Source organism: Phycicoccus jejuensis (genome assembly GCF_000720925.1).
Taxonomy (GTDB): Bacteria; Actinomycetota; Actinomycetes; order Actinomycetales; family Dermatophilaceae; genus Phycicoccus; species Phycicoccus jejuensis.
On the sequence record NZ_JOEE01000001.1, the window covers coordinates 614,011 to 729,353 of the forward strand.

At 74.2% G+C, this 115,343-nt stretch carries 94 protein-coding genes, 4 tRNA genes and 2 pseudogenes (2 of these 100 only partly in view); 78 read left to right on the forward strand and 22 right to left on the reverse strand.

The features are described 5' to 3' along the window. The 12 genes and pseudogenes from IG69_RS0103060 to IG69_RS0103115 form a co-directional block, all read left to right on the forward strand. Positions 1–577, forward strand: the 3' end of a protein-coding gene (locus IG69_RS0103060; protein ID WP_030526707.1) for an NADH-quinone oxidoreductase subunit D. Its footprint begins 803 nt before the window's first position; only the last 577 of its 1,380 coding nucleotides appear in the window; its start codon lies off the left edge, out of view; it ends in the stop codon at positions 575–577. Next, positions 577–1,389 (forward strand): annotated as a pseudogene (nuoE, locus tag IG69_RS19915) (NADH-quinone oxidoreductase subunit NuoE); the annotation flags it as partial. The gene IG69_RS0103060 and the pseudogene nuoE, both read left to right, overlap by 1 nt. A gap of 371 nt (positions 1,390–1,760) precedes the next feature. Next, the gene (nuoF, locus tag IG69_RS0103070; RefSeq protein ID WP_030526709.1) at positions 1,761–3,086 is read left to right on the forward strand and encodes an NADH-quinone oxidoreductase subunit NuoF; all 1,326 of its coding nucleotides are present in this window, start codon (positions 1,761–1,763) and stop codon (positions 3,084–3,086) included. Then, the gene (locus tag IG69_RS0103075; protein ID WP_030526710.1) at positions 3,083–5,557 is read left to right on the forward strand and encodes an NADH-quinone oxidoreductase subunit G; all 2,475 of its coding nucleotides are present in this window, start codon (positions 3,083–3,085) and stop codon (positions 5,555–5,557) included. Before nuoF ends, IG69_RS0103075 begins: the two co-directional genes overlap by 4 nt. After that, the gene (gene nuoH / locus IG69_RS0103080; protein ID WP_030526711.1) at positions 5,554–6,924 is read left to right on the forward strand and encodes an NADH-quinone oxidoreductase subunit NuoH; all 1,371 of its coding nucleotides are present in this window, start codon (positions 5,554–5,556) and stop codon (positions 6,922–6,924) included. The genes IG69_RS0103075 and nuoH overlap by 4 nt, the downstream gene beginning before the upstream one ends. Further along, positions 6,917–7,534, forward strand: a complete 618-nt coding sequence (gene nuoI, locus IG69_RS0103085) for an NADH-quinone oxidoreductase subunit NuoI (RefSeq protein ID WP_036828718.1) — start codon at positions 6,917–6,919, stop codon at positions 7,532–7,534. The genes nuoH and nuoI overlap by 8 nt, the downstream gene beginning before the upstream one ends. Next, positions 7,531–8,301, forward strand: a complete 771-nt coding sequence (locus IG69_RS0103090) for an NADH-quinone oxidoreductase subunit J (RefSeq protein ID WP_030526713.1) — start codon at positions 7,531–7,533, stop codon at positions 8,299–8,301. The genes nuoI and IG69_RS0103090 overlap by 4 nt, the downstream gene beginning before the upstream one ends. After that, entirely contained in the window at positions 8,298–8,597 is a 300-nt protein-coding gene (nuoK, locus tag IG69_RS0103095) for an NADH-quinone oxidoreductase subunit NuoK (protein WP_030526714.1), read from the forward strand. The genes IG69_RS0103090 and nuoK (IG69_RS0103095) overlap by 4 nt, the downstream gene beginning before the upstream one ends. A gap of 41 nt (positions 8,598–8,638) precedes the next feature. Then, positions 8,639–10,552: an NADH-quinone oxidoreductase subunit L gene (gene nuoL / locus IG69_RS0103100; RefSeq protein WP_030526715.1), complete on the forward strand. Its 1,914-nt coding sequence runs from the start codon at positions 8,639–8,641 to the stop codon at positions 10,550–10,552. Continuing rightward, positions 10,549–12,090, forward strand: coding sequence for an NADH-quinone oxidoreductase subunit M (locus IG69_RS0103105; RefSeq protein WP_030526716.1), 1,542 nt, complete (start codon positions 10,549–10,551; stop codon positions 12,088–12,090). Before nuoL ends, IG69_RS0103105 begins: the two co-directional genes overlap by 4 nt. Next, positions 12,090–13,649, forward strand: coding sequence for an NADH-quinone oxidoreductase subunit NuoN (gene nuoN / locus IG69_RS0103110; protein WP_030526717.1), 1,560 nt, complete (start codon positions 12,090–12,092; stop codon positions 13,647–13,649). Before IG69_RS0103105 ends, nuoN begins: the two co-directional genes overlap by 1 nt. 11 nt (positions 13,650–13,660) lie before the next feature. Continuing rightward, positions 13,661–14,671, forward strand: coding sequence for a polyprenyl synthetase family protein (locus tag IG69_RS0103115; RefSeq protein WP_030526718.1), 1,011 nt, complete (start codon positions 13,661–13,663; stop codon positions 14,669–14,671). On the opposite strand, the gene IG69_RS0103120 is transcribed toward IG69_RS0103115, so the two are convergent. Then, on the reverse strand, positions 14,655–15,974 hold the full coding sequence (locus tag IG69_RS0103120; RefSeq protein WP_051750098.1) for an MFS transporter: 1,320 nt from the start codon (positions 15,972–15,974) through the stop codon (positions 14,655–14,657). The genes IG69_RS0103115 and IG69_RS0103120 overlap by 17 nt on opposite strands. A 29-nt stretch (positions 15,975–16,003) precedes the next feature. Between IG69_RS0103120 and IG69_RS0103125 the strand changes: the two genes are divergently transcribed. The 4 genes from IG69_RS0103125 to IG69_RS0103140 all read left to right on the forward strand — a co-directional run bounded on the left by IG69_RS0103125 (position 16,004) and on the right by IG69_RS0103140 (position 20,765). Then, entirely contained in the window at positions 16,004–17,170 is a 1,167-nt protein-coding gene (locus tag IG69_RS0103125) for an alanine racemase (RefSeq protein WP_245616060.1), read from the forward strand. Next, a complete protein-coding gene (locus IG69_RS0103130; RefSeq protein ID WP_245616061.1) occupies positions 17,167–18,471 on the forward strand; it encodes a D-arabinono-1,4-lactone oxidase in 1,305 nt (434 codons plus the stop codon). Before IG69_RS0103125 ends, IG69_RS0103130 begins: the two co-directional genes overlap by 4 nt. 222 nt (positions 18,472–18,693) lie before the next feature. Then, positions 18,694–19,878 (forward strand): zinc-dependent alcohol dehydrogenase, encoded by a 1,185-nt coding sequence (locus IG69_RS0103135; protein WP_030526722.1) that lies wholly within the window; start codon positions 18,694–18,696, stop codon positions 19,876–19,878. Continuing rightward, on the forward strand, positions 19,875–20,765 hold the full coding sequence (locus IG69_RS0103140; protein ID WP_030526723.1) for an SDR family NAD(P)-dependent oxidoreductase: 891 nt from the start codon (positions 19,875–19,877) through the stop codon (positions 20,763–20,765). Before IG69_RS0103135 ends, IG69_RS0103140 begins: the two co-directional genes overlap by 4 nt. Before the next feature lie 18 nt (positions 20,766–20,783). Here IG69_RS0103140 and IG69_RS20825 read toward each other — a convergent pair whose 3' ends face one another. Both IG69_RS20825 and IG69_RS0103150 read right to left on the reverse strand, forming a co-directional pair. Beyond that, positions 20,784–21,791, reverse strand: coding sequence for an ATP-binding protein (locus IG69_RS20825; RefSeq protein WP_051750100.1), 1,008 nt, complete (start codon positions 21,789–21,791; stop codon positions 20,784–20,786). A gap of 84 nt (positions 21,792–21,875) precedes the next feature. After that, positions 21,876–22,163, reverse strand: a complete 288-nt coding sequence (locus IG69_RS0103150; protein ID WP_157577311.1) for a hypothetical protein — start codon at positions 22,161–22,163, stop codon at positions 21,876–21,878. Positions 22,164–22,250: 87 nt separating this feature from the next. Between IG69_RS0103150 and IG69_RS0103155 the strand changes: the two genes are divergently transcribed. Further along, a complete protein-coding gene (locus IG69_RS0103155; protein ID WP_245616062.1) occupies positions 22,251–22,943 on the forward strand; it encodes an alpha/beta fold hydrolase in 693 nt (230 codons plus the stop codon). Positions 22,944–22,975: 32 nt separating this feature from the next. Here the strand turns inward: IG69_RS0103155 and rarD are convergent, their stop codons facing one another. From rarD to IG69_RS0103170, 3 genes are read right to left on the reverse strand one after another with little or no spacing between them, the layout of a single operon-like run. After that, entirely contained in the window at positions 22,976–23,965 is a 990-nt protein-coding gene (rarD, locus tag IG69_RS0103160; RefSeq protein ID WP_051750103.1) for an EamA family transporter RarD, read from the reverse strand. Further along, positions 23,962–25,029, reverse strand: a complete 1,068-nt coding sequence (locus IG69_RS0103165) for a 2-oxoacid:ferredoxin oxidoreductase subunit beta (RefSeq protein WP_030526728.1) — start codon at positions 25,027–25,029, stop codon at positions 23,962–23,964. Before IG69_RS0103165 ends, rarD begins: the two co-directional genes overlap by 4 nt. A gap of 17 nt (positions 25,030–25,046) precedes the next feature. Further along, positions 25,047–26,912: a 2-oxoacid:acceptor oxidoreductase subunit alpha gene (locus IG69_RS0103170; protein WP_030526729.1), complete on the reverse strand. Its 1,866-nt coding sequence runs from the start codon at positions 26,910–26,912 to the stop codon at positions 25,047–25,049. A 229-nt stretch (positions 26,913–27,141) separates the two neighbouring features. Here IG69_RS0103170 and IG69_RS0103175 point away from each other — a divergent pair, with 229 nt between their 5' ends. From IG69_RS0103175 to IG69_RS0103225, 11 genes are all read left to right on the forward strand, one after another. Next, complete coding sequence (locus IG69_RS0103175; RefSeq protein ID WP_051750105.1) at positions 27,142–27,447, forward strand: hypothetical protein; 306 nt, start codon at positions 27,142–27,144, stop codon at positions 27,445–27,447. After that, entirely contained in the window at positions 27,444–29,174 is a 1,731-nt protein-coding gene (locus tag IG69_RS0103180; protein WP_030526731.1) for an alpha/beta hydrolase, read from the forward strand. Before IG69_RS0103175 ends, IG69_RS0103180 begins: the two co-directional genes overlap by 4 nt. A gap of 26 nt (positions 29,175–29,200) precedes the next feature. Next, positions 29,201–29,761 (forward strand): LppA family lipoprotein, encoded by a 561-nt coding sequence (locus IG69_RS0103185; protein WP_084696541.1) that lies wholly within the window; start codon positions 29,201–29,203, stop codon positions 29,759–29,761. A 46-nt stretch (positions 29,762–29,807) separates the two neighbouring features. Then, entirely contained in the window at positions 29,808–30,173 is a 366-nt protein-coding gene (locus tag IG69_RS0103190) for an NADH-quinone oxidoreductase subunit A (RefSeq protein WP_030526733.1), read from the forward strand. Positions 30,174–30,186: 13 nt separating this feature from the next. Then, on the forward strand, positions 30,187–30,768 hold the full coding sequence (locus IG69_RS0103195; protein ID WP_030526734.1) for an NADH-quinone oxidoreductase subunit B: 582 nt from the start codon (positions 30,187–30,189) through the stop codon (positions 30,766–30,768). Next, positions 30,765–31,133: a DUF2568 domain-containing protein gene (locus IG69_RS20830; RefSeq protein WP_051750107.1), complete on the forward strand. Its 369-nt coding sequence runs from the start codon at positions 30,765–30,767 to the stop codon at positions 31,131–31,133. Before IG69_RS0103195 ends, IG69_RS20830 begins: the two co-directional genes overlap by 4 nt. Before the next feature lie 132 nt (positions 31,134–31,265). Then, the gene (locus IG69_RS0103205) at positions 31,266–33,320 is read left to right on the forward strand and encodes a PhoX family protein (protein ID WP_030526736.1); all 2,055 of its coding nucleotides are present in this window, start codon (positions 31,266–31,268) and stop codon (positions 33,318–33,320) included. A 207-nt stretch (positions 33,321–33,527) separates the two neighbouring features. Beyond that, on the forward strand, positions 33,528–39,716 hold the full coding sequence (locus IG69_RS23080) for an Ig-like domain-containing protein (RefSeq protein ID WP_036828724.1): 6,189 nt from the start codon (positions 33,528–33,530) through the stop codon (positions 39,714–39,716). A gap of 41 nt (positions 39,717–39,757) precedes the next feature. Next, a complete protein-coding gene (locus IG69_RS0103215; RefSeq protein WP_030526738.1) occupies positions 39,758–40,738 on the forward strand; it encodes an AAA family ATPase in 981 nt (326 codons plus the stop codon). 53 nt (positions 40,739–40,791) lie between these two features. Then, positions 40,792–41,943, forward strand: a complete 1,152-nt coding sequence (locus tag IG69_RS0103220; RefSeq protein WP_030526739.1) for a DUF58 domain-containing protein — start codon at positions 40,792–40,794, stop codon at positions 41,941–41,943. Further along, entirely contained in the window at positions 41,940–44,372 is a 2,433-nt protein-coding gene (locus IG69_RS0103225) for a transglutaminaseTgpA domain-containing protein (protein WP_051750111.1), read from the forward strand. Before IG69_RS0103220 ends, IG69_RS0103225 begins: the two co-directional genes overlap by 4 nt. 273 nt (positions 44,373–44,645) lie before the next feature. Here the strand turns inward: IG69_RS0103225 and IG69_RS0103230 are convergent, their stop codons facing one another. Beyond that, the gene (locus IG69_RS0103230) at positions 44,646–45,101 is read right to left on the reverse strand and encodes a hypothetical protein (RefSeq protein ID WP_030526741.1); all 456 of its coding nucleotides are present in this window, start codon (positions 45,099–45,101) and stop codon (positions 44,646–44,648) included. Between the two features lie 104 nt (positions 45,102–45,205). Here IG69_RS0103230 and IG69_RS0103235 point away from each other — a divergent pair, with 104 nt between their 5' ends. From IG69_RS0103235 to htpX, 9 genes are read left to right on the forward strand one after another with little or no spacing between them, the layout of a single operon-like run. Continuing rightward, positions 45,206–45,727 carry an NADH-quinone oxidoreductase subunit C gene (locus IG69_RS0103235; RefSeq protein WP_030526742.1) on the forward strand — a complete coding sequence of 174 codons (522 nt, stop codon included), beginning with the start codon at positions 45,206–45,208 and terminating at the stop codon, positions 45,725–45,727. After that, complete coding sequence (locus IG69_RS0103240) at positions 45,724–46,680, forward strand: complex I subunit 1/NuoH family protein (protein WP_030526743.1); 957 nt, start codon at positions 45,724–45,726, stop codon at positions 46,678–46,680. The genes IG69_RS0103235 and IG69_RS0103240 overlap by 4 nt, the downstream gene beginning before the upstream one ends. After that, on the forward strand, positions 46,674–47,303 hold the full coding sequence (locus tag IG69_RS0103245; RefSeq protein WP_157577315.1) for a NuoI/complex I 23 kDa subunit family protein: 630 nt from the start codon (positions 46,674–46,676) through the stop codon (positions 47,301–47,303). Before IG69_RS0103240 ends, IG69_RS0103245 begins: the two co-directional genes overlap by 7 nt. Then, positions 47,300–47,818 carry an NADH-quinone oxidoreductase subunit J family protein gene (locus IG69_RS0103250; protein WP_030526745.1) on the forward strand — a complete coding sequence of 173 codons (519 nt, stop codon included), beginning with the start codon at positions 47,300–47,302 and terminating at the stop codon, positions 47,816–47,818. Before IG69_RS0103245 ends, IG69_RS0103250 begins: the two co-directional genes overlap by 4 nt. Beyond that, positions 47,815–48,129, forward strand: a complete 315-nt coding sequence (gene nuoK, locus IG69_RS0103255; RefSeq protein WP_030526746.1) for an NADH-quinone oxidoreductase subunit NuoK — start codon at positions 47,815–47,817, stop codon at positions 48,127–48,129. The genes IG69_RS0103250 and nuoK (IG69_RS0103255) overlap by 4 nt, the downstream gene beginning before the upstream one ends. Next, on the forward strand, positions 48,126–50,003 hold the full coding sequence (locus IG69_RS0103260) for an NADH-quinone oxidoreductase subunit 5 family protein (RefSeq protein ID WP_030526747.1): 1,878 nt from the start codon (positions 48,126–48,128) through the stop codon (positions 50,001–50,003). Before nuoK (IG69_RS0103255) ends, IG69_RS0103260 begins: the two co-directional genes overlap by 4 nt. Then, positions 50,000–51,475, forward strand: a complete 1,476-nt coding sequence (locus IG69_RS0103265; RefSeq protein WP_245616063.1) for a complex I subunit 4 family protein — start codon at positions 50,000–50,002, stop codon at positions 51,473–51,475. Before IG69_RS0103260 ends, IG69_RS0103265 begins: the two co-directional genes overlap by 4 nt. Then, the gene (locus tag IG69_RS0103270; RefSeq protein WP_030526749.1) at positions 51,472–52,932 is read left to right on the forward strand and encodes a proton-conducting transporter transmembrane domain-containing protein; all 1,461 of its coding nucleotides are present in this window, start codon (positions 51,472–51,474) and stop codon (positions 52,930–52,932) included. Before IG69_RS0103265 ends, IG69_RS0103270 begins: the two co-directional genes overlap by 4 nt. 47 nt (positions 52,933–52,979) lie before the next feature. Beyond that, positions 52,980–53,867 carry a zinc metalloprotease HtpX gene (gene htpX, locus IG69_RS0103275; RefSeq protein WP_030526750.1) on the forward strand — a complete coding sequence of 296 codons (888 nt, stop codon included), beginning with the start codon at positions 52,980–52,982 and terminating at the stop codon, positions 53,865–53,867. 12 nt (positions 53,868–53,879) lie between these two features. Here the strand turns inward: htpX and IG69_RS0103280 are convergent, their stop codons facing one another. The 3 genes from IG69_RS0103280 to IG69_RS0103290 are packed head-to-tail and all read right to left on the reverse strand — an operon-like array spanning position 53,880 to position 56,755. Beyond that, positions 53,880–54,476 carry a GNAT family N-acetyltransferase gene (locus tag IG69_RS0103280; protein WP_030526751.1) on the reverse strand — a complete coding sequence of 199 codons (597 nt, stop codon included), beginning with the start codon at positions 54,474–54,476 and terminating at the stop codon, positions 53,880–53,882. A 58-nt stretch (positions 54,477–54,534) separates the two neighbouring features. Next, positions 54,535–55,323 (reverse strand): glucosamine-6-phosphate deaminase, encoded by a 789-nt coding sequence (locus IG69_RS0103285; protein WP_030526752.1) that lies wholly within the window; start codon positions 55,321–55,323, stop codon positions 54,535–54,537. Positions 55,324–55,333: 10 nt separating this feature from the next. Further along, positions 55,334–56,755, reverse strand: a complete 1,422-nt coding sequence (locus IG69_RS0103290; protein WP_051750113.1) for a glycoside hydrolase family 3 protein — start codon at positions 56,753–56,755, stop codon at positions 55,334–55,336. A gap of 57 nt (positions 56,756–56,812) precedes the next feature. Here IG69_RS0103290 and pepN point away from each other — a divergent pair, with 57 nt between their 5' ends. Together pepN and IG69_RS0103300 are read left to right on the forward strand one after the other, a co-directional pair. Continuing rightward, on the forward strand, positions 56,813–59,296 hold the full coding sequence (gene pepN, locus IG69_RS0103295; protein ID WP_030526754.1) for an aminopeptidase N: 2,484 nt from the start codon (positions 56,813–56,815) through the stop codon (positions 59,294–59,296). Positions 59,297–59,434: 138 nt separating this feature from the next. Continuing rightward, the gene (locus IG69_RS0103300) at positions 59,435–60,961 is read left to right on the forward strand and encodes a S8 family peptidase (RefSeq protein WP_030526755.1); all 1,527 of its coding nucleotides are present in this window, start codon (positions 59,435–59,437) and stop codon (positions 60,959–60,961) included. Positions 60,962–61,022: 61 nt separating this feature from the next. On the opposite strand, the gene IG69_RS0103305 is transcribed toward IG69_RS0103300, so the two are convergent. Both IG69_RS0103305 and IG69_RS0103310 read right to left on the reverse strand, forming a co-directional pair. After that, positions 61,023–63,047, reverse strand: coding sequence for a vWA domain-containing protein (locus IG69_RS0103305; protein ID WP_030526756.1), 2,025 nt, complete (start codon positions 63,045–63,047; stop codon positions 61,023–61,025). Continuing rightward, positions 63,040–64,428, reverse strand: coding sequence for a magnesium chelatase ATPase subunit I (locus IG69_RS0103310; protein WP_030526757.1), 1,389 nt, complete (start codon positions 64,426–64,428; stop codon positions 63,040–63,042). The genes IG69_RS0103305 and IG69_RS0103310 overlap by 8 nt, the downstream gene beginning before the upstream one ends. A 229-nt stretch (positions 64,429–64,657) precedes the next feature. Between IG69_RS0103310 and IG69_RS23240 the strand changes: the two are divergent. Further along, a pseudogene (locus tag IG69_RS23240) lies at positions 64,658–64,858 on the forward strand (FG-GAP repeat protein); the annotation flags it as partial. 32 nt (positions 64,859–64,890) lie between these two features. On the opposite strand, the gene IG69_RS0103320 reads toward IG69_RS23240, so the two are convergent. Then, a complete protein-coding gene (locus IG69_RS0103320; RefSeq protein WP_030526759.1) occupies positions 64,891–65,277 on the reverse strand; it encodes a superantigen-like protein SSL4 in 387 nt (128 codons plus the stop codon). A gap of 209 nt (positions 65,278–65,486) precedes the next feature. Here IG69_RS0103320 and IG69_RS0103330 point away from each other — a divergent pair, with 209 nt between their 5' ends. Further along, positions 65,487–65,786 carry a hypothetical protein gene (locus IG69_RS0103330; protein WP_157577317.1) on the forward strand — a complete coding sequence of 100 codons (300 nt, stop codon included), beginning with the start codon at positions 65,487–65,489 and terminating at the stop codon, positions 65,784–65,786. A 2-nt stretch (positions 65,787–65,788) separates the two neighbouring features. Here the strand turns inward: IG69_RS0103330 and IG69_RS0103335 are convergent, their stop codons facing one another. Continuing rightward, entirely contained in the window at positions 65,789–66,283 is a 495-nt protein-coding gene (locus IG69_RS0103335) for a YajQ family cyclic di-GMP-binding protein (RefSeq protein WP_030526761.1), read from the reverse strand. 65 nt (positions 66,284–66,348) lie between these two features. Here IG69_RS0103335 and IG69_RS0103340 point away from each other — a divergent pair. From IG69_RS0103340 to IG69_RS0103355, 4 genes are all read left to right on the forward strand, one after another. Then, positions 66,349–66,432 (forward strand) — tRNA-Tyr (locus tag IG69_RS0103340). A gap of 98 nt (positions 66,433–66,530) precedes the next feature. Then, positions 66,531–67,757, forward strand: a complete 1,227-nt coding sequence (locus IG69_RS0103345; protein ID WP_051750115.1) for an AI-2E family transporter — start codon at positions 66,531–66,533, stop codon at positions 67,755–67,757. A gap of 200 nt (positions 67,758–67,957) precedes the next feature. Beyond that, the gene (locus tag IG69_RS0103350; protein WP_036828726.1) at positions 67,958–73,483 is read left to right on the forward strand and encodes an ATP-binding protein; all 5,526 of its coding nucleotides are present in this window, start codon (positions 67,958–67,960) and stop codon (positions 73,481–73,483) included. Between the two features lie 153 nt (positions 73,484–73,636). Next, entirely contained in the window at positions 73,637–75,079 is a 1,443-nt protein-coding gene (locus IG69_RS0103355; RefSeq protein WP_030526764.1) for an HNH endonuclease, read from the forward strand. A gap of 298 nt (positions 75,080–75,377) precedes the next feature. On the opposite strand, the gene IG69_RS0103365 is transcribed toward IG69_RS0103355, so the two are convergent. Further along, positions 75,378–76,499, reverse strand: coding sequence for a DNA glycosylase AlkZ-like family protein (locus IG69_RS0103365; RefSeq protein ID WP_036828728.1), 1,122 nt, complete (start codon positions 76,497–76,499; stop codon positions 75,378–75,380). A gap of 90 nt (positions 76,500–76,589) precedes the next feature. Here IG69_RS0103365 and IG69_RS0103370 point away from each other — a divergent pair, with 90 nt between their 5' ends. The 10 genes from IG69_RS0103370 to IG69_RS0103415 all read left to right on the forward strand — a co-directional run bounded on the left by IG69_RS0103370 (position 76,590) and on the right by IG69_RS0103415 (position 85,957). Beyond that, positions 76,590–77,195 (forward strand): nucleotidyltransferase family protein, encoded by a 606-nt coding sequence (locus IG69_RS0103370; protein WP_030526766.1) that lies wholly within the window; start codon positions 76,590–76,592, stop codon positions 77,193–77,195. A 7-nt stretch (positions 77,196–77,202) separates the two neighbouring features. Beyond that, complete coding sequence (locus tag IG69_RS0103375; RefSeq protein ID WP_030526767.1) at positions 77,203–77,577, forward strand: DUF202 domain-containing protein; 375 nt, start codon at positions 77,203–77,205, stop codon at positions 77,575–77,577. A 7-nt stretch (positions 77,578–77,584) separates the two neighbouring features. After that, complete coding sequence (locus IG69_RS19920) at positions 77,585–77,932, forward strand: DUF202 domain-containing protein (protein ID WP_157577319.1); 348 nt, start codon at positions 77,585–77,587, stop codon at positions 77,930–77,932. 44 nt (positions 77,933–77,976) lie between these two features. Then, entirely contained in the window at positions 77,977–78,867 is an 891-nt protein-coding gene (locus IG69_RS0103385) for an AAA family ATPase (RefSeq protein WP_030526769.1), read from the forward strand. 14 nt (positions 78,868–78,881) lie between these two features. After that, on the forward strand, positions 78,882–80,018 hold the full coding sequence (locus tag IG69_RS0103390) for a vWA domain-containing protein (protein ID WP_030526770.1): 1,137 nt from the start codon (positions 78,882–78,884) through the stop codon (positions 80,016–80,018). Beyond that, entirely contained in the window at positions 80,011–81,177 is a 1,167-nt protein-coding gene (locus tag IG69_RS0103395; protein WP_030526771.1) for an XdhC family protein, read from the forward strand. Before IG69_RS0103390 ends, IG69_RS0103395 begins: the two co-directional genes overlap by 8 nt. A 212-nt stretch (positions 81,178–81,389) precedes the next feature. Continuing rightward, the gene (locus IG69_RS0103400; RefSeq protein ID WP_030526772.1) at positions 81,390–81,872 is read left to right on the forward strand and encodes a (2Fe-2S)-binding protein; all 483 of its coding nucleotides are present in this window, start codon (positions 81,390–81,392) and stop codon (positions 81,870–81,872) included. After that, positions 81,872–84,352, forward strand: a complete 2,481-nt coding sequence (locus IG69_RS0103405) for a xanthine dehydrogenase family protein molybdopterin-binding subunit (protein ID WP_030526773.1) — start codon at positions 81,872–81,874, stop codon at positions 84,350–84,352. The genes IG69_RS0103400 and IG69_RS0103405 overlap by 1 nt, the downstream gene beginning before the upstream one ends. Further along, the gene (locus tag IG69_RS0103410; RefSeq protein WP_030526774.1) at positions 84,349–85,197 is read left to right on the forward strand and encodes an FAD binding domain-containing protein; all 849 of its coding nucleotides are present in this window, start codon (positions 84,349–84,351) and stop codon (positions 85,195–85,197) included. Before IG69_RS0103405 ends, IG69_RS0103410 begins: the two co-directional genes overlap by 4 nt. A 7-nt stretch (positions 85,198–85,204) precedes the next feature. Continuing rightward, positions 85,205–85,957, forward strand: a complete 753-nt coding sequence (locus IG69_RS0103415; protein WP_030526775.1) for an SRPBCC family protein — start codon at positions 85,205–85,207, stop codon at positions 85,955–85,957. Positions 85,958–85,981: 24 nt separating this feature from the next. Here IG69_RS0103415 and IG69_RS0103420 read toward each other — a convergent pair whose 3' ends face one another. Continuing rightward, complete coding sequence (locus IG69_RS0103420) at positions 85,982–86,272, reverse strand: hypothetical protein (protein ID WP_030526776.1); 291 nt, start codon at positions 86,270–86,272, stop codon at positions 85,982–85,984. An 82-nt stretch (positions 86,273–86,354) separates the two neighbouring features. Here IG69_RS0103420 and IG69_RS0103425 point away from each other — a divergent pair, with 82 nt between their 5' ends. The 8 genes from IG69_RS0103425 to IG69_RS0103460 all read left to right on the forward strand — a co-directional run bounded on the left by IG69_RS0103425 (position 86,355) and on the right by IG69_RS0103460 (position 100,071). Next, the gene (locus IG69_RS0103425; protein ID WP_051750117.1) at positions 86,355–87,314 is read left to right on the forward strand and encodes a GlxA family transcriptional regulator; all 960 of its coding nucleotides are present in this window, start codon (positions 86,355–86,357) and stop codon (positions 87,312–87,314) included. A 40-nt stretch (positions 87,315–87,354) separates the two neighbouring features. Then, positions 87,355–88,038, forward strand: a complete 684-nt coding sequence (locus tag IG69_RS0103430; RefSeq protein WP_030526778.1) for an NADPH-dependent F420 reductase — start codon at positions 87,355–87,357, stop codon at positions 88,036–88,038. 89 nt (positions 88,039–88,127) lie between these two features. Then, complete coding sequence (locus tag IG69_RS0103435) at positions 88,128–88,826, forward strand: response regulator transcription factor (protein ID WP_030526779.1); 699 nt, start codon at positions 88,128–88,130, stop codon at positions 88,824–88,826. Then, the gene (locus IG69_RS0103440; protein WP_030526780.1) at positions 88,823–91,465 is read left to right on the forward strand and encodes a DUF4153 domain-containing protein; all 2,643 of its coding nucleotides are present in this window, start codon (positions 88,823–88,825) and stop codon (positions 91,463–91,465) included. Before IG69_RS0103435 ends, IG69_RS0103440 begins: the two co-directional genes overlap by 4 nt. 105 nt (positions 91,466–91,570) lie before the next feature. Continuing rightward, positions 91,571–92,017 carry a type II 3-dehydroquinate dehydratase gene (gene aroQ, locus IG69_RS0103445; protein WP_030526781.1) on the forward strand — a complete coding sequence of 149 codons (447 nt, stop codon included), beginning with the start codon at positions 91,571–91,573 and terminating at the stop codon, positions 92,015–92,017. A 92-nt stretch (positions 92,018–92,109) separates the two neighbouring features. Next, positions 92,110–93,159, forward strand: coding sequence for a GGDEF domain-containing protein (locus IG69_RS0103450; protein ID WP_051750119.1), 1,050 nt, complete (start codon positions 92,110–92,112; stop codon positions 93,157–93,159). 61 nt (positions 93,160–93,220) lie between these two features. Continuing rightward, on the forward strand, positions 93,221–96,463 hold the full coding sequence (gene icmF, locus IG69_RS0103455) for a fused isobutyryl-CoA mutase/GTPase IcmF (RefSeq protein WP_030526783.1): 3,243 nt from the start codon (positions 93,221–93,223) through the stop codon (positions 96,461–96,463). Positions 96,464–96,519: 56 nt separating this feature from the next. Continuing rightward, entirely contained in the window at positions 96,520–100,071 is a 3,552-nt protein-coding gene (locus tag IG69_RS0103460; RefSeq protein ID WP_030526784.1) for an ATP-binding cassette domain-containing protein, read from the forward strand. A 41-nt stretch (positions 100,072–100,112) separates the two neighbouring features. On the opposite strand, the gene IG69_RS0103465 is transcribed toward IG69_RS0103460, so the two are convergent. Continuing rightward, positions 100,113–101,363 carry a glycoside hydrolase family 76 protein gene (locus IG69_RS0103465; RefSeq protein ID WP_030526785.1) on the reverse strand — a complete coding sequence of 417 codons (1,251 nt, stop codon included), beginning with the start codon at positions 101,361–101,363 and terminating at the stop codon, positions 100,113–100,115. A 94-nt stretch (positions 101,364–101,457) separates the two neighbouring features. Beyond that, the gene (locus IG69_RS0103470; protein WP_030526786.1) at positions 101,458–102,255 is read right to left on the reverse strand and encodes a deoxyribonuclease IV; all 798 of its coding nucleotides are present in this window, start codon (positions 102,253–102,255) and stop codon (positions 101,458–101,460) included. A gap of 78 nt (positions 102,256–102,333) precedes the next feature. Here IG69_RS0103470 and IG69_RS0103475 point away from each other — a divergent pair, with 78 nt between their 5' ends. The 8 genes from IG69_RS0103475 to IG69_RS0103510 all read left to right on the forward strand — a co-directional run bounded on the left by IG69_RS0103475 (position 102,334) and on the right by IG69_RS0103510 (position 106,482). Further along, complete coding sequence (locus tag IG69_RS0103475; protein WP_030526787.1) at positions 102,334–103,095, forward strand: SDR family NAD(P)-dependent oxidoreductase; 762 nt, start codon at positions 102,334–102,336, stop codon at positions 103,093–103,095. Positions 103,096–103,097: 2 nt separating this feature from the next. Continuing rightward, positions 103,098–103,868 carry a helical backbone metal receptor gene (locus IG69_RS0103480; RefSeq protein ID WP_281174716.1) on the forward strand — a complete coding sequence of 257 codons (771 nt, stop codon included), beginning with the start codon at positions 103,098–103,100 and terminating at the stop codon, positions 103,866–103,868. Between the two features lie 50 nt (positions 103,869–103,918). Further along, positions 103,919–103,991, forward strand: a tRNA-Thr gene (locus IG69_RS0103485). 52 nt (positions 103,992–104,043) lie between these two features. Then, positions 104,044–104,117, forward strand: a tRNA-Met gene (locus IG69_RS0103490). A 130-nt stretch (positions 104,118–104,247) separates the two neighbouring features. After that, positions 104,248–104,415, forward strand: coding sequence for a 50S ribosomal protein L33 (gene rpmG / locus IG69_RS0103495; protein ID WP_030526789.1), 168 nt, complete (start codon positions 104,248–104,250; stop codon positions 104,413–104,415). A gap of 125 nt (positions 104,416–104,540) precedes the next feature. Further along, positions 104,541–104,990 carry an FAS1-like dehydratase domain-containing protein gene (locus IG69_RS0103500; protein WP_030526790.1) on the forward strand — a complete coding sequence of 150 codons (450 nt, stop codon included), beginning with the start codon at positions 104,541–104,543 and terminating at the stop codon, positions 104,988–104,990. Continuing rightward, the gene (locus tag IG69_RS0103505) at positions 104,990–105,412 is read left to right on the forward strand and encodes a MaoC family dehydratase (RefSeq protein ID WP_030526791.1); all 423 of its coding nucleotides are present in this window, start codon (positions 104,990–104,992) and stop codon (positions 105,410–105,412) included. The genes IG69_RS0103500 and IG69_RS0103505 overlap by 1 nt, the downstream gene beginning before the upstream one ends. Beyond that, positions 105,412–106,482, forward strand: coding sequence for a UDP-N-acetylmuramate dehydrogenase (locus IG69_RS0103510; RefSeq protein WP_030526792.1), 1,071 nt, complete (start codon positions 105,412–105,414; stop codon positions 106,480–106,482). Before IG69_RS0103505 ends, IG69_RS0103510 begins: the two co-directional genes overlap by 1 nt. Before the next feature lie 91 nt (positions 106,483–106,573). On the opposite strand, the gene IG69_RS0103515 is transcribed toward IG69_RS0103510, so the two are convergent. The 4 genes from IG69_RS0103515 to IG69_RS0103530 form a co-directional block, all read right to left on the reverse strand. Beyond that, positions 106,574–107,176 carry a helix-turn-helix domain-containing protein gene (locus IG69_RS0103515; RefSeq protein WP_030526793.1) on the reverse strand — a complete coding sequence of 201 codons (603 nt, stop codon included), beginning with the start codon at positions 107,174–107,176 and terminating at the stop codon, positions 106,574–106,576. Between the two features lie 464 nt (positions 107,177–107,640). Further along, positions 107,641–108,696 (reverse strand): adenosine deaminase, encoded by a 1,056-nt coding sequence (locus IG69_RS0103520; RefSeq protein WP_051750190.1) that lies wholly within the window; start codon positions 108,694–108,696, stop codon positions 107,641–107,643. A 29-nt stretch (positions 108,697–108,725) separates the two neighbouring features. Continuing rightward, on the reverse strand, positions 108,726–109,229 hold the full coding sequence (locus IG69_RS0103525) for a DUF5709 domain-containing protein (RefSeq protein WP_030526795.1): 504 nt from the start codon (positions 109,227–109,229) through the stop codon (positions 108,726–108,728). A 4-nt stretch (positions 109,230–109,233) separates the two neighbouring features. Further along, positions 109,234–110,535 (reverse strand): aspartate aminotransferase type Ic, encoded by a 1,302-nt coding sequence (locus IG69_RS0103530; protein WP_030526796.1) that lies wholly within the window; start codon positions 110,533–110,535, stop codon positions 109,234–109,236. A gap of 162 nt (positions 110,536–110,697) precedes the next feature. Between IG69_RS0103530 and IG69_RS0103540 the strand changes: the two genes are divergently transcribed. The 7 genes from IG69_RS0103540 to IG69_RS0103570 form a co-directional block, all read left to right on the forward strand. Further along, positions 110,698–111,531 (forward strand): endonuclease/exonuclease/phosphatase family protein, encoded by an 834-nt coding sequence (locus IG69_RS0103540; protein WP_030526798.1) that lies wholly within the window; start codon positions 110,698–110,700, stop codon positions 111,529–111,531. 156 nt (positions 111,532–111,687) lie between these two features. Then, positions 111,688–111,760 (forward strand) — tRNA-Trp (locus IG69_RS0103545). 116 nt (positions 111,761–111,876) lie between these two features. After that, the gene (gene secE / locus IG69_RS0103550) at positions 111,877–112,143 is read left to right on the forward strand and encodes a preprotein translocase subunit SecE (protein WP_030526799.1); all 267 of its coding nucleotides are present in this window, start codon (positions 111,877–111,879) and stop codon (positions 112,141–112,143) included. A gap of 59 nt (positions 112,144–112,202) precedes the next feature. Then, positions 112,203–113,093 (forward strand): transcription termination/antitermination protein NusG, encoded by an 891-nt coding sequence (gene nusG / locus IG69_RS0103555; RefSeq protein ID WP_030526800.1) that lies wholly within the window; start codon positions 112,203–112,205, stop codon positions 113,091–113,093. A gap of 88 nt (positions 113,094–113,181) precedes the next feature. After that, complete coding sequence (gene rplK, locus IG69_RS0103560) at positions 113,182–113,613, forward strand: 50S ribosomal protein L11 (protein WP_030526801.1); 432 nt, start codon at positions 113,182–113,184, stop codon at positions 113,611–113,613. Positions 113,614–113,690: 77 nt separating this feature from the next. After that, a complete protein-coding gene (gene rplA, locus IG69_RS0103565) occupies positions 113,691–114,407 on the forward strand; it encodes a 50S ribosomal protein L1 (protein ID WP_030526802.1) in 717 nt (238 codons plus the stop codon). Positions 114,408–114,585: 178 nt separating this feature from the next. Beyond that, positions 114,586–115,343, forward strand: partial view of an SCO4651 family lipoprotein gene (locus IG69_RS0103570; RefSeq protein WP_030526803.1) — the 5' portion only. Its footprint extends 70 nt past the window's final position; 758 of the gene's 828 nt are visible here — the first part of the coding sequence; its start codon is at positions 114,586–114,588; its stop codon lies off the right edge, out of view.

A 115,343-nucleotide genomic window follows, 5' to 3' on the forward strand; every position in this document is an offset into this window, starting at 1 on the left:
GGTGCTGCGCTCGACCGGCCTGCCGCACGACCTGCGCAAGGCCACGCCGTACTGCGGGTACGAGACCTACGACTTCGAGGTCGTCACCCGCACCGGTTGCGACGCCTACGACCGCCTGCGCATCCGCATCGACGAGATGTACGAGTCGCTGAAGATCGTCGAGCAGTGCCTCGAGCGCCTCCAGCGCACCGACGGCCAGCCGGTCATGGTCGAGGACAAGAAGATCGCGTGGCCGGCGCAGCTGTCGGTCGGCGGCGACGGCCAGGGCAACAGCCTCGACCACATCCGCGAGATCATGGGCACCTCGATGGAGGCGCTGATCCACCACTTCAAGCTCGTCACCGAGGGCTTCCGGGTCCCCCCGGGCCAGGCCTACGTCGCGGTCGAGTCCGCGAAGGGCGAGCTGGGCTGCCACACCGTCTCCGACGGCGGCACCCGCCCCTACCGGGCGCACTTCCGCGACCCGAGCTTCAACAACCTCCAGGCCACGGCCGCGATGTGCGAGGGCTCGCAGGTCGCCGACGTCATCGTCGCCGTCGCCTCCATCGACCCCGTCATGGGAGGTGTCGACCGCTGATGGCCGGCGACTTCGGTCTGCAGTCCGCTTCCGGTCACCTCACGGTGCCCGAGGAGTCCAAGGAGCGTTACCCCGCCGACGTCGAGGCGACCTTCCGCGCCGACGCCGCGGAGGTCATCGCCCGCTACCCGCAGAAGCGCTCGGCGCTCCTGCCGCTGCTGCACCTCGTGCAGTCGGTCGACGGCTACGTCACCGGTCGGGGCATCGACCTGTGCGCGGAGCTGCTCGACCTGACGACCGCCGAGGTCAGCGGGGTTGCGACGTTCTACACGCAGTACAAGCGCCACCCCAACGGCGAGTACACGGTCGGCGTCTGCACCAACACCCTCTGCGCGGTCATGGGCGGCGACGAGATCTGGGACGCCGTCTCGGAGCACCTCGGGATCGGCCACGACGAGACGACCGAGGACGGCAAGATCACCCTCGAGCGCGTCGAGTGCAACGCCGCGTGCGACTACGCGCCGGTCGTCATGGCGAACTGGGAGTTCTTCGACAACCAGACGCCGGACTCCACCAAGGAGCTCGTCGACGACCTGCGCGCCGGCAAGGAGGTCCGCCCCACCCGCGGCCCGAACCGCCTGTGCACCTTCAAGCAGGTCAGCCGCACGCTCGCCGGTTTCTCCGACGGGCTCGCCGACGAGGGCGTGGGTGCCGGTCCGGCCTCGCTCCTCGGCCTCGAGATCGCCCAGCGCAACGGCTGGAGCGCCCCCGAGGGCGAGGGTGCGCACGCCTCCGCCTTCGCGCACGGCTCCGGGTCCGCGCCCGCCGCCACCGACGAGGCCCCGGGCAGCACCGAGACCACGCCGGCCAGCGACGACGCCAAGGCCGACAAGGCCGAGCCCGCCGCGCAGCGTGACGAGACCGACGACACCCCCGGCGAGAAGCACGAGGGCGACGCGAAGGCCGCGGACGACAGCGACGACGCGACCCCCACGAAGGACGATGGCCCCGCCGTCGTCTCGACGGGTGACGGCGTCCAGGGCGTGGCCCGCCAGGCCGAGGCGAAGGCCGACGCCGTCGACGTCGCCCCCGGCCAGAAGTCCGAGCCGACCGGCAAGGCCCGCCGCGCCGTCGTCTCGGCCCAGACGGCCAGCGTCCCGACCGACCACGACGCCTCGCCCGAGGCGACCCTCTTCGACGCCACCGGCGACGACACCGACGACAGCGACGGGAAGGGCAAGTGATGACCGCGCTGACCCCGATCCTCACCCGCGACTGGGACCACCCCACGTCCTGGACGCTCGCGACCTACCGCGACGGCGGTGGCTACCGGGCCCTCGACAAGGCCCTCTCGATGGAGCCGGCCGACATCCTCGCGATGGTCAAGGACTCCAGCCTCCGCGGCCGCGGCGGCGCCGGCTTCCCGACCGGCATGAAGTGGTCCTTCATGGCCCCGCCGGACGGCGGCCCGCGCTACCTCGTCGTCAACGCCGACGAGTCCGAGCCGGGGACGTGCAAGGACACCCCGCTGATGATGGCGAACCCGCACGTCCTCATCGAGGGCATCATCATCAGCTCGATCGCCATCGGCTGCGAGCACGCCTTCATCTACCTGCGCGGCGAGGTCGTCCACGTCTACCGCCGCCTCCTGCGCGCGGTCGAGGAGGCCCGCGAGGCCGGCCTGCTCGGCGCCGACATCAAGGGCTCCGGGCGCACCGTCGACATCACCGTCCACGCCGGCGCCGGCGCGTACATCTGCGGCGAGGAGACCGCGCTCCTCGACTCGCTCGAGGGCCGCCGCGGCCAGCCGCGCAGCAAGCCGCCGTTCCCGGGTGCGGCGGGCCTCTACGCCCGCCCCACGTCGGTGAACAACGTCGAGTCCATCGCCTCCGTTCCCGGGATCATCCTCGAGGGCGTCGACTGGTTCACCGGCATGGGCACCGAGAAGTCCACCGGCTTCGGCATCTTCTCGGTCTCCGGCCACGTGAAGAACCCCGGCCAGTTCGAGGCCCCGCTCGGCATCACGATGCGCGAGCTCATCGAGCTCTGCGGCGGGATGCGCGACCCCGAGAAGAAGCTGAAGTTCTGGACCCCCGGCGGGTCCTCGACCCCGCTCTTCACCGACGAGCACCTCGACGTGCCGCTCGACTTCGAGAACGTCGCCGCGGCCGGCTCGATGCTCGGCACCCGTGCCCTCCAGGTCTTCGACGAGACGGTCTGCGTCGTGCGCGCCGTCGACCGGTGGACCGACTTCTACAAGCACGAGTCCTGCGGCAAGTGCACCCCGTGCCGCGAGGGCACGTGGTGGCTCAAGCAGATCCTCGGCCGGCTCGAGCACGGGGAGGGCAGCGAGGAGGACCTCGACAAGCTCCTCGACATCTGCGACAACATCCTGGGCCGCAGCTTCTGCGCCCTCGGTGACGGCGCGACGAGCCCCATCACGAGCTCGATCCAGTACTTCCGTGACGAGTACGTCGCCCACCTGACCCACGGAGGCTGCCCGTTCGACCGGGCCGCCTCGACCCTGTGGGCGACGGCCGGTGGCGCGAAGGAGACCGTCTCCGCATGACTGCCACGCCCGAGACCCAGGCCCCGGTCGAGCTCGTCGCGCTGACCATCGACGACGTCGAGGTGTCGGTGCCCAAGGGCACCCTCATCATCCGCGCCGCCGAGACCGCCGGGATCGACATCCCGCGCTTCTGCGACCACCCGGGCCTGGACCCCGTCGGTGCCTGCCGCCAGTGCCTCGTCGAGGTCTGGATGCCCGGTCGCCCGGGCCCGGACGGCACCCCCGGCGAGCCCACGCAGATGCAGGGCCCGCCCGGCCGGATGAAGCCGCAGGCCTCCTGCACGATGACCGTCGCCCCCGGCATGGTCGTCAAGACGCAGTACACGTCCGAGGGCGCCGACAAGGCGCAGAAGGGCGTCATGGAGCTGCTGCTCATCAACCACCCGCTGGACTGCCCGGTCTGCGACAAGGGCGGCGAGTGCCCCCTGCAGAACCAGGCGATGAGCAACGGGCGCAGCACCTCGCGCTTCGAGGACGTCAAGCGCACCTACCCCAAGCCGATCAACATCTCCTCGCAGGTGCTGCTCGACCGCGAGCGCTGTGTCCTGTGCGCGCGCTGTACCCGCTTCTCCGACCAGGTCGCCGGTGACCCGTTCATCGCCCTCGTCGAGCGCGGTGCGCTGCAGCAGGTCGGCATCTACGAGGAGAAGCCGTTCGAGTCCTACTTCTCGGGCAACACCGTCCAGATCTGCCCGGTCGGCGCGCTGACCGGCTCGGCCTACCGCTTCCGCAGCCGCCCGTTCGACCTCGTGTCGACCCCGAGCGTCTGCGAGCACTGCGCGAGCGGCTGCGCGACCCGCACCGACCACCGCCGCGGCACGGTCCTGCGCCGGATGGCGACCGCCGACCCGCTCGTCAACGACGAGTGGAACTGCGACAAGGGCCGCTGGGCCTTCGCCTACGCGAGCACCGCCGACCGCCTCGAGTACCCGATGGTCCGCGGCGAGGACGGCGAGCTGCGCGTCGCGTCGTGGCGCGAGGCGCTCGAGCGCGCGGCCGAGGGCCTGCGCGGCGCGAAGGCCGGCGTGCTGGTCGGCGGTCGCGTCAGCGCCGAGGACGCCTACGCCTACGGCAAGTTCGCCCGCACCGTGCTCGGCACGAACGACGTCGACTTCCGCGCCCGCCCGCACTCGGCCGAGGAGGCGGACTTCCTCGCCTCGACCGTCGTCGGCACGGGGCCGGAGGGTGGCGCCGTCACGTACACGGACCTCGAGCGCGTCGGTCAGGTCCTCCTCGTGGGCTTCGAGCCCGAGGACGAGTCCCCGATCGTGTTCCTGCGCCTGCGCAAGGCCTACCGCAAGCACAAGACCCGCGTCTTCGCCGTCTCCGCGGTCGCCACCCGGGGCCTGGCGAAGATGGGCGGCACGCTCATCCCGACCGCCCCGGGCACCGAGCCCGAGGTGCTGGGCGCCCTCGCCGAGGGCTCCGGCAGCGAGGTCGTCGAGGAGGCCGCCCGCGGCCTGCGCGAGGGCGGCATCGTCCTCGTCGGCGAGCGGCTCGCGATGGTCCCCGGCGCGCTGAGCGCGGCGGCCGCCCTCGCCGAGTCCACCGGCGCGCGCCTCGCGTGGGTGCCGCGTCGGGCGGGCGAGCGCGGGGCGCTCGAGGCCGGCGCGCTGCCGACCCTCCTGCCCGGTGGCCGTCCGGTCGCCGACGCCGCCGCCCGCGCCGAGATCGCCGCCGCGTGGCAGGTCGCCGCGCTGCCGGAGGCACCGGGCCGCGACACCGCGGGCATCGTCGCCGCGGCCGCCTCCGGTGAGCTGGGCGCCCTCGTCGTCGGTGGTGTCGACCCGGCCGACCTCGGCAGCGACGCCGCGGCCGCGGCCCTCGCCGCCCCGTTCGTCGTCTCCCTCGAGATCCGCCGCTCGGCGGTCACCGAGCACGCCGACGTCGTCCTGCCCGTCGCGGCGCACGCCGAGAAGGGCGGCTCGTTCGTCGACTGGGAGGGCCGGGTCCGGGCCTTCGAGGCCGCGCTCGACACCTCCTACGTCAGCGACTACCGCGCGCTCGAGATGCTCGCCGACGAGATGGGCGAGTTCCTCGGGACCCGCACGCTGCGCGAGGTCCGGTCCGAGATGCAGTCGCTCGGCCCGTGGGCCGGCGCGCGTCCGGCGGCCCCGGTCGCCGAGGCCGGCGAGGTCCCGGAGCTGACCGAGGGCACGCTCGTCCTCGCGACGTGGCGCCACCTGCTCGACCGCGGCACCCTCCAGGACGGCGAGCCGTTCCTCGCGGGCACCGCCCCGAAGCCCGTGGCCCGCATCTCGGCGGCCACCGCGCAGGCGCTCGGCGTCGTCGACGGCGACCACCTCACCGTGCGCGCGGCGCAGACCACGGTCACCGCGCCCGTCCTCGTGAGCGAGATGGCGGACCACGTCGTCTGGCTCCCGACCAACTCGCAGGGCTGCGACCTGCGGGCGACCCTCGCGGGCGCACCCGGTGCGCTCGTCACCGTCTCGAAGGAGGGTGCGCGATGAGCACCGTCACCGCGCTGGCCGGTCTCGGCACGCTCGCCACGGCGGGCACCGACAACCCCGCGGCCGACTTCAGCGACACCCCGCTGTGGCTCAGCCTGGTCAAGGCGCTGATCATCTTCGTCTACCTGCTGGTCTCGACGCTGCTCGTCATCTGGTTCGAGCGCCGCGTCATCGGTCGGATGCAGCAGCGTCCGGGCCCGAACCGCAACGGCCCGTTCGGTCTGCTCCAGACCCTCGCCGACGGCATGAAGTCGATGCTCAAGGAGGACGTGCGGCCCAAGGCGTCCGACGCGTTCGTCTTCACCCTCGCGCCGCTCATCACGGCGACGATGTGCTTCGTCTCGTTCTCGATCATGCCGCTGGCCGGCGAGGTGTCGATGTTCGGGCACACGACGCCGTTCCAGCTGACCGACACCCCCGTCGCGGTGCTCCTCGTGCTCGCCGTCGCGGGCATCGGCATCTACGGAGTCGTCCTCGCCGGCTGGTCCTCCGGCTCGCCCTACCCGCTCATGGGTGGCCTGCGCGCGTCGGCCCAGATGATCTCCTACGAGATCGCGATGGGCCTCTCGCTCGTGGCGGTCTTCCTCTACGCCGGCTCGATGTCGACCTCGCAGATCGTCGGCGCGCAGCGTGACCTCTGGTTCATCGTCCCGGCGTTCTTCAGCTTCTTCGTCTACGTCATCACGATGGTCGGCGAGACCAACCGCCTCCCCTTCGACCTCGCCGAGGGCGAGGGCGAGCTGACCGGTGGGTTCCACACCGAGTACGGCTCGATGCGCTTCGCCATGTTCTTCCTCGGCGAGTACATCAACATGTTCACCGTCGCGGCCCTGGCGACGACGATGTTCCTCGGCGGGCCCGAGGCTCCTCCCGGCATCGCGGCCATCAACGGCGGCATGTTCAACGAGGGCTGGTGGGGCGTCCTGTGGTTCACCGCCAAGCTGTGGGCCTTCATGTTCGTCTTCGTCTGGCTGCGTGGCTCCCTCCCGCGCGTCCGCTACGACCAGTTCATGCGCTTCGGGTGGAAGTTCCTCATCCCGACGACGCTCGGCTGGGTCGTCCTCGTCGCGTTCTTCCGCGCCGGCCAGAACGGCTGGCTCGGCGGTGACGTCGTCGTCGCGGGCCGCAGCTTCCCGACCTTCTCGCTCGCCCTCGTCGGCATCATCGCGGTCGCGGCGCTCGTGGCCGGCTGGCTGTGGGACAGCCGGGCCGAGCGCAAGGAGGCCTCGATGCACCCGGGCGTGCCCGACGAGATCGACCCCTACGCCGGTGGGCACCCCGTCCCGCCGATGCCCGGGCAGCGCCTGCGCGAGCCCTCGCTCGCCCTCGCCGCCCGTCCCGAGACCGAGGAGGCCACTCGTGGCTGACGAGCAGAAGAAGTCTGGCTTCTTCTCCGACCTGTTCGCCCCCGTCGCCGGCTTCGGCGTCACGTTCTCGACGATGTTCCGCAAGGTCATCACCGAGGAGTACCCGGAGGAGAAGCGTCCGACCCAGGCGCGCTTCCACGGGCGCCACCAGCTCAACCGTCACCCCGACGGGCTCGAGAAGTGCGTCGGCTGCGAGCTGTGCGCATGGGCCTGCCCGGCCGACGCGATCCTCGTCGAGGGCGCGAACAACGACGACACCGAGGGCGGCGCGGGCCGGTTCAGCCCGGGCGAGCGCTACGGCCGCGTCTACCAGATCAACTACCTGCGCTGCATCTTCTGCGGGCTGTGCATCGAGGCGTGCCCGACGCGTGCGCTGACGATGACGAACTTCTACGAGCTCGCCGACAACAACCGCGCGGACCTCATCTTCACCAAGGACCAGCTCCTCGCCCCGCTCCAGCCGGGCATGCTCCAGCCGCCGTTCCCGATGGCCGACGGCATGGAGGAGCGCGACTACTACCTCGGCAAGGTCACCGAGGCCACGGACAGCCAGCGCGAGGTCGTCGCGGCCCGCGCCGGCGGCGAGCAGGACGCGGAGGTGGGCTCGTGACCGGCACCGGTGAGGAGGTCATGTTCTGGATCCTCGGGCCCCTCGCGGTGCTCGGGGCCCTGGGCCTGGTCTTCGCGAGGAAGGCCGTCCACGCCGCCCTCGGCATGGCCCTGACGATGATCATCCTCGGCGTCTTCTACATCGCGCAGGACGCCGACTTCCTCGGCGTCATCCAGATCTTCGTCTACACCGGCGCCGTGATGATGCTCTTCCTCTTCGTGCTCATGCTCGTCGGTGTCGACTCCAGCGACAGCCTCGTCGAGACGCTGTCCGGCCAGCGCTGGGCCACCGTCGTCCTCGTGCTCGGCCTCGGCGGGCTGCTCGGGTTCTCGGTCGGCCACGTCGCCCTCGGCGACCCGGTCGGCGTCGCGTCGATCAACGCCGACCAGGGCAACGTGTCGGGCGTCGCGCAGCTGATCTTCGGCCGCTACGTCTGGGTCTTCGAGATCACGAGCGCGCTGCTCATCACCGCGGCCCTCGGCGCCATGGTCCTCGCCCACCGCGAGCGCCTCGGCAAGGGCCCGAACCAGAAGGAGTGGAGCAAGCGGCGCTTCCAGGGCGGCGAGCACCTCGCCGGCCTGCCGGCGCCCGGTGTCTACGCGCGCCACAACGCCGTCGACACCCCGGCCCTCCTGCCCGACGGCACCCCGTCGGAGCTGTCCGTCTCGCGCGTGCTCACCGCCCGCGACCAGAACCGCTCGCCCGAGGTCTACACCGAGGGCGAGCGCCAGATCGAGCGCGACGTGCGCGAAGGAGGCGAGCGATGAGCCTGGTCAACTACATCTACCTGGCGACCATCCTCTTCGCCATCGGGGCGGCCACCGTCCTCACCCGGCGCAACGCGATCATCGTGTTCATGGGGGTCGAGCTGATGCTCAACGCCGCGAACCTCGTCTTCGTGACGTTCGCGCGGATGCACGGCTCGCTCGACGGCCAGGTCCTCGCCCTCTTCGTCATGGTCGTCGCGGCCGCGGAGGTCGTCGTCGGCCTCGCGATCATCATGGCGATCTTCCGGTCCCGCCGGTCGGCCTCGGTCGACGACGCGAACCTGCTGAAGCTCTGAAGGAGTAGGACGTGCACTCTCTGATCACCGAGGGCGACGCGATGACCGCGGCCCCCGCGACCGGCGCCGCGTCGGTCGCGTGGCTGCTCGTCGCGCTGCCCCTCCTCGGTGCGGCGATCCTCCTCCTCGGGGGACGCCGCACGAACAAGGTCGGCCCCGCGCTGGCCACGGGTCTGTCCTGGGCGAGCTTCGGCGTCGGCGTCGTCGTGCTCGTCCAGCTGCTCGGCCAGGACGCGGGGGCGCGCGCCCACCACCTGACGCTGTGGAGCTGGGTGCCGGCGGGGTCGTTCGACCTCGACCTCGGGATGCTCGTCGACCCGCTGTCGGTCGCGTTCGTCATGCTCATCACGTTCGTCGGCTCGCTCATCCACGTGTACTCCCTCGGGTACATGGAGCACGACCCCGACAAGCGGCGCTTCTTCGCCTACCTCAACCTCTTCGTCGCGGCGATGCTCGTCCTCGTCCTCGCCGACAGCTACCTGCTCCTCTTCGTCGGCTGGGAGGGCGTGGGGCTGGCGTCCTACCTCCTCATCGGCTTCTGGAACTGGAACCCGGCCTACGCGAGCGCGGCCAACAAGGCGTTCTTCGTCAACCGCGTCGGCGACCTCGGCCTGTCCATCGCGATCATGACGATGTTCATCACCTTCGGCGGCGTCGACTACGCGACCGTCAACGAGGGCGTCGCCGGCGCGAACCAGTCGACCCTCACCGCGATCGGGCTGCTCCTGCTCGTCGGGGCCTGCGGCAAGTCGGCGCAGTTCCCGCTCCAGTCCTGGCTCGGTGACGCGATGGCCGGCCCGACGCCGGTGTCCGCGCTCATCCACGCGGCGACGATGGTCACCGCCGGCGTCTACCTCGTCGTGCGCTCGCACGTCATCTTCGACGCCGCCCCGGACGCCGCGCTCGCCGTCGCGATCGTCGGCGCGATCACGCTGGTCTTCGGTGCGGTCGTCGGCTGCGCGAAGGACGACATCAAGAAGGCCCTCGCGGCCTCGACGATGAGCCAGATCGGCTACATGATGCTCGCGGCGGGCCTGGGCCCGGTCGGCTACGCCTTCGCGATCTTCCACCTGCTGACGCACGGCTTCTTCAAGGCCGGGATGTTCCTCGGCGCCGGGTCGGTCATGCACGGCATGAACGACCAGGTCAACATGCGCCGCTTCGGCGGGCTGTCGGGCGCCATGAAGATCACCTGGGCCACCTTCGGCCTCGGCTGGCTCGCGATCCTCGGTGTCCCGCCGTTCTCGGGCTTCTGGTCCAAGGACAAGATCATCGAGGCCGCCTTCGTCGGCGAGGGCTGGCAGCCCTGGGTCCTCGGCACCGCCGCGCTCGTCGGCGCCGGGGTCACCGCCTTCTACATGTCGCGCCTGTTCTTCATGACCTTCCACGGCGAGAAGCGCTGGACCGACGACGTGCACCCGCACGAGTCGCCCAAGATCATGACCGTCCCGATGATGGTCCTCGCCGGTGGCTCGGCCTTCCTCGGCCTGCTCCTTGCGTGGCCGTTCGCCGAGACCGCCCCGATCGTCTCGTGGCTCGCGCCGGTCGTCGGCGAGCACGGCGAGGAGCACCCGGTGCTCGCGGTGCCGGTGCTCATGGGCCTGACCCTGCTCTTCGTCGCCGTCGGGATCTTCCTCGCGTGGCGGCAGTACTGGAACGAGGACGTGCCCGAGGTCGCCCCGCGCGGCTCGGTGCTCACCCGCGCGGCGCGCGTCGACCTCTACCAGGACGCCGTCAACGAGGGCCTGTTCATGCGGCCGGGCATCCACCTGACCCGCTCGCTCGTCTACGTCGACGGCAAGGGGGTCGACGGCGCGGCCGGCGGCCTCGCCGCCCTCGTCGGCGGGTTCTCCTCGAGGCTGCGTCGCCTCCAGACCGGCTACGCCCGGTCGTATGCCCTGACGATGCTCACCGGTGTCGTCGCCGTCCTCGGTGCTCTGTGGGTGATCCAGTGACCTCCCTGCCCCTCCTCACCCTGATGATGGTCGTGCCGGTCCTCGGCGCGGTCGTCGTCGCGGCCCTGCCGAACGGCTCGGTGCGCCTCGCGCGCCCGGTCGCCCTCGGGGCCTCGCTGGTGACCCTCGTCCTCGCGGTCCTCGCGTGGGTGGCGTTCGACTCCGGGTCGACCGCGATGTTCCAGCTGACCGAGACGCACGCGTGGATCCCGCAGTTCGGCGTCTCGTACGCGCTCGGGGTCGACGGCATCGCGCTGGCGCTCATCGTCATGGCCGCGATCCTCGTGCCGGTCTGCCTCCTCGCGGCCTGGAACGACGTCCCCGAGGCCGAGGCCGGGCGGCTCAAGCGCTACTTCGCGCTCATGCTCGTCCTCGAGGCGTTCATGGTCGGCGTCTTCGCCGCCACCGACGTCTTCCTCTTCTACGTCTTCTTCGAGGCGATGCTCATCCCGGTGTACTTCCTCATCGGGCTGTACGGCGGCCCGCAGCGGCAATACGCGGCGGTCAAGTTCCTCCTCTTCTCGCTCGCCGGCGGGCTCGTCATGCTCGTGTCGGTCATCGCGGTGTACTTCGCGGGCCCGGGCGGGCAGGACGGCTTCCTCGTCGAGAACCTCATCGGCGGCATGGACGGCTCGACGGCCGCCCTGCGCTGGATGTTCGTCGGCTTCTTCATCGCCTTCGCGGTCAAGGCCCCGATGTGGCCGGTCCACACCTGGCTGCCGGACGCCGCCACCGAGTCGCGCCCGGCGACCGCCGTGCTCCTCGTCGGCGTCCTCGACAAGGTCGGCACCTACGGGATGATCCGCTTCTGCCTCCAGCTCTTCCCGGAGGCCTCGCAGTGGGCGACCCCGGTGGTCATCACCCTCGCGGTCATCTCGGTCATCTACGGCGCGCTGCTCGCGATCGGCCAGACCGACATGATGCGGCTCATCGCCTTCACCTCGATCAGCCACTTCGGCTTCATCGTCCTCGGCATCTTCGCGATGACGAGCGTCGGCGGCGCCGGGTCGACCCTCTACATGGTCAACCACGGCTTCTCGACGGCCGGCCTGTTCCTCATCGCCGGCTTCCTCGTGACCCGGCACGGCAGCAAGCGCATCCCCGACTACGGCGGCTGGCAGCGGGTCACGCCCGTCCTCGCCGGCACCTTCCTCATCGCGGGCCTGTCCTCGCTGGCGCTGCCCGGCCTGTCGAGCTTCGTCTCCGAGTTCCTCGTGCTCCAGGGCACGTTCATGCGCTACAAGGTCGCGGCCGTCATCGCGGCGCTCGGCATCGTGCTCGCCGCGCTGTACATCCTCCTCATGTACCAGCGCGTCATGACCGGCCCGAAGCCCTCCTTCGCCGAGGGGAGCGCCCCGCGCGACCTCTCCTCGCGCGAGCGGTGGGTCGTCGCGCCGATCATCGCCTCGTTCGTCGTCCTCGGCTTCTACCCGAAGCCGGTGCTCGACATCATCAACCCGGCCGTGGACAAGACGCTGCAGATCGTCGGCGTCACCGACCCGGCCGCCGCCACCGACGCCTCCGGGAGTTCCAAGTGATGCCGAGCGTGATGCCGGCCGAGTTCAAGGCCGTGAGCATCGACTACCTCGCGGTCCTGCCGATGTTCCTCGTCGTCGCGGGTGCCCTCGTCGGTGTCCTCGTCGAGGCCTTCGCGCCCCGGGCGAAGCGGCACGCCATCCAGGTCTGGCTGACGACGGGCGTCCTCGTGGCCGCCCTCGTCGTCCTCGCCGTGTGGAGCCGTGACCACCAGTCGATCACCCTCGGTGGCTCGGTCGCCGTCGACGGGGTCTCGCTCTTCCTCCAGGGCACGCTGCTGCTCCTCGCGACGATCGGCGTCCTCGTCATGGCCGAGCGCTTCGGCGGCACCGGCTCTGACGCGTTCACGCCGATGGGCGCCTCGACGCCGGGCTCGCACCAGGAGGACGCCGCGACCCGCGCCGGGTACGCGACCTCCGAGGTCTTCCCGCTGACGCTCTTCGCGGTGCTCGGGATGATGGTGTTCGTCTCGGCGAACGACCTCATCACGCTCTTCGTCGGGCTCGAGGTCCTCTCGCTGCCGCTCTACGTCATGACGGGCCTGGCCCGCCGGCGCCGGCTGCTCTCGCAGGAGGCGGCCCTGAAGTACTTCCTCCTCGGGGCCTTCTCCAGCGCGTTCTTCCTCTTCGGGGCGGCGCTGCTGTTCGGCTACGCCGGCTCCTCGGACCTCGCGGCCATCGCGACGGCCATCCGCACCAACTCGGGCGACCTCGAGGGCCTGCTCCTGCCGGGCGTCGTGCTCGTGCTCGTGGGCCTGCTGTTCAAGGTCGGCGCGGTGCCGTTCCACTCGTGGACGCCGGACGCCTACCAGGGCGCGCCGACCCCGGTCACCGGCTTCATGGCGGCCTGCACCAAGCTCGCGGCCTTCGGCGCGATCCTGCGCCTCACCTACGTCGGTGTCGGCGCGAACCGCTGGGACTGGCAGATCGGCGTCGTCGTCATCGCCATCCTCACGATGGTCGTCGGCGCGGTCCTCTCGGTGACGCAGACCGACGTCAAGCGCCTCCTCGCGTACTCCTCGGTGGCCCACGCCGGGTTCATCCTCGTCGGTGTGCTCGCGTTCTCGCAGAGCGCGATCGGCGGCGTGATGTTCTACCTGCTCGCCTACGGCGCGACGACCATCGCCGCCTTCGCCATCGTGGCGATGGTCCGCCAGGACGGCTCCGAGGCCTCGCACCTGTCGCAGTGGGCGGGCCTGGGCCGCAACCACCCGGTCGTCGCCGGCGTCTTCGCCTTCCTGCTCCTGGCCTTCGCGGGCATCCCGCTGACCAGCGGCTTCACGGCCAAGTTCGCGGCGTTCGCGCCGGCCGTCGAGTCGGGCACCTCGGGTGTCGTCATGGTCGTCGTCGGTGTCCTCGCCTCCGCGGTCACCGCGTTCGTCTACGTGCGGCTCATCGTGCTCATGTACTTCACCGAGCCGGCCGAGGGCGTCGTCGCCCTCCAGCCGTCGGTGCCGTCGACGATCGGCATCACCCTCGGTGTCGCGATCACCGTCGTCGCGGGCGTCGCCCCGGCCGTGGTGCTGCAGCTCGCGAACAACGCCTCGCAGTTCCTGCTGTGAGCACCGGTGGGGTGACGGCGCAGCGGGGGACCCCGTCGGTCCTCGCGCTGCCCGGCGCCGGGGACGCGCTGCGCGAGCGGCTGACCGACGGGCTCGCCCGGGTCGAGGCGCTCATCACGCAGCGCGTCGACCACGACGACCCGTTCATCGCGCAGGCGTCGTCGCACCTCACCGCCGCCGGGGGCAAGCGGTTCCGGCCGCTGCTCACCCTGCTCGCCTCCGAGCTCGGCACGGGGGTGTCCGACGAGGTCGTCGCGGCGGCCGCGGGCGTCGAGCTGACCCACCTCGCGTCGCTCTACCACGACGACGTGATGGACGAGGCCGACGTGCGCCGCGGGGCCCCCTCGGCCAACGCGCTGTACGACAACTCGACCGCGATCCTCGTCGGGGACCTGCTCTTCGGCACGGCGTCCGACATCGTCGCCGACCTCGGGCCGCAGGCGGTCAAGATCCAGGCGCAGACCTTCGTCCGGCTGTGCGCCGGGCAGATCCGCGACGACCGACCGTGCCCCGAGGGGCTGGACCCGGTCGAGTACTACCTGCGGGTGCTCGCCGACAAGACCGGAGTCCTCATCGCCACCGCCGCCCGCTACGGCGCGATGTTCGGCGGCTGCGACGACGCGACCGTCGAGGTGATGCGCGAGTACGGCGAGCGGCTCGGGGTCGCCTTCCAGCTGGCCGACGACCTCATCGACATCTCCTCCGAGGCCGACGAGACCGGCAAGACCCCCGGCACCGACCTGCGCGAGGGCAAGCGCACCCTCCCGGTGCTGCACGTGCTCGCCTCCACCGACCCGGCCGACGCGCGGCTCCAGGAGCTGCTGCGCGGTGACCTCGACGACGACGCGCGCCTCGCCGAGGCGCTGGAGCTGCTGCGCGCCCACCCCGCGATGGACCGGGCGCGCGAGCACACCTTCGCCGTGGCGAGCCGGGCCCAGTCGGTGCTCGAGCCGCTGCCGGCCGGCGACGCCAAGGACGCGCTGTACGCGCTCGCCACCGGCGTCGTCACCCGAGTGGGCTGAGCACCGGCTCCTGCTCGCGCACCGGCCGCCGGGGGATGGCCAGTGCGAGCGCGACGGCGGCGAAGCAGAGGACGGCGGCCCCGACCCACGCCCAGTGGTAGTCGCCCTGCGCGGTGCGGACCCAGCCCGCGACGCTCGCCCCGACCCCGGCGCCGACCATGTGCGACGCGAACACCCACCCGAAGACGACGCCGGAGTCCGCGACCCCGAAGTGCGTGCGGCACAGGGCGACCGTCGGTGGCACGGTCGCGACCCAGTCGAGGCCGTAGAAGACGATGAACACCCACATCCCCGGCTCGACACCCGGCGCGAGCACGGCGTCGAGCGCGAGCAGCGACAGCCCGCGCCCGCCGTAGTAGCCGGCCAGCAGGAGCCGGGGGTCGACCCGGTCGGTCAGCCAGCCGGACCCGACCGTGCCGGCGGTGTCGAAGACGCCGACGACGGCGAGCAGCCCGGCGGCGGTCGTCGCGGGCATCCCGTGGTCGTGGGCGGCGGGGACGAAGTGCGTCTGGATGATGCCGTTGGTCGACCAGCCGCAGACCCAGAAGGTCAGCACGAGCGCCCAGAACGGCCAGCGGCGCGAGACGCGCACGAGGGTCGAGACGGCGCGGCGGGCCGGTGACTCGGTCGAGGCGGCCACCGGAGGGGCGGCCGAGGTCGCGCCCCAGGGCAGCAGGCCGCGGTCGCGCGGGTGGTCGGTGAGCAGCAGCGCGACGAGGACGGCGACGAGCAGGGCGAGGACGGCGACGACGCCGGCGGCCCAGCGCCATCCCGGCCCCGCCGCGGCCCGCGCGATGACCGGCAGGAACAGCAGCTGGCCGGTGGCGTTGGCCGCGGAGAAGATGCCGGTGACGAGCCCGCGGTGCCGCTCGAACCAGCGGTTGGCGACGACGGCGCCGAGGACGAGCGCCATCGCGCCGGTGCCGATCCCGATGAGCACGCCCCAGAGCAGCCAGAGCTGCCACGCGGAGGTCATCACGGTCGTCGCGGCGCTCGACAGGCCGACGACGACGAGCGCGACGGCGACGGTTCGCCGCACCCCGAACCGCTCCATGAAGGCGGCGGCGAACGGGGCCGTCAGCCCGTAGAGGACGAGGTTGAGGCTGACCGCGCCGGAGGTCGTCGCGCGCGACCACCCGAACTCGGCCTCGACCGGCTCGAGCAGCACCCCGGTCGAGGAGCGGAAGGCCGCGGCCGCGACGAGCGCGGCGAGGGTGACGGCGGCGACGAGCCACGCACGGTGGGGGAGACCGCGCGGCGGGAGCACGCGCTCCCCGACGAAGTCCCCGTCGACCGGTGTCACGGCGCCAGCATCGCACTAGGGTCGGCCCCGTGGAACCGGTGCCCGACGGCGTGACCGCCCAGTGGGACGCGGCGACCGCGGGCCTGCCCGCGCCGCTCGTCGTCCTCGACCTCGACGCCTACGAGGCCAACGCCGCCGACCTCGTGCGGCGGGCGGGCGGCCGGCCGGTCCGGGTCGCGTCGAAGTCGCTGCGCTGCCGGTGGGTGCTCGACGACGTGCTGGCGCGCCCGGGGTTCGCCGGGGTGATGGCCTACGCCGTGCGCGAGGCCGTGCGCCTCGGACGCGCCGGCCTGCGCGACCTCTACGTCGCGTACCCCTCGGTCGACGCCGCGGCCGTCGGCGAGGTGGCCGGCGACGACGACCTGCGGCGCGAGGTGACGCTGACCGTCGACTCGGTCGAGCACGTCCGGTGGCTGCGCGACACCCTCGGACCGGCGGTGCGGGGCGTCGGGGTGGCCGTCGACGTCGACTGCTCCGTGCGCGTCGGCCGGCTGCACCTCGGGGTGCGCCGCTCGCCGACCCGCACGCCGGCCCAGGCCCTCGCGGTGGCGCGGGCTGCGCAGGGCATCGGCCTGGAGGTGCGTGGCCTGATGTTCTACGACGCGCAGGTGGCCGGCCTGCCCGACACCCCGCCGGTCCGCCTGCTCAAGCGGCGCTCGGTGGCCGAGCTGCGCGAGCGGCGGGCGGCCGTCGTGGCGGCGGTGCGGGCCGAGGCGGACCTGCGCTTCGTCAACGGCGGCGGCACCGGCAGCCTGCACACGTTCACGGGCGACGACTCCGTCACCGAGCTCGCGGCCGGGTCCGGCCTCTACGCCCCGACCCTGTTCGACGGCTACGACGCCTTCAGCCCCCGCCCCGCGATGGCCTACGCGCTCGACGTCGTCCGGCGGCCCGCCCGCGACGTCGTCACGGCCTTCGGCGGCGGGTACGTCGCGAGCGGCGAGCCCGGCTGGTCGCGGGTGCCGGCACCCGTGCGGCGCGGGTGGTCGCTGCTGCGCACCGAGGCGGCGGGCGAGGTGCAGACGCCCGTCAGCGGCGACGGCGTCCACGGCCTCGCGCTCGGCGACCGTGTGTGGATGCGCGGCGCGAAGGCCGGCGAGCTGCTCGAGCGCTTCGACACCCTCCACCTCGTGCGGGGCGGGCGGCTCGTCGACTCGGTGCCGACCTACCGCGGAGAGGGATGGAACCACGGATGAGCGCGACCTGGCGCAACTGGGGCGGCAACGTCGTCGCGCACCCACGCGTCGTCACGGACACCTCGACGGTCGAGGGCGTCGTCGGCGCCGTGCGGTCGGCGGCCGGGCGCGGGCTCCGGCTGCGGGTGGCGGGCACCGGGCATTCGTTCACGCCGCTCGTCGCCACCGACGGGGTGCTGCTGCGCCTCGACGGCCTGACCGGCGTCCTCGTCGTGGACCGCGACCGGATGCGGGTGTGCGTCGCGGCCGGCACCCCGCTGCACCGCCTCAACCCCGCGCTGCAGGCGCTCGGCCTGGCGCTGCCCAACCTCGGCGACATCGACCGGCAGACCATCAGCGGGGCGATCTCGACCGGGACGCACGGCACCGGGGTGCGGTTGCAGGGCATCGCGGCGGCGGTCTGCGGGCTGGTGCTCGTGCTCGCCGACGGGTCGCTGCTGCGCTGCTCGGCCGAGGAGTCGCCCGAGGTGTTCGAGGCCGCGCGGGTCGGGCTGGGCGCGCTCGGGGTGGTCGTCGAGGTCGAGCTGCAGTGCGTGGCGGCGTTCCGGCTGCACGCCCGCGAGTCGGGGGAGTCGTTCTCGGCGGTGCTCGAGGGCATCCACGACCTGGCCGACGCGCACGACCACGTCGACATGCACTGGTTCCCGCACACCGACCGGGTGCTGCTCAAGCGCAACGACCGGGTCGCGCCGGGGGAGGGGCCGGGGCCACTGCCCGGATGGCGCCGGCGCCTCGACGACGACCTGCTGGCCAACCGCCTCTACGAGGGGGTCAACCGGGTGCTGACCCGCGCGCCGGCCGCGACGGCGCGCGTCAACCGGCTGAGCGCCCGGGTGCTCGGGGCCCGGGAGTACACCGACGACTCGTGGAGGGTGTTCTGCTCCTCGCGCGAGGTGCGGTTCGTGGAGTCGGAGTACGCGGTGCCGCGGGCGTCGGTCGTGCCGGTGCTCGAGGAGCTGCGCGCCTGGTTCGAGCGCTCCGGTGAGCCGGTGCCCTTCCCGGTCGAGGTGCGCTTCGTCGGGGCCGACGACGTCTGGCTCTCGACGGCCTACGAGCGCGACAACGCCTACGTCGCCGTGCACCAGTACCACCGGATGGACCCCTCGCGCCTGTTCGCCGCCTTCGAGGCGATCGTCGCCGAGCACGAGGGGCGGCCGCACTGGGGCAAGGTCCACACCCTCGGCGCCGAACGGCTGCAGGCGCTCTACCCCCGGTTCGACGACTACCGGGCCGTTCGCGACCGCCTCGACCCGACCCGCCTCTTCACCAACGCCCACGTCGCGCACCTCCTGGACGCCTGACACCAGCACCCCCGCCCGGCGGCTGCACCCCGTCGAGTGAGCAGGACACGCCGTCCCGCGCGCCGGCGGACGGCGTGTCCTGTTCGCTCGACCGGACCGGCAACCCTCGACATCGGTGCGACGAACCCCGCGCCGGACCGTTTGCGGACGGGCGATCCGGGGGAGGGGTCCTCGTGACGAGCGCGACGACCACGTCGCGCTCGGGGACGAGAGGACGACGGCGTGAAGGCACTGACGTGGCAGGGCAAGCGGGACGTGCGGGTCGAGGACGTGCCGGACCCGCGCATCCAAGAACCGACCGACGCGGTGATCCGCGTGACCTCGACGGCGATCTGCGGCTCCGACCTGCACCTGTACGAGGTGCTCGGCGCGTACCTCACGCCGGGTGACGTCCTCGGGCACGAGACGATGGGGGTCGTCGAGGAGGTCGGCCCCGAGGTGACGCACATCGCGCCGGGGGACCGGGTCGTCATCCCCTTCAACATCTCCTGCGGCTCCTGCTGGATGTGCGAACGCGGCTTCTACGCGCAGTGCGAGACCACGCAGGTGCGCGACCAGGGCAAGGGCGCGTCGCTCTTCGGCTACACGAGCCTCTACGGCGCGGTCCCCGGCGGGCAGGCCGAGTACCTGCGGGTGCCGCAGGCGCACTTCGGGCCCGTCAAGGTGCCGGACGAGCACCCCGACACCCGCTTCCTCTACCTCTCCGACATCCTGCCGACGGCCTGGCAGGGCGTGCGCTACGCCGACGTCGAGCCGGGCGGCACGCTCGCCGTCATGGGCCTGGGGCCGGTCGGGCAGCTGGCGACCCGCATCGCGAAGCAGCTGGGCGTGGATCGGGTCATCGGCGTCGACCTCGTGCCCGAGCGGCTCGCCCTCGCGCAGCGGTACGGCATCGAGACGGTGGACCTGCGCGAGGTCGACGACGTCCCCGGCGCGCTGCTCGACCTCACCGGGGGGCGCGGCCCGGACGGCGTGCTCGAGGCCGTGGGGATGGAGGCGCACGGGTCGCCGCTCGCCGCGACCGCGCAGGCCGCGGTGGGGCTGCTGCCCGACGCGCTGGCCCGACCGCTCATCGACCGCGTCGCCATCGACCGGCTCGCGGCGCTCACCGCGTCCTTCAAGTCCGTGCGGCGCGCGGGCACGGTGAGCATCAGCGGGGTCTACGGCGGCGAGGTCGACCCGCTGCCGATGATGGAGATGTTCGACCGCGGCATCACCGTCCGGATGGGGCAGTGCCACGTCAAGCGGTGGATCGACGAGATCATGCCGCACGTCCTGGACTCCGCCGACCCGCTCGGCCTCGAGGACCTGGCGACCCACGTGCTCCCGCTGGCCGAGGCGCCCCGCGGCTACGAGATGTTCCAGGCCAAGTCCGACGGCTGCGTCAAGGTGGTGCTCCAGCCGTGAGGGGTGTCCCCGGGCGCACCGTGCTCGTGACCGGCGCGTCGAGCGGCATCGGGCGCGCGACGGCGCTGCAGCTGGCGGCCTCGGGCGTCGACGTCGCCCTGCTGTCGCGCTCGGAGGAGGTGCTCGAGGAGGTCCGCGCGCAGTGCGAGGAGCTCGGGGTGCGAGCCGTCGTCACCGTCGCGGACGTGACCGACCGCGACGCGCTGGAGGCCGCGTTCGAGCGGGCGCGGACCGAGCTCGGGCCGCTCGACGGCGTCGTCCACTCCGCCGCCGCGCTCACCTACGGACGGTTCGAGGACGTCCCGGCCGAGGTGTTCGACGGTGCGCTCGCGAGCACGCTGGGGGGCACCGCCAACGTGGCGCGCCTGGCGCTCGAGGCGTTCCGCGCCCGGGGACGGGGCAGCCTCGTCGTCGTCGGGTCGCTGCTCGGCAAGATCAGCACGCCCTACATGAGCTCCTACGTCACGGCCAAGTGGGGCGTGCACGGCCTCGTGCGCACCCTGCAGATCGAGGCGCGCGCCACCCCGGGCATCGACGTGAGCCTCGTCTGGCCCGGTGGGGTCGACACGCCCGTCTACCTCCAGGCCGGCACCTACCTGCAGCGGCACGGCCGTCCGCCGCCCCCGGTCGACCCGCCCGAGAAGGTGGCCGCCGCGGCGGTCCGCGCGCTCTGGTCGCCGAAGCGGGAGGTCATGGTCGGTCCGCTCAACGGCGTCGTCGTGGCGGGGTTCCGGCTCCTGCCGGCAGTCTTCGACGTGCTCGTCACCCCGCTCATGCGGCTGAGCGGCCTCGGCCGCGAGGAGGTGGCGAACTCTCCGGGCAACGTCCTCGACCCCACGCCGGAGGGTGAGGCCGTCCACGGCCGCTGGAGCCGCCGCCTGTCCTGAGCGTTCGTCCCGCCGGCCTCACACCACGGCGGGGCCGGCCGGCGTGCCGTAGTGGTGCGCGAATGGCGAGACGTCGGCCGGCGCCTGCCCGAGGTAGACGACGACGCGGCAGCCGGGGTCGCCGACCGCGATCCGCTCCTCGAGGAGCACGGAGGCGCCGACGTCGTGGTTGCGCGCGGCGATGCCGCCGAAGACGCTCGAGGTCATTCGGCAGAGGGCCGGCGCCTGGCGGACCGTCTCGCCGAAGGGGCAGCGGGTGTTGACGAGGACCACGCGCTCGTCGGTGGCTTCGAGCACGCTGAACCCACCGTCGATGGCGTGCTTGAGGCGGACGTAGCAGCGGCCGAGGTCCTGCGGCGAGAGCCGGCCGACGACCTGCTCGGCGAGGCGGAACTCGGCCTCCATCTGCCCCCCGACGTCGATGCCCACCTGGGCGACCGTGGCCTCCGCCGCGTCCGGCCCGTGGTGGTGCTCGACCGCCCGCGACATCTGGACGACGAGGGCGCGCAGGAACGACTCGCGGCCGAAGCCGCCGTCCGGGCCGGCCTCGTCGAGCGCGGGCAGCAGCCCTCCGTCGCGTCGGGGCGGGTCGACGCTGTGGGTCGGCCTGCGCGAGACGGCCAACCGCATCGAGACGACGGTCCCGGACTCCCGTCGCAGCCGCGAGACGACGTCGTGGGCGAGCAGCCCGATGATCCCCATGCCGCGGCCCGACTCCGGAAGGTCGGCGAGCCCGGCGAGGTCGTCCGCGTCCGTCGACGGGGCCGGCGCGGTGCCCGGCGGCAGGGGCCGCGGGAGGGAGCCTCCGACGTCGTAGACGGTGAGCGCGGGGTGCTCCTCGGCCCAGGAGAGGGACACCCACACCGGGCCGGCGGTGTGGCGCAGCGCGTTGCCGACGGCCTCGCTGACGACGAGCTCGGCGTCCTCGACCGCCTCCCGGTCCGGGAGCGCGTGCCGGGCCAGGTACCGGCCGATCTCGCGGCGCAGCTCGCCGAGCTGGTCGTGCCGGTCGAGGTACCAGTCCATGGAGCCCATCATGGGCGCCCCGCCGGTCGAGGAGGACCGCAGTGACGGACCGGCCCGGCAGGGGTGGAGAGGGCGCGACGAGCGTCACGCCAGGCCGCGGTGGGCGGACCACCGCTCCGCAGCCCGGGTGGCGGCCGCCTCGACGAGGGCCCGCAGCTCGGGGGAGTCGGGCACCCGGAAGGACGTGTACGCACCGCGCCCACCGGCCGTGGGACGCCCGTAGGCCTTCGCGGCGAGCGTGCCGTCGGGGAGCATCCGGACGTTGAGCGTCGTCAGGAGGAACTCCTCGCCGCGGCGCGAGTCCGTCCACCGCAGGCGCTCCGGCACGGCGACGTTGATCGCCATCGCGCTGACCTCGACCTCGTCGTCCACCGGGCCATCCTGCACCGACGGCCACGGCTTCGGCCGACGGCGGACACCCTTGCCGACCGCGGGCCCATGCCTCAGGGTCGGGGTGTGGTGACCGTGGAGAGGGTCGACGTCGGTGGGGGACTGCACCTCTCGCGCCGGGTCAGGGCGTCGCGCGGGCGAACGGGCGCGCCTCCTGTCGTCCTCCTGCCCGGCACCGGCATGACCGCCCGCGACTGGGACCACGTCGCCGCCGACCTGGCGGCCGACCGCACCACGCACGCCGTCGACCTCCGCGGCCACGGCGGCAGCGACCGGCCCGGTGTCTACTCGATCGCCCCCATGGCCGACGACGTCGCCGGCCTCCTCGACGTGCTCGGCGAGCCGGTGGTCGACCTCGTCGGGCACTCGCTCGGTGGTCTCGTCGCCTGCCGGGTGGCCGCCCAGCGCCCGGGGACGGTCCGGCGACTCGTCGTCGAGGACGTCGGGGTCCCGCACCGACGCACGCCGGCACCCCTCGCGCGGCCGGTCGGCGAGCTGCCCTTCGACTGGGCCGTCGTCGAGCAGGTCCGCCCCGAGGTCGACGACCCCGACCCCGGATGGCCGGACCTGGTGCGCCGCCTCGCGGCCCCGACCCTCGTCGTCGGCGGAGGGCCGACCAGCCACGTCCCGCAGGAGCACGTGCGGGAGCTGTCCGACACGCTGCCGGACGCCCGCCTCGTGACCATCGACGCCGGGCACCTCGTCCACGCCACCGAGCCCGAGCGCTTCACCGCCGCGGTGCGCGCGTTCCTCGACGCCTGACCGCACCCGGCCGGGTGCGGGATCCCGACGGGTCAGACGGTGGGCTCGGGGCACTCCGGGTCGCGGGCGGCCGCGGCGGCGCGACGGGAGGTGCGGGCCGCGGTGAGGGAGTCGTAGGAGAGCAACACGAGCGCCACCCAGACGATGCCGAACCCGATCCAGAGCCGTCCCGACACGTGCTCGCCGAGCAGCGTGACGCCGACGACGAGCTGCAGCACGGGGGTGATGAACTGGATGAGCCCGACGGTCACGAGCGGGATGCGCCGCGCGGCAGCGGCGAACAGCAGCAACGGGACCGCCGTGACGACCCCGGACAGCACGAGCAGCGTCGTGTGCCACCCACCGTGCCCGGCGAAGGTGATCTCGTCGCGCGCCGCGAGCACGAATAGGACGACCACGGCGACCGGCGCGAGCACCGTCGTCTCCGCCGCGAGCGAGTGCATCGCCTCGAGCGAGGCGCCGACCTTCTTCTTGACGAGCCCGTACAGCCCGAACGAGAACGCCAGCGCGAGAGGGATCCACGGGACGACGCCGCCGGCCACGGCCAGCCACACCGAGGCCAGGGCCCCGATGCCGACCGCCGCCCACTGCAGCGGCCGCAGCCGCTCGCGCAGCACGAACACGCCGAGCGCCACCGTGACGATCGGGTTGAGGAAGTACCCGAGCGCCGCCTCGTAGGTGCGCCCGGTCAGCACGGCGAGCACGTAGATGACCCAGTTCGCGGCGATGAGCAGCCCGGCGACGGTGATGCCCGCGACGAGCCGGGGCCGCGAGACGAACGACCGGATCCACGCGAGGTCGCGCCGCACGAGCAGCACGAGCACGCAGACGGCGAGCGTCCAGAGGATGCGGTGCGCGAGGATCTCGAACGCCCCGGACGGCTCGAGCGCCGCGAAGTAGAGCGGGAAGAGCCCCCAGATGCCGTAGGCGAGGAAGCCGTAGCCGGTGCCCCGGCGGACCTCCGCCGCAGCCTCGGCCGCGGTGTCCTCCGACGATGACCGTTCGTCGCCGGCCGCGGTCACTCCACGGTCCACGTGTCGCGGCCGCGCAGCAGCTCGTCGAGGTCCGCGTCACCGGCGGGCCCGCCGGCGGCGTCGACGGCGCCCTCGACCTGCGCGCGCACGAGGTCGTCGTACGTCGGCCGCGCGACCTGGCGGAAGATGCCCATCGGCACGTGCGTCATCTCGGGGGAGTCCAGGCGCGAGAGCGCGAAGGCCGCCGACGGGTCCTCGGCCGCGGCGTCGTGGACGACGACCTCGCGGGCCCCGACCTCGGCCTCCGGCACGAACTCCGACGCGCCCCCGGCGACCCGCACGAGCACGCGGCGGTCGTCCTCCGGCCCGACGGTCACGGGCTCGCCCGAGCGCAGGCGCACGATGCGCGCGGCCTGCTGCGTGCGGTCCTTGAGCACCTCGAACGCGCCGTCGTTGAAGATCGGGCAGTTCTGGTAGATCTCGACGAGCGCGGCGCCCCGGTGCTCGGCCGCGGCCTTGAGCACCGACTTCAGCTCGTCTCGGTCGGACTCCATCGCCCGCGCGACGAACGTCGCCTCGGCCCCGAGCGCCAGCGACACCGGGTTGAACGGCGCGTCGACCGACCCGAGCGGGCTCGACTTCGTGACCGACCCGGTGCGCGACGTGGGCGAGTACTGCCCCTTGGTCAGGCCGTAGATCTGGTTGTTGAACAACAGGATCGTCATGTTGACGTTGCGGCGCAGCGCGTGGATGAGGTGGTTGCCGCCGATCGACAGCGCGTCGCCGTCACCGGTGACGACCCACACCGACAGGTCGGGCCGGGAGGTCGCGAGACCGGTCGCGATGGCCGGGGCGCGGCCGTGGATCGAGTGCATCCCGTAGGTGTCGAGGTAGTACGGGAAGCGCGAGGAGCAGCCGATGCCCGAGACGAAGACGATGTTCTCGCGGCGCAGCCCGAGCTCGGGAAGGAAGGACTGGACCGCGGCGAGGATGACGTAGTCGCCGCAGCCGGGGCACCAGCGCACCTCCTGGTCCGAGGTGAAGTCCTTCTTCGTCTGCTTCGCGGCGTCGTCCGGCAGGTGCGGGACGTGCTGGAGGCCGGTCACGGGCATGCCGAGCTCGACGGTGGTCACAGGATCTCCTCGAGGGTGGTCGAGACGACGTCGGCGAGCTCGACCGTGGTGAACGGCAGCCCCCGCACCGACGTGTACGAGCGGACGTCGACGAGGTACTCGGCGCGCAGGAGCAGCGCGAGCTGGCCGGTGTTCATCTCCGGCACGACGACGCGCTCGTAGCGGCGCAGGACCTCGCCGAGGTTCGCGGGGAAGGGGTTGAGGTGGCGCAGGTGCGCGCGGGCCACGTGGTGGCCGGCGTTGCGGACCGTCCGTGTGGCCGACGCGATCGGCCCGTAGGTCGAGCCCCAGCCGAGCACGAGGACCTTCGCGTCGCCGCTCGGGTCGTCGACCTCGACGTCGGGCACGGTGACACCCGCGACCTTGGCCGCGCGCAGCCGGACCATCCGGTCGTGGTTGTCGGGGTCGTAGCTGATGTCGCCCGTGACGTCGGCCTTCTCGATGCCGCCGATGCGGTGCTCGAGGCCCGGCGTGCCCGGGACGGCCCACGGCCGCGCGAGCGTCTCGGGGTCGCGCAGGTACGGGCGGAAGACCGCAGCACCCTTGTCGTCGACCGCGTTCGGCTCGACGGCGAGGTCGACCGCCATCTCGGGCAGGTCCGACACGGACGGCACCGACCACGGCTCGGAGCCGTTCGCGAGGTAGCCGTCGGACAGGAGGATGACCGGCGTGCGGTACGTCGTCGCGATGCGGACCGCGTCCATCGCCGCGTCGAAGCAGTCGGCCGGCGTCTGCGCGGCGACGACGGGCACCGGCGACTCGCCGTTGCGTCCGTACATCACCTGGAGCAGGTCGGCCTGCTCGGTCTTGGTCGGCAGGCCGGTCGACGGGCCGCCGCGCTGGATGTCGACGACGACCAGCGGCAGCTCGAGCGAGACCGCGAGGCCGATCGTCTCGGACTTCAGGGCGATGCCCGGGCCGGACGTCGTCGTCACGCCGATCGAGCCGCCGTAGGACGCACCGAGCGCGATGCCGATGCCGGCGATCTCGTCCTCGGCCTGGATCGTCGTCACGCCGTGGCGCTTCATCGACGACAGCGCGTGGAGGATGTCGGACGCCGGCGTGATCGGGTACGAGCCGAGCACGAGCGGGCGACCGGCTCGGTGCGCGGCGGCCACGAGACCGAGCGCGAGCGCCGTGTTGCCGGTGACGTTGCGGTAGGTGCCCGGGGCCATCGGCGCGGCCTTGACGACGTACGAGGAGGCGAAGTCCTCGGTCGTCTCGCCGTAGTTCCAGCCGGCACGCAGGGCGGTGAGGTTGGCCTCGAGGATCTCGGGGCGGCCGCCGAACTTCTTCTCGAGGAAGGCCTCGGTGCCGGTGGTCGGCCGCGTGTACATCCACGACAGCAGCCCGAGGGCGAACATGTTCTTCGCCCGCTCCTTCTCCTTGCGGCTCAGGCCCTCGAACGGCGCGAGCGCCTCGACGGTGATCGAGGTGAGCGCCACCGGGTGCACGTGCCACGAGTCGAGGCTGCCGTCCTCGAGCGGGTTGGCGTCGTAGCCGACCTTCGCGAGGTTGCGCTTGGTGAACTCGTCGGTGTTCGCGACGATCGTCGCGCCGCGCGGCACGTCGGCGAGGTTGGCCTTGAGCGCCGCCGGGTTCATCGCGACGAGGACGTCGGGGGCGTCACCCGGCGTGAGGACGTCGTGGTCGGCGAAGTGCAGCTGGAAGCTCGAGACGCCGGGCAGCGTGCCCTGGGGCGCGCGGATCTCGGCCGGGAAGTTCGGCAGCGTCGACAGGTCGTTGCCGAGCGCCGCGGTCTCGGAGGTGAAGCGGTCGCCGGTCAGCTGCATCCCGTCGCCGGAGTCCCCGGCGAACCGGATGACGACGCGGTCGAGGGTCTGGACGGTCTTGCTGGTCACGGTGGTCCCTGGGGTGTCGGGAGTGCTCTCGTGGGGCCCAACCCGCTGGTGGGCGCACCGTGTTCCATCGTACGTCGCAGGTGAGGGCACCCTTCCTCGCATCCACGTATCGGCCACCCGCCCGTCCACGGGTCGTCGCGACCGCTCCGGCGGGGAGTGCTCCCCCTTGTACGGTCGGGGGACAGCCGGGAGGGTGGACGCCGAGAGGTCCACCGCACGAGGGGGAGGCATGGGGTACGAGGTCCAGATCGAGGACCTGCGCAGCTCGGCGCAGGCGGCCCGCGACGCGCTCGACGTCGTCGAGGACACCAAGGCGCCGGACGACCTGCGCGGCATCGCCGCCGCGATCCCCGGCGCGAGCGCCGCCTCGCTCGTCGAGACCGTCGCCACCGGCTGGGAGGCCGACGTGCGCTCCTGGGTCCGCGGCGCCCGCCGCTACGCCGAGGGCCTGGAGTCCGCGGCGACGCAGTACGAGACCGACGACGCCGCCGCCCGCGCCGCGTTCACGCCCGCCGGCCCCAACCAGCCGCGATGAGCCTCACCTGGGGCCAGGTGAAGCAGTGGAGGGCCGCGCCCTTCACGACGGCAGAGGAGGCGCTGACGACCAGCCGGCGCACCCTGACCGACCGCGCCGACGACCTGCGCACGATGGCCGGCCCGGCCCGCTGGACCGGCTCGGCCGCCTCGACCGCGAGCACCCGGCTGCGCCGCGTCACCGACGACCTCGAGATCCTCGTCGCCGAGGTGAGCGCCGCCCGCCGGGCCGTCATCGAGGCCGGTGACGCCGTGACCGGTGTCGAGCACGCCGTCGACGCCGCGGTCGAGTACGCGAGCGCCCACGGCCTGACGATCTCGGCCGACGGCACGGTGAGCGACGAGGCCGGCCTCCAGATGTGCTACGCCACCGAGCACGACGAGCAGGTCGCCCGCCAGGAGCGCCAGGTGCTCGTCGACGAGTGCGTCGCCCGCGTCGAGCAGGCGCTGCGGAAGGCCAACGACGTCGACGTCGACCTCGTCGCCGTGCTCACCTCCGTCCGCGACGGGACGATCGCCGACGGCTCGGACCTCTCGCTCGACGAGGCCGCCCGTGACGGGGACGCCGCCGGCCACCTCTCGCTCCTCGGCCCGCCGAGCGGAGGCACCCCCGCCGACAACACCGGATGGTGGGAGTCGCTCTCGCCGGAGGAGCAGCAGCGTGTCCTCGACGAGCACCCGGACTGGGTCGGCAACCTCGACGGCATCCCGATGGGCGTGCGCGACGAGGCCAACCGGACCCGCCTGGAGGAGACCGCCACCGAGCTGCGCGACCGGCAGCAGGACATCGAGGACGAGCTCGCCGCGATGGACCCCGACCCCTACGACCCCGAGTACCTCGCGCTGCTCGCCGAGGCGCAGACCATCCGGGAGCAGCTGGGCGCCATCGGCACGCTCGAGGAGACGCTCGACAAGCCCGACACCCACCTGCTCGTGTTCGACCTGACCCCGGGGCAGCGCCCGCAGGCCGCGGTCTCCATCGGCGACGTCGACACCGCCGACCACGTCGGGGTCTTCACCCCCGGCCTGACGAGCACGGTCGAGGGGATGGGCGGCTACGTCAACGACATGGCCGACCTGCGCGACGCGACCCTGGACCAGCTCGCCCGCAACGGCGACTTCGACAGCACGGTCGCCACGGTCGTGTGGCTGGACTACCAGGCGCCGCAGTGGGGCTCGACGTTCTCCGGCGACTCGGTCGCGCTCTCCGGTGCGGCCGAGGACGGGGGTGCCTCGCTCGCCGACTTCTACCGGGGGATCAACTCCTCGCGCGCGACCGACCCCGACCTCACCGCGCTGGGCCACTCCTACGGGTCGACGACGACCGGGTACGGCCTCCAGCACGAGGGCACGGGCGTCGACCGGGCGGTGTTCTTCGGCTCGCCCGGCCTCGGCACGAGCGACGTCGACGACCTCGACATCCCGAGCGGCAGCGCCTACTACGCCGAGGCGAAGTGGGACGGGGTCGGGGACCTCGGCCGGTTCGGCATCGACCCCTCGGCGATGGACGGCATCAACCACCTCGAGACCGGTGACGCGACGGTCGACGGGCAGGACTACGCGGGGGTGAGCGGCCACTCCAGCTACCTCGAGCAGCACTCGACGAGCCAGTACAACATGGCGACCGTCGTCTCCGGCCACCCGCAGGACGCCGTGGAGGGCAACAACACCGGCATCACGGACGACCCCCGCGCCTGGGACTGGTGGCCCTCGTGGCTCGGGGGGTGACGGCCCGCCGCCTAGGCTGGCCGACCATGGGCGGTCACCGGGGCGGGCGCGGTGCGTGGCGTCGGGGCGCGACGGTGCTGGCCGCCGTGGCGCTCGCGGCCACGGCGGGATGTTCTTCGACGACGAGCACGGGAGGCAGCATGGACCTCAGGGAGCAGCTGGCGCAGCGGCCCACCTTCGAGGAGGCCGAGAAGGGGTACCTCGCGCTCCTCGTGGAGCTGCGCGACACGATCGACGCCCAGGCCCCGGGGCTGGAGTGGCAGGCCGACGCGCCGTCGCAGCGCAGCCGGAGCGTCTGCTCGGCCCCCTTCGACACCGTCGAGGGCGCCGAGAACGCCAACTACTCGATCGGCCGAGGCGCCAAGGGCGTCGTCCCCGACGAGCGGTGGCAGGCGACGGTCGACGCGATGCTCGTGCCGCTGCGCGAGCAGGGCTTCAGCGAGGTGACCGTCCTCCAGGACGAGCCGGGGGCGCACCAGGTCTCCGTCGGCGACCCCGCCACGGGCGCGCGGGTCGAGTTCGGCACCAAGGCCGGGACCATCCTCACGCTCTACGGCGCCTGCTTCCTGCCCGCGCAGGGCTCCTGACCGCGGCCGGGACCGGCGTCGGCGCACCCGGCTAGGCTGGCGCGTCATGGAGGGCTACCTCGCCGTCGCGGCGGTCGTCCTCGCGGGCGTGCTCCTCGTGACCGCCGCGATGGTCGTCCGTCGCCTCGTCGCGCCCCGCGCCGCCGACGCCGCCGGCCGCGCGACCTACGAGTCGGGCGTCGACCCGGTCGGCACCGGCTGGGCGCAGTCGCAGGTGCGCTACCTGTCCTTCGCGTTCCTCTACGTCGTCTTCGCCGTCGACGCCGTCTACCTCTTCCCGTGGGCGCTCGTCCTGCGCGACGCCGACCTCGGGGTCGCCTCGCTCGTCGAGGTCGTCGTCTTCGTCGGCGTCCTGCTCCTCGGGCTCGTCCACGCCGGCCGGCGCGGCCTGCTCCGCTGGGACCTGCGATGACGGGGGAGCGCCGATGAGCGTCGACCTGCCGATGCCCCGCGTCGGGCCGCTCGCCGAGCACGCACCCAAGCCGGTGCGGATGGTCCTCAACTGGGGCCGCCGCTACAGCCTCTGGGTCTTCAACTTCGGGCTCGCCTGCTGCGCCATCGAGTTCATCGCCACGTCGATGGGCCGGCACGACTTCATCCGGCTCGGGGTCATCCCGTTCGCGCCCGGTCCGCGGCAGGCCGACCTCATGGTCGTCTCCGGCACCGTCACCGACAAGATGGCGCCGGCCATCCGCCGCCTCTACGACCAGATGCCCGAGCCCAAGTACGTCATCTCGTTCGGGGCGTGCAGCAACTCCGGTGGGCCGTACTGGGACTCGTACTCGGTGACCAAGGGCGTCGACCAGCTCGTGCCCGTCGACGTCTACGTGCCCGGGTGCCCGCCGCGGCCCGAGGCGCTGCTCCAGGGGATCATCACGCTGCAGCAGAAGATCGCCGCCGAGCGGGTCAGCGGCGCCGCCATCGCCGAGCGCCGGCGGGGCCGGTTCGCCGGCCACCGCGCGGCCACGGCCGCCGACGTCACCCGCGGGCTGGTCGCGCGCCCGTGAGCACGCCCGTCCTCGCGCTGCTGGCGCTCGTCGCCTTCGTCACCGAGCTCGCGCTCTTCGGCGGGGTCGGGGCGCTTGCCCACCACGCGGTCGGCGGGGGAGCGGCCGGCTGGGCCGCGGCCGTCGTCGCCACGCTGCTGGTGCTCGTCCTCTGGGGCCTGTTCATGGCGCCGAAGGCCCGCCTGCGCCTCGCCCCCGGTCCCCGCACCGCGGCCGCGGTCGTGCTCGTCTACGGCGTCGCGTTCGGGCTGCTCGCCGCGGGGTGGACCGGGTGGGCGTGGTTCGTCGGCGTCGCCGGGCTCGTCGTCGTCGCGGCGCAGACGGTGCTCCACCGCCCCGCGGAGCACGGCGCCCCCGCGTCCTGACCGACGCCTGACCCGGGCGTCACCCGCGCCTCCCGCAATGGTCACCCGCTGTTCCCCCGGAGGTCGGCGGCAGGGTCCCCTCGCGCACCTAGCGTCCTGCGCGGACACCCACGCCGAGCCCCGGGAGACCCCATGACCATCGCCCCCGAGAACCGCCGGATGCTCTCGCTCGTGCCCCACGCACGCGGCAAGCGCAGCGCGGTCACCTGCGAGCTGAAGTGCGGCAACGCCTGCGCGCACCCCGCCCCGAACACGAGCGAGAACGGCTACTTCCGCGACATCGCGAGCGCGGCGTTCAGCCGCCGCCGCATGCTCGGCGGCGTCGGGGGCGGCGCGCTCGCGGTCGCCCTCTCGCCGGCCGGGCAGGCCGTCGCCGGCGGCCGCGGCAGCGCCCACCACGGTGCGGGCCTGCGCTTCACGCCCATCGCGCCGGTGCCGGCCGACGTCGACGACCTGACGGTCCCGAAGGGCTGGACCTGGACGCCGGTGATCCGCTGGGGCGACCCGCTCTTCCGGCACACCCCGGAGTTCGACCCGGAGCACCAGACCGAGGCGGCGCAGCGGCAGCAGGTCGGCTACAACTGCGACTACCTCGACATCATCGAGCGCAAGGGCAGCGGGGGACGGCGCGCCGTCGCGGTCCTCAACCACGAGTACACGAACGAGAACATCATGTTCCCGCCGACCGACGACGAGCAGACCCTCGCCGAGCAGAAGCGGGTCGCGATGGCCGCGCACGGCCTGACCGTCGTCGAGCTGCGCCGCTCGGGCCGGGGCCGCCCCTGGAGCATGGTGCGCGGCGCCCGCCTCAACCGGCGCATCCACCTGCAGACCGAGTTCGCCGTCGACGGCCCCGCCGCCGGCCACCCGCTCCTGCGCACCCAGGACGACCCGCTGGGCCGCCGCATCCTCGGGACGCAGAACAACTGCTCCGGCGGCACGACCCCGTGGGGCACCGTGCTGTCGGGCGAGGAGAACTTCAACCAGTACTTCGTCGCGAACGACACCCCCGAGAACAAGCGCTACGGCATCCCGACGACCGCCGGCGGCCGCGCCTGGTGGACCGTCGACCCGCGGTTCGACGCCCGGCAGCCGGGCTACGAGAACGAGGTCCACCGCTTCGGCTGGGTCGTCGAGATCGACCCCGAGGACCCCGACTCCACCCCGGTCAAGCACACCGCGATGGGCCGCTTCAAGCACGAGAGCGCGAACATCCGCGTCGCCCCCGACGGCCGGGTCGTCGCCTACTCCGGCGACGACGAGCGCTTCGACTACCTCTACAAGTTCGTCTCGTCGAAGACGATGGTCAAGGGCTCCTCCCGGGCGGCGCGGGAGGCCAACAAGCGCCTGCTCTCCTCCGGCGACCTCTACGTCGCCAGGCTCACCGGCGACAGCCCGGCCGGGCAGATCGACGGCTCCGGCGACCTGCCCGCCGACGAGGCCTTCGACGGCAGCGGCCGGTGGATCCCGCTCGTCGAGGGCGGCCGCTCGAAGGTGGCCGGAATGAGCGTCGCCGAGGTCCTCGTCTTCACCCGCCTGGCCGCCGACCGCGTCGGCGCCACGAAGATGGACCGGCCCGAGGACGTCCAGCCCAACCCGGTGACCGGCAGGGTCTACGCGGCGCTGACGAACAACACCAACCGCGGTGTCGGCTCCAACCCGGGCGTCGACGAGGCCAACCCCCGCGTCACCAACCGCGAGGGCCACGTCCTCGAGCTGACCGAGCACCGCAACGACCCGACCTCGACCCGCTTCGCGTGGACGCTCCTGCTCGTCTGCGGTGACCCGAGCTCGGCCGGGACCTACTTCGGCGGCTACGACGGCCCCGTCTCGCCGATCTCCTGCCCCGACAACGTGGCGTTCGACTCCACCGGCGCCCTGTGGATCTCGACCGACGGCCAGCCGGGCACGCTCGGGCTCAACGACGCCCTGCACCGCGTCACCCTCTCCGGGCGGCAGCGCGGCAAGGTCGAGCAGTTCCTCGCCGTGCCGCGCGAGGCCGAGACCTGCGGCCCGGTCGTCCACGACCGCGACGGGTCGGTCTTCGTGGCCGTCCAGCACCCGGGGGAGGAGGGGTCCTGGGCCGACCAGCACTCCTACTTCCCCGACTACGTCGCGCCCGGGACCCTCTCGCGCGGCCGCTGGGGCGGGCCCCGGCCGAGCGTCGTGCAGGTGCACCGCGCCTGACCCCACGCCCCCGACGGGCCGGAGACGCCGCACGGCGTCCCCGGCCCGTCGCCGTCGGTCCGGCGGCGCGGCCGGGCCCACGTTCGTCACCCGGCGAAACGCCGGGGCGGCTTTGTCCCAACCGGCACACCTGACCCAACGGGATGGCCCACAATGACTGCGGGCACGGAGGTCGGTCCGTGCCCGAGGCCGATGGACCGAGGGTTCATGAGCGAGGTGCGAAGCTCGTCGCGGCGTGACCAGCGGTCCCGCCGCGGGTTCCGGCGACCCCGCACGGGCACGGTCGTCGCGACCGTCGTCGCGCTCGTCCTCGGCGGCTACGGCTGGGCCGCGACGCAGGGCGAGGGGTACACGACCGACCACCCCGAGGCCAACGACGGCACCCTCTGGGTGACCAACGACCGCTCCGGCCTCTTCGGGCGGCTCAACGGCCCGGCCGCCCGCCTCGACGCCGCCTTCCCGCCCGCAGGCGACGAGCCAAGCCAGAGCTACGCGCTCGACGTCGTCCAGTCCGGCAGCTCGGTCCTCACCCGCGACCGGCAGACCGGCCGGGTCGCGGCCGTCGACGTCCGCACCGGCGCCCTCGTCACCGACCGCGCGGTCTCGCTCCCGAACCGGACGCTGCTCGCCGTCGGCGGCAGCACCACCGCCACCGTCGACACCGAGACCGGCAGCGTCCACGTCGCGCACTCCACGAACCCCACCCTCGCGGCGGTCGACGGCCTCGACGGCCGCGCCGCCGACGACGTCCCCATCGCCCAGGACGCCACGACCGAGTTCCCGGCCGACGTGGCGGTGGGCGCCGACGGCACGGCCTACGCCGCCGGGTCCGGGGGACGGCTGACGACCCTGCGCCCGACCGCGGACGGCGGCTTCCGGCCGGTCCGCAGCTCGCTCGGCGGCCCGCTCCAGGAGACGCAGATCGTCCTCACCCCCGGTGGGCCGGTCGTCCTCGACACCGTCACCGGGGTCCTCGTGCGGCCCGGCGGCGCCCGGGTCGTCCTCAGCGGCGAGTCGGTGGCCGGCGGCGTGCCGCAGGAGGTCACGACGACGGGTGAGGTGCTCGTGAGCACCCCGCGCGCCCTCCTCGCGGTCGACCTGGCCGGCGGGGTCACCCGGTCGCTCACACCGGGCGGCCCCGGCCCCGGCACGGCGCCCGTCGTGCTCGACGGCTGCGCGTACGCCGCCTGGTCGGGCACGCCCGGCCGCGCCGTCCGGGTCTGCAGCGGCTCCGCCCCCGAGACGGTGACCCTCACCGACGCCGGCACGCTCAGCTCCCCCCGCCTGCGGGTCAACCACCGCACCGTCGCGCTCAACGACACCTCGACCGGTGCCGTCTGGGACGCCGACACCGGCAAGCGGCTCGACGACTGGGCGGCCGTCGCGCCCCCGTCCTCGCAGGCGCCCCGGGACGACACCGACCCGTCGTCGGTCGTCGACCGCACCGCCAAGCCGCCGCAGGCGCGCGACGACGAGGTCGGGGCCCGGGCCAACCGCACGAGCGTCCTGCACGTCCTCGACAACGACGCGAACCCCAGCGGCAGCGTCCTGTCCATCACCCGGGTCTCCGGGATGCCGGAGCGCGACGGCGCGCTCGACATCTCGCCCGACGGGCAGACCGTCCAGCTGACCCTCCCGCCGGCGGCGCGCTCCACCGGCTTCGACTACGTCATCGACGACGGCCGGGGCAACCGCTCCACGGCGCGCGTCACCGTGACCGTCCGCGCGCCGGACGAGAACGGGGCCCCCGTCCTGCGGAGCAACTACGTGCCGACCGTGACGTCGGTGACCAACCGCGGCTCGGTCACGATCCCCGTCGCCGGCGACTGGCGCGACCCCGACTCCGACCCCGTCGCGGTCACCGGCGCCAGCGACGGCGACCGCTCCGTCGGCGTCACCCCCGACGGCCGGCTGCGCTACACCGCGACCGGCGAGACCGGCCCGCGCACGCTCGAGTACACGGTGACCGACGGCACGGCCGAGAGCACCGGGCGGCTGAGCCTCGACGTCCTCGCCCCCGACGCGGACCAGACGACTCCGGCCACGGCGCTGCCGGACGTCGGGCGCGGCGAGGTCGACAAGCCGATCGTCCTGCGCCCGCTCGAGAACGACATCCCCGGCACCGACCCCACCGATCCCTCGGCCCGCCTCCAGCTCGCGGGCAACGTCACCGGCCCCGACGGCACGACGGTCGCGACGAGCATCGAGGCCGGCACGGTGACCGTCACGGCGGGCGCCCCCGGCACCTACCTCCTCGCGTACACGGTGCGCTACGGCTCGGCGAACCCCGCGCGCGGCGCGATGCGCGTCGACGTGCGCGCCGCCTCCGCGCGCACCGGGGACATCACCGCGATGCTCGACCAGGCCGTCGTCCACGGCCAGACCGCGACGGTCACCGACGTCCTCGCCAACGACGTCGACCCCTCGGGCGGCCTCCTCACGGTGCAGAGCGCCGAGGCCGACAGCTCGGACGCCGTGCAGGTCGCGGTGCTGCGGGGCCGGTGGCTGCGCATCGTCCCGAACCGCCCGGAGCTGCGGCCCAACCCGATCCTCGTCCGGTACACGGTGACCAACGGCGCCGGCAAGACGGCCGTCGGCTCGGTGTCGGTCCTCCAGCTGCCCGCGCCGAAGGACGACGCCCCCGTCGCCGTCGACGACACCGCCACGGTCCGCTCCGGCGACCAGGTCTCGATCCCCGTCCTCGACAACGACCTCGACCCCGGCGGCACGACCCTCCGGCTCGCCCCGCAGGTCGAGGGGGCCGCGCGCAGCGGCATGCTGCCGGTGGGCGGCGCCGACGGCGGACCGACCGACGAGCCGACCGGCGCGGCGTACGTCGCCGGCTCGGTCGTGCGCTACCAGGCACCCGTGGTCACCGAGCAGCGCACCGTCACCATCACCTACGTCGCCGAGAACGCCGCCGGGTCGCGGGCGTCCGGCACGGTCCGCGTCACGGTCACCCCGCCGCCGGACGCGCAACGCCCCAACCGCGCCCCGACCCCGGCGACGCTCGAGGGCCGGGTCGTCGCGGGCGACACCATCACGGTGTCGATCGCGGGCTCCGGCGCCGACCCGGACGGCGACTCGACGACCCTCGTCGGGCTGGCGTCCGCGCCGCGCCTCGGCCGCGTCCTCGCGGTGACGCCGTCGTCCATCACCTACCAGGCGTACCCGACGAGCGGCGGCACCGACGACATCACCTACCTGCTCGGCGACCGGTACACCAAGGTCGGCACGGGCACGATCCGCATCGCCGTCTCGCCCCCCGGCGACCCCCAGCCGAGCGTCGCGGTCGACGACGAGGTGACGGTCGCCCCGGGCCGGCGCGTGTCGGTCGACGTGCTGGCCAACGACATCCAGCCGATCGGCGAGCGCGCCACCGTCGAGCCGCTCCAGAACCTCGACGTCGTCGAGCGGGCGGGCGCACGGCTCGACGCCGCGTCGGGCCGGATCTCGGTCGTGGGCCCGCCGGCCGCGACGCCCCTGCGCATCCCCTACTCGATCACCGGCGCGAGCGGCGAGTCCTCCACCGCGACGCTGACCGTCCGCGGCCGCGCGGGCGTCAACCTGCCGCCGGAGCCGCGCAACGCGCTCGCGCGCCCCGCGGCCGGCGCCCAGACCGTCGAGGTCGACCTCCTGGCCGGTGCCGTCGACCCCGACGACCCCACCGGTGCGCTGCAGGTGAGCCGGGTCTTCAACGCGCCGGAGGCCACCGTCGTCGACGGCCGGGCGACGCTCGTGGTCAAGCCGGTGCCGCAGGTGCTGTCCTTCGAGGTCCTCGACGCGGGCGGGGCCGCCGCGCTCGGGCTCGTCCACATCCCCGCGGGCGGCTCCAGCGTCCCGAGCGTCAAGCCGGACGCGCTCGTCCGGGTCGACCGGGGTGGCTCCACCGTGGTCAACCTCGCCGACGTCGTCGACGTCCCGGCCGGGCGACCCCTGACGCTGACGACCGAGGACCGGCTCGCCGCCTCGCCCGCCGGCGCGCTGCGCGTGCGCTCCGAGGGGCCCTCGCAGCTGCGGGTCACCGCGCTGCGGGACTACGTCGGGCCGGCCGCCGTCGCCTTCGAGGTGACGACCTCCTCCACCCCCGGCGGGGGCGCGGGGCGCCGGGCCTTCCTCACCGTGCCGGTGCAGGTCGGCCCGGAGACCCCGGTCCTGCGCTGCCCACCGACCGCCGTCGACGTCGTCGTCGGCGGCACGTCGCGGCCCCTCGGCATCCGGCAGCTGTGCCACGTCTGGACCGCCCGGCCCGAGACCGCGGAGACGCTGCGCTACTCCGGCTCCTTCGAGTCGCCGGTCCCCGGGCTGTCGGTCCTCAGCCGGGGCGGGACGACGCTGTCGGTCTCGGCCTCCTCGGCGGCCGTCCCGGGCACGACCGCCCGGCTCCTCGTCACCGTCGACGGCACCGAGGCGGCCCCCGCGGTGCTCACCGTGCGCGTCGCCCCGGCGCAGCCGCCGACGATGCTGCCCGTGGCCGTCAGCGGCGTGCGCGCCGGCACGACGCAGGTCGTGTCCCTCGACGGCTACCTGCGCTCGCCGCTCGTCGACCCCCGCTACGACGTGCTCGGCGTGACCCAGCTGTCCGGGGTGGCGTCGACGGCGCGGCGCGACGGCTCCCGCGCGGTCGCGGTGACCCCGGGAGCCGGGGCCAAGGGCCGGCTGACCTTCCGGGTCACCTTCACCGACGTCGACGCGAGCAACCGCGCCGACCGCCAGGGCACCGGCATCCTCACCGTCGACGTCCTCGGCGCGCCGGACGCCCCGGGGGCCCCGGTGCAGACCGGGCCCACCCTCAGCCGCTCGGCCCGGCTCGCGTGGACGCCGCCACGCGACAACGGGCTGCCCGTCGAGTACTACCAGGTCGACTGGGACGGGGGCTCGCAGCGGTGCGCCGCCTCGCCGTGCGTCGTGACCGGGCTGGCCAACGCCACCCCGACCCGCTTCACGGTCAAGGCGCACAACGCCGTCGGGTTCGGGCCCTCGTCCGCTCCGTCGGCGGCGGTCACCGCGGACGAGGTGCCGGGCGCGCCGCAGGCGCCGCGCGTCACCGACCCGCGCGACCGCGCGGTCACCGTGGCCTGGGACGCGGCGCCGAGCGGCGGCTCGGCCGTCACCGGCTACCTCGTGACGTGGCCGGGCGGCCGGGCCGAGACGTCCTCGACCTCCGTCACCGCCGCCGGGCTCGACAACTCGCTGCGCACCCCGTTCACGGTCAAGGCCCGCAACGAGGCCGGCTTCGGGCCGGCGGTCGTCGTCGAGGGCCAGTCCGCGGGGACGCCGGCCGTCCCCGACGCCCCGACGGTCGACGCCTCCGAGGTGGGTGGCGGTGCCCGCCAGGTCGTCGTCGTCTCGTGGACGGGGGTCGCGCCCAACGGCCCGGGCGACACCACCTACACCGTCACCCGCAGCGGTCCCGGCGGCACCGTCGCCATCTGCTCCGGCACCCCCGCGACGCGGTGCGAGGCCGACGCGGTCGACAACGACGGCTCGACCTACGACTACCGGGTTCAGGCGGCCAACGACGTCAACCGGTCGGCCTTCAGCGCGGCCACGTCGCGCCGGGCCGTCGGCACCCCGGGCGACTTCACCGGCGTGGCGGCCGCCGCCACGGGCACCGACCGCCAGGTCGAGCTGAGCTTCACCTCGCCGCCCGCGCGCGACGACGGCGTCACCATCACGTGCCGCGTCGGCGGGACGTCCTGCGGCCAGTGGTCGGCGCCGCGCAACCCCACCGACTTCGACGAGACCGTGACCGTGCCAGACAACGGCAGCGACTACACCTTCGTCCTCACCGCCACGAACTCCGCCGGCCTCACCTCGAGCGCGCGGACCACCTCCGACGTCGTCTACGGCCCGCTCGGCGCCGTCGGCGTGAGCATCGAGTCGACGGTCGGGGCGTACGTCACCTACGTCGTCTCGGTCGACGCCAACGGCCGGGCCGCCGACGTCTCCGTCAGCGTCCAGGGCGGGGTCGAGGGCACCTCGTCCCCGGACCCGGACCGCACCGGCAGCGGGACGTGGACGCAGCGCTACCGGACCAAGGTCGGCTACGGGCGGGACGTGACGATCGAGGCCACCGCCACCCGTCGCGGCGACTCCCGCAGCAGCTCGACGACCGCGTCGACGGGCCTCGGCACGCTGACCGGGAGCTCCGAGGGCGAGGTCCTCACCCTCACGGCGCGCAACCTCACGGCGAGCGCGACGATGCAGTGCACCATCACCCCCGAGGGCGGCGAGCCCGTCGGCGCCACCTTCGCGACCGACGCATCGGGCGACTTCGGGCCCGACGCGCCGAGCACCGACCTCGTCCCCGTCCCCGGGACGCGGTACACCATCTCGTGCGACGACGGACGAGATCCCGCCACCCCCGTCGAGGACACCTGGACCGCCCGATGAGCCCCTTCCGCCAGCCCACCACCAGCACCGACGAGGACGCGATGAGCACCGAGCCCCTGGCCCACGCCGACGAGATCGCCTGGTTCGGCGAGACGTTCACGACGGTCGTCGGCGCCGTCGGGGAGGCGCTCGTCGGCAAGGAGCGTGTCGTCCAGCTGGCCGTCACCTGCCTCGCGGCCGGGGGGCACCTGCTCGTCGAGGACGTGCCCGGCACCGGCAAGACCAGCCTCGCCCGGGCCCTCGCCGGCTCGGTGCGCGGCACGCACCAGCGCATCCAGTGCACGCCCGACCTCCTGCCGAGCGACGTCACCGGCGCGTCCATCTACGACCCCCGCGCGCAGGTCTTCGAGTTCCGGCGCGGCCCGGTGTTCGCCAACGTCGTCCTCGCCGACGAGATCAACCGCGCCTCGCCGAAGACCCAGTCGGCGCTGCTCGAGGTGATGGAGGAGGGCCGGGTCACGGTCGACGGCACGACCCACGACGTGCCGAGCCCGTTCATGGTCATCGCGACCCAGAACCCGATCGAGCAGGCCGGCACCTACCCGCTGCCCGAGGCCCAGCTCGACCGCTTCCTCATGAAGACCGCGATCGGCTACCCGGACGCCGAGGCCACCATCGGCGTCCTGTCCGGGCTCGCCGTCCGCGACCGCGCCGCCGGCGTCACCCCCGTCATCGACGGCGCGCAGGTGCTGCGCATGCGGCAGGTCGCGCGCTCGGTGCACGTCTCGCGCCCGCTGCTCGAGTTCGTCCAGGCGCTCGCGGAGCGCTCGCGCGACCACCGCCACCTGCGCCTCGGTCTCTCGGTGCGCGGGATGCTCGGCTACGTGCACGCCGCGAAGGCCTGGGCCGCCGGGCAGGGGCGCAACTACGTCGTCCCGGACGACCTCAAGGAGCTCGCGGTGCCGGTCATGCAGCACCGGATGCTCCTCGACCCCGACGCGCAGTTCGAGGGCGTCACCGTCCCCGACGTCGTCGACGAGCTCTTCGACATCGTCCCCCTGCCACCGGTCGCGGGGCGCTGACGCCCGTGTCCTCGCCGCGCCACCTGCTCGCACTCCTCCGGGAGCGGTCCGTCGTGACCCGCACCGGCTGCGGAGCTCTGGTCGTCGGCGTGCTCGTCGGGCTGGTCGGGTGGACCTTCGCGTGGGAGGAGGCGCGCATCATCGGCCTCGCGCTCGTCGTCCTGCTCGGGGTGGCGGTGCTCATGGCGCTCGGGGGGTCGCGGGTCGACCTCGACCTCCAGCTGCACCCGGTGCGGGTCTCGCCGGGCGGGGTGGCCGACGGGTCGCTGCTCGTGAGCAACCCGCGCAGCCGGCGCGTCGCGCCCGCCGACCTCGAGGTGCCGGTCGGGTCGCGCGTGGAGGCCTTCCGGATGCCGTCGCTCGGCCCCGGCGTCCGCATCGACTTCCCCTTCCCGGTCCGCACGACCCGCCGCGGCGTCGTGCTCGTCGGACCCGTGACGACCGTGCTCGGCGACCCGTTCGGCCTGGCCCGTCGCACGCTCAACGCGTCGCGGACCGTCGAGCTGTTCGTCCACCCGCGGACGGTCAACCTCCCCTCCCTCGACGCCGGCCTCATCCGCGACCTCGAGGGTCGTCCCACCCAGGACCCGTCGCTGTCGGACCTCGACTTCCACACGCTGCGCGGCTACCTCCCCGGCGACGACCGCCGGCACATCCACTGGCAGTCCTCGGCGCGGATGTCGGCCGCCTCCGGCACCACCTCGCTGATGATGAAGGGCTACACCGACACCCGCCGCTCGCACCTCGGGGTCGTCCTCGACGCGCGGCTCGACGGCTACGGCGACGACGACACCTTCGAGATCGGCGTGACCGCCGCGGCCTCGGTCGCGGTGCGGGCCCTGCGCGACGAGATGGACGTCACCGTCGTCGCGGGCGGCCACGCCGTCGACCGCGTCGGCGTCGCCCGGACGCTCGACGGTTTCGCGCGGGTCGAGCCGGACCGCACCGACCTCCCGGCGCTCGCGACCCGGCTCGTCGGCCTCGCCCCCGGCACGAGCATCACCGTCGTCGTCACCGGCGCGGCCACGTCGCTGGCCGAGGCGCAGCGCGCCGCGACCCACCTCGGGCCGCACGTGCGCGTCGTCGTCCTGCGCGTCGCGCCGGGGGAGCGCAGCACGACCTCCACCGTCGCCGGCCTCACCTTCCTCACGATGGGCTCGCTCGACGACCTGACGCGGCTGGTCCGGGTGGTGGGTGGCCGATGAGCCTCCTGTCGGCGCCGTCGCGCGCCCGCGACCGTGGCCCGGCCCCGGCCCGCTTCCTCGGTCCGGACCCGGCGTCGCCGGGCCCGACCCGGCGCTCGCGCCGCCGCCAGCCGCACCCGCTCGACGTCGTCGTCGACGTCGCGGCGGTGCTCGTCCTCGTCGCCGCCGCGCTCAGCGGGTTCGTGGGGACCTACCTCGGCTGGTCCTGGGTGCTCCCGTCCGCGGTCGGGCTCGTCGCGGGTGTGCTCCTCGCCCTGCTCGTGGGCCGGGCGCGCGCGCCGTGGTGGACGCTCGCGCCGGCCCTCGTCGCGGCGGCCGCGCTGCTCGGTCCGCCCCTCGTCCTGCGCGGCACCGCGGCCGGACCGCTGCCGACCCCCACCGCCTGGGGCGAGCTCGCCGGCACCGCGGTCGACGGCTGGATGCGGATGCTCACCACGCTGCCGCCGGTCGACGGCGCCGGCCCGCTCGGGCTGCTGCCGTTCCTCCTGGCCCTGGTCGCCGGCGGAGCGACGACGATGCTCGCCCGCCGCACCGGCGCACCCCACCTGCCGCTGGTCGTCCCGGCGGCGCTCGCCGCCGGCGTCGCCGCGCTGGGCGTCACGGAGCCGGGCGGGATGGTCGCGCGAGCCGTCGTGCTCTTCGTCGTCGCCCTCACCTGGGGAGCCGACCGCGCTCGCCGGGCCGTCGTGGTCCACAGCGCGCACAGCCTCGAGCGGACCGCGACCGGGGCCCTGCTGCTCGCGATCGTCGGGGTCATCGTCATCGGGGCGGTGCCGTGGGTCGGGGCGCCCGACCGGCAGGTGCTGCGCTCGTACGTGGCCCCGCCCTTCTCCGCGACCGACCGACCGAGCCCGCTCGCAGCCTTCCGGGCCTTCCGACCGAGCAACGCGGACCTCGCCGACAAGGTCCTCTTCACCGTCCGCGGGCTGCCGACCGGCACCCTGCTGCGGCTCGCGACCGTCGACACCTACTCCGGCACCGTGTGGGCCGCCGGGGACGGCCGCGCGGGCACGACCCCGGAGTCCGGCACCTTCCTGCGGGTCGGCGCCGAGATCCCCCGGGCGGCCGGTGGCACACCCGTCGAGGCGACGGTGACCGTCGGCCAGGCCTGGGCGGGACGCAAGGACCTGCGGATCTGGGTGCCCACGGTCGGCGGCGAGACGGGCCTGGCGTTCACCGGCCCGCGCGGCCGCGACCTCGACGACGCCCTGCGCGTCAACCTCGACACCGGCGCCGCCGTCCTCCCCGAGGGGCTGGACGCCGGTGACACCTACGCGCTGCAGGCCCGGGTCGGGGCGCCCGACGCGACCCCGCCCGCGACGCCGCCCGTCGACCCGCCCCTCCTGCAGCCGGTGGCCCAGCTCGTCGCCGCGAGCGTCGAGGCGGGCGACACCCCGATGGACCGGCTGCGTGCCGTCGGGACGCGCCTGCGCGACACCGGGGCCTACAGCGACGGCGGCGAGGGCCAGACGACCGTCCTGCCCGGCCACTCGCTCGGTCGGCTCTCGGCCTTCGTCGCCGACCGCCAGCCGGCCGGTGACGACGAGCAGTACGCGGCCACCGTCGCGCTCGCCGCCGCGTACCTCGGGATGCCGGCCCGCGTCGTCCTCGGCGCCGTCCCCGGCGAGGGCGGGGTTGTCCTCGGCAGCGACGTCCGCGCGTGGGTCGAGGTCCACGACGGCACGCGCTGGCAGCTCATCGCCCCCGACGACTTCGTGCCGCCGCGCGACCGGGCACCCGACCCCCGCACCGTGCTCGACCAGGAGCCGAACCGGGCCTCGGCCGTGCCCCCGCCCACCGCGCAGCGGCCGCCGAGCAGCGAGGACGGCTTCACCCTCGACGAGGGCGCCAGCGGCCGCAGCCGCTCGACGACGCCCGAGGTCGGCTTCAGCCTGCCGGTCTGGGCCGTCGCCGCGCTGGCGGTCGCGGCGGTGCCGGCGCTCGGCATCCCGCTGTGGACGGGCCTGCTCGTGCTGCTCAAGGGGGTCCGGCGCGGATGGCGCCGTCGCCGCGGCACCCCGGCCGCCCGCACCGGTGCCGCGTGGACCGACGTCGTCGATGCGCTGCGCGACGCCGGGTACGCGGTCTCCGGGCGCGACACCCGGCGCGAGGTCGCGCGCTCGGTGGGGGGCGTCTCCCTCCTCGACACCGCCCGGACGGTGGACGACGCGCTCTACGGTCCCGGCGGGGCCGACGCCGCGGGCGCCGACCGCGCCTGGGCCCTCGCGCGCCGGGCCCGCCACGAGCTCGCCGAGGGGCGCACCCTCCGCGAGCGCTGGCGGCGTGCGGTCTCGCTCACCTCGCTGACGCCCGACCGGGGCCGCAGCCGGGTGCGCACACCGTCGGGCATCCACCGCGAGGGCGTCCGCCCACCGCGGTCGGAGCCGACCCCGTCCCCCGTCGACACCCCGGAGCACGCCCCCGTCTGAGCGTCCGCGAGGCCGGTTCGAGGTGAAGGTGGGCCCCCTCGTGGTCGGGTTTCACCTCGAACCGGGGGCCTGGGGGCTGGGTCGAGGTGAAAGGGGACCGTCTGGTGGTCGGGTTTCACCTCGATTCGGGTCAGCGGCGCGGGGCATCGGTTCGAGGTATCTCACCCCCGTCTGACGGCGGCGGAATACCTCGAATCGGGGGATGGAGGCCGGGTCGAGGTGAAAGAGGACCGTCTCGTGGTCGGGGTTTCACCTCGACCACGGTAGATGGGGTCAGCGGCGGCGGCGCAGGCGGGCGAGGACGCCGCGGCGGGGCGGGTCGGTCAGCGGGGTGGGACGCTCCGGGGAGAGGTCGACGGCGCCGACGCTCGGGGCGTAGCCGAGGTGCCGCTGCGGGCGCGGGCGGGCCGCGGGGGAGAGCGGCGCGGCCGAGACCTCCGAGGGGCGGGTGCCGCGCGGCCGGTCGGGCGTCGGGGCGGGCGGGGCCGGCGCAGCGGCCGGCGCCGCCGGGGGCGCCGGAGCCGGCAGGTCGGCCGGGGGCACCGCCCACGGCACGATGCGCACGTCGAGGGAGGCGCCGGTGCGCCGGGCCGCGGCGCGCGGGGGCTCGGGCGCGTCCCGGACGACCCGGGGCGCGGGCGCGTCGTGCTCGGCGCGCGTCGCCTCGACGACCGCCCGGAGCCGGGACCGGGGGATCGTGGTCTCGTCGACCTCGTCCAGCCCGTCCACGCCGTCCATCGTAGGGAGGACGACGGGCCGCCCGCCGGGGTTCGGCGCAGGTCGCCGACCCGGCGGCGGACCCTCCGGCGGCCGCGCTCGCTAGGCTGCCCGACGTGGCGGACGAGGTGCGTGAGGTCGAGCCCGGCGGGTGGCGGTCCGCCGTCGCCGCAGCCCGGGACGAGGGCCACACCTTCTTCGACTGGCTGAGCGCCGTCGACCGCCTCCACGACGAGGCAGCCCCGGGGTTCGACGTCCTCTGCCACCTCCTCGACGTCTCGACCCCCGGCGCGCTGCGCGGGGTGCTGCTGCGCACCCGTGTCGCCGACGGCGAGCCGGTCCAGTCGCTCACCCCGGTGTTCGCCGGCGCCGCGTGGCACGAGCGCGAGACGCACGAGATGTTCGGCATCGACGTCGAGGGCTTCGACGACGGCACGGACCTCGGCCTGCGCCCCCTCCTGCTGCCCGACGGCTTCGAGGGCACGCCGCTGCGCAAGTCCTTCCAGCTCGCCGCCCGCGCGAGCCGGCCCTGGCCCGGCGGCAAGGAGCCGGGCGAGGGTCACGACAGCGCGCGCTCGCCGAGCCGCCGCCGCGTCCAGGCCCCGGGCGTCCCGCCGCCGGAGTGGGGTCCGCGATGACCCTCCTCGAGGCCACGCTGCGCGCGGTCGCGGCGCTCGCGGCCTTCCTCGTCCTGCCGCTGCTCGTCGGGCAGGCCGAGCACAAGGTGATGGCGCACATGCAGGGCCGGCTCGGCCCGATGTACGCCGGCGGCTTCCACGGCTGGGCGCAGCTCGTCGCCGACGGCGTGAAGTTCGTCCAGAAGGAGGACATCACGCCGCGGGCGGCCGACCGCTGGGTCTTCCGGCTCGCCCCGGCCGTCGCCCTCGTGCCCTATCTCGTGGCGCTCGCGCTCGTCCCCGTGCACCCGGGCGTCGCCGCGGTCGACGTCCCGGGCTCGCTCGTCCTCGTCCTCGCCGCGACCTCGGTCGGCGCCCTCGGCACGTTGATGGCGGGATGGTCGAGCGCCAACAAGTACTCGCTCATCGGTGGCCTGCGCGCCGCCGCCCAGCTCGTCTCGTACGAGCTGCCCATCGTCCTCGCCCTCGCGTCGGTGGCCCTGGCCGGCGGTTCGCTCTCGCTGGCCGTCCTCACCGAGCGCTGGAGCCCGCTCTGGCTGCTCTGGCAGCTGCCCGGCGCCGTCGTCTTCCTCGTCGCCGCCGTCGCCGAGCTGCAGCGCCCGCCCTTCGACATGCCGGTCGCCGACGCCGAGCTCGTCATGGGCGCGTGGACCGAGTACACCGGCCTGCGCTTCGCCTTCTTCCTCCTGTCCGAGTACGCGGGCATCGTCGTCATGTCGCTGCTCTTCGCGACGCTGTGGCTGGGCGGCTGGCACGGCCCGCTCCCCGACGCGCTCGGCTGGCTCTGGACACTGCTCAAGGGGTTCGTCGTGGCGCTGCTCGTCATCTGGGTACGGGTCGCGTGGCCGCGCCTGCGCGAGGACCAGCTGCAGCGGCTGGCCTGGCTGTGGCTCGTGCCGCTGGCCCTCGGGCAGCTGCTGCTCACCGGCGTGGGGGTGGTGCTCGGATGGTGACCGCCGACGACCGCGGACGGACCGGTGGGCTGCCGGGCGTCCTGAAGGGGCTCGCGACGACCGCCCGGACGGCGTTGCGTCCCACCCACACCGCGGAGTACCCCGACGTCGCGCCGAGCCTGCCGCCGCGCAGCCGCGGGGTCATCGCGCTGCTCGAGGAGAACTGCACCTCGTGCATGCTCTGCGCCCGCGAGTGCCCGGACTGGTGCATCTTCATCGACTCGCACAAGGAGACGATCCCGGCCCCGACGCCGGGCGGGCGCGAGCGCCAGCGCAACGTCCTCGACCGGTTCGCCATCGACTTCTCGCTGTGCATGTACTGCGGCATCTGCGTCGAGGTCTGCCCCTTCGACGCGCTGCACTGGAGCCCGCAGTTCGAGTACGCCGAGACCGACATCCGCGACCTGCTCCACGAGAAGGAGCGGCTCGGAGCGTGGATGCCCACCGTCCCGCCGCCGCCGGCGCTCGACGAGCGCTCGGCCGAGCCGGCCGAGGTCGCCGCCGCCAACCGGCCCGCCCGCGGCACCGGCCTCGTCGGCGGGGGGGCGGCCCGCCCGCCGAGGACCGTCCGCCCGAAGGTCGTCCGCGAGCAGCCCTCCACCCCACCGCAGGACGACCCGTGACCGCGCTCGACACCGCGTTCACCGCGAGCGGGGTGCTCGCCGTGCTCGGCGGTCTCTTCGCCGTCACGACGCGCCACGTCGTCCACGCCGCGCTGTGGCTCGTCGTCGCGCTCCTCGGGGTCGCGGGGTCGCTGCTCGTGCTCGGCGCCGAGCTCGTCGCGCTCGTGCTGGTCCTCGTCTACGTCGGCGCGGTCGTCGTCCTCGTCCTCTTCGCCCTGATGCTCACCCGTGCCCCCATCGGCCCCGACGTCGCCCATGCGGCCGGCCGGTGGCGGGCGACCGGCGCCGGGCTGCTCGGCCTCGCGACCGCGGGGCTGCTCGCCACCGCGCTCGTGCCGCTCGCCGACGGCACGGTCGAGCGCGCCGACGTGACGACGACCCAGGTCGCCGGGCAGCTGTTCGGCACGTGGGTGTGGCCCTTCGAGCTGCTCTCGCTGCTGCTGCTCGCCGCGCTCGTCGGGGCGCTCGCGGTCGCGCGGGGCGACCGCGCCGTCGACGGGGCCACGGCGCCGTGATCCACCTGGTCGGCCCGTACCTCCTGGCCGCCGCGCTCGTCGGGCTCGGTGTCGCCGGGATCGCGTTGCGCCGCAACGCCGTCCTCCTCCTGGTCGGCGTCGAGCTCGTCCTCTCCGGAGGGCTCGTCCTCCTCGTCGCGACGCAGGCCGCGGGCGCCGACCGCTGGGCCGCGGGCAGCGTCCTGCCGCTCTTCACCATCACCATCGCCGCCGCGGAGGTGGTCGTCGCCCTGGCCGTCGTGCTCGCGGTCTTCCGGCAGCGCGGCAGCATCGACCTCGACCGGCGCAGCGAGCCGGAGGACGCCCCGTGACCCCCTGGCTCCTCGTCCTCCCGACGGTGCTCGCCGCCGGGCTCGGCGTCGCCGTCCGCCGCGACGACCGCTGGGCCGGCGCGCTCGCCGTCACCGGCACCGGCGTGACCCTCCTGCTCGCCCTCGTCGCGTGGATCTCGCAGTCGGGCACCGTCGTCGGTCACCTGCCCTCGCTCCCGCTCGGCGACCTCGAGGTGCCGCTCACCCTCGCGACCGACCCCGTGCGCCTCGCCGTGGCGGCCGTCGTCGCGCTCGTCGCGACCGCGGTGCAGGCGTACTCGACGTGGTACCTCGCCGCCGACGACCGCTACGGCCAGTTCGCCGCCACCGTCAGCCTCTTCACCGCGGCGATGCTCCTCGTCGTCGTCTCGTCCGACCTCGTCCTCACCGTCGTCGGCTGGGAGGTCATGGGCTGGTGCTCCTACCTCCTCATCGGCCACTGGTCGCGCCGCCCGGCCGCCCGCCGCGCCGCGCTCAAGGCGTTCCTCGTGACGCGGGTGGCCGACATCGGCTTCGTGCTCGGCCTCGTCGGTCTCGCCGCCGGGGCGCGCTCCACCGACCTCGGCGCCGTGGTCCGCGCCTGGGACCGGCCCACGGCCTGCATCGACGCGGCCGTCGTGAGCGGCTCGAGCCTCGGCGACGCCCTCGGGGCCTGCGGCGCCCCGGACGCCACGCTGCGAGCGGTCCTGCTCGTCCTCGTCGTCATCGGCGTCCTCGGCAAGTCGGCGCAGGTCCCCTTCCAGGACTGGCTCGCCGACGCGATGGAGGGCCCGACCCCGGCGAGCGCCCTCATCCACGCCGCGACGATGGTCGCCGCCGGCACGGTCGTCCTCGCCGGGCTCTTCCCGCTCCTCGCCGACAGCCCGAGCGCTCGGTGGGTGCTCGGGCTGGCCGCCTCCGTGACGATGCTGCTCGCCGCCGTCCTCGCCTTCGCGCAGAGCGACCTCAAGCGGATGCTCGCGTGGTCGACGGTCAGCCAGGTCGCCATCATGCTGGGGGCCGTCGCCGCGGCGCCCGACGGGGCCGGGCCGGACGCCGGTCTGCTGCACCTGTGGTCGCACGCGCTCTTCAAGTCGCTGCTCTTCCTCGCCGTCGGCTGGGCCGCGGTCGCCGCCGGGGGGACGGCCGCGACCGCGTTGCGCGGCAGCGCCGCCGCCGCGCCGGTGCTGCGCGCGGCGTTCCTCGTCGGCTTCCTGTCCCTGGCCGGGGTGCCGCTCGTCGTCGGCGGCGTCTCGAAGGAGCACGTCCTCGCGACCGCGTGGGACGGCGCGGTCGCGGGCGACGGCCCGGGCATCGTCGTGCTCGTCGTCCTCGTCCTCACCTCCGCCGTCACCGCCGCGTACTCGACCCGCGGCTACCTCGTGCTCACCGCGCACGTGCGCCAGCGACCCACCGCCGGTGGGGTGACGCCCGCCGCGTCGGCCGTGCTGTGGGTGCTCACGGTGCTCGTCGTCTTCGGCGGGCTCGTCCTGCTCACCGGCACGTTCGCCGTCGGCGAGGTCTCCCTGCTGTGGCTGCTGCTCACCGTCCTCGTCGTCGGCCTCGGCGTCGCCGTCGCCCTGCGCGGCGGCTTCGACCGCGACCCCGCCGAGGTCCTCGCCCGCCGGCTCACCCCGCACGCCGACCGCGGCCTCGGCGTCGACGCCGTCTACCGGCGCCTCGTCGCGCGCCCCGTCGTCCGCCTCGCCCGGGTCGTCGCCTTCCTCGACACCGAGGTCGTCGACGCCTACGTGCGCGGCACGGCCGTCGCCACGCGGGCCGCCGGCTGGACCGGGGTGCGCCTGCATCGTGGCGAGCGGCCGAGCGCCGGCGTCGGGCTGGTCCTGGCGGCGGTCGTCGTCCTCGGCCTCGTGGGGGTCCTCGCGTGGTCGTGAGCCTGCTCCTCGCGCTCCCCGCCGCGGTCGGCCTCTGGCTGGTCAGCGGCGGGCGTGCGCTGCCCGTGCGACCGGCGCGGCTGCTCGCGGCGTCGACCGCCGGCCTCACGCTCGCCCTCGCCGTCCTCGTCGCCGTCACCCGCCCGGGGGTCGACCGCGCCTGGCTGCCCGAGCTCGGGGTCCGGTGGTCCTTCGGCGTCGACGGCATCTCGGTGCCGCTCGTGCTGCTCACCGCCCTCATGGGCGTCGTCGTCACCGCGCACGCCTGGGTCGAGGTGCCGCGCGGCGGCACCCCGGCGACCTTCCTCGGCTGCCTGCTGCTCGTCGAGGCCGGGGCGCTCGCGACGTTCACCGCCCGCGACGCCGTCCTCTTCCTCGTCGCCTTCGAGGTCGTCCTCGTCCCGATGTGGGTGCTCATCGGCCGCTACGGCGACGCCCGCGACCCGCGCGCCCGCACCGAGGCCGCGCAGCGCTTCGTCCTCTACACCGCGGTGGGGTCGACGACGATGCTCGTCGGCATCCTCCTGCTCGTCCTCTCGGCCGGGACCGCGGACCTGCGCGAGCTCGCCGGCGGGGCCGGTGCGGCGCTCGCGCCGGGTACCCAGCTGGCCGTCGCCGCCCTGCTCGTCGCCGGGCTGGCCGTCAAGGTCCCGGTCTTCCCGCTGCACACCTGGCTGCCGCCGGCGCACACGACGGCCCCGACCGCCGGGTCGGTCCTGCTCGCGGCCGTGCTGCTCAAGATGGGCACCTACGGCCTGGTCCGGCTGCCCGTCGCCACCGTTCCCGACGGGTTCGGCCGGCTCGCGCCGGTGCTCGCCGTCGCGGGCGCGGTCGGCATCGTCTGGGGCGGGCTCGTCTGCCTCGTCGAGCGCGACCTCAAGCGGCTCGTCGCGTACTCGTCGGTCGCGCACATGGGCTTCGTCGTCCTCGCGCTGGCCAGCGGGTCGCAGACCGGGCTGCAGGCCGCGCTCTACGCCAACATCGCGCACGGCGTCGTCTCGGCGCTGCTCTTCGTGCTCGTCGGCGGCCTCAAGCACCGGTGGGGGAGCGTCGACCTCACGGTCCGCCGGCCCGCCCTGCGCGAGACCTCGCCCCGGCTCGGGTTCGTCCTCCTCCTCGGTCTCGCCGGGAGCCTCGGCCTGCCGGGCCTCGCGGGCTTCTGGGGTGAGCTCCTCGCGATCTACGCGGCCTGGCGGCCGGCTGATGACCGCCCCGGTGCCGTCCTCCTCTCGTGCGCCGTCGTCGCCGCGGTCGGCGCTGCGCTCGCGGCGGCCTACGCCCTGCGCGTCGCCGGCCTCGTGTGGTCCGGCGACCGACCCGACCCCGAGTCGCCCGCGACCCCCGACACCGTCGGCGTCGAGCGCTGGGTGCTGGGCGGCCTCTCCGCGCTCGTCGTCCTCCTCGGGGTCGCCCCGATGCTCCTGCTGTCGGTGACGCACGACGCCGTCGCCGCGCTGGGGGGTGCGCGATGACCTCGCTCGTGTCCGTCGACGCTGTCGTCCTCGCCCCGGCCCTGGCTCCCGTCCTCGGGGTCGTCCTCGTCCTCGTCGGCGACGCCGTGCGACCCGGGCGCTCGCGGTGGGCGCTGCCGCTGGCGGGGGTCGTTCTGGTCGCCGGTGCGCTGGTCGCGCTGCGCGGCAGCCTCGGCTCCGAGCTCGAGCCCCTGCGCACCCTCTGCCTCCCGGCGCCCGACGGTGCCTGCCTCTGGACGGCCGGCCCGCGCACCTCGACGCTCCAGGCCGCGGTCCTCCTCGCCTCGGCGGCCGCCCTCGCCCTGCTGCACGACGGCCGGGCCGGCCGGCGCGACACCGCCGTCACCGCCACCCTGCTCCTGGCGTCCGCGACCGGCGGGGTCGCCGTCGCCGCCGCCCGCGACCTCGGGTCGTGGCTCGTCGCGCTCGAGCTCGCCACCGTCCCCGTCGTCGCGCTCGTCGCGCTGCGCGGCACCCGGTCCGCCGCGCACGGCGCGCTGAGCCTGCTCGTCACGTCCCTCGCGTCGTTCGCGCTCCTCGTCCTCGGGGCGGCCCTCTGGCTCACCGCGACCGCCGACGCGACGTTCTCGTCCGAGGCGGTCGCCGCCGCGTGGGCCGACCCCGACCGCCGGCGCGTCCTCGTCCTCGCCGTGACCCTGCTCGTCGCCGGGCTCGGCTTCAAGCTCTCTCTCGTGCCGTTCCACGCGTGGACCCCCCAGGCCTACGCCGCCGCCGACCTCGGCACCACCCTGTTCCTCGCCGCCGCCTCCAAGGTCTCGGCCGTGGCGGCGCTCCTCGTCGTCGTGTCCGCCCTCGTCGGGGCGGCGCCGGGGCCGGCCGTCGCCGTCCTGCTCGGCCTGCCCGCCGTCGCGTCGCTCCTGCTCGGCACCGTCGTCGCCCTGCGCCAGGACGACCCGGTCCGCCTGCTCGCGTGGTCGACGATCGCGCAGGCCGGATGGGTCGTCGTGCCGCTGACGGCGGTCTCGGCGACCGGCCTGCGGGCCGCGGCCGCCTACGTCGTCACCTACGCCGCGGCGACGACCGTGGCCCTCGCCGTCGTCGCCCGCACCGGCGCCCGGACGCTGGCCGGCACCCGCGGGCTGCTGCGCCGCGACCCGCTCGCCGGCGGCGCCCTCGGCCTGGCCCTGCTCGTCCTCGCCGGGCTGCCGCCGGGCGTCATCGGGCTCGTCGTCAAGGTCCTCGCGCTGTCGGCGCCGGTCGCGGCAGGGGTCTGGCCGGTGGCCGCGGCGGGCGTCGTCGCCGTCGTCCTCGGGCTCGCGGTGTACCTGCGATGGGTCGCCGTCCTCCTGGCCCGTCCGGAGCCCGCCGACGGCCCGGGCGAGGAGGCCGGCGACACCGCGCACGGCCGCTCGACGCGCGTGGTCGTCGTCGCCGGCACCGTGGTCCTCGTGCTGGTCAGCGCCCTGCCGCAGCTCCTCGTCGGCGGCCTGTCCTGACGTCGACGGCCCGGAACTGAAACGCGGGCCGCGGGCGTTCACCCCACATGCACAACCACTTCAACGGCCTCAAGACCGCCGGGCTGCTCGGCGGGCTCTGGGCCATCCTGCTCGTCATCGGGTTCGCCGTCGCGCAGGGCACGGGGAGCAGCATCTTCATCCTCGTCTTCGCCCTCATCGGCCTCGGGACCACGGCGTACGGCTACTGGAACTCCGACAAGCTCGCCATCAAGGCCATGCGTGCCTACCCGGTCACCGAGGCGCAGGCCCCCGCGATGTACCGGATCGTCCGCGAGCTCTCCACCCGCGCCGGCAAGCCGATGCCGCGCCTGTACATCTCGCCGACGCAGGCCCCCAACGCCTTCGCGACCGGTCGCAACCCCGAGAACGCCGCCGTCTGCTGCACCGAGGGCATCCTCGGCCTGCTCGACGAGCGCGAGCTGCGCGGGGTGCTCGGGCACGAGCTGATGCACGTCTACAACCGCGACATCCTCACCGGCTCGGTCGCGGCCGCCATCGCCGGGGTCATCTCCTCGATCGGCCAGTTCCTCACCTTCAGCGCGCTGTTCGGTGGCAGCAACGACGAGGACCGCAACCCCATCGCCGGCCTCGCGCTCGCGCTGCTCGCCCCCATCGCCGCCGTCTTCGTGCAGATGGCGATCTCGCGCACCCGTGAGTACGACGCCGACGAGGACGGCGCCGCCCTGACCGGCGACCCGCTCGCCCTCGCGAGCGCCCTGCGCAAGCTCGAGCTCGGCGTCGCCCGCGCCCCGCTCGCGCCGACCTCGCAGCTGGTCAACGCGAGCCACATGATGATCGCGAACCCGTTCCGCGCCCAGGACGTCAGCCGGATGATGTCGACCCACCCGCCGATGGCCGAGCGCATCGCCCGCCTCGAGCAGATGGCCTACGGCCACCGCATCGACCCGCGCTGACCCCGTCGCTGCTCAGGCCGGCGGGACGACGAGGCGCATCACCGTGTTGCGCTGCCCCTTCGGCCGCTCGAGCTCGAAGCCGACGCGCTCGAACATCGAGCGCGTCGTGGCGTAGAGGAACGAGGAGCTGACCTTCTTCGTCGCGCCGGTCAGGTCGTGCGGGTAGCCCTCGAGCACACCACCGCCGGACTGCGCGACGAGGTCGACGACGCCCCGCAGCGCGACCTCGGCGACGCCCTGCCGTCGGTAGCGGCGGTCGACGAAGAAGCACGTGACCCGGTAGTCGGGCGGGCTGGTGAGCCCCTTCTCGTACTCCGCGCGGTGGTGGATGTTCGGCAGCTCGGCCGGCGGGCCGTACTGGGCCCAGGCGACCGCCTCGTCACCGTCGAGCACCACCGCGGCGTGCGCGCGGTCCTCGGCGACCAGCCGCGCCTTGAGCGCGTGGTTGTCGTCGGCGTCCCTGGTCTTCTCGGCGGCCATCGTGTGGAACCACGTGCACCAGCAGCCGCCGAACACGCCACCGTGGCGGGCCACGAGCGCCTCCCACGCCGGCCAGGTGTCGGGGCCGAGCGGGCGGACCGTGAGGCGTGAGGTGTCGACGTCGACCATGGGCGCCACAGTAGGCGCGAGACCGGACGGAACGCGTCCGCTTGCCCTCGGGAGCGCGTCAGGTGCCGGGCAGGCCGGCCGCGGAGTCGTCGTAGTACTGGCGGTTGCGCAGCCCGGCGGCGGCCGCCTCGTCGAGGCAGACGACGGTGTCGGGGTGCCACTGGAGGACCGACGCCGGCACGGACGCGGTGAGCGGCCCCTCGAGCGCCGCCGCCACTGCCTCGGCCTTGGTGTCCCCGGTCGCGACGAGCACCAGGCGCCGCGCGGCGAGGATGGTGCCGAGGCCCTGGGTCAGGCAGTGGGTCGGCACGTCGTCGAGGCCGGTGAAGAAGCGGGCGTTGTCGCGGCGGGTGCGGGCCGAGAGGCGCTTGACGCGGGTGCGCGACGCGAGTGCGGAGCCCGGCTCGTTGAACCCGAGGTGCCCGTTGGCGCCGATGCCGAGGACCTGGACGTCGACCCCGCCGAGCTCGGCGATCCGCGCCTCGTACGCGGCGGCCGCGGCCTCGAGCGCGTCGGCGTCGGTGGCCGATCCGTCGGGCACCTCGAGCCGCTCGGGCGCCAGCCCGATGACCCCGCACACCTCACGCAGCAGCACCTGGCGGTAGCCCTCCGGGTGTCCCGGCGGCAGCCCCACGTACTCGTCGAGCGCGACGCCGTAGGTGGTCGAGAAGTCCGCGCGCCCCTCGGCGACGGCGCGGCCCAGCTCGCGGTAGAGGCCGAGCGGCGAGGAGCCGGTCGCGAGGCCGAGGACCGACGCGTGGCCACCGGGGCGCCGCAGCCCGGCGAGCACCACCTCGGCGGCGCGGGACGCGGTGTCGTCGGGTCCGGGGCTGACGAGGATCTCCATCACGGCCAGCCTAGGGGCTGCCGGTCGGGACGCGCGGGGCCGGCGCCCCGAGGGTCGTGAGCAGCGCCCGCGCGAGCACCGGCGAGGCGCCCCAGGTCACGATGTCGACGGCCGCGCGCGGCCACCCGCACTCGACGAGGACGACCCGGTGCCCCCGCGCCCGGAGCCGGTCGGCGACGGTGTGCGCGGGATGCTCGGCGTCGACCGAGCGGCCGACGACGGCCACCCGCGCACCGGCCGGCACCTCGTCCTCGGCGACCGCAGCGCCGAGCGCGGCCGGGCCCCACGCGACCGCGCCGACCGCGAGGTTGCTCCCGCTCGCCACCTGGACGACGGCGAGCGGGGCGGGGTCGGCCGCGAAGGCGCGTGCGTCGGCGGAGAGGGTGAGGGCGGGCGCGACCGCCTCGACGGGCGGCAGCTCCGGCGGTGACGCGGGGGGAGCGGGGCTCGCCCACCGGTCGGCGAGCGCACGCACACGGGTGGCCGCCTCGGCGAGCCGCGCGGCGGGCAGCCGGCCGTCCGCGACCGCCGTGGACACCGCGTCGCGCACCGCGTCGAAGAGCTCCGGGCCGGTGGCCGACCCGAGGCAGAGCAGGTCGACGCCGGCGGCGAGCGCACGCACCGCGGCCTCCGGGATGCCGGTCCCGGCGCTGGCCCCCGCCATGTCGAGGGCGTCGCTGACGACCACGCCGTCGAAGCCGAGCTCGTCGCGCAGCACGCGCAGGACGGTGGGCGAGAACGTCGCCGGGCGGTCCGCGTCGAGGGCCGGCACGACGATGTGCGACGTCATGACGCACGCGACGCCGGCCGCGACCGCCGCCCGGAACGGGACGAGCTCGCGCTCACGGAGCACCTCCGGCGACGCGTCGACGCGCGGCAGGTCGTGGTGCGAGTCGGCCACGGTGTCGCCGTGGCCGGGGAAGTGCTTGGCGCAGGCGGCGATCCCCGTGCCCTGCAGCCCTTCCACCCAGGCGGCCGTGTGGCGCCCCACCGCCACGGGGTCGTCGCCGAAGGAGCGCACGCCGATGACGGGGTTGCGCGGCGAGGAGTTGACGTCGACGACGGGGGCGAGGTCCAGCCCGATGCCGAGGGCGGAGAGCTCGGCGCCGATGCCGGCCGCCGCGCGGCGGGTGAGGGCGGGGTCGTCGAGCCGTCCGAGCACCGCGTTGCCGACGGACGTCGAGCCACCGGGGTAGTGCAGACGGGTGACGTCCCCGCCCTCCTCGTCGGCGGCGACGAGGACACCCGGCAGGTCGCGGCGCAGCGCTGCGCACACCTCGGCGACGCCGCCGGCCGGCCCGACGTTGTCGCCGTAGAGGCAGACCGACACGAGCCCCTCGACGTGGGCCGAGCGCACCCACGCCGGGACGTCGGTGCCGACGAACCCCGGCTGGAGGACGGCGGTGACGTCCCGCGGGTCGACGGTGGCCATCCCCGGATGCTAGCCACCGGGCTGGGCGGCGCCGTCCGCGTCTGGTTGGGTGGGCCCATGCCGTCCCTGACCCGCGACGAGGCCGTCGCCCGCGCCGCCCTGATCACCGTCGACGCCGTCGAGGTCGACCTCGACCTGGACCGCGGCGCCGAGGTCTTCGGCTCCCGCACCGTCCTGCGCTTCACGAGCGCCGACGCCGGCGGCTCGACCTTCGTCGACCTGCGCCCGGTCGAGCTGCACGGCGTGACGCTCAACGGCCGCGCCCTCGACCCCGCCGCGCTCGACGACGGCCGCCTCCCGCTCGACGGCCTGGCCGCCGAGAACGTCCTCGAGGTCGAGGCGACGATGGCCTACGGTCACGACGGCCAGGGGCTGCACCGTTCCACCGACCCCGCCGACGACGAGGACTACGTCTACGGCCACCTCTTCCTCGACGCCGCGCCGCGCGTCTTCGCGTGCTTCGACCAGCCGGACCTCAAGGTCCCCTACACCGTGCACGTCACGACCCCGCAGCACTGGAGCGTCGTGGGCAACGGTGCGGCGCAGCAGGTCTCGGCCGGCCGCTGGGAGCTCGCGACGACGCAGCCGCTCGCCACGTACTTCGTCACCGTGTGCGCCGGCCCGTGGGAGTCGGTCACCGCCGAGCACGACGGCATCCCGCTCGGGCTGCACGCCCGTCGCTCGCTCGCCGGGCCGCTGCGCGAGCAGGCGGAGCAGATGTTCCAGACGACGCGCGCCTGCTTCGACCACTACCACCGGATGTTCGGCATCCGGTACCCCTTCGGCGAGTACCACCAGGTCTTCGTCCCGGAGTTCAACGCCGGCGCGATGGAGAACCCGGGCTGCGTGACGTTCCGCGACACCTACGTCTTCCGCGGCGCCGCGACCCCGGACCAGCTCCTCGAGCGCGACAACACGATCGCCCACGAGATGGCGCACATGTGGTTCGGCGACCTCGTGACGATGCGGTGGTGGGACGACCTGTGGCTCAACGAGTCCTTCGCCGAGTACATGGCCTACCGCGCGTCGACCGAGGCGCTCGGGGCCGACGAGGCGTGGGTCGAGTTCGCCGTCGTCCGCAAGCTCTGGGGCTACGCGGCCGAGCGCTCGCCGAGCACGCACCCCGTCGCGGGCTCGCCTGCGCCGGACGCGCTCTCGGCGCTGCAGAACTTCGACGGCATCTCGTACGCGAAGGGCGCGTCGGTGCTGCGCCAGCTCATCGCGCACATCGGCGACGACGCGTTCGTCGCGGGGGTCTCGGACTACCTGCGCGGTCACGCCTTCGGCAACGGCGAGCTCGCGGAGTTCCTCGACGCGATGGCCCGCGCCGCCGGCCGCGACCTCGACGGCTGGGCGCAGGCCTGGCTGCGCACCTCCGGTGCCGACCGGCTCGCCCTGCGTCGCGACGGCACCCTGACCCGGCGCGCCCCGGCGGACCGTTTGGCCGACCGGCCCCACACCCTCGACGTCGCGGCCTTCGACGGCGACCGCGAGGTCCTGCGCGCCGAGGTCGTCCTCGACGGCGACACGGTCGGCGTCGACGGCGTGCGCGAGCTGCCGGCGCACGCCCTCGTCGTCCCCAACGCCGCGGACCTCACGTGGGCCGAGGTCGCCCTCGACGAGGAGACGCTCGACGGCCTGCTCGGCGGGTTCTCCGACGTCCCCGACCCGCTCGCGCGTGCGGTCGTCTGGACCTCCCTCCTCGGGGGGATGGCCCGCGCCGAGGTCGACCCCCGGCTCGTCGTCGACCTCGTCGAGAGCGCCTGGCCGCGCGAGGACGACGCCTCGGTGCTCACCCGCGTCCCGCTCGCCGCGACGTCGTCGGTCATCCCGCTCTTCCTGCGCCCCGAGGAGCAGGGCGAGGCGCTCGAACGGGTCGCGCTCGCCGCCGACGTCCTCGCAGACCGGGCCACCGCCACCGAGGGGCCGTCGGGGGACGCCCTGGCCCTGGTCGCCGCTCGCGTGTGGGGCCGCACCGGCTCCGACGTCGAGCGGCTGCAGCGGTGGGCCGCCGGCGAGGGGCTGCCGCCCGCGCTGACCGACGACGAGGACTTCCGCTGGATCGTCCTGCGCCGCCTCGCGGCCCTCGGTGCCCTCGACGACGCCGCCTTGGCCCGGGCGGAGGAGGGGGACCGCTCCCTCGCCGGCCGGCTGGCCGCGCTCGGCGTGCGGGCCGCGCGCCCGACCGCCGAGGCCAAGGAGTGGGCGTGGTCGCGGCTGGCCGACGACCCGGACCTGTCGAACTACGCCGCCCTCGAGCTCGCCCGCGGCTTCTGGGTCGGCGCCGACACCGAGCTCGTCCGGCCGTACGTCGACCGCGTCGGCGACCTCCTCGCGCGGATGGGTGAGCGGATGGGCGAGGACGCGCTCTCGCGGGTCGCGACCGCCCTGCACCCCAAGTGGGTCGTCGAGGACGCGACCCGGCGGGCCTCCGCCGCGCTGCTGACCCGGCGCGACATCTCGCCCGGCGTCACCCGCGCGCTGCTCGACGAGGACCACGTGCTGCGCGAGGCGCTGGCGTCCCACCGCCGCTTCGCCTGAGGCCCCGGCTCGCGAGAAGGGGTTGTGGCACAGCCGAGAACCCGCGTGGTTGCGCTCTCAGGATGCGAGGTCGCGCCGGCCGGGTGATGATCGCGGGGCACCACCCGAGCCCACAGGCATCTCTCAGGAGGACACCCCGTGCCCCGTCACACCCACACCCGTCGACTCGCCGCCGCGGCCTCCGCGGTGGCGATCGGCGGCGCCCTGCTCGCCGGCTCCGCCGCGGCCGCGCCGGCCGCGCCGACCGCCGAGCCCCCGTCGACCCCGGTACCGATCGTCACCCCCGACGGCGAGGTCTTCAGCTACGTCCTCAACGCCAAGCACGCCAACCCCGGACAGGTCAACGTCGTCAGCAAGGCGGTCCAGCGCTCCGGCGGCGTCGTCGTCCAGGCCTGGCCGCAGATCGGCGTCGTCGTCGCCCACTCCGACCGGGCCGCGTTCCGCGCCGATGTCGCGAAGGCCGCGGGCAACGCGCTCGAGTCGGTCGGCGCCACGCGCACCGCGCCGGTCTCGGAGGGCACGCCGTCCGACCTCGCGACGACGTGGCGCAAGGGCGCCTCCGCGTACAAGAACGGCGCGAAGAAGCCGGCGAACGGCGACATCGAGGCCGGCACGACGCCGGCCGCGACGACGGACCCGCGCGAGTCCGAGCAGTGGGACATGCAGATGATCAAGGCCGATCAGGCCCACCGGATCACCGACGGCTCGCGCAACGTGCTCGTCGGTGTGCTCGACAGCGGGATCGACGCCGACCACCCCGACCTCGTCGCCAACCTCGACGTGCGGAACTCGGTGAACTGCACCGACTCCGGCCGCCCGAGCAGCACGGGCTGGGAGCCGACGACGAGCGACCACGGCACCCACGTCGCCGGCACGATCGGCGCCGCGCGCAACGGCGTCGGCATCGTCGGCGTCGCGCCGAACGTGCGGATGGCCTCGGTCAAGGTCGTCAACGACGACGGGTTCATCTACCCCGAGTACGCCGTCTGCGGCTTCGTCGAGGCGGGCCTGAAGAAGATGGACGTCACGAACAACAGCTACTACGTCGACCCGTTCGAGTTCTGGTGCGACGACCAGCCCGATCAGGCCGCCGCCAAGGAGGCCGTGCGTCGCGCCGTCACCTGGTCGACGAAGCAGGGTGTCGTCCACGCGGCCGCCGCCGGAAACTCCGGCAAGGACCTCGCCGACAAGACGCTCCTCACCGACACCGGTAGCCCGAACGACACGACGTCGGTCACCCGGACGCTCAACAATGGGTGCCACGACATCCCGACCGAGCTCGACGGCGTCGTCACGGTGTCGTCCGCGCAGCGCTTCCCGGCCGGCACGCTGGACTTCCGCCTCTCGAGCTTCTCGAACCGCGGGCTCGGCGTCATCGACGTCACCGCCCCCGGCTCGTCGATCCTCTCGACCGTCGTGCGGGACAACGGCTACGGCCTCAAGAGCGGGACCTCGATGGCCTCGCCGCACGTGGCCGGCGTCCTCGCCCTCATGAAGTCGGTGCACCCGACCTGGACCCCGGCGCAGATGATCGAGAAGCTGCGCAGCCAGGCCGACGACGCGGCGTGCTCGGCGGCCACCGCCGGCGTCCCCTGTGTCGGTCCGGCGAGCGACAACAGCTACTTCGGCGAGGGCATGGTCGACGCCCTCGACGCGGTGAGCTGACGCCGTACCACCACCACCAGCACCAGTGGTGGTGCTGGTGGTGGTGGGGGGCGGTCGGGGGTCAGCCGGCCCAGAAGCCGCGGCCCCCGAAGAGGTCGCGGTAGGACCCGAACGCCGCCTGCCCGGGGGCACGCCCGTCGAGGTAGGACCCGACGACCGCGGCCCCGAGGTCGCCGAGCTCGGGGGCGACGACCCGCCCGTGCGCGCGCCGGGCCATCGAGTCGACGAAGCGCGCGAGGCCCGGGTCCTCCCCGAGGCGGAAGAACGTCACCTGCGCCCCGAGCCGCGCCGAGGCGTCGAGCTCGCGGACGGCCAGGGCCAGGGTGCGGGGGTGCGGCGGGTAGTCGAAGAACACGCCCCCGCCGGGCTCGAGGTGCGAGGTGGGCTCGCCGTCGGTCACGACGAGCAGCACCGGCTGCGCGTCGGGGTGCTGGCGGAAGTGCCGGTTCGCGAGCAGCAGCGCGTGGTGGAGGTTCGTCCCCTTGTCCCACTCGGCGTCGAGGCCGGTCAGGGTCTCGATGTCCATCGTGCGGGCGTGCCGGGCGAACGCGACGAGCTGGAGGTCGTCGCCGCGGAAGCGGGTCGAGACGAGCTGGTGCAGCGCGAGCGCGGTGCGCTTCATCGGCACCCAGCGGCCGTCCATCGCCATCGAGAACGAGGTGTCGACGAGCAGCGCCACCGCGGCCCGGGTGCGCGCCTCGGTCTCGGTCACCTCGACGTCGCGGATGTCCAGGCGCATCCCCTGCGCGGGGTCGCCGCCCTCGCCGACGGTGCGGGTGATGGCGTTGGTCATCGTGCGCGTCGTGTCCCACGGCTCGGTGTCGCCGAACTCCCACGGGCGCGTCCCGCCGCTCTGCTCGCCCGCCGCCCCGGCCTGACGGGTGTCGCGCTGGCCGCCCCGGCTCGACAACCGGCCGGCGACGTCGCGCAGGAGGGACTTGCCGAGCTCGCGCATCGCCTTGGGCGAGAGGCGGAGCGAGCCGTCGGACGAGCGGGTCAGCATCCCGCTGTCGCGCAGCGCCTTCTCGAGGTCGGCGAGCGCACGGGCGTCGACGGCGGCGTCCTGCCCGAGGTGGCGCGCGAGGGCGTCGAGGTCGACGTCGTCCATCCGCGAGCCGGGGCCGGACTGCGAGAGCTGCTCGGAGAGCGCGTCGAGCTGCGCGAGGTCCTGGAGGACACCGGTGCCGTCGCCGAGCCCGAGCCCCTGCTCGCCGTCGAACCGCTCGGAGCCGCCCCAGTCCTCGCCGGGGCGCAGGCCCTGCAGCAGGCCGTCGAGGCGCGAGAGCTGGTCCATGAGTCCCGGTGAGCCGAAGGCCTGCTGGGACAGCTGCATGAGCTCGGCGCGCTGCTCCGGCGACATCGAGGCCATCATCCGCTGGGCGGCCGCGGCCCGGGCGGCGAGGGCGTCGACGAGCTCCTCGACGGACTCGGGCTTCTCGGGGAAGAAGTCGCCGTGCTTGTCCATGAAGTCCCGGAACTGCTGCTCGGTGTCGTCGCCCCGCGCGTGCGCCTCGAGCAGGTCGCCGAGGTCGCGGACCATCTCCTCGACGGCGGCGCGGTCCTCGTCGGTCGCGTTCTCGAGGGCCTGCTTCATCCCGGCAAAACGCTGGTCCAGCAGCTCGCGGCCGAGCAGGTCCTTGATCTGCTCGTACTTCTCGCGTCCCTCGGACGAGCGCCACGCGTAGTCCGACAGCTCGCTCACCGCGGCCGCCGGTGTGGGGGAGAGGTTCTCGATGCGCATCTCGGCGAAGCGCGCGTCGTCGTCGAGGTCGCGGGCCAGCTGCTTGCGTTCCGCGAGGACCGCCTCGTCGAGCAGCCGACGCACCTCCTCGAGCGTTCCGTCGAGGTTGTGCCGCCGGAGCAGCTCCCGTCGGCGCTCGGCCACGCGGCGGGCGAGCTCGTCGAGGCCGGGGTGGTCACGCGTGCCCTGGCGCAGCAGCTCGCGCATCGCCCGCTCGGGGGAGTAGCCGGCCATGACGTCCTCGCCGATGGCGTCGAGCGCCTCGCGCAGGTCGACCGGCGGGGCCAGCGGGTCGCCGCCCCCGTAGCGCGTGAAGCGCGAGCGCCGCGCGCCCCGGTCAGCCATAGACGGTCTCCGACCCGTCGCTGTCCTTGCCGATGCGGCGGGCCAGGTACAGGCCCTCGAGCGCGAGCTCCATCGCGCTGGCCCGCTCGCCCTCGGTCGTCGCGCCCAGCCGCTCGGCGACCTGGTCGTAGACGTCGGACTCGCCGAGCACCGGCAGCGCGTCGAGGAAGGCCCGTGCGGTGACCTGCTCGCCGGTCGCGACCATCGCGCCGTCCTCGATGGCCTCGACGAGCAGGGCGAGGTCGATGCCCCCGAGCCGGCGGCGTGCGGTCTCGGCGGTCGCGGTGCGCAGCAGGTGCCCGAGCACCTCGCGCTCGCGCCCCTCCTCGCCGGTCTCGAGCTCGACCTTGCCGCGGAGCACCTCGAGCGCGGCCTCGAGGTCGACGACCCGGGCCACGGCCTCGGTCTCGCCCTGGGAGGTCGCCCGGTGCAGGGCCGCGGCGGCCACGGTCTCGGCCGCGGCGATGGCGAAGCGCGCCGAGACGCCCGAGCGCTGGTCGACCGAGCTCGACCCGCGCAGGCCGCGGGTGAAGCGCGCGACGATCTCGACGAGGAAGTCCGGGACCTCGGCGACGAGGCTCGCCTCCTGCCGGATCACGGCGACCTCGTCGTCGACCTCCTGCGGGTAGTGGGTGCGGATCTCGGCCCCGAAGCGGTCCTTGAGCGGCGTGATGATCCGACCGCGGTTGGTGTAGTCCTCGGGGTTCGCGCTCGCGACGACGAGCACGTCGAGCGGCAGCCGCAGGACGTACCCGCGGATCTGGATGTCGCGCTCCTCCATGACGTTGAGCATCGCGACCTGGATGCGCTCGGCGAGGTCGGGCAGCTCGTTGATGGCGACGACGCCGCGGTGGCTGCGCGGAATGAGGCCGAAGTGGATCGTCTCGGGGTCGCCGAGCCGGCGGCCCTCGGCGACGCGCATCGGGTCGACGTCGCCGATGAGGTCGGCGACGCTCGTGTCCGGCGTCGCGAGCTTCTCGGCGTAGCGCTCGTCGCGGTGGCGCCACGCCACCGGCAGCGCGTCCCCGAGCTCCTCGGCCCGGCGGCGCGACTCGACCGTGATCGGCTCGTACGGGTGCTCGCCGAGCTCGGAGCCCTCGATGACGGGCGTCCACTCGTCGAGCAGCCCGACGATGCTGCGCAGCAGGCGGGTCTTGCCCTGCCCGCGCTCGCCGAGGAGGACGACGTCGTGGCCGGCGAGCAGCGCCCGCTCCAGCCGGGGGATGACGGTGGTCCCGAAGCCGTGCATCCCCGGCCACGGGTCGCGGCCCTCGCGGAGGGCGGCGAGGAGGTTCTCGCGGATCTCGGCGTGCACGCCGCGGGCCTCGTGGCCCGACGCGCGCAGCTCGCCGACGGTGCTGACGGCCGGTGGGGCGCTCATCACCTCACGCTACGTCAGCATCGCCGACGACGGGAGCCCGGAGGTGGGGATGCCTGCACGATCCCGCAACCCGGCACGCCAGGGGGTCGCGACGGCCCTAGGGTGCCGTCGAGCGCGACGGCGCGCACGACGAGGACCACCCGCCGGCGCGGTCGCGGGCTGCGACAGCACCGATATCCGGGCCGTGGGGGACCTCGACGGCGACGGCGTGCCCGAGGTCGTCGTCGGGATGCCGACCCTCCACCCCCAGGGTGGCGGCGTCGACGTCCGGTTCACGCGCGGCGGCGGGCAGCAGCTGACCGGGGCGACGTTCGGGCTGGGGACGCCGAGCCCGACCGAGCAGTTCGGGGCCGCGGTGCTCGTGACCGAGCTCAACGGCGACCGGTGCGCCGACCTCGTCATCGGCGTCCCGGGCCACGGGTCGTCGGGGGCCGTGGTCATCGCCCTGGGCAGCCCGGGGGGCTACCGCGGGGCCGACGCCCGGGTGGTCTCCGCGCCGTCGTCGGCCGGCGCCGTGGCGCCGAACGGCCGCGCGGGTGGGGGCGTCGTCGCGATCCCGGTGCCGGGCGGCCTGCCCGGCACGGCGGTGCTCGCGACCGAGGACACGCCGGGCGTCGCCGGGGTCGCCGAGTCCGGCGACCTCTTCGGGCAGGTGCTCGCCCCCGCCGGCGACGGGACGGTGGTGGTCGGGACCCCGCGGGAGGACATCGGCAGCGTGCGGGACGCCGGCGCCGTCTCCGTGCTCACCCTCGACGGCGACATGCGGTGGAGCGGGTCGACGTTCGCCCAGTCGACGGCCGGGGTCCCGGGCTCGCCCGAGCAGGACGACAGCTTCGGCTGGTCGGTCACCGGCTACTCGCTGGCGTCGGGTGGGCGCACCTCGTTCACCGTCGGCGTGCCGCGCGAGGACATCGGGTCGACCCCGGACGTGGGGAGCGCGGTCTCGCTCTCGGTGACCGGAGCCACCGTGCGCAGCAGCGTCTCCCTGACCCAGGGCGGCACGTGGCGCGGCCGGGGCCGTCACGACCTTCGACGACGGGGCCGAGCAGAACGGGGTGATGAGCGCCCTCAACGAGGCCTCCTACCCCTTCTCCGGCGGCCACGTCGAGGGCGGCGACCGGTTCGGCGGCAGCATCGCGTCGGGCACCTACCTGCGCCCCGGAGATCCGGTCGAGGAGCGCGCCTCGCGCCTGCTCGTGGGCGAGCGGGGCGAGGACGTCGGCTCGGCGACGGACGCCGGCGCCGTCGGGTTCAGCGACGAGCAGGGGCCCGGGCGGTACGTGACCCGCAGCAGCGGCCCGACCTCCCGGCTCTGGTACGGCGAGGTGCTGGGCGTGCCGACCTACGTCGCCCCCTGAGGTCAGCGGCGGTTGGTGTAGCTGAGCGCGACGTCGAGGTCGGCCTCGGTGAGGAGGCGCTGGACGGCCTGAAGGTCGTCGCGGGACTTGCTCGTGACCCGGACCTCGTCGCCCTGGATCTGCGTCTTGACGCTCTTGGGGCCCTCGTCGCGGATCAGCTTGGTGATCTTCTTCGCGTTCTCGGAGGTGAGCCCCTCCTTGAGCGCGACGTCGAGCTTGTACTCCTTGCCCGACAGGCGCGGGCCGGCCTCGGGGACGTCGAGGTGCTTGAGCGAGACGCCGCGCTTGACGAGCCACGTCTCGACGACGTCGAGCACCGCCTTGCAGCGGTCCTCGCTGTTGGCCTCCATCTTGATGACGTCGCCGGAGAGCTCGACGCTCGCGCCGACCCCCTTGAAGTCGTACCGGTTGGCGATCTCCTTGGCCGCGGTGTTGACGGCGTTGGCGACCTCCTGGCGGTCGAACTTGCTGACGATGTCGAAGCTGCTGTCGGCCATCGAGGGGCCCTCCTGGGGTCGATTGGGTCGGCTGGGTGCGGCTTGCTATCCTTCCATGCGCACCAGGCAGGTTGCCCGAGCGGCCAATGGGAGCGGACTGTAAATCCGTCGCGAAAGCTTCGAAGGTTCGAATCCTTCACCTGCCACCAGTGCTCACGAGGCCCGGTCCCGGCACCTGCCGGGGCCGGGCTCCGTCGTTCCCGCCGGGTCCCGGCGGGCGGTGCGGGTCGGCCCTAGGCTGCGGCGCATGAGCGAGACGACGCCCACCGCCGTGGCGGGCACCGACCCCGACATCCTCGACCCGGCCCACCGCACCGACCGCCGGCGGACCGTGGCCGTCGTCGGCGTCCTGCTCGGCGTCGCGGTCCTCGGGTTCGTCCTGTGGCGCGGCAGCTCGATGGTCTTCTACGTCGTCATGAGCTGGTTCGTCGCGCTCGCGATGGAGCCGGCCGTCGCGCGCCTCACCCGCTGGATGCCGCGCGCCGCCGCGACGGCCACGGTGATGCTCACCGCGCTGCTGGCCATCGGGGCCTTCCTCTGGCTCTTCGGCAGCCTCCTCGTCGACCAGCTGACCGCGCTCGTCTCGGCCGTGCCGGGCATTGCCTCCGACGTGCTCGAGCAGGTCAACCGCGCCACCGGCTCGCAGTACACCTACGACGACCTCCTCGAGCAGGCCGGCATCTCCCCGTCGGACCTCAGCGGGTACGCCCAGAGCGTCGCGTTCGGCGTCTTCGGCTTCCTCACCGCGCTGCTCGGCGCCTTCTTCGGCATCTTCGTCGTCGCGTTCCTCGTCTTCTACATCTCGGCCGGGATGCCCCGCCTGCGCCGGTGGCTCGCCGGCCGGATGAACCCCCGCGTCCAGGTGCCGTTCCTCACCGCCTGGGACCTCGCGAAGGTCAAGGTCGGCAACTACATCGCCGCCCGCGTCGTCCTCGCCTCGCTCAACGCCGTCGCGAGCGGCGTCGCCTTCTTCCTCCTCGACCTGCCGTACTGGCTGCCGCTGGCCCTGTGGACCGGCCTCGTCGCGCAGTTCATCCCGAACATCGGCACGTACGTCTCCATCGCGCTGCCGGTGGTCGTCGGGCTCACCTCGCCCGACCCGTGGCTCGGCGTGTGGGTGCTCGTGTGGGGCATCGCCTACCAGCAGGTCGAGAACCTGACGATCGAGCCGCGCATCTCCGCCCGGGCGGTCGACGTCCACCCGGCGGTGTCGTTCGGGGCGGCGCTGCTCGGGGCGCAGCTGTTCGGGCTCTCGGGCGCGCTCATGGGTGTCCCGCTCGCGGCGACCGCGATGGCCATGCTCGAGATCTACCAGCGCCGCTACGAGATCACCCCCGAGACCGAGGAGCGCGTCGCCGCGCTCGTCGCCCCGCGCGTCGACCCCGAGGAGGACGAGCCCGAGCTGCCCGCCCTCGAGGAGGCCCGCCGGGCCGCCGAGGACGCCGACGCGCCGGAGCGCCCAGCCGCTCGCTGACCCCCCGCGAGTCACTCGCGTATCGGGTGACCCGATACACCTGCGCTTCCCCCGACAACGGTTCCCGGGTTAAGCGCGCCCGTATCGGGTGACCCGATACGCGTGGGACCACCGGCGGGTCGGGGCGGGCTGAGGGACCGACATCGGTGCTCGCCGTCCATTACTCGCGAGTCACCGCGCTCGGATGGCAGGCTCGGCGCATGTTCTCGCGGATCGCCGTCGTCAACCGTGGAGAGTCCGCGATGCGGCTCGTGCACGCCGTCCGCGACCTCAACGCCGAGCGCGCTCCGGGGGAGCCCCGCACCGAGGTCGTCGCGCTGCACACCGAGGCCGAGCGCACGGCGATGTTCGTCCGCGAGAGCGACGTCGCGTACGACCTCGGGCCGGCGTCGAGCCGCCCCTACCTCGACCACGCGAAGCTCGCGACGGCGCTGCGCGAGACCGGCGCCGACGCCGTCTGGGTCGGCTGGGGCTTCGTCGCCGAGGACCCCGCCTTCGCCGAGCTCTGCCGCGAGCTGGGCGTCACCTTCATCGGGCCGAGCCCGGAGGCCATGCGCCGCCTGGGCGACAAGATCGGCTCCAAGCTCATCGCCGAGGAGGTCGGCGTCCCCGTCGCGCCGTGGAGCCGTGGCGGGGTCGACACCCTCGAGGAGGCCGTCGAGGCCGCCGGGCGCATCGGCTACCCGCTCATGCTCAAGGCGACCGCCGGCGGTGGTGGTCGCGGCATCCGCAAGGTCGCCTCCGACGCCGAGCTCGAGGACGCCTACCAGCGCACCCGCGACGAGGCCGAGCGCGCGTTCGGGTCGGGCGTCGTCTTCCTCGAGAAGCTCGTCACCGGGGCACGGCACGTCGAGGTGCAGGTCATCGCCGACGGGCAGGGCACCGCGTGGGCCATCGGCGTGCGCGACTGCTCGGTGCAGCGGCGCAACCAGAAGGTCATCGAGGAGTCGGCGTCGCCGCTGCTCGACGCCGACCAGGTCGCCGAGCTCAAGGCCTCGGCCGAGCGGCTCGCGGTGGCCGTCGACTACGCCGGCGCCGGCACGGTCGAGTTCCTCTACCACCCGGGCGAGCGCTTCTTCGCGTTCCTCGAGGTCAACACCCGTCTCCAGGTCGAGCACCCGATCACCGAGGTCGTCACGCGCACCGACCTCGTCCGCCTCCAGATCCACGTCGCCGAGGGAGGGCGGCTCGAGGGCGAGCGACCCGACGAGCTCGGCCACGCCGTCGAGGCCCGCCTCAACGCCGAGGACCCCGACCGCGACTTCGCTCCGGCCCCCGGGCGCATCGTCCACCTCGAGCTGCCGGCCGGCCCCGGCATCCGCGTCGACACCGGTGTGGCCGAGGGCGACTCGATCCCCGCCGACTTCGACTCGATGATCGCCAAGATCATCGCCTACGGCCAGGACCGCGAGCAGGCGCTGGCCCGCCTGCGCCGGGCGATGCGCGAGACGACGGTCGTCATCGAGGGCGGCGCGACGAACAAGTCGTTCATCCTCGACCTGCTCGCCCAGCCCGAGGTCGTCGACGGCACCGCCGACACCGGATGGATCGACCGCGTGCGCGGCGAGGGGCGCCTCGTCACGACCGAGCACTCCGGGGTCGCGCTCGTCGCCGCGGGCATCGAGGCCTACCTCGACGCCGAGGCCATCGAGCGGGCCCGCCTGCTGGAGACCGCCCGTGGTGGGCGCCCGCAGGTGCAGCACGACGTCGGCCGCGCCGTCGACCTCAAGCTGCGCGGCACCGCGTACAAGGTCACCGTCCTGCGCACCGGGCCCTCGCGCTTCCGGGTCACCGTCGCCGACGCGGCGGGCGAGCACACGGTCGACGCCGAGCTCGAGCGCCTCGGCGACTACGCGAGCCGCCTGCGCGTCGGTGACCGCCTGCACCGCCTCGTCACCGCGGCCCACGGCCCGGTCCAGCTCGTCGAGGTCGACGGTGTGACGCACCGCGTCAGCCGCGACGAGGGCGGCGTGCTGCGTTCGCCCGCACCGGCGCTCGTCGTCGCCACCCCGGTCGCGGTGGGTGACGAGGTCGCGGCCGGCGCGCCCGTCCTCGTCCTCGAGTCGATGAAGATGGAGACCGTCCTGCCGGCGCCGTTCGCGGCCCGCGTCAAGGACCTCATGGTCGCCACGGGCAGCCAGGTCGAGACCGGTGCCCCTATGGTCCGCCTCGAGCCGACGGGCGACGCCGAGGAGGCCGTCGCCGACGCCGGCGCGGTCGTCGACCTCGACCTCCCCGAGGTCACGACCGACGGGGACGCCCGCCGCCGGGCCGACCGCGGGCGCGCCGACCTCTCGGCGATGCTCCTCGGCTACGACCTCGACGCCGCCCACCAGGGTGCCGCGCTCGAGGGCTACCTCACCGCGCGCGACGAGCTCGCCGCCGGGGGGCAGGGCGTGGTCCGCGACGAGATCGACCTCCTGACCGTCTTCGCCGACCTCGCCGAGCTCGCGCGCAACCGGCCCGTCGGGCAGGAGGCGCACGTCGAGAACCGGGTCCACAGCCCGCGCGAGCACTTCCGCACGTTCCTCCAGACCCTCGACGCCGAGCGCGGCGGCCTTCCGGCCGACTTCGTCTCCCGCCTCGAGCGCGTGCTGCGCCACCACGAGGTCGAGGGCCTGGACCGCACGCCGCAGCTCGAGGGCGCCGTCTTCCGGATCTTCCTCTCGCAGCAGCGCTCCGCCCCCGAGGTGGCGATGGCGACCTCCATCCTCCAGCGCTGGCTCGGCGAGCCGCGGCCCGAGGGCGACGCCGGCCAGGCCGCCCACGACCTCCTCGACCGCCTCGTCGTCGCGACCCAGCTGCGCTTCCCGGTCGTCGGCGACCTCGCGCGCAGCGTCCGCTTCCGCTGGTTCGACCAGCCCCTCGTCGACGAGGACCGTCGCAGCGTGCTCGGCTCCGTCGGGGCCGAGCTCGAGGAGATCGACGCGATGGCCCCCGGGCCGGAGCGCACCGCGCGCGTCGACGCGCTGGCCGACATCCCCGAGCGCATCGTCCGCTTCCTCGGCGAGCGGCTGCGGGCTGGTGTGCCCGAGCGCGAGCCGATGCTCGAGGTCCTCGTCAAGCGCCACTACCGCGAGCACGCCCTCAGCGGGCTGAGCGAGCGGGCCGAGGAGGGACGGTCGGTCGCGGTCGCGGACTACCGCCTCGACGGCACCGGCACCCACCTCGTGAGCACCGTCGGCACGGTCGACGAGCTGACGGCCGGCTCGTCCCTCGCCACGCTGCTCGAGCGGCTCGTCGCCGAGCGCGAGGACGGCCAGGACGCGGTCGTCGACCTCTACGTCCACTGGCCCGCGCTCCCGACGGACCCCGAGGCGGCGTCGGCCGAGCTCGCGGAGCGCCTCGGCGGGATGGCCTTCGCCCACGCGTGCCGCCGCGTGGCGGTCGGTGTCGTGCCGGACGACGAGCGCGAGGTCGGCTACTTCACCTTCCGGGCGCAGCCCGACGGCAGCCTCGTCGAGGACGACCCCGTGCGCGGCGTGCACCCGATGGTCGGCCGCCGGCTCAACGTCTGGCGCCTGCGCGACTTCGCGCTGACCCGCCTCGACGCGCCGGAGGACGTCCTCCTCCTGCACGCGGTCGCCAAGGAGAACTCGCAGGACCAGCGGCTCGTCGCGCTGGCCCAGGTCCGTCAGCTCGTCGTCGTGCGCGACGAGGCGGGCAGGGTCACCGCGCTGCCGCACGTCGAGCGTGCGCTGGCCAACTGCCTCGAGGCCGTCCGCCGTGCCCGCGCCACGCTGGGCGGCGGGGCCCGGCTCGACATGAACCACGTCTGGCTGCACATCTGGCCGCCGGTCGAGGGCGACCTCGACCAGCTGACCGCCCTCCAGGGCAAGGTCGCCCCGATGACCGCCGGCGCGGGCATCGAGGAGGTGCGCATCGAGGGCTCCATCGGGGCCGAGCGCGACCACTCGGTGCCGATCTGCGCCCGGTTCACCTACCAGCCGGGCTCGGGGGTCGCGTTCACCGTCGAGCAGCCGCCGACCGAACGGCTGCGCCCGCTGGACTCCTACGCCGAGAAGGTGGTCCGCGCGCGCCGTCGCGGCCTGGTCTACCCGTACGAGCTCGTGTCGATGATCGCCGGCGGCGGGGGAGAGGCCGTCGAGTACGACCTCGACGAGTCCGGTGCGCTCGTGCCGGTCGACCGGCCCTACGGCCAGAACACCGCCGGGATGATCTGCGGCGTCGTCACGACGCCGACCCCGCTGCACCCCGAGGGTGTCACCCGCGTCCTGCTCTGCGGCGACCCCCTGCGCGCCCTCGGCGCGGTCGCCGAGCCGGAGTGCCGGCGGGTCATCGCCGCGCTCGACCTCGCGGAGGAGCGCGGGCTGCCCGTGGAGTGGTTCGCCCTCTCGGCCGGCGCGCGCATCTCGATGGACTCGGGCACCGAGAACATGGACTGGGTCGCCAAGGCGCTCAAGCGGATCATCGAGTTCACGCAGGCCGGCGGCGAGGTCAACGTCGTCGTCGCGGGCATCAACGTCGGGGCGCAGCCGTACTGGAACGCCGAGGCGACGATGCTCATGCACACCAAGGGCATCCTCGTCATGACGCCGGACTCGGCCATGGTGCTCACCGGCAAGCAGTCGCTCGACTTCTCCGGTGGCGTCAGCGCCGAGGACAACTTCGGCATCGGCGGCTACGACCGCGTCATGGGCCCCAACGGGCAGGCGCAGTACTGGGCCAAGGACCTCGTCGACGCCTACGGAGTCCTTCTCGCGCACTACGACTCGACGTGGACCGCTCCCGGCGAGTCCGGCCCGCGACGGGCGCCGACGACCGACCCGGTCGACCGCGACGTCACGGTCTTCCCGCACGTCATGGAGGGCAGCGAGTTCACGAGCGTCGGCGACATCTTCTCGTCGGCGATGAACCCGGACCGCAAGAAGGCGTTCGACATCCGCACCGTGATGCGGGCGGTGGCCGACCAGGACCACGACACGCTCGAGCGCTGGGCCGGCATGGCCGACGCCGAGACCGCCGTGGTGTTCGACGCGCGCATCGGCGGGATCCCGGTGGCGCTGTTGGGGATCGAGTCGCGGACGGTCGCCCGTCGCGGCTTCCCTCCCACCGACGGCCCCGACACCTACACGGCGGGGACGCTGTTCCCGCGCTCGTCGAAGAAGGCGGCCCGGGCCATCAACGCCGCCTCGGGCAACCGCCCGCTCGTCGTGCTGGCCAACCTGTCGGGCTTCGACGGGTCGCCGGAGTCGATGCGCGGGTTGCAGCTCGAGTACGGCGCCGAGATCGGCCGCGCCATCGTCAACTTCGAGGGCCCGATCGTCTTCGTCGTCGTGTCCCGCTACCACGGAGGCGCGTTCGTCGTGTTCTCCAAGGCGCTCAACCCGCGGATGACGGTGCTCGCCATCGAGGGGTCGTTCGCGTCGGTCCTCGGCGGTGCGCCGGCCGCGGCCGTCGTGTTCGCCCGGGACGTGGACGCGCGGACCGCCGCGGACCCGCGGGTCACGGACCTCGAGGCGCGGGTGCGCGAGGCCTCCGCCACGGAGCGTCCGCTGCTGGCCAGCGAGCTCGCGACCGTCCGGCAGTCGGTGCGTTCGGAGATGCTCGGCAAGGTCGCGTCCGAGTTCGACCGCGTCCACGACATCCACCGCGCCGTCGAGGTCGGGTCGGTCGACACCGTCATCGCGGCGCGTGACCTGCGCCCGAGCATCGTCGCCGCGCTCGAGGCGGAGCTCGCGCCGGGCGAGGTCCCTACCGTCTGAGGTCGTCGAGGAGCCCCGTCGTCACCAGGGCGACGGGGCTCTTCCATGCTGTCGGCGCCGGGACGGCGAGGAGGTCTGTGGCACAGCTCGATTCGTCATCCACAGGACTGGCCAAGACCTTGTCTCTCGAACTCACGTTCGATAGACTGAGGCATGGACACCGAGACCCTCTCCCGCCGCATTGCGGGGCTGCGCGAGGAGTGCGCGCGGCTGGGGGCCGAGCTGGTCGAGGGTGGTCACGTCCTGTCGTCGGAGGAGGCGTTCGCGCTGGCGGGGGAGGCGCAGGGGGTGGCGAACGCTGCGGACGCGGTGGTCTCCGTGGCTGGCGCGTGGGGCGCTCGGGTGGAGACGACGGTGCGCTCGGGCTCGTGGGAGCGGGTGCACCCGGTGGGGTTCGTCGACGCGATGGCGTCGACGCGGATGTCGCTTGCGACGGGGTTGACCGAGGGGGTGGCGGGCCGGAAGGCGGCGTTGGGTGCTGCGCTGGGTGAGCGGTTCCCGCGGGTGCGTGAGCTGCTCGTCGCGGGCGAGGTGGCCGTGGTGAACGTGCAGAAGGTGGTCGACGCGTGCGCCGGGCTGGACGCCGAGGCCTGCGGGCAGGTGGATGCGGCGCTGGCGCCCCGGTTGGCGGGGATGGACCCGGCGCGGGTCGCGGGTGAGGCGCGGCGGGTCGCGACGCGGGTGGCGGCCGACCAGGTCGCGGCGCACGTGGCGCGGACGCGCAAGGGGCGCCGGGTGGAGGTGTGCCCGGGTGAGGACGGACTGACGGACTGGTTCGCGTCCCTGCCGACGGCGACCTCGAGCGCGATGTGGGCGGCGGTGGAGGAGCTGGCCGGGGACTACCGCCAGAGCGATGAGGCGCTGTCGGTGCCGGAGTCGCGGGCGGACGCGCTGGCCGACCTCGTGCTGCGCAAAGTGAAGGTCAGCGCGCAGGTCACCCTCGGGGTGCCGGTCGTGGCCGACCGGGCGGCGCCCGAGGAGCAGTGCGGGACGCGGTTCCGGGTGGAGTGGGACGACGAGGACACCCTCGTGGACGGCACGACCGGGGAGGTCGTGCGGTACGGCGACCTCGACCCGGACTCGCGGGAGGAGCTGTCGTGGTTGGAGGAGCCGGCCGAGCTCGACGGCGACCTCAGCGTGAAGCAGGCGGTGGTGTCGTCGGGGTACGCGGTGTCAGGCACGCAGCTGCCCGGCCTGGGGTGGGTCGACCCCGCCACCCTCGCCAACCTCCTCAAGCTGCTGCCGTTCGAGGTGGCCCGCGCCGTGCTCGAGGCCGACACCGGGACCCTGGCCTCCCTCACCACCGGCGCGTACAAGCCCTCGAAGGCGATCAGCGAGTTCGTCAAGACCCGGGACGGGACGTGCCGGATGTGGGGCTGTGCCCGCCCGGCCGTGCACTGCGACCTCGACCACGTCCGGCCCTGGCCCGTCGGTCAGACCACGCCGACCGGGTTGGAGGACCTCTGCCGGCGCCACCACCGCTTCAAGCAGCAGGGCCGGTGGCGACCCCGCCTCGACCCTGACGGCACCGTCACCTGGCACGGACCGGACGGCGCCACCCGCACCACCGAACCCGCCCACCGCACCACCGGCTGACCCGCGCCGCGCCCCGGACCGTTGACGTCCGGCCGCCCCGATCTCGTCCGGCCGCCCCGATCTCGTCAGGCCGACCTGTCATGGCGCCCCGGCACGGCGAGGTGACCACGGCACCGCGAAGTCACCCCGACCTCGTCCGCCGCCGCGAGCTCGCCCGGCCGCTCCGACCTCGTTCGGCCGCCAGGACTACTGCCGCGGGTCCAGCCGACAGGTCGAGGCCGACGTACGCCAGCCCGGCGCCCGGGCCGGCGCCTCGGCGTCGTAGAACGCACGGTGGCGCCGCTCGACGTCGTGCACGTCAGGCACCGGCCGCCACCCCGTCCTCGGGCAGCTGCAGGTCGACGTCGAGCAGGGCTGCGAGCGAACGGAGCTCGCGCTCGACACCGGCGCGCATCGCCCCGGACGGCTCGACGTCCCAGTGGCCGGCCGCGACCCGCAGCACTCCCGCCGCCGCGTCCCGGTGCGAGTCGACCTTGCCGACGAGCCGGTCCCCGTGGAGCACCGGCAGCGCGAAGTAGCCCCACCGGTGCGACGCCGCCGGCTTGTACATCTCGAGCTGGTAGTCGAACTCGAACAGCTCGGTCATCCGCTTGCGGTCCATCACGAGCCGGTCCAGCGGTGACAGCAGGGCCGTGCGCCCGACGAACCCGCCCTCCAGGTACGCCGGGTCAACCCGCCAGCGACCGCGCACGCCCTCGACGACCGCCTCGACCCCGTGCTCCCCGACGTGGTTCGGCTCGCCCGGGGGGAAGGTCGCCCGAGCCCGCGCGATCCCCAGGGCGGCGAGCCGGCGGCGGTCGCGCTCCTGCTCGGCCTCGGCGTAGGGGACGGCGGGGTCGTCCGGGTGGACCCGGGAGGCGAGGTCCCAGGTGCGCTCCCGGTTCTCCCGGGACGCCACCGCCACCTCGCCGCGCTGTTCCATCATGTCGAGCATCCGCTGGACGTTCTTGCTGTTCGTCCACCCCGACGAGCGCCACGGCACGAGGCAGGTGTCGGGGATCTCGCGCGCGGGCAGCGGCCCCTCGGCGCGCAGGAGCGTCAGGATGTCGTCGCGGCAGGCGCGGTTCGCCTCGACCCACGCCTCGAGCTCACGCCGCCACGGGCTGAGCGGCTCGACCCCGGGCCAGGCGTCCATCTCGGCCCGAAACAGGGCGATGTCCTCGGCCGGGCGCAGGTAGCCGAGGAGCTCCACGAGCCGACCCGACCCGAGGAGGTCGTCGAGGACCTCGGGGGAGTAGGCGGACCCGAGCCGGCTCCACAGCACGAGGTCGGCGTTGGGCGCGACGTGCGCGGTGAGGTCCATCTGCACGAGCCCGAGGTGGCGCACCACCGACAGCGCGTCGGCGGGCCGGTCCCGCGTCAGCAGCTGCGCGCGCACCGCGATGCGCCGGGCGTCGCGTCGGCTGAGCTCCAGCACCATGCCGACGAACCTAACCGGCCATCCGGACGGTCGCCGTCCGGATGCCGCTGCCGGCGCCCGGGCCGGGCCGTCGGTGGCAGGCTGGGGCGCGTGACGACCGTCGGGCTCCTCCTCGCCGCGGGTGCGGGACGCCGGATGGGCGGCCCCAAGGCGCTGGTCCGGCCGACGGCGGACGGGCCGACCCTGCTCGAGGTCACGCTCGACCGGCTGGTGGGCGCGGGGCTCGAGCAGGTCGTCGTCGTCCTCGGGGCCGCCGCCGACGAGGCCCGCGCGACGGCCGACGTCCCCGGCGTCGCCGTCGTCGTCGCCGAGGACTGGGACGAGGGGATGGGGGCCTCGCTGCGCGCCGGCCTGCGCCACCTCGGGGCGACCGCCGCACCGGAGGTCCACGCCGCCCTCGTGACCCTCGTCGACCTGCCCGACGTCGGCACCCGCGTGTACCGGCGGGTGCTGTCCGCGACCCGCGGCACCGGCCCGAAGGTCCTCCTGCGTGCGACCTACGACGGCACGGCCGGCCACCCCGTCGTCCTCGGGCGCGCCCACTGGGCCGCCGTCGCCGACACCGCCCGCGGCGACCGCGGCGCCCGGGACCACCTCGCCGCGCACCCGCCGACCCCGGTCGAGTGCGGCGATCTCGCGAGCGGCGCCGACGCCGACACCCCCGAGGCCCTGAGCCGGCATCCCCACGCGCCATGATGGCCGGGTGAGCGACAGGAGACGGTGGCCGGCGAGCGTCTACGACCACGGCGCCGACCCCGACCCCCGCTTCTCGCTCGCCAACGAGCGGACCTTCCTCGCGTGGGCCCGCACCGCCCTCGCCCTGCTCGCCGGGGCCGCGGCCCTCGACGCCCTCGACCTCCCCCTCCGGGACACCGTGCAGGCGCTGCTCGCCGCCCTCCTCGCCCTCGCGGGCCTGGTCACCGCCGCCACCGCGTGGCGCACCTGGGCCCGTACCGAGCGGGCGATGCGCGAGGGGACGCCGCTGCCCTCCAACCCGACGATGGTCGTCGTCGTGGCGACGATCGTCGTCGCCGGCGTCGTCCTCGCCGGGGCGAGCGTGCTGCGCGGGGTCGGGTGAGCGCCGGGTGACCGAGCAGGTCGTCCGCGACCCGGGGATGCAGCAGGAGCGCACGACGCTCGCGTGGCGGCGCACCGGGCTCGCGCTGCTCGTCGGCGCGCTGACCGTCGGCCGCCTGACCCTCGACCGGCTCGGGGGAGCAGTCGTCCTGCCGACGGTGCTCGTCGCCGCGCTCGCCGCCTACGTCGTCCTCTCGACCGTGCGGCAGCGCCGGCTCGGGGTCGCGGGGCCCGCCGACCCCCGCCTCTCGGTGCTGCGCGACGGGCGCCTCGTCGCGGCCGTCGCGGTGGTCGTCGTCGTGCTCGCGGTCGGCGAGCTGGCCGCCGCCGTCGCCGCACTCGCCGACCTCGTGTGAGCGTCGTCCTTCCACAGGGGCCGGTCGTGGGTGATGCTGTGGCCATGGACCCCAGGACGACGTTCGCCTCGGCCGACGACCTCGCGAGCGCGCTGGGAGGGGTCGGCTACCTCGCCGACGACGCGCTCTCGACGGTCACCTGGCTCTCGCTCCGGCTCGGGCGCCCCCTGCTCATGGAGGGCGAGCCCGGCACCGGCAAGACCGCTCTCGCGGAGGCGCTCGCGGAGACGATGGACCTGCCGCTCATCCGGCTGCAGTGCTACGAGGGCATCGACGCGAGCCAGGCCCTCTACGACTGGGACTTCCCCCGCCAGATCCTCCACGTCCGCGCGCTGGAGGCCGTCGAGGGCGGGGCCAAGGACGTCCGCGAGCTCGAGGCCGACCTCTTCGACGAGCGCTTCCTCCTCGCTCGTCCGGTCCTCCAGGCCCTGCGCGACGCCCCGGCCGTCCTCCTCGTCGACGAGGTCGACCGGGCCGACGACGAGTTCGAGGCATTCCTCCTCGAGGTGCTCTCGACGTGGCAGGTGACCATCCCCGAGCTCGGCCCGGTCCGTGCGGCGACGCCCCCGGTGGTCGTCCTCACCTCCAACCGCACCCGCGAGCTCCACGACGCGCTCAAGCGCCGCTGCCTCTACCACTGGCTCGAGCACCCCGGCATCGAGCGCGAGCTCGCGATCGTGCGCAGCCGCGCCCCCGAGGTGCCCGAAGCCCTTGCGGCGCAGGTGGTCCGGGCGGTGCACGCCATCCGCGGCGACCGCGAGATGCTCAAGCCTCCGGGCGTCGCCGAGACCCTCGACTGGGCGCGCGCCCTCTACGAGCTCGGCACCCGCACCCTCGACACCGAGACCGCCGCCGCGACCCTCGGCGTCGCCGTCAAGTACCGCGAGGACGCCGAGCGGGTGAAGCGCGCCCTCGACGTCATGCTCACCCCCTGACCCGCGCCACGCCGATGACCATCGCCCAGCACCGCCTCGACGCCGCCGAGCTCGTCCGCACCCCGGAGGAGGTCCTCGTCGGGTTCGCGCGCACGCTGCGCGCCGCCGGGGTCAACGTCACCGCCGACCGCGAGCGCACCTACCTCGAGGCGGTCGCCGCCGTCGGGCTCGAGGACCCGGCGGCCGTCTACCACGCCGGCCGCGCGACCCTCTGCGCCTCACCGGCCGACCTCGAGCGCCACGACCTCGTCTTCGCCGAGTGGTTCGGCGGCACGAGGGCCGGCACGAAGCCCCGCGACCCCCTGAGCCGGCTCGTCCCCCGCGCGTCCCTCGGCGCCGAGGAGCCGAGGCCCGGCGAGGGCCGCGACGAGCCGGACGACGTCCACGCCCAGGCCTCCGCCACCGAGGTCCTGCGCCGCAAGGACGTCACGACCCTCAGCCGCCGCGAGCGCGAGGAGCTCGCGCGGCTCTTCGGTCGCCTCCGCCCCCGCGCGCCCCGCCGCCGGGCGCACCGCTGGGAGGAGTCCCCCCGCGGCGCCGTCGACGCCCGCCGCACGCTGCGCGCCATGCTCCGGCGGATGGGGGAGCCCGGCGAGGTCGCGTGGCGCCGCCGCGGCAGCCGGCCGCGTCGTGTCGTCCTCCTCCTCGACGTCTCCGGGTCGATGAGCGCCTACGCCGACTCGCTCGTCCGGCTCTGCCACACCTACTGCGTGTCGGACGTTCCGACCGAGGTCTTCACCCTCGGCACGCGCCTCACGCACGTCACCCGTCCGCTGCAGCAGCGCGACCCGGACCGCGCCATCGTCGCGGCGGGGGAGGCGATCCCCGACTGGTCCGGCGGCACCCGTCTGGCCGAGGGGCTCAAGGTCTTCCTCGACCGCTGGGGCCGCCGGGGGATGGCCCGCGGCGCGGTCGTCGTCGTGTTCAGCGACGGCTGGGAGCGCGACGCCCCGGAGGCGCTCGGCGAGCAGGTGCGGCGGCTGCACGCGGTCGCCCACCGGGTCGTGTGGGTCAACCCGCACCGGGGGAGGGCGGGCTACGAACCGGTCCAGGGGGGCATCATGGCGGTGCTGCCGCACGTCGACGACTTCGTCGCCGGGCACTCGATGGCGGCGTTCGAGGAGCTGACGGAGGTGGTCGCGCGTGCGTGACGTGCTGGACGAGCTGATGACCTGGTGGCGGGCCGGCGAGACCGTCGGGGTGGGGACCGTCGTCGCGACGTTCCGCTCGGCCCCGCGGCCGGCGGGCGCCTCGATGCTGCTCGGCCCGGGCGGCGAGGCCGTCGGGTCGGTGTCGGGCGGCTGCGTCGAGGGCGCGGTGTACGAGCTCTCGCAGGAGGTCGTCGACGGCGGGACGCCGGTGCTGCAGCGCTACGGCGTCTCCGACGACGACGCCTTCGCCGTCGGCCTGACCTGCGGCGGGATCCTCGACGTCTTCGTCGAGCCGGTCTCCCGGGCGACCTTCCCCGAGCTCGGCGACGTCGCCGACGACGTCGCCGCCGGGCGCCCGGTCGCGGTCGCCACCGTCATCGACCACCCGGACCCCGCGTGGCTGGGCCGCCGCCTCGTCGTGCGCCCCGAGGACGCCGAGGTGCCGGTCGTCGGCGAGATCGGCTCCCCCCGGGCCGACTCCGCCGTCGCCGACGACGCCCGCGGCCTGCTCGCCTCCGGCCGCACCGAGACCCTCACCTACGGCCCGGACGGCGAGCGCCGCGGCGAGGGGATGCGGGTCTTCGTCAACGCCTTCGCCCCGCGCCCGCGGATGCTCGTCTTCGGCGCCATCGACTTCGCGGCGGCGGTCGCCCACGTCGGCAGCTTCCTGGGCTACCGCGTGACGGTGTGCGACGCCCGGCCGGTGTTCGCGACCCGCTCCCGCTTCCCGGCGGCCGACGAGGTCGTCGTCGAGTGGCCGCACAAGTACCTCGCCGCCGAGCAGGAGGCCGGGGCGGTCGACGGGCGCACGGTCGTCTGCGTGCTGACCCACGACCCCAAGTTCGACGTGCCCGTCCTCGAGCGCGCGCTGCGCCTGCCCGAGGTCGCCTACGTCGGGGCGATGGGGAGCCGGCGCACCCACGAGGACCGGCTCGAGCGGCTGCGCGAGGCGGGCGTCACCGACGACGAGCTCGCCCGGCTCTCCAGCCCGATCGGGCTCGACCTCGGTGCTCGCACACCGGAGGAGACGGCGGTGTCCATCGCCGCCGAGATCGTCGCCCTGCAGTGGGGCGGAGGTGGCAAGCGGCTCCAGGACGTCGGCGGTCCCATCCACCACCACGGCGAGGACGCCGAGACCGCCGCACCTGCGCCCGTCTGAGGCGGATCCGACCGCATCCGCGGCGTCCATGCGGTGGCGTCGCGACCCGGTTGTGGCGCAACGCGATTCGGCGTGCCCCGACGGCCGTTTCCTGTGCGGAAAGCCGCAGCGACCTGTCCGGTCGGCGGGTTCGTCCATACCCCTTGCCGACCGACGATGGGTGAAGCAAGATCACGGACACGACCACGGATCCACTCGCGAAGGAGTCAATGATGACTCGGATCAACGTCACCGTCGACGGCGTCTCCAACGCCGACGACGTCGAACCCCGGATGCTGCTCGTCCACTACCTCCGTGAGGTCGTGGGCAAGGTCGGCACCGTCGTCGGGTGTGACACCAGCAACTGCGGTGCGTGCACCGTCCACCTGGACGGGCGCAGCGTCAAGTCCTGCAACGTCCTTGCCGTCCAGGCCGACGGCCACGAGGTGACGACCATCGAGGGGCTCGCCACCAACGGCGAGCTGCACCCGATGCAGACCGCGTTCCACGAGAACCACGCCCTCCAGTGCGGCTACTGCACACCGGGGATGATCATGCAGGCCGTCGACCTGCTCCGCGAGAACCCGGACCCCACCGAGGAGGAGATCCGGGTCGGCCTCGAGGGCAACCTCTGCCGCTGCACCGGCTACCACAACATCGTCAAGGCCGTGGCCGCCGCCGCCGGATCGATGAGCAGCGAGAGGAGCAACGCCTGATGACCGCCGTCGACGACCGCCCCACGACCGAGGTCGGCAAGGACCGCCGCCGCAAGGAGGACCAGCGCCTCATCACCGGCCGCACCCGCTGGACCGACAACATCCAGCTGCCCGGGATGCTGCACCTCGCGATGGTCCGCAGCCCCTTCGCCCACGCGAAGATCCTCTCGATCGGCACCGACGAGGCCAAGGCCGCTCCCGGCGTCCACGCCGTCTTCACCGGCGCCGACCTCGCCGACAGCCAGGGCGTCAACATCAACGCCTGGCCGATCACCCCGGACCAGGTCACCCCGACCCACCTCCCCGTCCCGAGCGAGCGCGTCGCGCACACCGGCGAGATCGTCGCCGTCGTCGTCGCCCGCAGCGCCGCCCTCGCCCGCGACGCGGCCGAGCTCGTCGACGTCGACTACGAGGAGCTGCCCGCCGTCCTCGACCTCAAGGAGGCGATGAAGGACGAGGTCCTCGCGCACCCCGACGCCGGGACGAACAAGTCGGCCTTCTGGCAGCTGGACTCCAAGGCGGCCGGCACCGGCGGCGACGTGGAGGAGGCCATCGCCAAGGCCCGCCAGGACGGCATCGTCATCGAGCGCGAGTACCGCCAGCAGCGGCTCGTGCCGGCCTTCATGGAGCCGCGCTCCACGGTCGTCGACCCCACGGGCGAGCAGGTCGTCATCTGGTCCGCGACGCAGGTGCCGCACATCCTGCGCTTCGCGATCGCCGCGACGATGGGCATCCCCGAGTCCAAGGTCCGCGTCATCGCCCCCGACGTGGGCGGCGGCTTCGGCGGCAAGCTGCAGACGACGCCGGAGGAGTTCGCGACGATCGCCATCGCGCGCAAGCTCGGCAAGCCCTGCAAGTACACCGAGACCCGCAGCGAGACGATGGTCTCGGCCCACCACGGCCGCGACCAGTGGCAGAAGATGACCCTCGCCGCCGAGAAGGACGGCACGGTCACCGCGCTCAAGGTCGACCTCCTCGCCGACCTCGGCGCCTACGTCGCGATCGTCGGCGGCGGCGTGCCCGTCCTCGGGGCGTGGATGTTCAACAGCATCTACAAGTTCCCCGCGTACCAGTTCAACTGCCAGACGGTGCTGACCAACAAGACGTGGGTCGACGCCTACCGCGGCGCCGGGCGGCCCGAGGCCACCTACGCCATCGAGCGGATCATGGACGAGCTCGCCGCGGAGGTCGGGGTCGACCCGATCGCCATCCGCGAGAAGAACTGGATCACGCACGACGAGTTCCCGTTCACCACCGTCGCGGGCATGACCTACGACTCGGGCAACTACGAGGCCGCGACGGCCAAGGCGCTCGAGCTCTTCGGGTACGACGAGCTGCGGGCGGAGCAGAAGCGCCGGCGCGAGTCCGGCGACACCGTCCAGCTCGGCCTCGGCGTCTCGACCTTCACCGAGATGTGCGGCCTGGCCCCCTCCCGCGTCCTCGGCTCGCTGAGCTACGGCGCCGGTGGCTGGGAGAGCGCGAGCATCCGGATGCTCGCCACCGGCACCGTCGAGGTCGTCTCGGGCGCCACCCCGCACGGCCAGGGCCACGAGACGGCGTGGAGCCAGATCGTCGCCGACCGCCTCGGCATCCCGTTCGAGAACGTCGAGGTCCTCCACGGCGACACCCAGATCGCACCGAAGGGTCTGGACACCTACGGGTCCCGCTCGCTCGTCGTCGGCGGCGAGGCGCTCGTCCGGGCGGCCGACAAGGTCATCGAGAAGGCCAAGCCCATCGCGGCCCACCTCCTCGAGGCCAGCGTCGACGACCTGGAGTTCGAGGCCGGGCAGTTCACGGTCAAGGGCACCGACAAGGGCATCGGCATCACGGACATCGCGCTCGCGACCTTCGCGGCGCACAACCTGCCCGACGGCGTGGAGCCGAGCATCGACGCCGACGCCACGTTCGACCCGGTCGACTTCTCCTTCCCGCACGGCACCCACCTGTGCGCGATGGAGGTCGACACCGAGACCGGGCAGAGCACGATGCGCAAGTACGTCTGCGTCGACGACATCGGGACGATCATCAACCCGCTCATCGTCGAGGGGCAGATCCACGGTGGCCTCGTCCAGGGCATCGCGCAGGCGCTCTGGGAGGGCGCGGAGTACGACGAGCAGGGCACGCTCGTGTCCGGGTCGTTCGTCGACTACACCCTCCCGACCGCGGCCGACACGATCAACTACGTCAGCGAGCACACGGTCTCGCCGTCGACGACCAACACGCTCGGCACGAAGGGCGTCGGCGAGGCGGGCACCATCGCCTCGACCCCGGCGGTGGTCAACGCCATCGTCGACGCGCTGCGGCCGATGGGCATCGACGACATCCAGATGCCGTGCACGCCCGAGCGGGTGTGGAAGGCCATCCGGACGGCCGGCGCCCAGCAGGACAAGGCCCCGACGGCCGACGCCCAGGCCCACTTCGGTGAGGGCGCACCCAACCAGGACCCGGCAGCCGGCACGACGGACGGAGCAGCGCAGTGATCCCCGCATCCTTCGACTACCTCGCCCCGACGAGCGTCGACGAGGCCCTCGCGGCGCTCGCCGAGCACGGCGACGACGCCAAGGTCCTCGCCGGCGGCCAGTCGCTCCTGCCCATCCTGCGGATGCGGCTCAACGCCCCCGAGACGGTCGTCGACCTCGGCCGGATCGAGGCGCTGCGCGGCATCCGGGACGGCGGCGACCACATCGCCATCGGCTCGATGACGGCGTACAGCGACATCGTGGCGAGCGACCTCGTGCGCGAGCACGCGGCCCTGCTCGTCAAGGCCGTCGAGACCGTCGCCGACCCGCAGATCCGCCACCGCGGCACCGTCGGCGGCGCGATCGTCCACGCCGACCCCGCCGGCGACGTCGGGGCGCCGATCCTCGCGCTCGACGCGACGATGGTCATCGCGGGGTCCGGCGGCGAGCGCACCGTGCCCGCGACGGAGTTCTTCCGCGACCTCTTCGAGACGGCGGTCGAGGACGGCGAGCTGCTCACCGAGATCCGCATTCCGAAGCACACCGGCTGGGGCGCCGCGTACGAGAAGTTCGTGCGCGTCGCCCACCAGTGGTCGATCGTCGCGGTCGCCGCGACGGTGCGCGTGGAGGGCGGCAGCATCGCCGAGGCGAAGGTCGGCCTGACGAACATGGGCAACACGCCGCTGCGCGCCAGTGCGGTCGAGCAGGCGCTCGTCGGCTCGTCCGCCGACGCCCTGGCCGACGCCTGCGGCGCCGCCGCCGAGGGCACCAACCCGCCGAGCGACCTCAACGGCGACGCCGACTACCGGCGCCACCTCGCCACGGTCCTCACCCGACGGGCCGTCCAGAAGGCCATGGAGGGCTGATCACCACATGGAGCTGACGCACGACTTCACCGTCCCCGCCGACGTCGACACGACGTGGGCCACGTTCATGGACCTCGAGCGGGTCGGCAGCTGCTTCCCGGGTGCCACCGTCACCGAGGTCTCGGAGGAGGGGTTCGCGGGGACGGTGAAGGTCAAGCTGGGCCCGATCGCCCTCCAGTACGCGGGCACCGGCCACTTCGTCGAGAAGGACGACGCGGCCAAGCACGCGGTCATCGAGGCCAAGGGCAAGGACAAGCGCGGCAACGGCACGGCCGGCGCCACGGTCCGCATCCAGCTGGCCCCGGACGGCACCGGCACCCGGGTCGAGGTCGTCACCGACCTCGCCGTCACGGGCAAGCCGGCACAGTTCGGGCGCGGCGTCATGCAGGACGTCTCGGACAAGCTGCTCGGCCAGTTCGTCGGCTGCATCGAGGGCGTGCTCGGCGAGGCGTCCGCCGCCGACGACGCACCGGACGCGCCGGCCGAGGCCGCCGACGCGTCGACCGCCGGCGCGGCGGCCTCGGCCGAGGCGCCGCCAACGACGGACGAGCCGGTCGCGGTGCCGACCGCGGGGGTCCCCGCGGCCGCGAGCCCCGCGCCCACGCCCGCTCCGCGCCCGGCGCCCCGGCCGGCGGCGAACGACGACGACGCGATCGACCTGGGGGCCACCGTGCTGCCGGTCCTCGTCAAGTCCTACGCGCCCTACGTCGTCGTCGGGGTCATCGGTCTCGTCATCGGGTGGCTCATCGGCAACCGCTGAGGCCCCGGCCGGCGGGCGTCGCGGTCAGCGCGCCGGCCTGACGCACGCCGGCTGCGGGCCGACGCGGCGCGCGCGGCTCGGGCTCGTCCGCCGGGCCGGGGTGTCGACGGTCGGGTGCGCGGCGCGCAGGTCGGCCGCGAGGCGACGGGCGTCCGCGTCGTCGACGTCGTGCGCCCGCAGCCACCGGTCGGCGCGGCCGCCCGCGTCGAGCGACGCGCGGCGGTGGGTCCGCTCGAGGAGGTAGACGACCGGGGCGACGAGCGCGCCGGTGACGGCGAGGGTGGTGGCGGTGTCGAGGATCTCCGTGATGGTCATGGCACGATCTTGTGCCTGATGCAGATCACGCCACCAGTGGCAGACCTGTCGCTGCTCGTCAACTTCCTGCCATACTCGGGGGGTGCCCCTCCGCTCCGTCGCCGTGATCCTCCAGGAGCCCGTGCAGCTCTTCGAGTACGCCGTGCTCGCCGAGGTCTTCGGCATCGACCGCACCGACGACGGGTGCCCGCCCGTCGACTACCGGGTGTGCGCCGAGCGGCCCGGGGCCCTCGACGCGGGCAACGGCACGAGCGTCACCGCGGCCCACGGCCTCGAGGCGGCGCTCGACGCCGACCTCGTCGCGGTCCCCGCCTCCTCGAGCGCCGACCAGCCCTCGCCCGAGGTGGTCCGTGTCGTGCGCGCGGCGGCCGAGCGGGGGGCGTGGGTGCTGTCCGTGTGCTCCGGGGCCTTCACGCTCGGGGCCGCGGGGCTCCTCGACGGCCGCCGCTGCGCCACCCACTGGCGCCACGCCGCCGACCTCGCCGCCCGCTTCCCCCGGGCGAGCGTCGACCCCGACGTCCTCTACGTGCACGACGGCACCGTCGTGACGAGCGCCGGGACGGCGGCGGGCATCGACGCCGCGCTCTACCTGGTGCGGCTCGAGCTCGGGGCCGCCGTCGCGGGCCGGATCGCCCGGCGGATGGTCGTCCCGCCGCACCGGGACGGTGGCCAGCGCCAGTTCGTCGAGCGACCCGTGCCGACGACCGAGGCCGAGTCGCTCGGGCCGGTGCTCACGCACGTCCTGGACCGGCTCGACGAGCAGCACGCCGTCGCCGACCTCGCGCGCCTCGCGGCGATGTCGGAGCGGACCTTCGCCCGTCGGTTCGTCGCCGAGACGGGCACGACGCCGCACCAGTGGATCACCGAGCAGCGCGTGCTCCGGGCGCGCGAGCTGCTCGAGGAGACCGACCTGTCGGTCGAGGACGTCGCCCGGGACGCCGGCTTCGGCACCGCCGCGCTCCTGCGGCACCACTTCACGAAGTGCACCGGTCTCTCGCCCACCGCCTTCCGCAGCCAGTACCGCTGCCCCGAGGGTGCCTGAGGGTCGGAATGGGCCCGCGCCCGCCGTCGTTCTCCTCGCCATGAGCACCATCGGACTCGTCGGAGCAGGACACATCGGGAGCACCCTGGCCCGGCTGGCGGTCGCCGCCGGCCACGACGTCGTGCTCAGCAACTCGCGCGGCCCCGAGACGCTGCGCGACCTCGTCGAGGAGCTCGGCCCGCTGGCCTGCGCCGCGACCCCGCAGGAGGCCGCGAAGGCCGCCGACCTCGCCGTCGTCACCGTGCCCCTGGTCGCCCTGCGCGACCTCCCGGCCGCGGAGCTCGCCGGCAAGGTCGTCATGGACACGATCAACTACTACCCGGAGCGCGACGGGCACGTCGCCGCGCTCGACGACGAGAGCACGACGACGAGCGAGCTCGTCCAGGAGCACCTCGCGGACAGCCGGGTCGTCAAGGTCTTCAACAACATCACCTCCGGCGCCCTCGGCACGCTCGCCCGCCCGGCAGGAGCGCCCGACCGCTCGGCGCTCGCCGTCGCGGGCGACGACGCGGACGCCAAGGCCGCCGTCACCGCCTTCCTCGACTCCATCGGCTACGACGCGCTCGACCTCGGGCCGCTCGCCGAGGGCTGGCGCACCCAGCGCGACACCGCCGCCTACGGGCTGCCGTACGCCGACGGCGACGACTGGTCCCACCCCGTGCCCGCCGACGCCGCGCGCCTGCGCGAGCGGGTCGCCGCCGCCCGCCGCTACCGCGACATGTGAGGCGAGCGGCCCGCCCCGGGCCGCTCCTTCACACGATCTCCACACGTCACGCGGGCGCCCCCCACGCCGGTGTCCCTAGTCTCGTCGGCATGAGCGAGGGGAGCAGCGGGGCGCAGGTCGTCCTCGTCGTCGAGGACGAGCCGACCATCCGGCAGGCGGTGGCCGACCGGCTGCGCGCCGAGGGGTTCGGCGTCGTCACGGCCGGCGACGGCCCGGCGGCCGTCGTCGCGTTCGAGGAGCACGACCCGGACGCGGTGCTCCTCGACGTGATGCTCCCCGGCTTCGACGGCCTCGAGGTGTGCCGGCGCATCCAGGCCCTGCGGCCGGTGCCCGTGCTCATGCTCACCGCGCGCGACGACGAGACCGACCTGCTCGTCGGTCTCGGCGTCGGTGCGGACGACTACGTGACCAAGCCGTTCTCGATGCGCGAGGTCGTCGCCCGGCTGCGGGCGCTGCTGCGCCGCGTGGAGCGGGCCGAGCAGCTGGCCCGCTCGACCGGCCGGGTGGACCTCGCGGGCCTCGTCGTCGACCCCGCCACCCGGCGGGTCGCGGTCGACGGAGTCGAGGTCCACCTCACGCCGCTGGAGTTCGACCTCCTCTGCGCCCTCGCGGCCGCCCCGGGTGTCGTGCGCCCGCGGGAGGAGCTGATGCGCGAGGTCTGGGGCTGGGGTGACGCCTCGGGCACCCGCACGCTCGACAGCCACGTCAAGGCGCTGCGCGCGAAGATCGGCGCCGACCGGGTGCGCACCGTGCACGGGGTCGGCTACGCCCTCGAGGTCGTGCGGTGAACGCCGACCGCCCCCTCGACGGGGTCACCTCGATCAAGCTCAAGCTCGGCGTCCTCGTCGGCGCGAGCGTCCTCGCCGGCGTGCTCGTCGCCGCCATCGGCGACGGCGCCGGGGTGCCCTGGTGGACGAGCCTGCCGGTGACCGCCGGCGCGGCCGTCGCGGTGACGCAGTGGCTGGCGCGGGGGATGACCTCGCCGCTGCGCGAGATGACCGGGGCGGCCCGGCGGATGGCGGCGGGCGACTACGGCCAGCGCGTCGCGACGAGCTCGTCCGACGAGGTGGGCGAGCTGGCGCGTGCGTTCAACGCGATGGCCGCGGACCTCGCGGGCGCCGACCTCGAGCGGCGGCGGCTCGTGGCCACCGTCTCCCACGAGCTGCGCACGCCGCTGACCGCCCAGCGGGCCCTGCTGGAGAACCTCGTCGACGGCGTGTCGACCCCGGACCGCGCCACGCTGGAATCCGCTCTCGCGCAGGCCGAACGGCTCTCGGCGCTCGTCGAGGACCTGCTCGACCTCTCTCGTGTCGACGCCGGGGTGGCTCCGCTCGCCCTCGCGCCGGTGCCGGTCGAGTCGCTGCTCACCCGGGCGGTCGACGAGGCGCGGGTCGCCGCCCGGCCGGTCCGGGTGCGCCACCGGGTGTCGCCACCCGACCTCACGGTGACCGGTGACGCCGCACGCCTCGCGCAGCTCGTGGCCAACCTCGTCGACAACGCGGTGCGGCACAGCCCCGCCCACGGCGACGTCCGGCTCGACGCACGCGCGGGCGAGGCCGGCCGCTGGGTGCTCGAGGTCCGCGACGACGGCCCCGGCATCCCCGCGGCGGACGCCGAGCGCGTCTTCGAGCGGTTCGGTACCGGCGCCGACGCCGCCGGCGGGACCGGTCTCGGGCTCGCCATCGTCCGCTGGGTCTGCGAGCTGCACGGCGGCCGCGTCGAGGTCGTCCCGACGCCAGCCGGCGCGACCGGCGCGACCCTGCGGGTCACCCTGCCGACCGCCCCCAGCGACCGGCGCCCCTCGCACGTCCGCGAGGAGCTCGCCGCTTCCACCCCGTCCAGCGACCCCGTCCCACCGACCACACCGGAGCCCGTCATGACCGCGACCCCCTCGGCCCCAGCCGTCCCCTACGGCGGGGGAGCCGGGCCCGTCGACGGCGCCGTCGCGCGCCTGTGGCCCGAGCCCGACGGCCGTCCCCGCGTCGGGGTCGTGGCCGCGGCGCTCGGCATCGGGCTGCTCGGTGCGCTGACGTGGGTCGACCGGAACATCGGGCTGGTGACGAGCCTCGTCATGCTCGCGACGGGGGGGCTCATGTGGGTCGTCGCGCGGCACCGGCGCGACCCGTGGACGGTCGCCGGCGGGGTCGCCGCCGCCCTGCTCGCGCTCGTCCCCACGCTGCGCGACGCCGGGGGCGTGGTCGTCCTCTCGGTGCTCGCCGGGGTCGCCGTCACGGCCGCCGCCCTGACCCGGGCGCACGGGTTCCTGGCCATCGTCGCGAGCTGGGCGGCGTGGCCGCTCTCGGCGCTGCGCGGCCTGCCCCTGCTCGGGCGGACCCTGACGGCGACGAGCCGGGTCGGGATGCTCTGGCCGGTGGTGCGGACCGTCGCGGTCTCCGCGCTCGTCCTCGTGGTCTTCGGCGGCCTGTTCGCCACCGGTGACGCCGTGTTCGGCTCGTGGGCGGCGGCCCTCGTGCCCGACCTCGGGTGGGACTCGATCGTCGTCCGCGGGTTCACCTTCGTCCTCCTGTCCGGGGTGGCCCTGACCGGTGCCTACCTCGCGCTCAACCCGCCACAGGTCGACGCGGTCGTGCTGCCCGAGCGGCGGCGCGGGCGCCCCGTGTGGGAGTGGGCGGTCCCGGTCGGCCTCGTGCTCGCGCTCTTCGTCGGCTTCCTCGTCGCCCAGGCCGCGGCGCTCTTCGGCGGGGACGCCTACCTGCGTCGCACGACCGGCCTCACGCACGCCGAGTACGTCCACCAGGGGTTCGGCCAGCTCACCGTCGCGACGGCGCTGACCGTCCTCGTCATCACGACGACCCTGCGGGTCGCCGCGCGGGAGTCGGCGCGCGACCGGCTCGTCCTGCGGGCGCTGCTCGGCGGGCTCGGGCTCGCGACGCTGGCGGTCGTCGCCTCGGCGCTCTCGCGGATGTCGCTGTACCAGGACGCGTTCGGCTACACGGTGCTGCGCGTCTTCGTCGACGGGTTCGAGCTGTGGCTCGGCACGGTCGTCGTGCTGCTCCTCGTCGGCGTGCTGCGGCTGTCGTGGCGCTGGGTGCCCCGGGCGGTCCTCGTGGCGGGGGCGGTCTTCACCCTCGGCTTCGCCGCGATGAACCCCGACGCGTGGGTGGCGGACCGCAACATCGACCGCTACGAGGCCGGCCGCACCCTCGACCTGCTCTACCTGTCGAGCCTCTCCGCCGACGCGGCACCGGCCATCGCCGACCGCCTGCCCCGCGACGTGGTCGAGTGCATCGCCGCCTACGCCCCGGTGTCGAGCCTCTGGGGGGATTCCGGCCCGGGTCCGGACGACTGGCTGTCGTGGAACCTGGGCCGATCCCGCGCGGTCACGGCCTTCGACGGGGTCCGGCCGCAGCCCGGATCCGCGCCGGCCTCGTGCGACGCGGTGATGACCGACACGCTCCGACGCTGAGCCCCCACCCGTCGAGTGAACAGGACGCGCCGTCCGCAGCAGGGTGCCGGCGGCGTGTTCTGTTCACTCGACGGGTGAGCCGTCGTGGATGGCATGCTGCGGCGCATGGACGCCCGCACCGTGCTCGTGCTCAACGGACCGAACCTCAACCTGCTCGGCGAGCGGGAGCCGGCGGTCTACGGCCACGAGACCCTCGCCGACGTCGAGCGCCTCTGCCGCGAGGCGGCCGCACGGCACGGCCTGACCGTCGACTTCCGGCAGTCCAACCACGAGGGCACGCTCGTCGACTGGGTGCAGGAGGGGCGCTCCGGCATCGCCGGGATGGTCGTCAACGCGGCCGGGTACACGCACACGTCGGTGGCCCTGCGCGACGCGCTCGCGGCCTGCCGGGTGCCGCGCGTCGAGGTGCACATCAGCGACATCCACGCGCGCGAGGAGTTCCGCCACTTCTCCTACCTCGCCGACGTCTGCGACCACCACGTCGTCGGGCACGGGGTCGCCGGCTACGCCGAGGCCGTCGACTGGTTGGCGTCCCGTCCCGCGGGGTCGTGACCCGCGGCCGATCGGTCCGACCCGGTGGTCCCTACGGCCGATGTCGGTCGAAGCCGGCCACGGGGCCGGGGGGCTCTCCCTAGCCTTGCCGCATGCGACCGCCGTCCCTCCCGAGGCCCCGGGACCGCGAGACGGCCGCCCGCTTCGGCGCGGTGCTCTGTCTCGTCGCCGGAGGGCTCAGCGTGATGATGACGAGCCTCGTCCCCCAGGGCATGTCCACCGGGATGAAGGCCGCCGTCATCGGCGCGTCGCTCGCGATGATGGTCGTCGGGGCCCTCCTCGTCGTCGCCGGCGAGAGGCTGCAGTCCTGGCTCTGGCTCCCCGTCCCGCTCCTGGGGATCCTCACCATCGTGCTCTCCGGCCTCGCGTCGCGCGACGCGTCGGCGTCGGGGCAGGTCTTCCTCTGCGCGCCGGTCCTGTTCGCCGCCTCGCAGCTGCCGGGGGCGTCGGCCTGGCTCGTGACCACCTGTGCCGTGGTCGCCGACGGGGTCCTCGTGGTGTCGGTCACGCCGTCCGGTGACGCCGCCGTCGACCTCCTATACGTCAGCGTGGCGCTCGTGCTGAGCACGTGGCTCCTGGTCCGGGCCGGTGAGCGCAACGCCCGGCTCACGGACCGGTTGCGGGAGCTGGCGGCCGTCGACCCGCTCACGGGACTGGTCACGCGTCGGGTGCTCGACGACGCCGCCCGGTCCGCCCTCTCCGTCGCCGACGGTGACGGCGGGACGGCGCTCGTCCTGCTCGACGTCGACGAGTTCAAGACCATCAACGACACCTGGGGGCACCCGACGGGGGACGCCGTCCTCGTCCACCTGGCCGACACCGTCCGCCGGCACGGTGGACCGGGGGCCGTCATCAGCCGGCTCGGCGGTGACGAGATCGCCCTCCTCCTCCCCGGGAGCACGCACGAGGCGGCGCGTCGTCGTGCGTCCGAGCTCGTCGAGGCCGTCCGCGCGAGCCCGTTCCAGCGGGCGCACGACGAGGCGATCGCGCTGACGATCAGCGTCGGCGTGGCCCACGCCCCGACGCACGCGGTGGACCTGCGTCACCTCTACGCGGCCGCGGACCGGGCGCTGTACGTCGCGAAGCGGGCCGGGCGCGACCAGGTCGGCACCGTTCCCGCCGAGGTCGTGACTTCCGGGTAGGTAGTTGGACGTCCTACTATCTCGGGAGAACGCCACCCGGCGACCCCGGAAGGACCACCCCATGGCAGCGCAGCCGAGCGACGGACTCCACGTCCCGACCCACCCCGTCCGCATCGTCACCGCCTCGAGCCTGTTCGACGGGCACGACGCGTCGATCAACATCATGCGGCGGATCATGCAGAGCCAGGGCGCCGAGGTCGTCCACCTCGGGCACAACCGCTCGGTCCGCGAGGTCGTCGACGCCGCGCTCGACGAGGACGCGCAGGGCATCGCCGTGAGCTCCTACCAGGGCGGGCACGTCGAGTACTTCGAGTACCTCGTCGAGCTGCTCCGCGAGGCCGGCGCCGGCCACGTGCAGGTCGTCGGCGGTGGGGGCGGCGTCATCGTCCCGCGCGAGATCGAGCGGCTGCGCGCCGCCGGGGTGACGATCTTCAGCCCCGAGGACGGCCAGCGGCTCGGCCTGCCGGGGATGGTCAACCAGGTCGTCGCCGCCTGCGACAACGACCTCTGGGAGCTCGCGCCGACGAGCGTCGAGGCCGTGCTCTCCGGGGAGCGCTCGGCCGTCGCGCGCGCCATCAGCGGCGCCGAGACCGGCCACCTCGACGACGCCTTCCGCGGCGAGCTGCAGCGCGCCGCCGCGGCCCGCACCGTGCCGGTCCTCGGCATCACCGGCACCGGCGGCTCCGGCAAGTCGAGCCTCACCGACGAGCTCGTCCGCCGGCTGCGCACCGACCAGCAGGACAAGCTGCGCATCGCCTGCGTCGCCGTCGACCCGACGCGACGTCGCGGCGGCGGGGCGCTGCTCGGCGACCGCATCCGGATGAACAGCCTCGACGGCGACCGGGTCTACTTCCGCTCCCTCGCGACGCGCGGGAACCGCGAGGTCCCCGAGGCCCTCGAGGACGTCCTCACGGTCCTCAAGGCCGCCGGCTACGACCTCGTCGTCGTCGAGACCCCCGGCATCGGCCAGGGGGACGCCGCCATCACCTCGTACGCCGACGTCAACCTCTACGTGATGACGCCGGAGTTCGGGGCCGCGAGCCAGCTCGAGAAGATCGACATGCTCGACCTCGCCGACGTCGTCGCCGTCAACAAGTTCGAGCGACGCGGCGCCCTCGACGCCCTGCGCGACGTCGGCCGCCAGATGGTCCGCAACCGCGAGGCCTTCGGGAAGAAGCCGGAGGACATGCCCGTCTTCGGCACCAGCGCCGCGACCTTCAACGACGACGGCGTCACCGCGCTCTACCAGGAGCTTCGCGCGCAGCTCGCCGCGAAGGGCCTGCCCGTCGACGACGGCGCCCTCGCCCCGGTCGACGTCCGGCACTCGACGATGCTGCGCCAGGTCGTGCCGCCGCAGCGGGTGCGCTACCTCGCCGAGATCGCCGAGACCGTCCGCGGCTTCCACGCGGAGACCGAGCGCTGGGCCGACGCCGCCCGTCGGGTGCAGCGCCTCGGGGACGCCCGCGAGGCGCTCGCGGCCGCCGGCAAGGAGACCGCCGACCTCGACGCGCTGCTCGCCGACGCGCGCGACGCCCTGCCCGCCGAGGCCCGCAAGGCCCTCGAGCAGTGGCCCTCCGTCGTCGAGGCGTACTCGGGCGACGAGCAGGTCGTCACGGTGCGCGACAAGGAGATCCACACAAAGCTGACGCGGGAGACGTTGTCCGGCAACGTCGTCCGTCGCGTCAGCCTGCCGCGGCACGCCGACGACGGCGACCTGCTCACGTTCCTCCGCCGCGAGAACCTCCCCGGCCGGTTCCCCTTCACCGCAGGCGTGTTCCCGTTCAAGCGCGACAACGAGGACCCGGCCCGGATGTTCGCAGGCGAGGGCGACCCGTTCCGCACCAACCGCCGCTTCAAGCTGCTCTCCGAGGGGCAGCCGGCGACACGCCTGTCGACGGCGTTCGACTCCGTCACCCTCTACGGCCGCGACCCCGACCGCCGCCCCGACATCTACGGCAAGGTCGGCACCTCCGGCGTCTCCGTCGCGACCCTCGACGACATGAAGGCGCTCTACGACGGCTTCGACCTCACCTCGCCGACGACGAGCGTCTCGATGACGATCAACGGGCCCGCGCCGACCATCCTCGCGTTCTTCCTCAACACCGCGATGGACCGTGAGGTCGAGAAGTGGGTGCAGGAGAACGGTCGTCAGCCGAGCGACGACGAGCGGGACGCCGTCCGCGCCCGGGCTCTCGCGACCGTTCGCGGCACGGTGCAGGCCGACATCCTCAAGGAGGACCAGGGCCAGAACACCTGCCTGTTCTCCACCGAGTTCTCGCTGCGGATGATGGCCGACATCCAGGAGTGGTTCATCGAGAACCAGGTCCGCAACTTCTACTCGGTCTCGATCAGCGGCTACCACATCGCCGAGGCCGGGGCGAACCCCATCAGCCAGCTCGCGTTCACCCTCGCCAACGGCTTCACGTACGTCGAGTCCTACCTCGCGCGCGGCATGGCCATCGACGACTTCGCGCCGAACCTCTCGTTCTTCTTCAGCAACGGGATGGACCCGGAGTACACGGTCATCGGCCGTGTCGCCCGACGCATCTGGGCGGTGGCGATGCGCGAGAAGTACGGCGCCAACGAGCGCAGCCAGAAGCTCAAGTACCACGTGCAGACGAGCGGCCGGTCCCTCCACGCGCAGGAGATGGACTTCAACGACATCCGCACGACGCTGCAGGCGCTCACCGCGATCTACGACAACGCGAACAGCCTGCACACCAACGCCTACGACGAGGCCGTCACCACCCCGTCGGAGGAGTCGGTGCGCCGGGCCCTGGCCATCCAGCTCGTCATCAACCGCGAGTGGGGGCTGGCGATGAACGAGAACCCGCTCCAGGGCTCGTTCGTCGTCGACGAGCTGACCGACCTCGTCGAGGCCGCCGTGCTCGCCGAGTTTGACCGCATCTCCGAGCGCGGCGGCGTGCTCGGCGCGATGGAGACCGGCTACCAGCGCGGGCGCATCCAGGACGAGTCGATGCTCTACGAGCACCGCAAGCACGACGGCTCGCTGCCGATCGTCGGCGTCAACACCTTCGTGCGGCCCGAGGCCGACGTCTCGCCCAAGGAGGTCGTGCTCGCGCGCGCCACCGAGGAGGAGAAGGAGGGGCAGCTCGCCCGTGTCGAGTCCTTCCGGGCCGACCACCGCGAGGAGGCCGAGGTCGCCCTCGCGCGGCTCAAGGCCGCCGCGACGAACGGCGAGAACGTGTTCGCCGTGCTCGTCGACGCCGCACGCGTGTGCTCCCTCCAGCAGGTCACCGAGGCGTTCTTCGAGGTGGGCGGGCAGTACCGCCGCAACGTCTGACCCCGCGCCCGGAAACCCGGGTGCCGGGCGTCGGTGGCACGCCGTAGTTTTCTCACGTGGGGACGACGACCGCAGCACCCGTCACGCCGACGCTCGCGCCGGCGGGTGATGCCGTCGTGCCCGCCGAGCGCACCCTGCGGCTCGGGCGGCTGCGCGGCTGGCCGACCGGCCTCGCCCTCGTCGCGTCGGCCACCGGCGCGCTCGGCCGGACGCTCGGCACGGTCGTGGCCGGCCTCCTCGCCGCCGACCCGTCGACCCGCCTCGTCGGGCTGCTCGCCCTGTGCGTCGTCGGCGCCGCGATCCTCGACACCGCGGGCCGCACCGTGTGGGCCGGCGTCGTCGACCACGCCGAGGGCCGGCTGCGCGACGACCTCGTCGCCGCCGCGCTCGCCCAGCCGCTTCCCGCCCTCGGCGAGCAGGCGGTCGGCGAGATCCTCGACCGCGTCGACGCCGACACCCACGACGTCGGCACGATGCTGCGCCGCCAGGTGTGGGACGCGCTGAAGACCGTCTTCGCCGCCGTGCCGATGTGGGTCGTCGCCGGCCTCACGTGGTGGCCCGCGTGGGTCCTGTTCCCCGTCACCGCGACCGCCGCCGTGCTCCTCGTCCGCCGGCTGCTGCCGACGATCGCCGAGCGCAAGGTCGCCGAGGAGGTCGCCTGGACCGACCACGCCGCGGCCCTCGAGGAGGGCGTGACCGCCCGCGACGACCTGCGGACCAGCCTCGGCCAGGCCCACGTCGTCGCCCGTCTCGCCACCCTGTCGTCGGTCGTCCACCAGCGGTTCGCGCAGGTCGTCGACCTCCAGGCGCGGGTCACCCGCCGCACCGGCGTGCTGCTCTACGGCATGCTCGCCGGCACGAGCGTCGCCGGGGTGGCCCTCGTCGCCGGGGGAGGCCTGTCGGTCGCCCGCCTCGTCACGCTCTTCCTCGTCACGAGCACCTTCGTCGGCCAGGTCGACCAGATGGCCCGCCACCTGCCCGAGCTCCAGGCCGGGCTCGGCGCCGTGACGCGCCTGCGGCAGCTCCTCGGCGCCGCGCCCGAGCCCACCGGCGGTCTCCCCGTCCCCGCCGGCCCCCTCGAGCTCGAGTTCCGCGACCTGCACTTCGGGTACGCCCAGGGCGACTTCGCGCTGCGCGACGTCGACCTCACGGTGCCCGGCGGCCGCACCTGCGCCCTCGTCGGGCGCACCGGGTCGGGCAAGTCGACCCTCGCCTCCCTCGTCTCCCGAGCGGTCGAGCCCGAGCCGGGCACGGTTTTCCTCGGCGGTGTCGACGTCCTCGACCTCGACCTGCAGCAGCTGCGCGCCGCGGTCGGCGTCGTCACGCAGCGCACCGAGGTGCTCGCCGGGACCCTCGCCGAGAACATCACCCTCTTCGCCGACCTGCCCCGGTCGCGCATCGAGGGCGCGGTCGCGCAGCTCGGGCTCGAGCGCTGGGTCGCGGGCCTGCCCGACGGCCTCGACACCCTCCTCGGCCCGGGCGGCACCTCGCTGTCGGCCGGCGAGGAGCAGCTCGTCGCCTTCGCCCGCCTGCTCGTGCGCGACGTGTCCGTCGTCGTCCTCGACGAGGCCACGGCCCGGATGGACCCGCTGACCGAGGCCCTCGTCGTGCGCGCGGCCGACCGCCTGCTGACCGGCCGCACCGGCATCCTCGTCGCGCACCGGCTCTCGACGACCCGGCGGGCCGAGCGCGTCGCCGTCCTCGACCACGGTCGCGTCGTCCAGCAGGGGGCGCGTGCCGAGCTCGCGCGCACCGACGGTCCCTTCCGCGCCCTCCTCGCCGCGAGCGGCGACGACCTCGAGCCCGGCCGCCCGGAGCAGCCGGCCCCGGCCGACCCTGCGTCCGAGCCCACCGCCACCGCCGTCGCCGGGGCGCGCCGGGCCGGGCCGCCCCCGGAGCTGCCGGACCCCGGGCACGGGCCCTCGCTGACCCGGGGCATCCTCTCGGCGCTGCTCGTCCGCCCCCGCTGGGGCGTGTGGCCGGCCGTCCTGTTCCTCGTCTCCGCGCTCGGCGGCGCCTTCGGGGCCGGCACCGGGTTCGTCTGGGGCCGCCTCGTCGAGCGCCTGCAGGCCGACGCCGCGTGGGACCCGACGACCGTCGTGCTCACCGGGCTGACCGCGGCGTCGGTGCTCGTCGCGCCGTTCGTCCTCGTCGCGGCCATGCGTCGCTACCCCCGCTGGTGGATCGAGGTCATGCTCCGGGTCCGGATGTCGGTGCTGCTCGGCCAGACCCGCCAGCACCGGCTCGAGCGCACCCCGGCCGGCGAGGTCGTCGCCCGGTCGATGGACGCCGACCGCTACGCCCTGTACGCCGACCGGTGGGTCGACTTCCTCAACGGCCTCGGCATCGTCGTCGTCACCGCGCTGCTCGGCGGCAGCCTGCTCGCCGGCGGGGTGCTGCTCTGCGTCCTCGTCGGGGCGGCGCTCGCCTCGGCGGTCGGCCGGCCGATCGCCGGCCGCTCGGCCACCGAGTCCTCGCGGGCCCGCGCGCGCTTCGGCCGGGCCGTCGTGTCGGTGCTCGAGTCGGCCCGCACGGTCAAGCTCGCCGCGGCCACCCCGTCCGCCCACCGCCACCTGCGGCGGGTCGACGCCGGGCGGGTGCGCGCGGCCGTCTTCGAGCACCGCGTCCAGGCCGTGCTCGACGGCGTGCCGATCGTCATGGTGCAGGCCGGCGTCGTCGCGGCCTGGGGCACCTACGTCCTCGGCGGATGGTCCCTCGCCACCGCGATCCTCGTCGCCGGCGCCGTCAACGGCTTCGACTGGTTCGGCCGGGTCGCCGGCGCCGTCGTCACCGAGGCCCCGGGCACGCGCTCGTGGCAGCAGGCGACGAGCCGGCTCGCCGGCGGCGTCGACCTCGTGCGGCTGCCGGCGGGGGTCGACCTCGTCGCCGGCACCGCGCCCCCTGCCCCGGTCTCCGGCCGGGTGCCGCTGCGCGAGCTGCGCCTGCGCGGCGTCGGGGCCGTCCACGACGACGGGACCCGCGGGGTCGAGGGCGTCGACCTCACCGTGCAGGCCGGCGAGCTCGTCCTGCTCCTCGGGCAGGTCGGCTCCGGCAAGTCGAGCCTGCTGTCCGCGCTCTCGGGCCTGCTCGAGCACACCGGCTCGATCACGTGGAACGGCGTCGAGGTCGACGACGCCCAGGTGTTCCTCCGGCCGGGCCAGGTCGCCCACGTGGCGCAGGTGCCCCGGGTGCTCTCCGGCTCGTTCGCCGACAACGTCGCCCTCGGGCACGGCCGCTCGCTCGAGGGCGCCATCGCCGACGCGCGGCTCGGTGACGACGTCCGCGAGGCCGGCGGGCACGACGCGCTCGTCGGCCACCGCGGGGTGCGGCTCTCGGGAGGGCAGGTGCAGCGGCTGGCCCTCGCCCGGGCCCTTGCCGCCGAGACCGAGCTGCTGCTCGCCGACGACGTCTCGAGCGCGCTCGACGCCACGACGGAGGTCGAGCTGTGGCAGGCCCTGCGCGCCCGCCGCACGACGGTCGTCGGCGCCACCTCGAAGCGCGCCGCGCTGGCCGAGGCCGACCGCGTCGTCGTGCTCGTCGACGGGCGGGTGGCCGCGACCGGGCCGTGGCGCGAGCTGTCCGGCGCCTGGGGGCACCTCGCCGGCTGAGCCGACGCGGGCCGCCCGGGAGCCCCGGGCGGCCCGCGACCTCAGTACAGGAGCGACCAGTCCTTGCGCGACCAGGCGAGGACGGCGAACAGCTGCACGACCGCGGCCTGCTCGATCATCTGCGTCGAGGCGCCGCCGAAGCGGAAGACGCCGGTCTCCCGGTCGCGGCGGGTGCGCCACAGCCGGTCCGCGTAGGCCGCCATGTCGTCGGCGGCCCGCCGGTCGCCGGTCACCGACGCCAGCAGCAGGAGGTTCTTGAAGTAGATCGAGTTGAAGAACACCGGCTGGGTGTCGAGCCGCGTCAGGCCGGGCCGCTCCGGGTCGGGCTGGGCGTAGAAGCGGCGTGCGGCGTCGGCGACGCGGCACGCCTCGCGCAGGTACCGCGGCTCGCCGGTCACCCGGTGCAGCAGCGTGTTGACGCCGACCGGGACGCCCTGGTTGTAGCTCCACACGGTCTTCTCGACGGTCCCCGCGAGGTCGAGGTGGTCGTGGTAGAGCCCGGCCTGCGCCCCCTCGCGGATCTGCAGGTGCTGGTTGGTCCACGCGTACATCCGGCGGGCCCAGTCGAGGAAGCGGCGCTCGCGGGTCAGCTGGAACAGCCGCAGCCCGAGCTGGGCGCCGGGCATGTTCGAGACCGTGTTCCGGTCCTGGCTCCAGTCCGCCTGCGTCCAGAACACACCGCCCGGGGCCGGGTGCGAGGGGTCGTCGTCCCAGCCGGAGACGACGAGCTCGAAGATCATCCGGGCGTCGCGCACGGCCGCGGGGTCACGATGCATGAGGTGGCGCTGGACGTCGATGAGGCCGACCCACTCGTTGTCGTCGTAGAAGAAGTCGCCACCGCTGCCCCACGGCGCGGTCGGGGCGGACGCGTAGCCGGGCAGGCCGGTCGACCCGGCCGCGCTGTAGTAGCGACGCTGCCCGGTCCGGCGCTCGGCGAGGTCGTCGAGGTAGCGCCGCCCGGTGGCGCCGGGCAGGCCGGTGAGGTCGAGGGTCGCCCCGTGGGCCTGCGAGAACGGCCACTCGTACGAGTAGGTCGGGTCCTCCGGCGCCGCAGGCCAGTGCTCGAGGTAGAGGCGGCTGCCGTCGCGCACGGCGAAGTGCCGCTGCAGGGCCGCGTAGGCGTCCTCCGCGCGCTCGGCCCACCGGCCGCGGCCCGTCGCCGGCCCGGGTCGGGAGGAGACCGCGGAGGCGGTGGGGCCCGTCGCGCCGAGGGCGCCGAGGGCGAGGGCCGCTCCGCCGACGGTGCGGCGGGAGAGGCGGGTCGTGGGGCTGGTTGCGCGGTGGGTCGACATCGTCGGGTCTCCTCGGCCGGTGGCGTGGACCCGTCAGGACGCTACGGAGATGGCGGATGGCCGTCGACGCGGGCGGCCGGCCTGTCCGATCGCGTCAGGCCAACCGGTCACGCAGCCACGCGATGTCGGCGCGCTGGCCCTCGACCCCGCCGGGGGTCTCGACGACGACCGGGGCGCCGGCCTCGCGGACGACGTGCGCGATGTCGGCGGCGTCGATGTGCCCCGACCCGAGGTTGGTGTGGCGGTCGGCGCCGGAGTCGAACTCGTCGCGGCTGTCGTTGCAGTGCACCAGGTCGATGCGCCCCGTGATGGCCCGCACCTCGGCGACGACGTCGGCGAGGTCGTTGCCGCCGGCGTGCGCGTGGCAGGTGTCGAGGCAGAAGCCGACGGTGTCGCCGCCCCCGGCCCGGCCGATGGCCTCCCAGAGGCGCTCGACCGCCTCGAGCCGACGGGCCATCGCGTTGTCGCCGCCGGCGGTGTTCTCGATGAGGAGCCGCACGGGCATCTCGAGGCCGTCGACGCACTTGCGCCAGTTGTCGAAGCCCGTCGCGGCGTCCTCGTCCTTGCCGAGGTGCCCGCCGTGCACGACGACGCCCTTCGCCCCGATCTCGGCGGCGGCGTGCAGGTGCTGCTGGAGCAGCTTGCGGCCGGGGATGCGGATGCGGTTGTTCGTCGAGGCGACGTTGATCGGGTAGGGCGCGTGGACGTAGAGGTCGACACCCGCGGCCTCGGCGGCCGCCCGCAGCGCCTCGGCGCCCCCGGCGTACTCGACGACCGGGCCCTTGTAGCTCTGCGGGTCGCCGAGGAAGAGCTGGCTGAGGGTGGCGCCCCGGGCGACGGCCTCCGCCACCGGGTCGGCCTGGTCGACGTGTCCTCCGATGCGCAGCTCCATGCGCCCACCGTACGACCGGCCGCCGACCGTCGGTCGCCCGATCCCGGCCCGGCGCCCGGGGCAGGGCAGGATGGCGCCATGCAGATCGCTGACACCACCGCCCTGGTCACCGGCGGCGCCTCCGGCCTCGGCGCGGCCACCGCCGCCGCCCTCGCCGGCCGCGGCGCCCGCGTGGTCGCCCTCGACCTCCCCGACGCCTGCGAGACCGCAGCCGCCGTCGACGGCGTCGAGTACGTCCCCACCGACGTCACCTCCGAGGCCGACGTCCGCGCCGCCGTCGCGGTCGCGGCCGGTGACGACGCCCGCCCGCTGCGGGTCGTCGTCAACTGCGCCGGCATCGGCCCGTCGGCGCGCATCCTCGGCCGCAAGGGCACGCACTCGATCGAGCTCTACCGCAAGGTCGTCGAGGTCAACCTCCTCGGCACCTTCGTCGTCCTCACCGTCGCCGCCGAGGCGATGGCGGCCACGGAGCCCGACGCCGACGGCCAGCGCGGCGTCGTCGTCAACACGGCGAGCATCGCCGCGTACGACGGCCAGGTCGGCCAGGCCGCGTACAGCTCGAGCAAGGGCGGCATCGTCGGCCTCACGCTGCCGGCGGCCCGTGACCTCGCGCAGCACGGGATCCGGGTCATGACGATCGCCCCGGGCATCGTCGAGACCCCGATGCTCGCGAGCGTCTCGGACGAGTTCCGCGCCGGCCTCGCCGCGGGCGTCCCGTTCCCGCAGCGCCTCGCACGCCCGGAGGAGTACGCGCAGCTCGCGCTGGCGATCGTCGAGCACGACTACCTCAACGGCGAGGTGGTCCGGATGGACGGCGCGCTGCGGATGGCGCCGCGCTGACCGTGGCGGCCACCCGCGCACCCCTGCGCGACGACCTCGGCGCGCCGGTGCCCCTCGCGGGCCCGGCGCGCCGCGTCGTCTCGCTCGTGCCCTCGCTGACCGAGGCGCTGGCGGCGACCTGCCCCGACCGGCTCGTCGGGGCCACCGACTGGTGCACCCACCCGGCCGACCTCGATGTCGCCCGGGTGCGCGGGACGAAGAACCCAGACCTCGCCGCCGTCGCGGCCCTGGAGCCCGACCTCGTCGTCGCGAACAAGGAGGAGAACCGCGAGCTCGACGTGCGCCGGATGCGCGAGCGCGGGCTCGCGGTCTGGGTGACCGACATCGAGACCGTCCCGCAGTCCCTCGCGTCCATGGCGCGGCTGCTCGGTGAGGCGCTGGAGATCCCCGAGCCCGGGTGGCTGGGGGAGGCGCGCGACGCGTGGTCGGGGCCGGTGCCGGCACCGACGGCGCGGGTCGTCGTCCCCGTGTGGCGCGACCCGTGGATGGTCGTCGGCCGGCCGACGTTCACCGCCGACCTGCTCGCGCGCTGCGGGTACGAGGTCGTCGGGGGAGAGGTGGGGACGGGCCGCTACCCGAGCGCCGACGTGGCCTCGTTGGACGACCCGGCGCTGGCCGACCTCGTCCTGCTGCCCGACGAGCCCTACGAGTTCACCGCGGCCGACGGGCCCGAGGCGTTCGCGCGGGTACCCACGCGGCTCGTCTCCGGACGGCTCCTCACCTGGTACGGACCCGCCCTCGTGGAGGCCCGGATTTCGCTCGACCGAGAGTGACCGTGTAGTGTCTCCGTCGCGCTCCAGAGCGGTTTTCCACTGGCGCGCACGCCCCCTTAGCTCAGTCGGCAGAGCGTTTCCATGGTAAGGAAAAGGTCGTCGGTTCGATTCCGACAGGGGGCTCTGGTCCGACCGCAGTCCGACTCCCCGAGAAGGGCTCCCGGTCGTTCCCCAAGGCGGGGTAGCTCAGCTGGTTAGAGCGCACGACTCATAATCGTGAGGTCGCGGGATCGAGCCCCGCTCCCGCTACCGAGGTCGCGATTTCCGTGTCACCGCACGGAGCGCGTACCCTGTTGTGCTTGGTGCCGCGCGCAGTCCAGGACCGCGCCGACGCGCCACCCGAGATCCACACTTCGTTTCCCGAGAGCAGGTTGCTTCCATGGCCAAGGCCACCGACGTCCGCCCCAAGATCACGCTGGCGTGCACGGAGTGCAAGGAGCGCAACTACATCACCAAGAAGAACCGGCGCAACGACCCCGACCGGCTCGAGCTGGCGAAGTTCTGCCCGCGCTGCAAGAAGCACACCGCGCACCGCGAGACCCGCTGACGCCGGCGCGTCACCGACGCGCCCGCAGCCGACGAGGCCGCCCGCACCCCCGGGGTGCGGGCGGCCTCGCGTCGTGCCCGGGTCCTCCCGCCGGTCGGTCGGCCCCGGCCCCTAGAGTGGGCGGCATGGCCGTGAACCCCGACTTCGTCGGACGCACCTACCCGCCGAGCGGGCCCTACCCCGTCGACGCCGCGCTCATCGCCGCGTTCGCCGCGGCCGTGGGCTCGAGCGACCCGGTCCACACCGACCCCGAGGCCGCCCGCGCCGCCGGCTACGCCGACGTGGTGGCGCCGCCGACGATGGCCGTGCGCTTCGCCCAGGCCTCGGACCGGGCGTACGTCGCCGACCCGGAGGCGGGCATCGACTACAGCCGCGTCGTCCACGGCGAGCAGCGGTTCGTCCACCACCGCCCGATCACCGCCGGCGACGAGGTCGTCGGCACGCTGACCGTCGACGCCGTCCGGCAGGCCGGTGGCCACTCGATGGTCACGACCCGCACCGAGCTCGCGACGACCGGCGGCGAGGCGCTCGCGACGTGCACCTCGACCATCGTCGTCCGGGGAGGGGAGGACTGATGGCCGTCCGCACGCTCGAGTCCGTCGCCGTGGGCGACACCGTCGGGCCGGTCACCGTGCCCGTCACCCGCGACACGCTCGTCGCCTACGCCAACGCCTCGGGCGACCAGAACCCGATCCACCAGGACGAGGACTTCGCCCGCTCGGTCGGCCTGCCCGACGTCATCGCCCACGGGATGTGGACGATGGGCGCCGCCGGCACGGTCGTGTCCGAGTGGGTCGGTGACGCCGGCCGGGTCCTGGAGTACGGCACGCGCTTCACCAAGCCGGTCGTCGTCCCGGCCGCCGGCGCCGAGCTCGTCGTCGAGGGCACCGTCAAGGCTCTCGACCCGGAGACGCGTCGGGCGACGGTCGAGCTGACCGCCACGAGCGAGGGCCAGAAGGTCCTCGGCCGGTGCGTCGCCGTGGTCCGCCTCGACTGATGCGCGAGCTGCACGACGAGCCCCTCGCGGGGTACACGACGATGCGCGTCGGCGGCCCGGCGGCGCGGATGGTCGTCGCGGAGACCACCGACGAGCTCGTCGACGCCGTGCGCGAGGTCGACGACGCCGACGAGCCGCTGCTCGTCCTCGGGGGTGGCTCGAACCTCGTGCTCCCCGACGAGGGGTTCGCGGGCACGGTCGTGCTCGTCGCCACGCAGGGGGTCGAGGTCGACTCGGCCGACTCGTGCGGGGGCGCGAACGTCGTCGTCGCGGCCGGTGAGCCGTGGGACCCGTTCGTCGAGCGCGCGGTCGCCGAGGGCTGGTCGGGCATCGAGGCGCTGTCGGGCATCCCGGGGTCGACCGGGGCCACGCCGGTCCAGAACGTCGGTGCGTACGGGCAGGAGGTCGCCCAGACCATCGCCCGGGTACGGGTGTGGGACCGGCTCGAGGAGCGCGTCCGCACGATGATGTCGCTGGACTGCCGGTTCACCTACCGGCACTCCCTCTTCAAGGGCACCGACCGCTACGTCGTGCTCGACGTGATGTTCCAGCTCGTCCTCGCCGACCTCTCGGGGCCGGTGCGCTACGCAGACCTCGCGACGCAGCTGGGGGTCGACGTCGGCGCCCGGGTGCCCCTCGCCGACGCGCGTGAGGCGGTGCTCGCGCAGCGGCGGCGCCGCGGGATGGTGCTCGACGCCGAGGACCACGACACCTGGTCGTGCGGCTCGTTCTTCACCAACCCGGTGCTGACCGCCGAGGAGTTCCAGTCCCTCGAGGCGCGCGTCGCCGAGCGGCTCGGCGCCGACGTCACGCCGCCGCGCTTCCCGGAGGCGGGCGGTCGGGTCAAGACGTCGGCCGCGTGGCTCATCGAGCGCGCCGGGTTCGGCAAGGGCCACGCGCTGCCCGGGCCGGCGGCGCTGTCGACCAAGCACACGCTCGCGGTGACCAACCGCGGGCAGGCGCGTGCGGCCGACGTCGTCGCCCTCGCCCGCGAGGTGCGCGACGGCGTGCAGGACGTCTTCGGGGTGACCCTCGTCAACGAGCCGGTCATCCTCGGTCAGACCCTCTGACGCCCGGCCGGGTCACACCCGCTGCCTCCCCACGGGCGTGCGGTGGTGCGAGGGACGGGTCGTCGTGCTCGTTCGGGGTGCTCGTTCGGGCTCATGCGCTGAGCGGGTGCTGGTCGTCGTCACGCGTCGCGGGTGTCGCCACCCCGGAGGACGGCTCTGCGCTCGCGGTCCTGCGACGCGCCGCGAGTCCCGACGGGTCGGCGTACCAGGTCGGGCGCTGGGTCCCGATGCGGGTGGCCTCCGTCTGCCACCACCAGTTCGGCGGGTAGGTGACCTGCGTGGTGTCGTGGTGGGCGGGGAAGCGCCGGCTGCCGTCACGCACGAGGGCGAGGAGCTCCGTACGCGGCCAGTGGGTGGGCGACACCGGCACCGGGAGGGCGGCCGGCGGCGCCGGGGTGTCGGGGTCTGGCTCCGGGTCGGGGGCGGCGCCCCGGTGGCACAGCGCCAGGCAGTACCCGGTCGGTCCGAGGGCGGCGACCACGTCGGTGAGCCGCAGGTCGCCGGCGCGGGTCTCGAGCCGTGCGACGTGGCTCGCCGACCAGCCTCGGCGCCGGGCGTAGGCGCGCTGCCCGAGGCCGAGCGTCCGTCGGTGCGCCCGCAGGGCCAGGCCGACCTCGTGCGGCACCGTCAGCGCCGCCCGGGCCGCGAGCAGCTCGCGGGCGAACGTGGGGTAAGTGAGGGGGAGGAGTCTCATGCCGGGAGCGTCGACCCCGCTCGGCGACCGGCGCCAGACCCCTCGAGCGGACTGTGGACGACGACGCCCGCGCGGTCCGCCTGTGGACGAGTCACGATCCCGTCGCGCCCCGCCCGGAGACGAGGGGCGCCGCCCGCGCTGTCGTTCGCCCCGAGATGAGAGGCAACCATGACGAGCGGTCGGTTGCGTGCGGTGATGGAGCAATCGGGACGAGCGGTCGGTTGCGTCCGTGGGTGGAGCAATCGGGACGAGCGGTCGGCTGCGTCCGTGGGTGGAGCCAATCGGGACGAGCGGTCGGGTGCTGCCGCTTGCGACGCAACCGAGACCGCTCATCCCAGTTGCTGCGAGATGTGACGCAGGTGACCGCTCATCCCGGTTGCTTCGGTGGGTGAAGCGAACAACAGCGGCCGGTGCACCTCTCACGGGCCCGCGAGCCCGGAGCCGGCGCGGCGTGGGTGGGACGCTCAGCCCGCCAGCCAGGCGTCGACGTCGGCCTCGGCCGCGGCCCGCACGTCGTCGGGCGCCCTGCTCGCCGCGAGCGAGGAGCGCGCCAGCCCGGCCAGCTCCTCGTCCGACAGGCCGTGCACCGCCCGTGCCGTCTCGTACTGCTCCACGAGCCGGCTCCCGAAGATCAGCGGGTCGTCCGCCCCGAGGGCCACGACCGCCCCCGCCGACAGCAGCTGCCGCAGCGGCACCTCCGGCGCCTCGTCGTACACGCCGAGCGCCACGTTCGAGCCCGGGCACACCTCCAGCGCCACGCCCGCCGCGACCACCCGCTCCAGCACCCGCGGGTCCTCGACGGACCGCACGCCGTGCCCGATCCGGTCCGGCGCCGCCGCGTCCAGCGTCGCCGCCACCGCGTCGGCGCCCAGCAGCTCACCGGCGTGCGGCACCGACGCCAGCCCCGCCGACCGCGCGATGCGGAAGGCGGCCGCGAACTCCGCCGTGTCGCCGCGCCGCTCGTCGTTCGACAGGCCGAACCCGACGACCGCCCCCGGGCCGCTCCCCGCGTACCGCGCCGCGAGCCGGGCCAGCGTCCGGGCCTCCAGCGGGTGGCGCATCCGCGAGGCCGCCACGACGACGCCGACCTGCGCCGCCCCGGGCTCGCGCGACACCGCCGCCGCCTCGTCGAGGACGATCTCGAGCGCCGGCGTGATGCCCCCGACGAAGGGCGCGTACGACGTCGGGTCGACCTGGATCTCCAGCCACCGCGAGCCCTCCGCGCCGTCGTCGAGCGCGGCCTCGCGGACGATCCGTCGCATGTCGGCCTCGCCGCGGACGCACGCCCGCGCGACGTCGTAGAGGCGCTGGAACCGGAACCAGCCACGCTCGTCGGCCGCGTCGAAGCGCGGCGGGTACTCGCGCGTGAGCGTCGCGGGCAGGCGCATCCCGTGGGCGGCCGCCATCTCGCGCACGGTCGCCACCCGCATCGAGCCGGTGAAGTGCAGGTGCAGGTGCGCCTTCGGCAGGGTCGCGAGAGGCCGCGCCCCCGAGGGGACGCGGCCGTCGTCACGACGCACCGCCGGGGTGCTCCCGGTCGGTGCCTCGCTCACTCCTCCGAGGTCTCCTCGTCGACGACGTGCATCGCCGACTCCTCCGCGGAGGCCGCCGCGCCGTCGACACCCACGTCGTCGCCGACGAGGTCCTTCTCGTCGTCCTCGCCGAGGCCCTCGTCCGGGGCGACGAGGCGCCCGGCACGCTCGTCGCCGACCTCGCCGTCGCCGAGCCAGTCGTCCTCGGCGTCGATGGCGTCGGGGTCGTCGCCGCCGACGCGGTCGACGTCCAGGCCGGACTCGTTGTCGGGCGCGCCGTATGCGGTCGAGGGGTCCGGCACCTCCTGGTGGATGCGCTCCTCGATCGTCTCGTCGCGGCTCTGCTCCTCGGCGGTCACGCCGTGCGCGAGGGAGCCGTGCAGCTTCTCGGGCGGGGAGTAGCCGCGGTCCAGCGGGTCGTCCACCCCGTCCTCCAGGGTGTCCTCGGGCTGGAGCTGGTCCTCGTCGTCGAGGGAGTAGCTCCCGAGGTCGTCGGTCACGTTCTCCGGCTGGTCGCTCATCGCCTCACCCTACGTCTGCGAGCAGCTGCTCGGAGGCCGCGAGCGCGACGCACGTCGCCACGCCGGCCATCGCCGTCCGGACCTCGTCGAGCGACGGGAACGACGGTGCGAGACGGATGTTCCGGTCGCGCGGGTCCTTGCCGTACGGGAAGGACGCCCCCGCCGGTGTCAGTGCGATGCCGGCCTCCTTGGCCAGCTGCACGACGCGCGACGCGCAGCCGTCCGGGACGTCGAGGTTGACGAAGTACCCGCCGCGCGGGGTGCTCCACTCGGCGACGCCGAGACCCTCGAGCTCCGCGGCGAGCGCCTCGCCGACCGCCGTGAACTTGGGGGCGAGGATCTCGCGGTGACGGCCCATGTGCTCCCGCACGCCGTCGGCCGACCCGAAGAACTGGACGTGGCGCAGGTGGTTGACCTTGTCCGGGCCGATGGACGCGAACTTCAGGTGCGACAGGTACCAGGCCACCGTCTCGCGCGACCCGGCGAGGAAGGCGACGCCGGCGCCGGCGAAGGTGATCTTGCTCGTCGACGCGAAGACGATCGGCCGGTGTGGGTTCCCCGCCGCCGAGGCGAGCGAGAGGATGTCGGCCGACTTCGCCTCGTCGCTCGTGAGGTGGTGCAGCGCGTAGGCGTTGTCCCAGAAGAGCCGGAAGTCCGGGGCGGCGGTGGGCATCGACGCGAGCCGGGCCGCGACCTCCTGCGTGACGACCGAGCCGGCCGGGTTCGCGTACGTCGGGACGATCCACATGCCCTTGATGCTCGGGTCGTCCTTGACGAGGGCCTCGACCGCGGCGACGTCCGGGCCGTCGTCGAGCATCGGGACGGTGACCATCTCGATGCCGTAGTGCTCGAGCATCGTGTAGTGCCGGTCGTAGCCGGGCACCGGGCAGACGAAGGTGACCTTCTCCTCGTCCTTCCACGGCCGCGGCGAGCCGACGCCGCCGTGCAGCAGGTGGTCGACGAGCACCTCGTGCATCATCGTCAGGCTCGCGTTGCCGCCGGCGACGACCTGGTCGGCGTCGACACCGAGCAGCTCGGCGAACATCGCGCGCAGCTCGGGCAGCCCCTCGAGGCCGCCGTAGTTGCGCACGTCGGTGCCCTGGCCGTCGCGGTGGCCCTCGGGGAGGGTGAGCATCCGCTCGGCGAGGTCGAGCTGCTCGGGGCTGGGCTTGCCCCGCGTGAGGTCGAGGGAGAGCCCGCGCCCGCGCAGGGTGGCGTAGGCGGCGCGCTGCTCGTCGGCGAACGCCCGCAGCTCCTCGGGGGAGCGCTCGGCGAGGGGGGTGCGGGAGGAGGCTGAGGTGCTCACCGCTCCATCGTGGCAGAGCACGACGGCGTGACGTCGGGGCGGACCGCGCTGCGAACGGGCCCGTCGGGGGAGTGCTCCCCATCGCGAGCGGACGAGCGAGATGGCAGGTTGAGGACCGCCGGGGGGCGATCGGCGTCCCCCACGAACCTCTGGGGGAAGCCCATGCAGCTCCGCACCCGTCCGATCCTCGCCGCGCTCGCCACGGTGGGGGTCGCTGCCGCCGGCCTGGTCGGCACGACCGCGACCGCACCGTCCGCCGAGGCCGCGTCGTCGTCCGTCCGTGTCTTCTCGCACAACCTCGAGAAGAAGGGCACCGCGATCAACCGGGTGCGCGAGCTCTCGGACGGAGGCGGCCCAGAGGTCCTGCTGCTGCAGGAGGTGTGCTCCAGCCTGATCCCGAAGCTGCAGGACATCGGGTACACCCACTACCGGCAGCGTCGGACCTCGACCAAGTGCTCCGGCGACCAGGGCATCGGCGAGGCGGTGGTCTGGACCGGCAAGAGCGCGGAGGTCTCGGGCACGGTCTCGGTCCCGCTCAACGCGACCCCCGTGGACAACCACACCTACGGCCTCGCGTGCCTCGACATCAACCACGGGGGTCACGCCTTCCGCGCCTGCTCGACCCACCTGGTCGCCGGTGGCGCGGCGAACGACGCGTTCCGGCACGACCTCACCAAGGCGATCAAGGCCACGACGGGGTCCTGGATGTCGACCAAGGTCGTCCTCGTCGGCGGGGACTTCAACACCACGCCGGGGTCGGCCACGATGAACGCCATGTACGGGGTCGGCAGCGCCTCCGGCGGCGAGTTCCGCGAGCTGGCCCAGTCCGCGGGAACCGGCTCGACCGCGCGGTCCGGCAAGAACACGTTCTACTCCAAGAAGATCGACTACATCTTCGCGTCCAAGGCGGCCACGCGGACCGGCGGTGGCACCGAGCAGGTGAAGGACTCGCCGTCCGACCACCGCGTGCTCTTCGGCGCCGTGCCGCTGCGCTGACGTCTGCTCCGGACGGTGACGGGGGCCCTCGGCCCCGGGGCGGGTTCGCGCCGGGGCCGGGGCTCACGTATGCTGTCCGTTCGGTGTGACCACCATGTCAGCGTGCCCGGCAGAAGGTCGCACCACCCAGGGTCCACCACCCACCGGTGGTCCCACAGGGCAGTGGCTCAATTGGTAGAGCACCGGTCTCCAAAACCGGCGGTTGGGGGTTCGAGTCCCTCCTGCCCTGCGTCGCACGTGTGGTACGTCCACGATCTGCGGCCCGGTCTCGTCCGGGCCCCCTTTCACGGTCGTGCCGCGCCGTAGGCATCCGAACCCGACCAGCTCGACGTGAAGAGGCAAGTCGTGACCGACCTGGGCCAGACCGAGGCCGGCTCCCGCCCCGCCAAGGGCCGTGAGCGCGGCGGCAACCCCGTCTCGCGACTCTTCCGCGCCATCGGGCTGTTCGTCGGCCAGATCCTCGACGAGCTCCGCAAGGTCGTCCGGCCCACCCGGAACGAGCTCTGGAACTACACGCTCGTCGTCATCGTGTTCGTCACGGTGATGATGGCGATCGTGTCCGGTCTCGACCTCGGCTTCAGCAAGCTCGTCGGCCTGGTCCTCGGCTCCTGACGCGCGCCCACCCGCGCCACCCGCCCCCGGCACCCGCCAGACGAAGGAAGAGGTCACCCGTGTCCGACCAGTGGACCGACACCCCCGAGCAGGGGTCCGACGACACCGCCCAGGTTCCCGTCGACGACACCCCCGTGCAGGAGGTCGACGCCGCCGCGGCCGAGTCCTTCGACGCCGCCCACGAGGCCGACGCCGACGGTGACGCCGCGACCGACGAGGTCGCGGACGACGCCACGGTCGCGGACGACTCCGCGGACGAGGCGTCCGACGACGACGCGGTCGACGAGCCGGCCCTCCCGGTCGACGAGGACGGCGACGTCCTCGACGCGGTCGACCCGGTCAAGGCGTTCAAGGACGACCTCGCCTCGAAGTTCGGCGACTGGTACGTCGTGCACTCCTACGCGGGCTACGAGAACCGGGTCAAGGCCAACCTCGAGAACCGCACCCAGTCCCTCAACATGGAGGACTACATCTTCGAGGTGCAGGTCCCCATGGAGGAGGTCACCGAGATCAAGAGCGGCCAGCGCAAGCTGGTCCGCCGCGTCCGGATGCCCGGGTACGTCCTCGTCCGGATGGACCTCACCGACGAGTCGTGGGGCGCCGTCCGGCACACCCCGGGCGTCACCGGCTTCGTCGGCAACGCGCACCAGCCGGTGCCGCTGACCCTCGACGAGGTCTTCACGATGCTCAAGCCGGCCGACCTCGAGACGCCCGTCGCCGCGGCCGCCTCCGGTGGCGCCGCGTCCTCCTCCGGCTCCTCCTCGGGCGACGCCGCCGTCGTCGACTTCGAGGTCGGCGAGTCGGTCACCGTCATGGACGGCCCCTTCGAGACGCTGCCGGCGACGATCTCCGAGATCAACGCCGACACCCAGAAGCTCAAGGTGCTCGTCTCGATCTTCGGCCGGGAGACCCCGGTCGAGCTCTCCTTCGGCCAGGTCGCCAAGATCTGACCGGAGGCCCCTTTCGCGGGGGACCCGCGGACACTGCAAAGGGGTCATCGCCCACGGCGTCGGCCCACACCACCGAAGAAGGACAGACATGCCCCCCAAGAAGAAGGTCTCCGGGTACATCAACCTGCAGATCCAGGCCGGTGCCGCGACCCCGGCCCCGCCCGTCGGCCCGGCCCTGGGTCAGCACGGCGTCAACATCATGGAGTTCGTCAAGGCGTACAACGCGGCGACCGAGCACCAGCGCGGCAGCATCATCCCCGTCGTCATCACGGTCTACGAAGACCGCTCCTTCACCTTCATCACGAAGACCCCGCCGGCCTCGGAGCTCATCAAGAAGGCCGCAGGCGTCCAGAAGGGCTCGGGCGAGCCGCACAAGACCAAGGCCGGCAAGCTCACGAAGGACCAGCTCCGCGAGATCGCCGAGACCAAGATGCCCGACCTCAACGCCAACGACGTCGACGCCGCGATGAAGATCATCGCCGGCACCGCCCGTCAGATGGGCATCGAGACCGAGCTCTGAGCCCGGTCCCACCCCCTGTGGCAGGGCCTGCGCTGGCCCGACGACCACGACTCCACCACCACTCCCAGGAGCAGCACATGAAGCGCAGCAAGGCGTACAACGCCGCGACCGAGAAGATCGACGCGGACAAGCTCTACAGCCCGCTCGAGGCCGTCCGCCTCGCCAAGGACGTCGCGTCCGCCAAGTACGACGAGACCGTCGAGGTGGCCTTCCGCCTCGGGGTCGACCCGCGCAAGGCCGACCAGATGGTCCGCGGCACGGTCAACCTCCCGCACGGCACGGGCAAGACCGCCCGCGTCCTCGTCTTCGCCAACGGCGACAAGGCCGAGGCCGCGACCGCGGCCGGCGCCGACTACGTCGGCTCCGACGACCTCCTCGAGAAGGTCGCCGGCGGCTGGCTCGACTTCGACGCCGTCGTCGCCACCCCGGACCTCATGGGCAAGGTCGGTCGTCTCGGCAAGGTGCTCGGCCCGCGCGGCCTCATGCCGAACCCGAAGACCGGCACCGTGACGATGGACACCGCCAAGGCCGTGTCCGACATCAAGGGCGGCAAGATCGAGTTCCGCGTCGACAAGCACGCGAACCTCCACTTCATCATCGGCAAGGCCTCCTTCGACGAGAAGTCGCTCGTCGAGAACTACGCCACCGCCCTCGAGGAGGTCCTCCGGCTCAAGCCGTCCGCCTCCAAGGGCCGGTACATCACGAAGGCGACCCTGTCGACGACGATGGGCCCGGGCATCCCGCTCGACTCCAGCAAGACCCGCAACCTCCTCGAGGAGCAGGTCGACGCCTGAGCGGCGCCCCACCACGACGGAGCCCGTCGCCCCTTCCCGGGGCGGCGGGCTCCGTCGCGAAGTGGTCACGAACGGGGAACCGGTGGGGCGCACGCCCCGTCGCAGAAGTACGCTGACAAGCACCCGGAGGCCTCGACGCGCCTCCGTCCACACGACGACCCATCGGGGGAAGCACCGTATGAAGCGCACCGTCCTGTCCGTCCTGGCCCTGTCCGGGGCCCTCGTGCTCGGCGCCTGCGGCTCGAGCACCAACGAGACCTCCTCCGGCTCCGGCTCCGCCGCCTCCTCCTCGGCCGCGCAGGAGACGCAGGCCCCGACCGCCAAGGTCGGTGACACGGTCGAGCTCAAGACCCTCGCCGAGCAGAGCGCCGCGGCCGTGCAGGCCAAGAAGACCGCGCACATGTCGATGACGACCGGCAGCGAGGGCACCATCGAGGCCGACCTCGACTACAGCGGCTCCTCGCCGAAGATGGCGATGGACATGAGCGAGTCCGGCGAGTCCTTCAAGGTCGTCTACATCGACAAGGTCATGTACATGGGTGGCGACACCTTCAAGGAGATGGCCGGCGGCAAGCCGTGGATCAAGATCGACCCCTCGGCCGACGACGCGATGTCGAAGATGATGGGCCCGATGCTGTCGCAGATGGAGTCGGCGATGGCCAACCCGACCGAGCAGCTCAAGGACGTCGAGGGGGTCACGGGCACCGTCACCAAGGTCGAGAACGGCGTGACGACCTACGAGGTCAAGCTCTCCAAGGAGCAGCTCGCCGAGATGGTCAAGAAGCAGGCCACGAGCATGCCGGGCGTCACCGAGGAGGCGCTGAAGCAGATGCCCGACGGCGTCTCGTACGAGATGTCCTTCGACGCCGAGGGCCTGCCCCAGACGGTCACGACCGACCTGGCCGGCCAGAAGCTCGTCATGAAGTACTCCAAGTG

Bases quoted from the DNA above. Each gene is read 5' to 3' on its own strand.
- rplK (WP_030526801.1), top strand. From the start codon at position 113,182: ATGCCCCCCAAGAAGAAGGTCTCCGGGTACATCAACCTGCAGATCCAG.
- IG69_RS0103475 (WP_030526787.1), top strand. From the start codon at position 102,334: ATGCAGATCGCTGACACCACCGCCCTGGTCACCGGCGGCGCCTCCGGC.
- IG69_RS0103180 (WP_030526731.1), top strand. From the start codon at position 27,444: ATGAGCCTCACCTGGGGCCAGGTGAAGCAGTGGAGGGCCGCGCCCTTC.
- IG69_RS0103205 (WP_030526736.1), top strand. From the start codon at position 31,266: ATGACCATCGCCCCCGAGAACCGCCGGATGCTCTCGCTCGTGCCCCAC.
- IG69_RS0103450 (WP_051750119.1), top strand. From the start codon at position 92,110: ATGCGACCGCCGTCCCTCCCGAGGCCCCGGGACCGCGAGACGGCCGCC.
- nuoK (WP_030526714.1), top strand. From the start codon at position 8,298: ATGAGCCTGGTCAACTACATCTACCTGGCGACCATCCTCTTCGCCATC.
- IG69_RS0103420 (WP_030526776.1), bottom strand. From the start codon at position 86,272: ATGACCATCACGGAGATCCTCGACACCGCCACCACCCTCGCCGTCACC.
- IG69_RS0103285 (WP_030526752.1), bottom strand. From the start codon at position 55,323: ATGGAGATCCTCGTCAGCCCCGGACCCGACGACACCGCGTCCCGCGCC.
- rpmG (WP_030526789.1), top strand. From the start codon at position 104,248: ATGGCCAAGGCCACCGACGTCCGCCCCAAGATCACGCTGGCGTGCACG.
- icmF (WP_030526783.1), top strand. From the start codon at position 93,221: ATGGCAGCGCAGCCGAGCGACGGACTCCACGTCCCGACCCACCCCGTC.
- IG69_RS0103465 (WP_030526785.1), bottom strand. From the start codon at position 101,363: ATGTCGACCCACCGCGCAACCAGCCCCACGACCCGCCTCTCCCGCCGC.
- rplA (WP_030526802.1), top strand. From the start codon at position 113,691: ATGAAGCGCAGCAAGGCGTACAACGCCGCGACCGAGAAGATCGACGCG.
- aroQ (WP_030526781.1), top strand. From the start codon at position 91,571: ATGGACGCCCGCACCGTGCTCGTGCTCAACGGACCGAACCTCAACCTG.
- IG69_RS23080 (WP_036828724.1), top strand. From the start codon at position 33,528: ATGAGCGAGGTGCGAAGCTCGTCGCGGCGTGACCAGCGGTCCCGCCGC.
- IG69_RS0103500 (WP_030526790.1), top strand. From the start codon at position 104,541: ATGGCCGTGAACCCCGACTTCGTCGGACGCACCTACCCGCCGAGCGGG.
- IG69_RS0103270 (WP_030526749.1), top strand. From the start codon at position 51,472: ATGACCTCGCTCGTGTCCGTCGACGCTGTCGTCCTCGCCCCGGCCCTG.
- IG69_RS0103190 (WP_030526733.1), top strand. From the start codon at position 29,808: ATGGAGGGCTACCTCGCCGTCGCGGCGGTCGTCCTCGCGGGCGTGCTC.
- nuoF (WP_030526709.1), top strand. From the start codon at position 1,761: ATGACCGCGCTGACCCCGATCCTCACCCGCGACTGGGACCACCCCACG.
- IG69_RS0103330 (WP_157577317.1), top strand. From the start codon at position 65,487: ATGAGCGCCCTCAACGAGGCCTCCTACCCCTTCTCCGGCGGCCACGTC.
- IG69_RS0103435 (WP_030526779.1), top strand. From the start codon at position 88,128: ATGAGCGAGGGGAGCAGCGGGGCGCAGGTCGTCCTCGTCGTCGAGGAC.
- IG69_RS0103470 (WP_030526786.1), bottom strand. From the start codon at position 102,255: ATGGAGCTGCGCATCGGAGGACACGTCGACCAGGCCGACCCGGTGGCG.
- IG69_RS0103240 (WP_030526743.1), top strand. From the start codon at position 45,724: ATGACCCTCCTCGAGGCCACGCTGCGCGCGGTCGCGGCGCTCGCGGCC.
- IG69_RS20825 (WP_051750100.1), bottom strand. From the start codon at position 21,791: ATGGACTGGTACCTCGACCGGCACGACCAGCTCGGCGAGCTGCGCCGC.
- IG69_RS0103430 (WP_030526778.1), top strand. From the start codon at position 87,355: ATGAGCACCATCGGACTCGTCGGAGCAGGACACATCGGGAGCACCCTG.
- htpX (WP_030526750.1), top strand. From the start codon at position 52,980: ATGCACAACCACTTCAACGGCCTCAAGACCGCCGGGCTGCTCGGCGGG.
- nuoH (WP_030526711.1), top strand. From the start codon at position 5,554: ATGAGCACCGTCACCGCGCTGGCCGGTCTCGGCACGCTCGCCACGGCG.
- IG69_RS0103175 (WP_051750105.1), top strand. From the start codon at position 27,142: ATGGGGTACGAGGTCCAGATCGAGGACCTGCGCAGCTCGGCGCAGGCG.
- IG69_RS0103280 (WP_030526751.1), bottom strand. From the start codon at position 54,476: ATGGTCGACGTCGACACCTCACGCCTCACGGTCCGCCCGCTCGGCCCC.
- IG69_RS0103185 (WP_084696541.1), top strand. From the start codon at position 29,201: ATGGGCGGTCACCGGGGCGGGCGCGGTGCGTGGCGTCGGGGCGCGACG.
- IG69_RS0103390 (WP_030526770.1), top strand. From the start codon at position 78,882: ATGACCATCGCCCAGCACCGCCTCGACGCCGCCGAGCTCGTCCGCACC.
- IG69_RS0103075 (WP_030526710.1), top strand. From the start codon at position 3,083: ATGACTGCCACGCCCGAGACCCAGGCCCCGGTCGAGCTCGTCGCGCTG.
- IG69_RS0103245 (WP_157577315.1), top strand. From the start codon at position 46,674: ATGGTGACCGCCGACGACCGCGGACGGACCGGTGGGCTGCCGGGCGTC.
- nuoL (WP_030526715.1), top strand. From the start codon at position 8,639: ATGACCGCGGCCCCCGCGACCGGCGCCGCGTCGGTCGCGTGGCTGCTC.
- IG69_RS0103415 (WP_030526775.1), top strand. From the start codon at position 85,205: ATGGAGCTGACGCACGACTTCACCGTCCCCGCCGACGTCGACACGACG.
- IG69_RS0103225 (WP_051750111.1), top strand. From the start codon at position 41,940: ATGAGCCTCCTGTCGGCGCCGTCGCGCGCCCGCGACCGTGGCCCGGCC.
- IG69_RS0103165 (WP_030526728.1), bottom strand. From the start codon at position 25,029: ATGCCCGTGACCGGCCTCCAGCACGTCCCGCACCTGCCGGACGACGCC.
- IG69_RS0103510 (WP_030526792.1), top strand. From the start codon at position 105,412: ATGCGCGAGCTGCACGACGAGCCCCTCGCGGGGTACACGACGATGCGC.
- IG69_RS0103540 (WP_030526798.1), top strand. From the start codon at position 110,698: ATGCAGCTCCGCACCCGTCCGATCCTCGCCGCGCTCGCCACGGTGGGG.
- IG69_RS0103385 (WP_030526769.1), top strand. From the start codon at position 77,977: ATGGACCCCAGGACGACGTTCGCCTCGGCCGACGACCTCGCGAGCGCG.
- IG69_RS0103195 (WP_030526734.1), top strand. From the start codon at position 30,187: ATGAGCGTCGACCTGCCGATGCCCCGCGTCGGGCCGCTCGCCGAGCAC.
- IG69_RS0103350 (WP_036828726.1), top strand. From the start codon at position 67,958: ATGTTCTCGCGGATCGCCGTCGTCAACCGTGGAGAGTCCGCGATGCGG.
- IG69_RS0103345 (WP_051750115.1), top strand. From the start codon at position 66,531: ATGAGCGAGACGACGCCCACCGCCGTGGCGGGCACCGACCCCGACATC.
- nuoN (WP_030526717.1), top strand. From the start codon at position 12,090: ATGCCGAGCGTGATGCCGGCCGAGTTCAAGGCCGTGAGCATCGACTAC.
- IG69_RS0103525 (WP_030526795.1), bottom strand. From the start codon at position 109,229: ATGAGCGACCAGCCGGAGAACGTGACCGACGACCTCGGGAGCTACTCC.
- IG69_RS0103515 (WP_030526793.1), bottom strand. From the start codon at position 107,176: ATGAGACTCCTCCCCCTCACTTACCCCACGTTCGCCCGCGAGCTGCTC.
- IG69_RS0103405 (WP_030526773.1), top strand. From the start codon at position 81,872: ATGACCGCCGTCGACGACCGCCCCACGACCGAGGTCGGCAAGGACCGC.
- IG69_RS0103310 (WP_030526757.1), bottom strand. From the start codon at position 64,428: ATGAGCGCCCCACCGGCCGTCAGCACCGTCGGCGAGCTGCGCGCGTCG.
- pepN (WP_030526754.1), top strand. From the start codon at position 56,813: ATGCCGTCCCTGACCCGCGACGAGGCCGTCGCCCGCGCCGCCCTGATC.
- IG69_RS0103305 (WP_030526756.1), bottom strand. From the start codon at position 63,047: ATGGCTGACCGGGGCGCGCGGCGCTCGCGCTTCACGCGCTACGGGGGC.
- IG69_RS0103335 (WP_030526761.1), bottom strand. From the start codon at position 66,283: ATGGCCGACAGCAGCTTCGACATCGTCAGCAAGTTCGACCGCCAGGAG.
- IG69_RS0103365 (WP_036828728.1), bottom strand. From the start codon at position 76,499: ATGGTGCTGGAGCTCAGCCGACGCGACGCCCGGCGCATCGCGGTGCGC.
- IG69_RS0103505 (WP_030526791.1), top strand. From the start codon at position 104,990: ATGGCCGTCCGCACGCTCGAGTCCGTCGCCGTGGGCGACACCGTCGGG.
- IG69_RS0103355 (WP_030526764.1), top strand. From the start codon at position 73,637: ATGGACACCGAGACCCTCTCCCGCCGCATTGCGGGGCTGCGCGAGGAG.
- IG69_RS0103400 (WP_030526772.1), top strand. From the start codon at position 81,390: ATGACTCGGATCAACGTCACCGTCGACGGCGTCTCCAACGCCGACGAC.
- IG69_RS0103215 (WP_030526738.1), top strand. From the start codon at position 39,758: ATGAGCACCGAGCCCCTGGCCCACGCCGACGAGATCGCCTGGTTCGGC.
- IG69_RS0103130 (WP_245616061.1), top strand. From the start codon at position 17,167: ATGAGCGCGACCTGGCGCAACTGGGGCGGCAACGTCGTCGCGCACCCA.
- IG69_RS0103290 (WP_051750113.1), bottom strand. From the start codon at position 56,755: ATGGCCACCGTCGACCCGCGGGACGTCACCGCCGTCCTCCAGCCGGGG.